Genomic DNA, 115,343 nt, shown 5'->3' on the forward strand with positions numbered 1-115,343 from the left:
AAACGAGACTCTGCTATGGAGTCTCGTTTTTTATATTAAAAATATTAAGCTTCTTGCTCAGTTAAATGAACTGCCTTCTCCGTCTTCTGTTCAGATGTTTGAATGGAAGCTTTCTTGCGCTTTTTAGAAGGTAGCATATTAAAAACAATATTCAACGTGATGGCTGTTAAACTACCAGCGACAATCCCATTGCTCGTTAATATTTGGAAGTTTGCAGGCAGATGGGCGAAAATATCCGGTACGACCGATACGCCAAGCCCTAATCCGATTGAACATGCAACGATCATTGCATTTTCCTGGGAGTCGCCAATTACTTTGCTCAACATTTTAATGCCTTGTGAAACGACCATGCCAAACATTGCGACCATCGCTCCTCCTAAAACAGATGTCGGAATGACAGTGGCCATCGCGGCGATCTTCGGCATGAAGCCTAAAGATACTAGCATAATAGCAGTGATCATGATGACTTTCCGTGATTTGACGCCGGACATCTGTGTTAACCCGACGTTTTGAGAAAAAGTCGTATAAGGGAATGCATTGAAGATTCCCCCAATGAATGACGCAAGCCCTTCCGCACGATACCCCTTCGCCAAATCTTTCTCTTTAAGATCCTTCTCGCAAATGTCTCCTAAAGCGAAATAGACGCCTGTCGATTCGACAAGTGATACCATCGCAACCAACGTCATCATCAAGATCGGATAAAAGTGGAATGTTGGCGTTCCTAAATAGAATGGCGTTACGATTTGTAGAGCATCCGCCTCTTTCACTGCACTGAAATCGACAACGCCAAGCATCATCGCGGCAACCGTGCCTACAACAATTCCAAGCAAAATCGAGATGGATCGTAGGAAGCCTTCCGAAAAACGGTAAAGAAGAATGATGAAAAGTAATGTGCCGAAAGAAAGTAGAACATTAACATTGGAGCCAAAGTCAGCAGCGCCTTGTCCGCCAGCCATATTGTTTAAAGCGACAGGGATAAGTGTGATTCCGATAATTGTAACGACAGAACCTGTCACGATCGGCGGGAAGAACTTGATCAACTTCCCAAAGAATACGCTAATAACGACAATGATCAAACCTGAAGCAATGACCGAACCGTATATGGCCGAGATTCCGTATTGATCGCCGATTGAAATCATCGGACCTACAGCCGTGAATGTACATCCCAGAACGACCGGCAATCCGATTCCGAAGAATCGATTGCTCATGATTTGAAGTATGGTAGCGACACCGCACATTAAAATATCAATCGAAACAAGGTATGTCAATTGCGTCGAAGTCAGCCCGATTGATTGCCCGACGATGAGAGGTACTAAAATCGCACCGGCGTACATTGCGAGTAGATGCTGGATGCCTAGTACGACATTTTTCATCGAGACACACCCTCTTCTCTGAATTCAACGGTTCCATTTTCAAGTGATTCAACAATCGCCAATGATTCAACACGGATGCCTTTTCCACGAAGCATTTCGCCCCCGGGTTGGAAACCTTTCTCAATAACAATGCCAACGCCGGCAAGCTCCGCTCCCGATTGTTTTAATATGTCGAGCAGCCCTAAAGCAGCTTGGCCATTCGCAAGGAAATCATCTATGACTAAAACCACATCCCCGTTTTTCAGAAAATCTTTTGAAACGGAAATATCACTTGTAACATTTTTTGTAAAAGAATGAACGCTAGCCGTATATAAGTTATCATTCATCGTTACCGATTTGCGTTTACGGGCAAAAATCACAGGCACTCCTAATATAAGACCGGCCATCATTGATGGCGCAATGCCCGACGATTCAATTGTAAGTATTTTCGTTATACCGCTGCCTTTAAATCTTTCAGCGAATTCTTCCCCGATCGCCTGCATAAGAGGAGGATCAATTTGGTGATTCAAAAAAGTATCCACTTTTAATACTTGGTCGGATAACACTTTACCTTCTTGGATGATTTTTTCCTGTAGTTGTTTCAACTTGATGTTCCTCCTTTTATTTTCACGATCAACGAATATAAAAAAAACGGATGATCGTGCATCCAGTCATTTTCATGAGTGGAGCAAGATCATCCGAAAGAATTGACGAATGATGAAGGAAAAAACATGCGGTCAACATGCATGATTTTTCTCTTCTTGCTTCTCATAGTCGGTTCATTTACGGTAAACCGGTAGAAACTTGCAGGCCATATCCCCGCGATTATATGAGTGGATGGTTTTTGTTTAGGACCTAATTATAGCACGCTTTCGACAGTTTTCAACACAGTTTATGCGTATTTCCCCATTCACGGAATAGTATTTAAACATAACGAATTCAAATCTTTTATCTCAGTAACGTTAACAATATTTCAATCATATTAATTCAAGCACAAGCCCGTTTATTCTTCTCTACTTCGGCTATATATAGACTGTAGGCCACTACGAAAATATCAAACTAAAAGGAGAGATATTATTATGGCTAGAAACAACAACAACAACAACAATAACGACAACAATCAAAACAACCGAGGTAAAATGTCTTTAGAAGAAGCAGGTCGCAAAGGCGGAGAAGCTACTGCAAAAAATCATGACAGAGATTTCTACGAAGAAATCGGACGTAAAGGCGGAGAAGCTACTGCCGAAAACCATGATAGAAGTTTCTACGAAGAGATTGGACGTAAAGGCGGAGAAGCTACCGCGAAAAACCATGACAAGGATTTCTACGAAGAAATCGGACGCAAAGGCGGAGAAGCTCGCGCCCAACAAAACGATAATTACAACAATAACAACAACCGCAACAAGAATAACAACAATAACAACCGTTAAAAATTAAAAATATTTGACTTTACAGGCCTAAACAGCCGGAAGAGGTAGACGCTCCTCTTCCGGCTGTTTTTCTTTCCTCTATGCTGTAATTCCGTCAACATTCAGTTCCAACACTATCGGACAATGATCGCTTCCCAATACATGCGCATGGATATCTGCACCTTTCAACATTGGTACTATTTTCTCCGATACGATGAAATAATCAATGCGCCAACCAATATTTCTTTCCCTTACTTTGCTCATATAGGACCACCAGGTAAACGCCCCCTCAAGTTCCGGGTGAAAATGGCGGAACGTATCAACGAACCCTTGCCTTAATAAATCTGTCATTGCTCCTCTTTCTTCAACTGTAAAGCCTGAGTTCCCGACATTCGTTTTGTAATTGCGGATATCAATATTTTGATGGGCTACATTCAAATCCCCACAAAAAATGACAGGTTTTATTTGATTCAACTGAACTAAATACTCTCTCATTCTAGCTTCCCAATTCATTCTGAAAGGAAGACGGGCCAAGTCCCTTTGTGCGTTCGGCGCATAGACATTCACTAAGTAAAACTGAGGGAATTCCAACGTCAAAATTCGACCTTCATCTTCAGTATCCATATCGCCAACACCGTATTTGATGCTCAATGGCTTTTCTTTTGTGAATACCGCAGTGCCTGAATACCCTTTTTTCTGTGCATAATTCCAATACTGATAATACCCTTCCAACTCCAGATCAATTTGGCCGCTTTGCAATTTTATTTCCTGGAGGCAGAATATATCTGCATCTTGCTCGTTAAAATAATCCAAGAACCCCTTCCTCACACAGGCTCTTAATCCATTGACATTCCATGAGATTAATTTCATTTGATCAAACCCCTCCAGTGCAATCATACAAATTCATCTAGCGTAAAGCTAGTTCTAAGGTCCTTTTTTGGTGATATATTTGTGGATTCAATCTATATAAGTTGGGATTCAATCGATATCCTTTCGTATTCAATAGAAATATCACAGCATTCAATCGATATATTCTCACAAAAAAGGAAGAGCTCCTGGCTCCTCCCTTTCATATTTTGACCTTATTTATTAAATTCTACTGCAATTTTTGCGCCAACTACAGCATTATGCTTCACTAAAGCAATATTGGCATCCAGGCTGCGTCCTTCTGTTAGTTCCTTCACTTTTCCTAACATGAATGGCGTTACGTCTTTTCCAGCGATGTGAAGCTCATCTGCTTCTTTTAGTGCCTGTTGAATGATTCCGTCGATGAACGACTTGTCAAGCGCATCTGCTTCAGGAATCGGATTTGCAATGACCGCGCCGCCTTTTAAGCCAAGATCCCATTTCACACGAAGCATATCCGCGATTGTTTTTGGCTCATCTGCACGGATATTCAGTTTAAAATCACTAACTCGTGTAAAGAATGCGGGAAGCACATCTGTGCCGTAACCTACGACAGGTACACCGTTCGTCTCTAAGTATTCAAGCGTTAAGCCTAGGTCCAAAATTGATTTTGCACCCGCACAAATAACTGCAACGTCTGTTTGCGCTAATTCTTCCAAGTCAGCTGAAATATCCATTGTCGTCTCAGCGCCGCGATGGACACCGCCGATTCCGCCTGTGACAAAAATACGGATGTCTGCAAGATCTGCACAGATCATTGTTGCTGCAACCGTTGTAGCTCCGAGTTGTTTAGTTGCAAGCAAATATGCAAGGTCACGTCTAGACGCTTTCGCAACGCCTTGACTATTGCCAAACATTTCAAGTTCTTCGTCCGATAGGCCGATTTTAATCATTCCATCAATGATGGCAATTGTAGCAGGAACCGCACCGTTGTCACGAATGATTTGTTCTACTTCTCTTGCAGTTTGCACGTTTTGCGGATAAGGCATGCCGTGTGAAATGATTGTCGATTCTAAAGCAACGACCGGTTTTCCTGCAGCCATAGCCTCTTGTACTTCTTGTGAATACGATAGATATTGTTTCATCATAATTCCTCCAATTCTTTTTTAAGAAGTTCTTTGTTCAATTCAGGTCTAACTGTATAAGCGCTCTCCAATGTCTTCGCCGCATTCATTAAACCCATACGGACATTTTCCTCTAAAGATCCTTCCGTTAAATGACCATGTAGCAAGCCCGAGACAAACGCGTCGCCCGCACCGGTGACGTCTTCCACCTGAACGTCCGACACGGCTGGGAAATGGATTGCTTCTCCGCCTGCACTTGCAGCCATGATTCCTCTCGACCCCGCAGTGACGACGACATTTTCCGCCCCAAATGCAAGCAATGCATGGACAGCTTTCTTCCAGTCCTCTTCATTTTCAATTGACAGACCCGTATATGTCTCAGCTTCATCCTGATTACATACGAACCATGTGACGCCATTTAAATCACTTGGCATTCTGTTCATCTTCGGAGACGAAACTGGGATAATGACAAGTTGGTTCCCTTTTTGGACTGCCAGGTTTTTAATGTAATCGACTGATTCCTTCGGGCAGTTCAAATCGATAATAATCATCGAAGCATTGGAGATGATTCTGGACTTTTCCTCTAAGTAGGCAGGAGTGAGCGAATCATAGATTTCCATATTCGCCAAAGCGATAACTAGTTCGCCTGTAGGATCTAATACAGCTGAGTAGGAACCAGTCGATTTCCCAATCAATTGGCCCACGTCCGTAACGTCCACATATGCCGCTGATTCCCTGACAATTGTGTCCCAATCACTATCATTCCCGGCAACCGTCAACAGTCGGACATGATGATTGAGTCGACCTAAATTCTCAGCAATATTCCGGGCAACGCCACCTACCGAAACCGTCATCGAAGCGGGATTGGAAGTTCCCAGTTGAGTTTGTTCATTCAGATGAAATTTCCGATCGATATTCGCCCCGCCAATACAGATGATTTCCTTTTCTTCAGGAAGAATATAGGCACGTCCAGCTATTTTCCCTTGTCTAATTAAACCTGAAATAATGTTTGCTAACGTTGGCCTGGACATATTTAAGGCATCAGCCATTTCCTGCTGTGATAAATAAGGGTTGGCTCGAATTAAGTCAAGAACCGCCCTTTCTTTTTCATTCAATTCCATCACCCTTTAAACATTTGTTTATATTGTAAACTTTTGTTTTGTAAAATGCAATAAAAAACTCGGTGCTCCGACCGAGTTTCACCATACTTATAATGGTTTAAACGCTTTTTCGACAGGATATAAAGATAAGTCAATCTCAACCTCCTTGTCTAAAGCCATGTTCGCCAATTGCTTGCCAAGGAAAGGACCGACTGTCAAACCAGATGCACCTAACCCATTTGCGAATAATAGTTGAGGATGTCCTGGAACTTCACCAATAACAGGAAGAAATCCAGGGGTGAACGGTCTCACACCAACACGTACTTCATCGAACATTGCCTCATTCAACCCAGGGGCGACTTCCAATGCCTTTTGAAATACTTCATGCATACCACCGGCTGTTGGATTCAACTCCAGCTTTTCATCGTCTTCATGCGTCGCTCCTATCACAATTTTCCCCTCATCAAACGCTAAAATATATTGATCAGTCGGCGGCATCACAACTGGCCAATCCGATGTTTTCTGTCCTAGCTTCAAATGGATAATCTGTGCCTTCTGCCCCGTTACCTGGGGGTCTAACCCTAATGGCTTCAACAGTTCCCCTGCCCATGCGCCCGCTGTAATGATCACTTTAGAGGCATGGTGAAATTTATCATCTACCGTCACACCATCGACCTTTTCTCCATGAACAGAAAGCTTCGCTGAGCCATATTTGACGACTGCCCCATTCTTTTTTGCAGCTCTTAGTAACGCATCCCGCAGTGCCCGACCATCCACCCTCGCAGCCCCTTCTACATGGACTGAGGAAAAATCGGCCGACAATGGCGGAAACGCTGCTTTTGTCTCATTTGCATCTAATCGTAGAACCTTTCCGATTTCCGGCGCGTCTAATCTTCTTTCCAATGTTCTTTCTTCCATTTTTTCAAGCTTCAAAGCTTCCTTATGTAAACTAATTGCGCCGACTTTTCGATAACCCGTTTCTGTTTCTCCTTCTTCCTTCAACTGCTCGATCAGATCGGCATAATACGCAGCTCCTCCTTTGGCAAGCGCATACCAAGCTTTATTCCGACGTTGTGAAATCCACGGACAAATAATGCCCGCAGCTGCATCTGTTGCCTGCCCTTTCTCCTTCCGATCAATTAAAAGGACATCTTTTCCACCCTTAGCTAAATGAAAGGCAGTGGAGGCACCGAGAATCCCTCCGCCAATAATAATGACTTTTCCCAAGACTAACACCTGTTTCATTGTTTTATGTATATTGTACAAGCGGACTTTCATACATACAACTATACAGACGTGAAAACGTTTTCATAATTGAAAAAATAATGTAATAATTCTATACTTCCCTTTTTCAAAAAAAGCAGTATAATTATTATATTCAATATTAAATAGTCCAATTGACTATAAAATGAGGAGATTTGATTGGCATGACAAGATTACCCATCCAGATTAAACTGACTGATTCCAAAAAAGAGAAACCGAATCCCGAGAAACTCATTTTCGGGAAAAGTTTTACCGACCACATGTTTGTTGCAGATTATGAGGAAGGTAAAGGTTGGCATAGCCACCGAATTGTGCCCTACGCTCCAATTACATTGGATCCTGCTGCCTTGGTCTTTCATTATGGCCAAACCGTCTTCGAAGGCTTAAAAGCGTATCGGTCAGCTGATGGAACGGTAAGACTTTTCCGCCCTGAAGAAAACATGAAGAGGATGAATGTTTCGTTGGACCGGCTTTGCATGCCTCGATTCGATGAAGAAGCAGCGCTACACGCACTGACTCAGCTGATTCAAATTGAAAAGGATTGGATTCCGACGCTGGAAGGCACCTCCTTATATATACGACCCTTCATTATCGCAAATGAGGCATTCCTAGGAGTTGCTCCTGCTAAAAAATATCAATTCATGATCATCCTTTCTCCTGTTGGCTCTTACTACAAGGAAGGTATTCACCCAATCCGAATTCTCGTCGAAAATGAATTCGTCAGAGCTGTTAAAGGCGGTACAGGCGGCGCGAAAACAGCCGGGAATTACGCTTCCGGATTAAAAGCCCAAGAAGTAGCCGATCAGCAAGGGTATTCCCAAGTGCTTTGGCTGGATGGCGTTGAACGAAAATATGTAGAAGAAGTCGGCAGCATGAACATTTTCTTTAAAATTGACGGAGAAATTGTCACTCCTGCCATTAACGGCAGCATTTTGGAAGGCATCACCCGAAAATCGATTCTTCAACTTCTCCGTCACTGGAATATCCCAGTTGCTGAGCGGCAAATAGCGATGGATGAAATCCGGGAAGCGTATGAGGAAGGAAAACTTGAAGAAGTTTTCGGTACAGGGACGGCTGCTGTCATTTCGCCTGTTGGAGAATTAAATTGGGGCGGGTATAAAATGATTATCAATAATGGTGAAACAGGACCTGTTGCCAACCGGCTATTCAATACGTTAACGAATATTCAAAACGGAAAAGAAGATGATCCATTCGATTGGGTTATGGAATTGAAAAGTGAACTCGTAAAGCTTGCATGAAAACTGGCAGAGAGGAAATGCCTCTCTGCCAGTTTTTTTATTAGTTGTTGTCGTCTAGCTTCGGGCGCCAGAGGCTCGGGGTCATAAGTCAAAGCTACTGCGTGGCAAAGAGCGCCACTACGTAGCTTCGCCTTATGCCTGTCGCCTCTAGGCAGGCGCCCTATGCTTTTGTAATCTATTTATGCGATGTTTTGATAGCGGTTAAGTAATGTATCGAGCTCTTGACTGCACGCTACCACTTCAGGATGTGTAAGACCACGGTATTTTGCTTTTTCGACCATTTCGGTCCGTTTGATCGTAATCATCAAAGATAAAATCTGCTTGTCAATCAATTTCATTGCTACAAATCCTCCATCAACTTTTTTATCCTTGCTTATCATAATCGACTTACATTGAAAAAAATGTCGGATTGTGTATGAAATTCATACAAATATGCATTTGTCACAAATCCGTCACAAATAAAAAGGATAAGCATGTATAAATACATACCCATCCTATCTATCCCATAAACCACATTTTATAAAAATGCAGAGAAAATGGATTATCTCGCTTCTGGGAACATTCGATTGATGCTGTCTGCCACTTCTTCAAAAAATCCTTCTACCGGATCGCCTGCTCTGATCTGATCGCCGTAGTCCGTCAAACTTTGCGCTACATCGGGGTTAAAGGATATATAGACATTGTCGAATTCTGAATGGACGTTACGCACCTCGTCCGAAATCTTTTGCTTTAACTCATCAGTTTCCTCAGTTCCTTCTTTTAAGACGACACCAACATAGGCATTGTTGTCTGTCACTAACACATTGGAACTGTCTACCTCATCCATTGCAGTGATTTTCTCTGCGGCATCATCCGCCACTTCGACATTTGAATTTGTCATCCCATCGTTTCCGTCTGTTGTGCCATTTTCGCTGTTGTCATCAGTAGCATTATCATTGTTCGTAGTGTCGGTCGTCGTATTTTTGTCATTTACCGTATTGTCATTCGTTGTATTCTTATCATCATCTTTTGTTCCGCAACCCAGTAATGAGAAGACTAAAAGCAATGATAGCGGAAACATAGCCAGTTTTTTCATCCGAATTTCATCTCCCTTGATTTTTATCACTCGTAGCATGTGTAGCATTTAGGATTCTATTCAAAAAAAAAACCGTCAATTGACGATTTTTTCAATCCAGCTACGGGCGCTCTGAGCGAGCGCCCGTAGCTTTTTCATATTCAAAACTTTGTATCGCCGTCTCCATATTCATCTAACAGTTCTGCAAAGCTTTTGTTTTTTTCACGTTCTAACTTTTCGAGCCGAAGTTTTTCAAGACGTTCTGCTTCTTTCGCTTCGGCATTTGCTGTCAATTCTTTTTTAGCCGCTTTCAATTTCTGTAAAACATCATCACTCAGCGCATCTGATAGAACCGATTTATCATTTTCCTGTCTTTTGGGAGTTGGCTTCTTTGCCGCTTTCTTCCTTGCCATTTCGTTCACCTTCTTTCACTCATGGACGTTGAACGATTGTTGCGACCCCTTGTCCACCGCCGATACATAATGTAGCAAGGCCTGTTTTAGCATTGCTGCGTTTCATTTCATGCAGTAAAGTGACAAGGATTCTTGCTCCGCTCGCCCCGATTGGGTGGCCAAGTGCGATCGCCCCGCCGTTCACATTCAATTTCTCTTTGTCGAAATGCAGTTCGCGGTCCACCGCAAGTGATTGAGCTGCAAATGCTTCATTTGCTTCGATCAAATCAATATCGGATAATTGCATACCAGCTTTTTCAAGGACATTTTGAACGGCCCGAACTGGCCCGATCCCCATGATTGCCGGATTGACGCCTGCATTCGCATTTGCAGTGATGACGGCCAACGGCTCTATGCCAAGCTCTTCCGCTTTCTTTTTCGACATCACAACAAAAGCAGCTGCACCGTCATTGATTCCAGAGGCATTACCCGCCGTTACACTTCCGTCTTTTTTAAAGGCCGGCCGTAATTTACCGAGTTTCTCGGCTGTCGTTCCAGCCTTGACGTACTCGTCTGTATCAAAAATAACCGGATCTCCTTTTCGTTGCGGTATTTCCACTGGGACAATTTCTTCTTTAAATTTCCCTTTTTCAATGGCCGCTGAGGCTTTTTCTTGTGAAGCTGCCGAGAACGCATCTTGTTCTTCTCTCGTAATCGCATAGTGGTCACATAGATTCTCAGCCGTCATCCCCATATGATAATCATTGAAAGCACACCAAAGCCCGTCAGAGATCATACTGTCTACGACTTTTTGATCGCCCATTTTAAAACCTTCCCGCGCATTTTTCAACAAGAACGGGGCCTGGCTCATGTTTTCCATTCCACCTGCGACAATGATGTCAGCATCTCCTGCGATAATTGCTTGACGTGCTAAATGCACCGCCTTTAATCCAGAACCGCATACTTTGTTAATTGTCATGGCTGGAACCGTTTCAGGCAATCCCGCTTTGATTGCTGCTTGCCTTGCCGGATTTTGACCCAAGCCAGACTGCAATACATTCCCCATTATAACTTCATCGACGTCTTCTGCTTTAACTCCTGACCGCGAGAGCGCCTCATTGATTACAATACTACCAAGCTCCGTCGCAGATACATTTTTCAACGAGCCTAAAAATGACCCAATTGCTGTACGTACTGCACTCACAATCACTACTTCGTTTGCCATATCGTTTCCCCCTCGTTTTTTCGAATTTCTAGAAACTATGAAATTCCCGCATTCCGAATTGCCCTTTACTGCATCCCTTCAGTACAATATATATAGGAGGGATGATATGTTCATTTTACCAAATAACGTAACAATTATCGAGGTCGGGCCGAGGGACGGTCTGCAAAATGAAAAAAGACATGTGGAGGAAGAAGAAAAACTAGCTTTCATCCACTTGTTGCAAGATGCCGGCATAAGAGAGATGGAACTGACTTCTTTCGTCTCCCCGAAGTGGGTGCCTCAAATGGCTGATGCGAAAAACATTGTAGAAAAAACGACTAAAATTGGTCGACAATTCGTTTTAGCCCCTAATGCAAAGGGGGCAGAACTTGCGATTGAATCTGGGGCAAAAAGTATTGCTGTATTTGTCGGTGTAAGTAATTCGTTCAATCAAAAAAATATCAATCGAACGACAGCGGAGAGTATGGATGCACTTGAACCTGTTATCGCCAAGTTGAAAAGTGATGGCATTTTTGTAAGGGCGTGCATTTCTACCGCGTTTTACTGCCCCTATGAAGGAAAAATAGAAAAACAGGATGTAGTCGAACTCTGCAAAAGATTTCAAGCAATGGGGGTTGATGAATTAAGTGTGGCCGATACGATTGGAATGGCAAATCCGGTGGAAAGCTATGAATTGTTCAAGCTGTTAAAAGAGGAATTTGATGAGATACTCTTAACCGCGCATTTTCATGATACACGTAAAATGGCGATTGCAAATATATTCGCAGCCATGCAGGCGGGCATCGATCGATTTGACACTTCCGCCGGCGGTCTTGGAGGATGCCCTTTCGCACCTGGCGCAACTGGTAATGTCGCGACTGAAGACGTCGTGAATATGTTAGAATCACTCGGGATCGAAACAGGGATTGATGTCGATAAAATTTGTATGGCTGTCGAAAAGATTGCTCCTCATGTTTCACATCCCATCGAAACAGGAAGATACAGACTATACAAGAACCGCAACTGCTAAAGGAGTTGAAGCTGATTGAAACGCCGCTTCCTTTATATAACAGGTATCATAGGAAGCATATATACCGCGATACTTACAGTATTAGGATTTTATGCTGCAAACCGAATGATGTTCATGAAATTGAAGGATAAGGATTTAATTATCAAACGTGAAATTATCGCTAAACGTTTTGATGAACATTGGTATGAAACAGTAAAGAAGGAAGATTTCTGGGTCGAATCGCCGAATGGCTATCCGTTGCGTGCGATCTATTTGCGCCCGCTGGAAACGACAAGAACGGTAATCATTTGCCATGGCGTTACTGAAAATAAAATCAACTCGATTAAGTACGCTAGATTATTCGAACGGTTGGGCTTTAATTCAGTCGTGTATGATCATCGGCGGCACGGGGATTCAGGCGGGAAAACAACAAGTTTCGGCTTTTATGAGAAAGTCGATTTGAATGCAGTTGTTTCCGCCGTCCGCAATCGGATTGGCAATCGGGCTCTTCTTGGCATCCACGGCGAATCAATGGGGGCAGCAACGACGATTTTATACGGTGGCGCTTTTGAAGCGAAGGCCGATTTTTACATCGTCGATTGTCCATTCTCGGACTTTACCGAACAAATTCTCCATATTTTACGGACAAATACACCGCTTCGCTCATCGATAACGTTACGAGCTGCGAATTTGTTTTTGAAAATCAGGGATGGCTACACGACCAGTCTTATATCACCACGCGAAGCCATCCAGAACATTTCCATACCGATGCTATTCATACACAGCATGGAAGACGATTTCATCTTACCTGAAATGACTAAGGAACTTTTCGAATTGAAAGCGGATAAAAAGATGATGAAACTGTTTCCTAAAGGAGCCCACGCGAAGTCATTCAACGAAAATGCGGAAGAATACGAAAAAGTAGTACTGCGGTTTTTACATGAATTTGGATTTGCTTCTTGAAAAAGACCTTTTCTTTCGGAATCTGCTAGCTTGAGCGCGGAACACGCTTTCTTGAGCGCGAAACACGTTTCCTTGAGCGCGGAACACGTTTCCTTGGGCGCGAAGCACGCTTTCTTGAGCGTAGGACTCCCATGCTAACACATTTAACAGATCCAAAACAAAAAACCACCTTGCTGAGATATAATTCATCAGTGAAAAGTGGTTTTTTGTCGTTTGAAGTACAGTAACGATTAAATGGAGAAGCTTGTCCACATTTAAATTCCATTACCATAAATTTTTCATATCAACATTTCTCGCTTATTTTTTATCATTCATCTTGTTCATCTGATTCATCATCTGGTTAATCTTCTTCTGTGAAGGTTTTTGTCCCATCTGCATCATCATCATACGTAACATTTGCTCATTGATCGGCGGGTTTTCTTTCAAATACTTCATCATATATTGACGAGCGATGAAAAAACCGAGGGCCACCCCTGCGATTAACGCGACGACGGCAATGAGGACTACCCAAATCGTGCTCATTCGCTATTACCTCCTTCACTTCCCTAAATCAGGTTTACTCTACCAAGATGGATTATACAACAAAGGGACAGGAGATAGCAATGACTGGGAGAAAATTAACCGTTTCTTGGTCTCCTTAGAACAAAATTGTATTATCTTTCACTAGTCGATTGTCTTGTTTGATCGGCTTCAGCCAACCCCATTCGCCATGCTCGTCCATTACCGCAAAGAAACGATCATCAGACCCGGATAATGCGACGAAAAGGTCGAGGTCCAGCATGCGTGAACCGTTGCAATATGCTTGGAGGGAATATGGCGTTAGTGATAGATGAATGGACCCTTTCATCGGATGGGTCAGTCTATATTCGCCATCATCACTTTCAACTGTTGTGAAGCTTTTCCCCAAATTGCTAAGGATTGCTTGGTCAATTGCTGATTCTTCAATTTCATCACATAAATATTGGACTTCCTGCAAAGGTGGTTCTTGCGCACAATCCTTTAGTAAATCGTAAAGAAGTCCTTCTCTTCCAAGTATGAATGATTGGTATCGCTCTTTTACTTTATAAATGTCATAAGTTCTCATGACCGTCACCTCCCTTTTTATTAAGTCTATCCCATCAACTTTAAAAAGTTTGTCAAATCACGGTAAAGAAAGACACTTTTATTGTCGTAAAGTTAACAATATTGAATCACATGATTTTAAAAAAGCCGCTTTGGAAGGAATATTCAATCCAAAGCGGCAGGGTTTTATCGACCAAGCATTTTTTTCAATTTATTCATAACGTTTTCTTCAGTGAATCCATATTCGGCAATGACTCTATCACCTGGTGCACTTGCGCCGAATGTGTCAATCGCTAGGACTTCACCTTCGTCTCCTACGTATTTATGCCATCCGAGGGAAGCACCCATCTCGATGGATAAACGTTTCTTAACCGCTTTCGGCAATACGCTTTCCTTATATTGCTCATCCTGCTGCTCGAAAAGATCCCATGAAGGCATGGAAACGACAGCAGCATCGATTCCTTCTTCGCGGAGTTTCACTTGTGCTGAAACGGCAAGATTCACTTCCGATCCTGTTGCAATCAGAATTGCATCAGCCACTTCTTTCTCAGCAGGAGAAATTGTATACGCCCCGCGATTAACTCCATCCATTGCAAGCTCACCTGATTTCGGCAAGACATCCAAATTTTGTCGTGAAAGAACAAGGACAGTCGGTCTATTCGTTGATGTGATTGCAATATGCCATGCAGCTGATGTTTCATTTCCATCTGCTGGACGGATAACTGTCAGTCCAGGCATCGAGCGTAATGATGATAAGTGCTCAACCGGTTCATGTGTCGGACCGTCTTCACCTACAGCAACACTATCATGCGTAAATACATAAGTCACTGGAAGCCCCATTAGAGAAGACAGTCTGATTGCAGGTCTTACGTAGTCGCTGAACACGAAAAACGTTCCGCCAAATACATGTAGACCGCCATGAAGCGCCATTCCATTCAACGCTGTTCCCATTGCAAATTCACGAACCCCGAACCAAATGTTCCGTCCGGAATAATCGCCTGGAAGAAAATCGCCTGCGCCTTTAATCGTCGTTTTATTCGATCCGGCAAGGTCCGCACTGCCTCCGAAGAATGAAGGAACGGATTTGGCAATCGCATTGATTGCATCACCTGAAGCCGATCGTGTAGCGTGAGAAGAACCCGCTTCGTATTTCGGCAGTGCAGCTTTTATGTCTTCTGAAACTTCGCCTTTAATGGCAGCTTTCAACTGCTCAGCAAGATCAGCATGTGATTGCTCATATTCAGTAAACAAATCATTCCATTGCTGTTCTTGCTTCACACCCAACTCATGCGTCGCTTCTTTGAATGCGTCATACACGCCATCAGGAACACAGAAATCTTCTTCATATGTCCATTTGTAGTATTCCTTTGTAAGCTTCATCTCGTCCTCGCCGAGTGGTGCTCCATGGACATCCGCTTTCCCGGATTTATTCGGAGCGCCGTAACCGATGACAGTTTTCACTTCAATCATTGTCGGACCGCCGGTATTGCCTTTAGCCGCTTCGATTGCTTTTGAAATGAGTCCGATGTTATTTCCATCTTCGACACGAATATAATTCCATCCGTATGATTCGAAACGTTTTTGAATGTTTTCAGTGAACGACATATCTAAATTACCGTCCAACGAGATATCATTACTATCGTAAAGAACAATCAATTTATCCAGCTGTAGATGCCCTGCCATTGAAATCGCTTCAGCAGCGACTCCTTCCATAAGATCGCCGTCTCCGCAAAGTGCGAATGTATGGTGATCGACGATGTCGAAGCCAGGTCGGTTGTAAACAGCAGCCAAATGTTTTTCAGCCATGGCCATCCCGACTGCCATTCCGATTCCTTGACCAAGCGGCCCAGTTGTCGCTTCCACTCCCGCAGTATGGCCATATTCAGGATGACCTGGCGTTTTGGAGCCCCATTGTCTGAAGTTTTTCAACTCGTCCATAGGGAGATCATATCCGCTTAAATGCAGAAGACTGTACAGAAGCATGGAACCGTGTCCTGCTGAGAGGACGAATCGATCACGGTTGAACCAATCTGGATTCGATGGATTATGATGCAAATGCTTCGTCCATAGTGTATACGCCATCGGAGCGGCGCCCATCGGTAATCCCGGGTGGCCGGAATTTGCCTTCTCAATCGCGTCGATGGATAATGTTCGGATTGTGTTAATGGCTAGTTGGTCAATCTTTTCAGTCATTCAGAACATCCTTTCCCGTACTTTCTCTAATTAGAACTCAGTATATCCTTCTCTAGTGTAGTCAAAATAGAGATGAATTACAATGCGAAAAGCGGAAGGCGCTTGCTCAGATGCGACAGGCATAAGGCGAAGATGCGGCGTGGCGATCTTTGCCACAGAGCAGATTTGACTTATGACCCGAGCGTCTAGCGCCTGGAGCTGGACACCTAAAAGCGGAAGGCGCTTGCTCAGATGCGACAGGCATAAGGCGAAGATGCGGCGTGGCGGTCTTTGCCACAGAGCAGCTTTGACTTATGACCCGAGCGTCTAGCGCCTGTAGCTGGACACCTAAAAGCGGAAGGCTATTTAATTCAAAAACTTCTTCGTACGTGCTTCTTTCACTTTATCCGGGGTGACGTCATTTCCTTCGGGGTCGAGCACTTTCACGTGTTCAATCGTATCTCTCATAGAAGAACGGAATGTTTCCAGGTATTCTTTCCGTAAACTCGTCTGTTCCTTTGCCTCTTCAATTGACAAACCGATTGTCTTAGACTTTTTGGACAGTTCATTAATGCGTTTTATCTTATCTGGTGTTAACATGAAATTCCTCCAATAATTTCGTACTATAGGTTCAAATGCATTGTGCATACCCTATACTTGAAGGTATACAAAAAGAACAGGAAGTGCAATCAATTAGCCTTCCTGCTCAATTTCATATTCTTTATATCGGCGGTGTACGGTCGCTTTACTTATATTATGGCCAAGCCCTCTCAAGACCCCCGCAATTTCCTCAAAAGTGAGGCCTTTTTTTCGCAATGAAACGATTTCGCTAAGCGGTACGTCAATCCTTTCCCGACCTTCCAAGTTCCCTTTATTCTTCAAATTCTTTTCAGGTCTGTAGCCTTCCCGGACTGCCCGTTTCATCCCACGCCGGATCTTGGCGTTATGTAACTTACGTTGATATTCCTCGACAATTGCCAGAATTTCAAGAAGCATCGTATCCATCTCATTTAATTTCAATGGTCCGCTGTCTCCGTTTGTAATAATTGTCGTATTCGTCTTTGCCAATAAATGAAGGATTGCGACTCTTGCATTGCCTCTGCCAAGCCTCGTTTCATCCTGGATAAGCACAACATCGACTTCTTCATCTCTCACACAGTCAAGTAAATCTAGAAGTCCCTCCCGGTCCATATCATATCCACTATGCTTTTCTTTAAAGACTTCCAGTAGAGTTAACTCCAATTCATTTGCAAGCTCCTTCAACTCTTCTTCCTGTCTTGACAAAGATGCTTCCTGTGTCTCTTTTTCTGTACTGACACGGCAATAAATAACACATGTTTTCATTTCGCTGTTTATCATTCTTCCCCTGCCAATTCTGTGATCAGCGTATCTTGCACTGGTTCGGAAGCCGGCAATTTCAGCGTTTCACCGGTTTTAATCATCGTCGTTTCCATATTGTTCAACACCATCACTTTATCGACCCATTTGCCCGGTCGTTCATTTTCTCCATATTGTTGCGCCAAAACCCATAAAGAGTCACCATCGCTTATCGTAATCTCTACAACATTATCAGTTTGCGACTTTTTTAACACACCCGCAACTGTGAATGCTGTGCAAAGAAAAATGATCAATAAAATATAACCGTATTTTTGAATAATCGCCATCATTACCCCTCCAAGAATGTTTGTTCGGAATACTTGTTCCCATTATAGGATATGAAATTTAAGAAGTCAACATTCATTCGAACCTTTGTTTGCTAATTTTCCGAACGCCTGTTATACTCTTTTTAAGGAACAAATACGGCTGGACAATAGATTCGTACATTCCTAACTATTGAATTGACTTATTGGAGGGGTGGAAAGATGAAAAAAATTTCAAAAAGACAGCAGGATATCCTTACCTTTATTAAAGATGAAGTGAAAATGAAAGGATATCCACCTTCTGTACGAGAGATCGGAGAAGCTGTCGGACTGGCTTCGAGCTCCACGGTTCATGGCCACTTAGCCCGTTTGGAAAGCAAAGGGTTCATTCGCAGGGATCCTACTAAGCCTCGAGCGATTGAAGTATTGGATCCTGAAGGACTTGATGCATTAAAATCTGGAGTCGTCCATGTGCCGCTCGTCGGTAAAGTAACAGCCGGTCTCCCTATCACTGCTATTGAAAATATTGAAGAGTACTTTCCATTGCCAGATTCATATGGAACTTCAGATGATAAGCTTTTCATGCTTGAAATTGTCGGGAATAGTATGATCGAGGCAGGAATTTTAAATGGCGATTATGTCGTCGTCAAGCAACAGCATACTGCCAATAACGGTGAAATTGTCGTTGCAATGACCGAAGAGGATGAGGCAACCGTGAAACGGTTCTTTAAAGAGAAGGATTATTTCCGTTTACAGCCTGAAAACGAATCGATGGAGCCGATTATCGTCAATAACGTTTCCATTCTTGGTAAAGTCGTCGGCGTCTACCGATTAATTCATTAATAAAGAGGATGTCATTTCGAGTTCACATCGAAATGACATCCTCTTTTCACATTCATTTAGGTAGTAATTCATCTTCAAACAATTTTTCGACTGAAGACATAACCGCCGCCTTAACGTGTTCGTACGTCAATCCGCCTTGCACATAAGCTGTATATGGCGGGCGGATCGGACCATCGGCCGTCAGCTCAATACTCGAGCCTTGTATGAACGTCCCTGCGGCCATGATGACATCATCGGCATATCCTGGCATATAAGATGGCTCCGGCGCGTAATGGGCGTTGATAGGTGAATTCTCTTGAATCGTCTTGCAAAAAGCAATCATCTGATCCGCACTATTGAAGTTAACTGATTGGATCAAATCAGTTCTCGTACTGGAAAAATGCGGAGTCGTATCAAATCCGAAGCTTTCAAGGAAGCCCGCAGTGAAAAGAGCGCCTTTGACAGCTTGACTGACGACATGCGGAGCAAGAAAGAAACCTTGGTACATTTCCAGCAGCGTATCCAGTGAAGCACCTGCTTCTGCTCCGATTCCGGGTGAAGTCATGCGATAAGCACATTTCTTTATTAGATCTGCCCGCCCAGCGATATATCCACCAGTCCTTGCCAAACCCCCGCCCGGATTTTTTATGAGCGAGCCAGCCATAAGGTCTGCACCCACTTCAAGGGGCTCCATCTTCTCTACAAACTCACCGTAGCAATTATCGACGAATACTACGATATCAGGGTTGATCCCTTTAATGAAGCGCACCATCTCTCCGATTTCCTCGACTGTAAAGGATGGTCGGTCTGAGTACCCTTTTGAACGTTGGATACCTACCATTTTCGTTTTCGGCTGGATATTCTTCTTCACTTCTTTGAAATCGACAGATCCATCTTCGTTCAAATCAATATGCTTATAGGTAATTCCATAATCACTAAGTGACCCCGTATCTTCTCCATTTCCTGAAACGATGGATTCCAGCGTATCATATGGTTTCCCTGTCATATAAAGGAGTTCGTCGCCCGGTCGCAGTACGCCAAATAAACTGAGCGATATGGCATGCGTACCTGAAATGATTTGGTTTCGCACTAGACATTGTTCCGCTCCAAAAACATCTGCATACACTTGTTCGAGTACATCCCGTCCGCTGTCATCATATCCATATCCTGTCGAGCCTGTTAGATGAAAATCGCTAACCATGTTCTTTCGAAACGCTGATAGTACTTTTCTTTGGTTGAAAAACGCAATGCGATTCACCTTGTTAAAATAAGGGGAAAGCGTTTGTTCTATTTCTTCAGCCCTTGTTTCAATTTCAGTCGTAAATTCATGCATCATTTTTTATCCTCTTTCCTACAAATAGTCACTACATTATCTTATCAGTCTGCAGAAATAGGTCAATGAGAAACAATCGATATGAACACTTTCAAAATGATTTGGTATACTAGGTTGGTATTTGACTTAAGGAGGAGCAGCTTCATGGCTTGGGAAGTTTTTAGTTTCATTGGTACAGCAGCTTTTGCAATTTCAGGGGCCTTGGTTGCTATGGAAGAGGAATATGATATTTTCGGAGTATACATTTTAGGGATGGTGACAGCTTTCGGTGGAGGGGCGGTCAGAAACGTCTTAATCGGGATTCCGGTCTCCGTCTTATGGGATCAAAACTTCCTATTCATTGTCGCATCCATTTTAATAACGTTCTTTTTCTTTTTTTCTAAATCAATCCTTACTCATTGGAACCGGTGGGGCACGTATTTTGATGCTATTGGATTGGCCGCGTTCGCTATACAAGGCGCATTACTCGCCGTCAATATGAATATGTCCCTTTTCGCCATCATGGTAGCTGCCGTATTGACCGGGGCGGGTGGCGGTGTGATTCGGGATGTGCTAGCGGGCAGACGTCCACTAATCTTTAAGAAAGATATTTATGCCGTTTGGGCTGCAGCAGCAGGACTCGTTGTCGGCGTCGGCCTTTATCGATATGATTTAGCACTCTATGCGCTGCTGATAGCGGTAGCGACACTTAGGATCCTATCCTATCATAATCAATGGAGATTACCACAAGGCAAGTAAGGGGCCAGACGAAAAAAAGGAACAGGATTGGATGCCTGTTCCTTCGTTGGGTCTTCGAATTACTCCGCTTCTTTTAAAAGAACCGGCTTTGCTGGTACATACGTTGAAATCGCATGTTTGTAAATCAATTGCTGCTTTCCATCCGATTCAAGTAGAACAGTGTAATTATCGTATGATTTGATAAGACCTTTCAATTGAAAACCGTTCAGCAGAAAAACAGTGACAAATGTATTGTTTTTCCGTAAAGAGTTCAAAAATACTTCTTGCATATTACCTTGTGACATACACCCCAGCCTCCAATTGCTCTATATTTCTATTGCTCCATTACATATTCGATTTATCCGATTGAAAATCCTTCAAAATTGATAAAATTCCATCTATCATTTTTTCTTTCGCTAAAAGTGCGTCGAACCAGCTGATGTCCATCTTATTTCTAAAATAGGTCATTTGCCGTTTTGCATAATGGCGTGTGTTTTTTTTGATCAAATCGGCCGTTTCCTCAATCGTCAACGTACGCTCAAAGTATTGATGGAATTCTTTATACCCAATAGCCTGTACTGACTGAACGTTGCGGATCCCCTTGTCCCATAGCATTCTCGCTTCATCCTGCAAACCTTCTTGAAGCATAATGTCCACCCTGCGATCAATCCGCTCATAAAGAATTTCCCTATCCAAGTCCAAGCCGACAATCAAGTGATCATAAACGGCTGTTTTTCCTTTTCCTTGTTCGTGGTCGTTCTTCGTTTTACCCGTCACTTCAATGATTTCAAGTGCACGTATAAGTCTACGATGATTGTTTGGATGAATTTTTTCAGCACTTTGCGGATCGATTTGTCGTAACCGTTCGTATAAACGCTCTGCCCCGCCATCCATTGAGAGTTCAGATTCCAATGAGCGTCTTACTTCCTCATCGGATGCCTCTTCTGTAAATCTGAAATCGAAAATGACCGACTGGATATATAACCCCGTGCCGCCGACAAGGATGGGCTGTTTTCCCCTCTTTATGATGTCGTCGATGCAATTTCTCACTTCAGTCTGGTATTCTGCAACAGAAAATGTCTCGCTCGGATCCTTTATATCGAAAAGATGGTGCGGGACCCCCCTCTTTTCTTCTTCTGTTATTTTCGCAGTCCCAATATCGAGTCCCTTATACACTTGCATCGCATCTCCGTTAATGACCTCGCCATCCAGCATTTGTGCCAGTTCGACGCTCAATGCGGTTTTTCCTGATGCCGTCGGTCCGACAATTGCAAGGACTCTTGTTTTCTCGTCAATCATTTATTTACCCAATCCTTCAGCTTCTTTAATATGTTTTTCCAATTGCATGAGATACTGTTCTTTGTTCTTATCGCTGTAAGAAAGAATTTTGCCCATAAAATCCGTCACTGCCTCTTTATAAAGTTTGACATAACCAATATTAAAATAAAGGTCACCTTTCCTGCGAATGAAAAAGTCGGATGGTGTCATTGCCATTTCATAATGGATTGCATAAAGCACTTCAGCCTTCCATATGCGCGGTAATATGCCCTCATCATTTGATAATGCACTAAAATAATTGTAGAGCAAGTCAACATTCGTTCCATATAGCGAGGCAAGTCTTCGTCCTTCTTCCTTCGTAAGGCCGAAAAGCACCGCTTCGTTGGATTTACTTTCAAGGAATGCATTGAATTGTTCTTCACTGTCGAAATCCCCACCGGATAACGGAAGATGTTCTGTTAAGCACGGACCGATTGAACTAGTCGCAAGGCGATTGACAACATGGTCAATGACAGTTTCCGCCATTTTACGATAACCTGTCAATTTGCCCCCCGCGATTGTGATCAACCCAGTTCCCGCCTCCCAAATTTCATCTTTCCGTGAAATTTCGGAAGCATCTTTTCCTTCCTCGTAAATAAGCGGACGTACGCCAGCCCAAGTGGATTCGACATCCTTTCGGCGAATTGTCACTTCAGGAAACATATAATGGAGGGCTTCCAATAAATAAGTTATATCTTCTTCTGTCGCAATCGGGTTGGATTTATCATTATCATAAAAGGTATCTGTCGTGCCGACATATGCTTTATTGCCCCTCGGGATCGCAAAAACCATCCTTCCGTCAGTTGTATCAAAATAGACTGCTTGCCTTAATGGAAATACGGCTTTATCGATGACGATGTGAATACCCTTTGTCAGACGAAGACGCTTATCATTTGAGAGTTCATCCAATCCGCGCATTTCATCTACCCAAGGTCCAGTCGCATTGACAATGACAGATGCATTCATTTGCATCTCGTCTCCTGTCAGCATGTCACGCACTATGACACCGCTCACTTTTTCATTACGATCGTATTGAAACTGTTCCACTTTCATGTAATTCAAACAAAGGGCGCCTTTTTGTGCGGCTTTTTTCATGACTTCAATCGTCAATCTTGCATCGTCTGTACGATACTCCACATAATGACCTCCGCCGAGCAAGCCATCCTCGCGCAGCAACGGCTCCATATGAAGCGTCTCTTCGGCCGTCATCATTTCCCTGCGTTCTTCTTTTTTAACGCCTGCCAATTTATCGTAGACGAATAATCCTGCTGAAGTGGTCAATTTTCCGAATGTCCCGCCTTTGTGGAAAGGAAGGAGCATTCGCTCAGGTTCTGTCACATGTAACGCGTTGCGATAGACGATATCCCTTTCACGGCCAGTTTCTGCAACGATTTTTAATTCCATCTGCTTCAAGTATCGCAAACCGCCATGCACAAGCTTTGTCGATCGGCTTGAAGTGCCTGCTGCAAAATCTTGCATTTCCACTAAACCGACGGATAATCCTCGCGTTACTGCGTCAAGCGCGATTCCGGCTCCGGTTATTCCTCCTCCGATGACGAGTAGGTCAAAATGATATTCCCCCATGAACTGTTTCACTTTCGGTCTCGTGATCGATGATAACACCATTCGTTCTCCTCCTGTTCAAAGTTTGAATATCCGTGCGGCCTCGACAGCTTTCTTCCATCCTTTGTAGAGCTCATCACGCTGTTCTAATTCCATATTTGGTGTATACGCCCGTTCTTTCGCCCATAACGACTCAACGGCCTCTCTCGACTCGAAAAATCCGGTCGCGAGCCCTGCTAGATAAGCGGCGCCTAATGCAGTCGTCTCTAAATATGCTGATTGCTCCACTTCGATTTGCAAAAGATCACTTTGGAATTGCATAAGAAATTTATTCGCGACTGCTCCGCCATCAACACGCAAAATATCGATGTCAATTCCTGCATCTTTTTCCATTGTTAATAAAACATCTTTTGTTTGATACGCAAGGGATTCCAATGTCGCCCTGATAAAATGTTCCTTCTCCGTTCCGCGCGTCAGTCCGAAAACAGCACCTCTGGCATCGGAATCCCAGTATGGAGTCCCCATTCCGACAAAAGCAGGCACTACATATACGCCATCCGTGGAAGCAATACGTGTGGAATACATCTCCGAATCTCCCGCTTTCTGGATCATCCGCATACTATCTCTTAACCATTGGATTGCGGAGCCTGCAACAAAAACACTGCCTTCAAGGGCATAAGTCACTTTTCCATCCAGTCCCCATGCAATTGTTGTGAGTAACCCGTTATCGGATTGGACAGGTTTTTCACCCGTATTTAAAAGCATGAAACAGCCCGTTCCATACGTATTCTTTGCCATCCCTTCATGAAAACAAGCCTGTCCGAACAAGGCGCATTGCTGGTCCCCCGCAGCTCCTGCAATCGGGATTTCTTCCCCGAAGAAGACAGATGGATCGGTATGCGCATAGATTTCTGACGATGATCTCACTTCAGGCAGCATCGACATAGGGATATCCATCATTTCACAAAGCTCTTTGTCCCAAGCAAGCTCATTAATATTATAGAGCATTGTCCTTGAAGCATTTGAATAATCAGTGACATGGACTTTGCCTTCCGACAACTTCCAAATCAGAAATGAATCGATCGTACCGAAAAGCAATTCCCCTTTTTCGGCCCGTTCTCTTGCGCCCTCCACTTCATCCAAAACCCATTTCACTTTCGTACCTGAGAAATATGGATCAAGCTGGAGACCCGTCTTTTTACGGATTGTTTCTTCCATGCCCTTTGCGCGCAAATCATCGACAATCGATTGGGTTTGCCTTGACTGCCATACGATGGCATTATAGACCGGTTGACCTGTGCTTTTATCCCATACGACAGCCGTTTCACGTTGGTTTGTAATGCCGATGCCGTCAATGTCGTTCGGTTGATGCCCGCTTTCTGTCAAAACGGATGCGATAACGGATAATACCGAACCCCATATTTCATTGGCATTATGTTCGACCCAACCCGGTTTAGGAAAGATTTGGCTGAATTCTCGTTGAGCTGAATGGACGAGTTCCCCTTTTTTATTGAAAAGAATCGCTCGTGTACTCGTCGTTCCTTGGTCAATCGATAAAATAAATTCTCCCATTCCATTCTTCACTCCCTTTGTTTAACAGCTAGACTACATTACTCGTTTAAACATTTTTTCAATCTCATACGTCGAAAAATGGATAAGTACTGGTCTTCCATGCGGACATGTGTAAGGATTTTCTGCCAATGATAAATCATGAAGCAGTTTTTCCATATCCGAAAACGTTAAATAATGGTTCGCTTTTATGGATTTCTTACAGCTCATCATGATTGCAGTTTCTTCACGCAGCTTCCCGATATCCGCTTTTCTTGTTTTCAACACTTGCTCTATCAACTCTTCGATAAGCGCAGAGGCTTCTCCTGCCGGAAACCAAGCCGGATATTCTTTCACTGTATAAGAGGAAGGGCCGAATTCTTCGAGAAATACACCAACGTCATTCAAGGCTTGTTTGTTCTCTTCAATCTTCACTATTTCGTCACTGGAGTAATGGAAAATGAGCGGCATTAAAAGCATTTGCCTTTCGTCTATTTCCACATTGCTTAATTTATCCCTGAAAAATTCATATTTGATGCGCTCTTGTGCCGCATGTTGATCGATCATGTAAAATCCGTCTTCGTTCTGCGCAACGATATACGTACCGTGTACTTGGCCAACTGGCACAAGTGCCGGGAATCTCTTTTCAGGCATCTCCGTCGGCTGTTGGACGACCTCTTCTTGACTTTCCATCACTTTTTCAGGTTGCGGTGTATATACGGGTTCTTGTCTAGCCGGACTACTATCCAGTTCCTTCCTAGCCGGATCAGTAGAAGTTGGCTGGATCGGTGTCTTTTCAACATAGTTTTCTCTCACCGGTTTTGTTTCACCGCTACGTTCTGTCCTTTCCCTAGATGGCGGGAATTCATTCCAAATTGTAACTTGCTCAGAAGGTTGCTTTTTAATGGGGTCTTTTTTGATTGCGTCCGGCACGATGATTGCCCGTTTTACTGCTTCATGAACTGATGATTTTATAAGCGACAGCAATTCGCCTTCCTTGCTAAGCCGAATATGCTGTTTAGCCGGATGGACGTTGACATCAGTCAGAAATGGATCGGTTTCTACGTTGATGACTGCAACCGGATAACGTCCGATTGGCAAGTACGTATGTAATCCGTTTAAGACCGCGTCGTTCGAAGCATAGCTTTTCACCCATCTTCCGTTAACGATATGAGTCATATAGTTTTTTGAAGCTCTCGTCATTTCCGGCAGTGTCACATACCCATTCACTTTGAAATCCGCATTTTCTCCATTAAAAGGTACCATTTTACGCGCTACAGCCGGACCGTAAATATCATTCAACACTCTTTGTTGGTCACCGTTGCCCGACGTTTGGAGGATCGTTTGGCTATGATGGGACAGTTTGAACGCGATATGCGGATGACTGAGGGCAAGACGGTTTACGAGATCAATCGTATGTCCGAGCTCTGTTTGGATTGTTTTCATATATTTTAATCTTGCTGGGGTGTTATAAAAAAGTTGTGCCACCGTCATATCAGTCCCTTTTCGAAAAGCTGCGTCGGACTCTTTCAGAATAACGCCGCCTTCGATTTGGACTTCGGTGCCTTCTGTTTCTCCATCTGAAGTCCATAGGCTAATTTTTGAAACAGAAGCGATACTTGCGAGCGCTTCTCCCCTAAACCCTAACGTTCTGATTCTGAACAGATCACGTTCATTTGAAATTTTGCTTGTGGCGTGACGTTCAAACGCGAGGACAGCATCATGGCGTGACATACCTTTTCCATTGTCAGTCACTCGGATAGAGGTGAGCCCCGCTTCTTCTAATGCAATTTCAATCGAAGTGCTTTCTGCATCGATTGAATTTTCGACGAGTTCTTTGACGATGGATGAGGGTCTTTCGACAACTTCACCCGCTGCAATCTTATTGGATAATGAATCATCCATCACTGAAATGATGTCCATTTGAATCCCTCCTCGAATCGTTATTGTTTAAGTTGTTTTTGCCAATCAAGGATGAGTTGCATTGCTTGCATTGGTGTGAGGTTCATCAAGTCGGCTTGCTTCATATCCTCAAGGACGGATTTATCTGTTTCGGTCATTGTGTCCTGTTCCTCTTGCAAATCAAAGAACGATAATTGCTCATTGCTTGTATCCGTAATTGTTGTTTGTTCTGCATTTTCGAAAGCGTCCAACAATGTTTTGGCGCGAACGACGATGGAGTCAGGGAGACCTGCGAGTTGTGCCACATGGATTCCGTAGCTTTTATCCGCCGCTCCAGCCATCACTTTATGAAGGAAGACAACTCTTCCTTCTCTTTCCATTGCTGCTACATGAACATTCACTAAACGGTTCAATTCCGCATCGAGTTTGGTCAGTTCGTGATAATGTGTTGAGAATAGCGTATTTGCGCCGATTTCATCATGGATGAATTCCATCATTGCTTGGGCGAGCGACATACCGTCGTACGTCGAAGTCCCTCTGCCGATTTCATCGAATAATAAAAGGCTTTTATCGGTTGCGTTTGCAATGGCATTTCTCGATTCCATCATTTCCATCATAAATGTACTTTGCCCAGAGGCAAGATCATCGGCGGCTCCGATTCTCGTAAATATTTGATCAGTTACCGGAAGTTTTGCATATTCGCACGGTACATAACAACCGATTTGAGCCATAATGACTGTCAAAGCAACTTGGCGCATGAATGTGCTTTTTCCCGACATATTCGGTCCGGTGATCAATAACATATTTGCATCCTCGGCAAGCGTGCAGCTATTGGGAACATATAAGGAATGATCCATCATTTTCTCGACAACAGGATGTCGGCCATTTTTAATTTCCAATGCCCGTCCGTCATGGAATTCCGGTTTTACGAATCGATACTTTTCAGACACAGTTGCAAAAGAAAGGAGCACATCCAGTTCAGAGAGGACACTCGCTAATTGCTGCACCCTGCGGATATGGGTTTTGAGCTCATCTCGGACAGTGCAAAATAACGTATATTCCAAGTCTTGGCCTTCCGCTTCTGCGTTCAGAATCAATTCTTCTTTTTCTTTTAGCTCTGATGTAATATATCGCTCCGCATTTGCTAGCGTCTGCTTCCTTTCATAGCGTGTTAAATCTGCTAGATGGACATTTGACTTTGTAATTTCAATATAATAACCGAAGATGCGATTATAACCGATTTTCAAAGACTTGATGCCAGTTCGTTCCCGTTCATCACGCTCAAGTCCTGCGAGCCATTCCTTCCCATTCCTTGATGCATCCCGGTACTGATCCAGTTTTTCATTGTAGCCATCTTTAATGATGCCGCCTTCTTTGACAGATAGGGGTGGATTTTCGGCAATTGACGCTTCCAAGAGATCAAGTGCCTCAACACATGGATCCAATTGTTCAGAGAAGCGTTCAAGACGCTTATGACCCGATTGAAGAAGTGCGTCTTTCAAGTAAGGTACGCACCGTAACGAATTTCGCAATTGAGCAAGATCCCTGCCGCTGGCACTTCCCATTGAGATCCTTCCTGACAGCCGTTCAAGATCGTAAACTTCCTTCAATGATGATTTCAGTTCATCCCGCAGAAAATAATTCTCGATCAAATCAGATACGATTGTCAATCGATCCTCAATAGCCGGCTTGTCCGCAAGTGGCTGGTGAATCCATATCCTCATTTTCCTTGCGCCCATTGCCGTTGCGGTTTCATCCAACAGCCAAAATAAGGTTCCTTCTTTGCTACCGTTGCGAATTGATTGAACAAGTTCCAAGTTGCGCATCGAATTTGCATCGATGGAAAGTTTACCTGATTTTTGTATGTACTCAAAAGGTCGTAAATGATCAAGTGAAGATTTTTGTGTGCGCTTTAAATAGGAAACAAGAATTTCACAAGCCTCGGTCATATCACTTGGAATCGTTGAAACTAGACCATCCGTACTCTTCTTCGCATCTCCATCTTCCATCGAAAGAACAATATCCCTTTTAGCCATTCCTTCATTCAAAGCGATATGAAGTCGTTCCCGTACGACAATCTCTTTCATCCCTAACGCTTCAATTTCGCCAATTAAGGTTCTTTCATCCCCAGAAACGATTTCTGCTTTTCCTTCTCCAGTAGCTAGGTCAACATAAGCGAGCGCATAACGTCCTTCATCCAACTGGTCGGCAGCACCGATGAAGTGGTTGGCATTGGCGTCAATCGTTTTTCCTTCGGTGATCGTTCCAGGAGTGACAACCTTGACGACTTCCCTCCTGACAATCCCTTTTGCAGCTCTGGGATCTTCCGTCTGCTCACAAATTGCCACTTTATGGCCTTTCTGGACAAGTGTTTCAATGTAACCTTCAGCAGAATGGAATGGCACACCACACATCGGGATTTTATCTGTACTTCCCCCGTCTCTACTCGTCAATGTAATTTCAAGGATATTGGATGCTTCAATTGCATCATTGAAAAACATCTCATAGAAGTCTCCTAATCGGAAAAATAGAAATGCATCGTCATATTCAGATTTCACTTGCAAGTATTGTTGAATCATTGGTGTATAAGTAGTAGTCATCTTTATCCCCACAGTATTTTAGTTTTCTCCTATTATAACAAAACATGATGCGACAAAGTATCAAAGCGGGATATCTCAATTATGGAAATGATTATTTGTTGAAGAACCAACAGCTATACGAGGGAATATATAAATTGTTTTAAACTTGTTCTAGGATTGGAACGGAAGGCGGCGACTCCTGCGGGAATAGCATGAGCTGAAGACCCCGCAACGAAGCGAAGCGAAGTGAGGAGGCTGAAGCCATGCCCGCGGAAAGCGTCCGCCTGAAGTGGAAATCCGGGTTTTGATATTTTAATTCAAAATACATAGTACTAGATGATTTTTAGACAAAGAAAAAAGCCGGGTGCTTATCCGGCTTAAAACGGACGTGAATCTTTTCCTTTGTCCTCATGATGCTTATCTTCAGTTGCTTTGTTGTGATGATCATGCCCGTGATGGGATGATGATTCGTCCTTGAATGACCATTCTTCCTCAAATTGGTGAGGATGGACAGTAATGCATACCTTTGTCTCTCCAACGACTTCTGCAACCAACTCCCTTTCCACTTTGATGATAAATTTTTCTCCGCATTCAGAGATGAGTGCTTCCGTACAATTCGGGTGCTGGACGACATTTACAATAATTTCTTCTTGACCTGAAACTGGCTCATCCCGATAATGGAGCCTAATCCGATCTTTATACGGTACAGTTTCGGAGTAAACGGAAGTCTTTGAATGGTCATGATGCGAATACCAGACGTTGACATCAAATTTACCAGTGACTTCAATGTATTTCCCTACTTTTTTCGCATGATGTGTGTGGTTGATCACCCAACAGCCTAAAATGCTGGATGGATTATTCGGTGGCTTCAGTGTTACATCCGATTCCGTCCGCTTTTTCCCTTTTGCGATGACTGCCTTCGTCACGATTTGCCGTAAATTCTTCAGTTCATTTCCTCCTTCATTGACTTCTATGTATCCTATGCAACATACGCCCAGAAAGTGAAAAAAACCGATAAGGAATTTTTCCTCATCGGTTTTGCATTATGATAATGGTTTCGGTTTTGTGTTTTCTACGTAAGATCCAGTTTTGCCTCCACGCACATCGCCGCCAGTGGATTCAATGATTTCATCTGTAACACTATTAGAAATCGTGTTGGACACCAATTGAAGAAGAGCGTTTACGTCAAGCTGGGATTGTTTGAATTCCTGCACAATCGGCACTTCATCAATTTCTTCTTGGATTTTTTCAATTTTCCCTTCTATTATTTCAAGGGCACGTGCCTTCTCATACATTTGGAAATTTACCGCTTGAGTTTGCAAAGATCTCAAACTTGCGATTTTTTCACGGATTTTCTGGTTTTCATTAATTTGTTCTTCAGCACGTTTGAAAAACTCTACTTGTTCTGTGTTCGCGATCATATGAGCAATCTCTCTTGCTTTTTCAATAATATCTTCTTTCGTGTACAATTTTTCCATTATGACATCACCTTATCCTCTTCTACGACGCCAATAAATTCGCCGTCGAGCGACCATGTTTTGGCCTCGGTTATTTTTACATTAACAATCTCACCGATTACAGAACGTGGAGCTCTGAAATTGACAAGTTTATTCTTCTCGGTATACCCTGCAAGTACTTCGGGATTCCTTTTACTTTCTCCCTCAACAAGCACTTTGACTACTTTGCCTTTATAAGGCTTCATCGCTTCTGCAGACATATCATTCACTAGCTTGTTCAGACGTTGAAGACGCTCTTTTTTCACTTCCATTGGAATGTTATCCACCATCTTGGCAGCAGGCGTCCCTTCACGCGGTGAATAAATATAGGTGTAAGCCATTTCAAATCCGACTTCCTTATACAGAGAAAGTGTTTCTTCAAATTGCTCATCTGTTTCGTTCGGGAATCCCACGATAATATCCGTCGTCATCGTGGCATTTGGAATTGCCTTTTTGATTTTGTCAACCAGTTCCAAATACGATTCACGTGAATATTTACGGGCCATGATTTTCAAAATATCACTTGAGCCCGATTGAACCGGTAAATGGATATGATCAAGTAAATTCCCGCCTTTAGCAAGCACCTCGATTAAATGATCATCGAAGTCTCTTGGATGACTCGTTGTAAAACGAATTCTCGGAATGTCGATTTTACGAAGGTCGTCCATCAGATCGCCTAACCGGTAATCCAAATCGTCGAAGTCTTTGCCGTATGCATTGACATTCTGCCCAAGCAGCATGATTTCCTTATAACCATGAGCTGCGAGCTGCCGAACTTCCTGAATGATATCATGGGGACGTCTGCTGCGCTCCTTCCCTCTTGTGTAAGGGACGATGCAATATGTGCAGAACTTGTCGCAGCCATACATGATGTTCACCCAAGCTTTGATGTTGCCGTGACGGACTTTAGGAAGATTTTCAATGATATCCCCTTCCTTCGACCATACTTCAACGACCATTTCTTTTGACATATATGCTTCATGCAAAATATTCGGCAATCTATGGATATTATGAGTTCCAAAAATCATATCGACTTGGTCATAAGTTTGAAGGATCTTATTCACAACCGACTCTTCTTGGGACATGCAGCCACAAACCCCGATAAGCATGTCCGGGCGTTCAAGCTTCAGAGGCTTTAAATGCCCTAACTCTCCAAACACCTTATTTTCTGCATTTTCCCGGATGGCGCACGTATTCAAAAGAACGACGTCAGCATCCTCCACAGTATCTGTCGGCTCGTATCCCAATCCTGTAAAAATACCGGCCATCACTTCTGTATCATGTTCGTTCATTTGACAGCCGTATGTACGGATATAAAATTTTCGTCCTATCCCCATGCCTAAAAAACGTTCTTCTATTTGAAAATCATCATGATAGGCAATCTCCTCTTTCCCGCGCTTCTTAGCGTTTTTCAAGGATGGAGGCGTGTAGACAGTTTCAAAGTATTTGCTATAATCCTTTTCAGTTGCTGTCGTAGGTTTGACTAGCCCAGATTGAAGGCGTTGCTCTTCATTCATATAAACTCCCCTTTCTTCAAACTACGTGGGAATAGTACAGATTCGATTTTATTATACATGAACTTCTTTCTACTTTGAAGTGACTGGTTTATTCATTTTCGGAATTCGTGATGTTTTGGGCAACTATGTGACAGCTATAGCCAATTAAAACAGGCGAAGGAGCATATATTGCGTCCCTTCGCCTGCCACTTTTTTCGTTTTTAGTTCCGCTTTCTTTTTTCGACTAACAGTTTCAAAGCAGTTCTTCCTTCGCCATTGATCTCAATATCGGTGAATGCTGGGGCGCATATAAGGTCACTTCCACTCGGGGCTACGAAGCCGCGAGCTATGGCGACAGCTTTGATGGCCTGGTTTAATGCACCAGCTCCTACCGCTTGCATTTCTGCGTACCCTTGATCCCTGATGACCGCTACAAGTGCTCCTGCGACTGAGTTTGGATTAGAGCGGGATGATACTTTCAATGGACTCACCATGTTTCCTCCTTGTTTTCACGATGTCTATGGAATGTATTTATCCATAAGTCATCTTATGAAAAGAAGGAGATGATTAGACTCAACTTCATGCTTTGAATCCATGATCCTCGTTGATCATGATGCGTTCGACTTTTATCGCTTTTCCTGTTTGGTTGTCCAATTCAACGAATAACCCATTTAATTGACCGCGCCCTTTTTTCGGAACTTCAAATCGGACAGGGAGATTCGTACGGAACCTGTAGATGACATCCTCTTTTTTCATGCCTAAAATCTCATCATATGGGCCAGTCATTCCTGCATCCGTTAAATATGCTGTCCCTCCAGGTAAAATCCGGTCGTCTGCTGTCTGGACATGTGTATGGGTACCTACAACAACGGAGGCTTTCCCATCTAGATGCCATCCCATCGCAATTTTTTCGCTCGTTGCCTCTGCATGGAAATCTACAAAGATGAGCGGAGATATTTCGCGAGCTTCTTCAATTAGCTCCTCCGCCTTTTCAAATGGATCGGCATGTGGAGGAAGAAATGTACGGCCATGCAAGTTGATGACTGTTAGTTTCACTCCATTTTTTTCAATGGTCGTCATCCCTTTTCCCGGTGCTTCATCGGAAAAGTTTGCTGGACGGATTAAGTAATCGGTATTATCGATAAAATCATATATTTCCTTTTGATCCCAAGTATGATTTCCCATCGTGACGACATCAACACCTGAACGAAGAAGATCATCGAAAATCGCTTTCGTTATCCCTCTTCCGGAAGCCGCATTTTCACCATTCGCAATCACAACATCCGCCTCGTATTTTCTTTTTAACCTTCCAATATAGTCAAACACCATATCTCTGCCGATCGATCCAACGATATCGCCTATAAATACTACTTTCATAAAATGAATACCTCTTTCTATTAACTCAAGATGTGAATCTTATCGCAAGAAAATGACTCCTGCGCCATGATGGACAGGAGTCATTTTTTCATTTTGCATATTCGACTGCGCGTGTCTCCCGAATTACAGTCACTTTGATATGACCCGGATAATCAAGCTCTTCCTCGATACGTTTTCGAATATCCCTCGCCAATCGATGTGCGGTAATATCATCAATCTGATCTGGTCGTACAATGATACGTACTTCACGTCCAGCTTGGATGGCGAATGATTTTTCAACGCCTTCGTAGGATTCTGAAATCTCTTCAAGTTTTTGCAGTCTGCGTATATAGTTTTCAAGTGTTTCACTTCTCGCACCCGGTCTAGCAGCGGACAAAGCATCCGCAGCCGCAACCAAAACGGCGATAACTGATGTGGCTTCTTCGTCTCCGTGATGTGATGCGATGCTGTTTATGACGACTGGATGTTCTTTGTACTTCGTAGCCAATTCGACTCCGATTTGAACGTGGCTTCCTTCCACTTCGTGGTCGATCGCTTTTCCGATGTCATGAAGAAGTCCAGCACGTCGAGCCAATGTAACATCTTCGCCAACTTCAGCGGCTAATAATCCGGCAAGATAAGCGACTTCGACAGAGTGCTTCAGGACGTTTTGACCATAGCTTGTCCGGAAATGCAATCGTCCAAGGATTTTGATCAAATCTGGGTGAAGATTATGAACGCCGACATCAAAGGTAGTTTGCTCACCTTTTTCGCGTATCAACTCATCCACTTCACGCCGCGCCTTGTCCACCATTTCCTCGATTCGGGCAGGGTGTATCCGGCCATCTTGCACAAGTTTTTCCAGCGCAAGACGTGCAGTTTCACGTCGGACAGGATCAAAGCCTGAAAGAATGACCGCTTCTGGTGTATCATCGATGATCAAATCGATTCCAGTAAGTGTTTCCAATGTTCTGATGTTACGGCCTTCCCTACCGATAATGCGACCTTTCATTTCATCGTTCGGCAAGTTCACGACAGATACCGTAGTTTCTGCAACATGGTCCGCGGCAAAACGCTGCAATGCAAGGGATAAGATCTCACGTGCTTTCTTTTCAGATTCTTCTTTCGCACGCTGTTCCGATTCTTTCGTCATTACGGCGATATCCGTGGAAAGCTCATTCTCGACGTCATCTAGGATGATCCGTTTTGCTTCATCTCTTGTAAGTGCCGAGATTCTTTCTAGTTCCGTCTGTTGCATGGCAACAAGATCTTCCGCCTTGCGTTCCATTTGTTCAATATGCTGTTGTCTACTGGATAGCGCGTCATCTTTGCGCTCCAGTCCCGCTTCTCTTTTATTGAGAGCATCATCCTTGCGGTCTAGATTTTCTTCCCGTTGCAAAAGGCGGTTTTCTTGTTTCTGCAATTCCGCTCTTCTTTCACGGACTTCTGATTCCGCTTCAATTCTCAGTTTGTGATTTTCATCCTTCGCTTCCAACAGTGCCTCTTTTTTCATAGCCTCCGCTTCACGTTTTGCTTCTTCGATAATTTGTTCGGCAGAGTTTTGGGCACCCGTCACTCTTGATTCATTCACCTTTTTGATAACTAAATAGATAACAACTGCACCGACGAACAGACCGAGCAAAGCGGAGATGATGATTATGATGATATCTGGCATCCAGGTCACCTCCTCCTGCTATTCTTTTCGTTTTCAGTCGGCTCGTATATTAACATTCAACATACTGCCATAATGATTTCATTGATGTGAAATTATACAATTCTAATTGTATCTATGAAAAATTGTCATGTCAAGGATTGTAAAGCGTTCTGAAGCTTTATTGGTTTATTTATTTAAATGAAGGAAGTATGTATTTTGAATTAAAGTATTTGAATCCGGATTTCCACTTCAGGCGGACGCTTTCCGACGAAAAGCGGAAGGCGCTTGCTAAGATGCGACAGGCATAAGGCAAAGATGCGGCGTGGCGGTCTTTGCCACAGAGCAGCTTTGACTTATGACCCGAGCATCTAGCGCCTGAAGCTGGACAATGGCGGGCAGTCTCCACTCCAAGCAACTAAAGCCAACTAAATTAGCATCCACTTGGATAAAAAAAAACCGATCCGCCTTGGAATCGGGGATCGGTTTGAGGTTTATTTTTTTTCTTCTTCCAGGAATAGTTCGAGTTCTTCCTCATCGTCATCCTCGTCGTGGCCTGCAATGACGTAGTTTGCTGCAGCCATGCCATAGGAGTCACGGATTTTGTTTGCGATTTCTGCACGGATTGCAGGATTTTCTTTCAGGAATTGCTTGGCATTTTCACGTCCCTGACCAAGTCTTTCTCCTTCATAGGAATACCATGCACCACTCTTTTGAACAACTTCCAGTTCGGCACCTAGATCGACGATTTCCCCTTCTCTGGAAATCCCTTCTCCGTACATGATGTCGACTTCTGCAGTACGGAACGGAGGTGCAACTTTGTTTTTAACGACGCGGATTCGAGTTTTGTTACCCATGATGTCATTGCCTTGTTTGATTGCTTCTCCGCGGCGCACTTCAAGACGGACCGAAGAGTAGAACTTCAGTGCACGTCCACCAGGTGTCACTTCAGGGTTTCCGAACATGACGCCGACCTTTTCACGGATTTGGTTGATGAATACAGCAATCGTTTTCGATTTGTTGATGGCGCCGGAAAGTTTACGAAGTGCTTGCGACATGAGTCGTGCTTGCAGCCCGACGTGCGCATCGCCCATCTCGCCTTCAATTTCTGCCTTTGGCACTAATGCCGCAACAGAGTCAATTACGACAATGTCGATTGCTCCGCTTCGCACTAGGGCTTCGGCAATTTCGAGGGCCTGTTCGCCAGTGTCAGGCTGTGATAAAAGCAATTCATCAATGTTGACGCCTAATTTTTGGGCGTAGATTGGATCTAATGCATGTTCAGCATCTATAAATGCTGCTTGTCCACCTGACGCCTGCACTTCTGCGATAGCATGGAGCGCCACAGTTGTTTTACCTGAACTCTCAGGTCCATAGATTTCAATTACACGGCCTCGCGGATAACCGCCTACCCCTAATGCGGCATCAAGCGCAAGTGATCCGGTTGATGATGTGGAGATTTCTCGGTCTGTTTTCTCCCCTAATTTCATGACGGAGCCTTTCCCGAATTGTTTCTCGATTTGTTTCAAAGCTTGGTCCAACGCTGCTTTACGATCGCTCAAAAATGATTCCTCCCTTAAAAGGTGTTGTTCTTATTCTACCTGTCTCTACTATACTCCTTTTATGAGAAATACTCAACTAAAAAACGAACGCTTATTCGATTTTTTATCGAGTAATTCATTTTAAAGGCGGAAAAAGGGTAGATAATTCATCTAGAAGCGTAAAAATCGGCCTATAATTTTATTATCCATGAATAGTTGAATTAAAGTATTGGAACCCGGATTTCCACTTCAGGCGGATGCTTTCCGTTCCAATCCTATAACAATCATGTATCTATTATTATTCGTATGAGGATATTTCATTTATCAGGTAGTAAAGCGCGAATTGGGCGGCGCGGGAGCGGTTGGCATTTCGTGTACCGGATAGGTTGAGCTTAAAGGTCTTTACCTCGTCGTCTTTAAGGGCTAAGCCAATCCATACAGTCCCCATTGGTTTGCCGTCGTGCGGATCGGGACCGGCTGCACCCGTTAACCCGATGCCGATATCTGAACCGAATTTCTGTTTCACATTCCTTGCAAGCGCAGCAGCGCACTCCGGGCTGACAACGCCATGCTCCTCTAACAATGCCTTATGAATGCCAAGCTGTTCCATTTTCGTTTGTTCATTGTAAACGACTACTCCGCCTTTTAAAGAAGCGCTAATGCCAGGTTCATTCGCCAATTCGGCCATGAACCGCCCAGCGGTTAAGCTTTCGGCTGCGGCAAGGGTCAGTTGATTTTTCATCAATAGTTCAGCGGCCTTTGAAGATAATGTGTCATCGTCTGTACCATAGATGAATTCACCGACAAGCGAACGGATTTCCTTTTCTACCGGATCGATCAGTTTGTATGCTTCTTCTATGGAACTGGCTTTGGCGGTCAGACGAAGAATGACCGAATCAGGCGAAGCTAATGGTGCTACTGTTGGATTCGACTGCTTTTCCAAAACCGATTGCACACGAAATTCAAGCTCTGCTTCGCCAATCCCATAGAACTTCAGAACTTTAGACGCTATCACTTCCTGTTTGCCCAAAGCACCTAACAAATAAGGAATCGCTTCTTTTTCAAACATCGGCTCTAATTCATGAGGAGGGCCGGGCAATAGGATGTAATGTAATCCTTTCTTTTCAATTGCCATGCCCGGAGCCATGCCATTGCGATTTATCAAAACCATGGAATCCGCCAAAACAAGTGCTTGTTTTTTATTGTTTTCAGTCATGACACGGCCAGTCCGATTGAAATATTCTTCGATTGAAGTCAGTGCTTCAATATTCATTTCAAGTGAACCATTGAGTTTTTTCGCGATTGTCTCTTTTGTCAAATCGTCCTTTGTCGGGCCGAGTCCACCTGAAAAGATAATAAGATCTGCACGATTTTGAGCAATATCAATTACTTCTTCCAGACGATCCGGGTTATCGCCTACAACTGTTTGGTAATAGGCATCAATGCCGATTTCAGCAAGACGGGCTGAGATGAATTTGGCATTCGTATTTGTGATTTGGCCGAGAAGAAGCTCTGAGCCAACTGCAATGATTTCTGCTCTCATATTGACATCTCCTTACATTGAGTCGAGTAAAGCACGACGATTCTTATAAAAGTAATCCGCACCGGACCAGATCGTGAAGAACAATGCAATGTATAGCATGATTGTGCCAAACGGGACATTGATCGCTTCAAAGAAGATGTTATTCAGAAGGAGAAAAGAGATCGCTACTAATTGAGTTGCTGTTTTGATCTTCCCAAGTTGCTGGGCTGCAACCACTTCGCCCCCACCAGCCATAACTAGCCTTAAACCTGTCACGGCAAATTCCCTGCTTATAATAATAATGACGATCCATGACGCGGCAGAACCAAACTCGACGAGAACAATTAAAGCAGCGGAAACTAATAACTTGTCCGCAAGCGGATCCAAGAATTTCCCCATATTCGTTACAAGATTATGCTTTCTCGCCAAATGACCGTCAAACCAATCCGTCAAACTTGCAATAATGAACAATATAGCCCCGATTAAATGCTCCGCCGGTAAAATAGTCCCTCCGATTTTCAAATCACCCATTCCAAAATCGACTAACATAAAAATGATGAAAATAGGGATGAGTAAAATACGAGACACCGTAATTTTATTCGGTAAATTCAATTTGTCTCACCTATCCTTCAATTGATAATTACAATATGTATGACGAATGAAAATAGTCATCTACATAATAGATGACTATTTTCATTTCTTATATTCGATAAAGATATTTTGAGTCGAAGCTTCAGAAGAATATTCCAGTTTTTCCCCATTTACATAGATATCGGCATATGGGGTGACAGCGACACGTATGCGGACAAATTCAACATCTGAAACGTCCAGCTCAATCGTCTCTCCATTTTTCATCACTCGTGCTTCCGGAGTAAGCTCTTCTTTCTTTTCATTCTGCACGCCTATCCACGTGTCTCCAAATGTATCGATTTTGAGCTTGAATTCTTCAGCGTCAGTTAATGTATATGTCGAGTCTTGTCCTGTCGTGCTTTGATATGCAAGAACTTGTTCCTTAACATCTTCCACTTCGGTGTCTGGCTCCGTCTCTTCATCTTCCGGCTCCTCTACAGTCGGATCCGTTGTTTCGACTGGAGGTTGTTTGCTATCCACAATCAGCTCCTGTGGAGGTTCCACCTCAGTTCCTGTTTGCTTGGAGGAACTTTGTTGCCAAAGCACCCAAACGACAACGATGATTACGATTATGAATAACGCTACAATGATTTTTGGTATTGTTTCATTCAGACGGTTATTGCCTTTTAAACCACGGCTCCTTGTCATAGGAGGAGTAATTGTCTCTTCCTCCATTTTTTCATGAATTGCCGAATCTTTATATAAAGACAACATCTCATCAGCGTCTAAACCGACCGCTTCCGAGTACTGTTTAATGAAAGCACGTACGTAAAAAGCGCCAGGCATCATACTGTAATCTTCATTTTCAATACCGGAAAGGTACCGTTTCTGAATTTTAGTTATGGATTGCAAATCATCCAAGGAATATCCTTTAGCTGTTCTCGCCTCTTTAAGACGATCACCTAATCCGGTCAATTTTATCACCTACCCTGTTTAAAAGTTAAACGAACCAAATCCGCCCATAGGTCCTCTATCGGACATCATATGGTTTTTTTCCATCATTTCATACGTTATTTCTTGGTCAGGATCCGTCCGTAGTTCAATAATATAGTCGAAATCCTCCATATCATATTCTGAATGCTGTACGAACATATCAGGATGCTCGACCACTTTAATGGAAGGCATACCCATCATTTCGCGAACAAGCTGCATATGTCTTTCATCGCCGGATTTCCTCGTGACAATGCCGTCAAGAATGAATATATTATCCCTCGAGAATTCATCTCCCGCAAGATTATTTCTGACAGTCTGCTTGATCATTGTGGAAGATAGGAAAATCCATTTCTTATTCGCACAAACACTTGCCGCAACGACAGATTCCGTTTTGCCGACTCTGGGCATACCACGGATACCGATCAGTTTATGGCCTTCCTGTTTAAATAATTCCGCCATGAAATCGACGAGGACTCCCAATTCGCTGCGTATAAATCGGAACGTTTTCCGATCGTCAATATCCCGCTGAATATAACGTCCATGCCTAACAGCCAGAATATCACGTAATTTCGGCTCCCGTATCTTCTTTACTTGTATCGTTTCCATTGTGGACGCAATCAATTCAAATCGTTTAATTTGATCATCATCTTCCGTCCTGACAAGCATACCTCGATGTCCACCGTCCACGCCGTTGATCGTAATTATATTTACGCGCAGCATCCCTAATAGAGACGCAATATCTCCAAGCAATCCCGGCCGATTCACTTGAATTTCGTATTCGACATACCATTCACCCATTCGACACACCCCGTTCCTTTATCATAGGACGCGCATGACACAACTTAGTTCTATAATAGCGGATTCGACATGCGAAGAAAAGGAAAAAAGAAAAAGGGGAAAAATGCATCCCCTTATAAATTCAAATATACCATCCGCCGTTCAACTTAAGGATTTCACCAGTCATATAATCCGCTTTTCCGCCAATTAGAAAACTTGCAAGATCCGCTACATCTTCCGGTGATCCAGTTTGTTGCAAAGGTATTTGTTGCATGACCATCTCTTTATCGTCATCCGAAAACCCGCCATTCATGTCTGTGTCTATCCAGCCTGGAGCAATCGCATTGACTCTAGTGCCGGTGTAAGCAGCCTCTTTTGCATACGCTTTAACGAAAGCATGTTGGGCACCTTTAACGGCTGAATACATCACTTCCCCAGCAGCACCCGTATTCCCCCAAATCGATCCGATAAATACGATATACGAAACTGGATGACTTCGCAATTGTGGGGAGATGAGACTTATGAACAAAGCGGGATTTTGCATATGTACCCGCCATAATGCCTCCATGTCTGTACAAGACGTATCTGTTAACAATTGCAACATCGGTTGGCCGGATGCAACGATGACAGCCTGGACATGCCCTACTTTTCCCGCAAGTATTTCAGCACCATCCGGTTTTGTGAAATCAGATTGAATGGTTTGGAATTCTTTATCTGGATATAAGTTTGATAACTGATTGCGAAGCCTGACTGCCCGTTCTTCATTGTTATTGTAATGAAGATATAAAGACCAGCCATCAGCTGCAAGTCTTTGGCTGATGGCTTCCCCAATCCCCCCGGAGGCACCGAGGATTACTGCATGGCGCTTCATCGTCAGCCTTCTTTCCCCCCTGGAATGATTTCCATAACCGTATGGCTTGCTTCATCAGAAATCGTTGTGAACGCATCTTTCAAATCATCAATTGTCAGTTTTTCAAGAGTCGGTACCACATCGAACAAATTCATATCATTGAAATTATATTGCATGAATTGGTTGGAAATGAATTCAATGGAGTTCAAAGAACGCATGAATTGACCGATTCTGCGTTTTCTGGCACGATTCAAATCCGCCTCCGTCACTGTCCAATTCCCCGCTTGCGATTGTATCGTTTTTCGGATGGCGGCTTCCAAAGCAGAAGGATTTTCAGTATCCGATTCAACCATCGCAAACCCAAATCCTTTTTCCTGAGTGAAATCATAATTATATGTTTCGTCAATCAAATGATCTTTGTAAGCTTGCGTGTAAAACTCGGAAGTTCGGCCAAACAGAATATCGAGCACGAGATGGATGGACAGATCTTGCACAAGCATTTCATCGCCTGTTAAATTTGTACGATTGCATTTCATCCCATAATTAAATTTCGGTCTTTGGACATCCATTTCAAGTACAGTTTTCTTTTTAAATGCTTCAAGCGGCTCTTCAGGAAAGTCTCGTGAAACTTCCTCGGGTTCGGAAAACTCCTTTCCGTCCTGATCTTTTTTGATGAAAGTCATCATTTCATCGGGATCAACTGCACCGATAACAAAAACAGCCATATTTGAAGGATGATAAAATGTTTCATAGCACTCATACAAATGCTCGGCAGTAATTTCCTCTATCGTTTCAACAGTCCCCGCAATATCGATTCTTACGGGATGCTCTTTGTACAGACTTTCAATCGTACCGAAATAATTCCGCCAATCAGGATTGTCATCGTACATCGTAATCTCCTGGGCGATGATTCCCTTTTCTTTATCAACTTTCTCTTTTGTAAAATAAGGCTCTTGAACAAAATCCAAAAGTACTTTAGTGTTTTCATAAAGGTTTTCAGTCGTAGAAAACAGGTAAGAAGTGCGAGTGAAAGATGTGAAGGCGTTCGCGCTTGCACCTAGCATTCCAAACTTCTGGAACACATCGCCTTCCTTTTTATCGAACATTTTATGCTCTAGGAAGTGTGCGATGCCATCCGGTACTGTGACGAAATCATTTTTCCCTCTCGGAATAAAAGTACGGTCAATTGAACCGTATTTCGTCGTAAAAGTGACATACGTTTTAGAAAATCCGCGTTTCGGCAAAATAAACACATTTAGCCCATTATCAAGCCTATCGTGGAATAATGTTTCTTGTAAAGTGTCGAAAACTATTTTCTCCATTTTTACGCCTCTCTTCCAGATAACAAGTAGATGATTTCCAAATTGATTTGTGATGCCATCTTCTTAATATCTTCAATGGACACCGCTTTCCATTCTGCAATCAATTTGTCAGCTGTAAAATCTTCATCCAAATATTTGTACTGGTCATACACTTCAATTTGCCCTCTTGCAGAGTCAAAAGCACTACGAATACTATTAGATAGCAAAGCGACGGTTTGATCGAGCTCCATATCGTCCACATTGCCGTTCTTCAAGGCGTCTAACTGTTCCCCGATCAATTTGACGGCTTTCTCCTCAAGTTCAGCGTCGATGCCAGCCATGACATACACTACGCCGTAATACGCAGCATAGGCACTATTGACAGTGTATGCCATGCTTTCCTTTTCACGGACATTCATAAATAATTTACTGTGCGCAAACCCGCCCAATATGCCATTCGTCACTTGCATTTTAGGGTAGTCAGGATGGAAGAAAGAAACAGGTGTGCTGTAACCAACTTGCAGCTTCCCTTGCTTCATGTCCTGCTTTTCAAAAACTTTTCGGACCTCTTTCACCTTCACGGACTCTACTTCCAACGGCTTGCGTGAAAACTCCCTTGCCGGGAAATCAAACATTGACTTAATCTTAGCTGTTAATTCCTTCTCATCAATATCTCCGACGATATATATATCGATCGCATCGTTGTTCAACATGTTCTCATATGTATCGAGAAGCGTCGCACTCGTAATGCTTTGAACTTCCTCTTCTGTTCCATTGGATGATACAGAAGCAGGGTTATTCGGGCGCATCAAATCGAACATTCGCTTATGCGCATACCTTGCTTTGTCATCATAGATGGAGCGAATCCGTTCAATGACTGTGTGCTTTTCACGGTTGACGATTGCTTCATCGAATGAACCGTTCTTGAAATTCGGTTTGAAAAGGACCGATTGAATCATTTTCAAGGCTTCATCGAAAACGCCGCCTGTCGATAAATATTCATCATTTACACATTCCATGTTCAATGAAACGATATGGGTATTGCTACGTTTGCCTGCGTCCATATAAAAAACAGTACCATAAAGCTCATCCAATGCTTTCCGCAATTCGCTCTGTTTCGGAAAATCGGCGTTAGAATCCTGAAGCACATTAGACAATACGGCGCGGTGCGCGGCCTGTTTATCATCCAGTTCGGCTATCCATTTAAAAGACATTGTAATTGTTTTGAATTGCTCCGTCTTTCGGATGTATAAATTGACGCCTTTTTGCAGCACAACTTTCTTAAACATCTGAACACCTCGTTTTTCCTTTATTATACGAATACCTTTCTACACTATACATTCCATATCATCATAATGGCAAAATAAACGCATTCTCTCACTTTTCGGAAGCTGAGAACGGGAAAAACCGCTTGAAACTCCATTCGAAGGGTTTCAAGCGGTTCAGTTACGTCAAGCAGCGGGTGGCAACTGCGACCCTTCGCTTTTGTTAGTTATCTACTACCTTTAATATATGGCTCTCCATTTGCCTTCGGAGCATTCGCTTTTCCGATAAATCCGGCAAGTGCGAGAATCGTTAATACGTAAGGAAGAATATGGAAATAGACAGCAGGTATTTTTTGAATAAAGTCGATATCTATGGAACTTGCACTAATTGCAAGCGTCTGAGCAAAACCGAAGAATAAGGCTGCGCCCAATGCACCAATCGGATGCCATTTCCCAAAAATCATCGCAGCCAATGCCATGAAACCTTGGCCATTAATTGTCGCGTGACCGAAATCGCCTGTCATCGTTTGGGAATAGATTGCCCCACCGATACCTGCAAGACCACCGGAAATGATAACCGCAGTATATCTGATTTTGGAGACGCTGATTCCCATCGTGTCAGCTGCCATAGGATGTTCCCCTACCGAACGGAGACGCAGACCGAATGGCGTCTTGTAAATGACGAACCAAGCAACGAAAGCCAGCGCAATCGCCAACACAGAAGTACCGTAAACGGATTTGAAAAACATCGGACCAAGAACAGGAATATCTTGCAAGATTGGAATATTGACACGCGGAATTTTTTCTTGAATGAAATCCGTCTGTCCTTTTCCAAACATCATTTTTACTGAAAACAAAGCAATTGCAATCCCTAACATATTGATTGCTACCCCGGAAACAACTTGGTCAGCCCTGAAAGAGACGGAAGCAACCGCGTGCATGATCGAGAAAATCGCAGCGACAAGCATAGCTGCGAGCAGCGAAATCCACGGAGTCCATCCGCCGAAAACATCGACAAACGCGAGGTTGAAGACGATTCCGACAAAAGCTCCCATTACCATAAGTCCTTCAAGTCCAATATTTACAACACCGGAACGTTCAGAGAATACTCCTCCGATAGCTGTAAAAATGAGAGGGGCGGCATAAGCGATTGAAGTCGGGATGATAAAATATAGCACTTCCAAAAAGCTCATGTCATTTCGCCTCCTTTTTCTTATTCAAACGTTGCAATCCTACTCGGATGATATAACCCGAAGCAACAAAGAAAATGATAAGTGCAACGACAATTGAAACGATTTCAAGTGGAATATTTGCTGCGTTCGGCATATTGTTCGCGCCGTATTTCAACGATCCAAACAAAGATGCTCCAAAAATGACACCTAATGGAGTGTTCGCACCAAGAAGCGCAACGGCAATTCCGTCAAATCCGATTCCAGTGAATCCGCCTTGAGTGGTCATGCTGCCAAATGTACCTAGTCCTTCCATCGCACCTGCTAGTCCTGCAAAAGCTCCGGAAATAACCATGGACAGGATAATGTTTTTCTTTACATTCATACCGGCATATTGGGAAGCGTTCTCGTTAAAACCGACCGCTTTCAATTCAAAACCGGTTTTTGTTTTTTCAAGAAGGAACCACATAACCGCTACCATAGCAAGAGCTACAAAAATACCATAGTGAAGCGTGGAATAGTCCGTTAAATTCGAAAGAAAATCGGAACGTAATGATGCCGTCGGTTGAATCTTATCTGTTTTATAGCTGCCGCCTGAAACTGTTTTGATTAAAGCGTTAACAACATGAAGGGCAACGTAGTTCATCATAATTGTTACAATGACTTCATGCACCTTAAGCGTCGCTTTTAAGATCCCAGGAACAAGGCCCCATAGAGCTCCCGCCAAAGCAGCAGCCAAAAGAGTTATTGGCAAATGAATAATCATCGGCAATTCAAATGCCGCACCAACGTATACAGCAGTAAACCATCCAACCATCAACTGTCCTTCTACACCGATATTGAACAGTCCGGACCGGAATGCAAAAGCAACCGCGAGACCCGCAAGTATATAAGGGCTAATTTGACGTATTGTTTCACCGATCGCATAACTGTCTCCAAATATCCCATTCCAAAGTGCTATATATCCACTAACAGGATCATAGCCGCTGAAAAGCATAACAATAGCTCCAACAAGTAACCCAAGTATGATCGAAATGATCGGTACTAAAAGATTGACGACTCTATTTGACATCTCGATCTACACCTTCTTTCATCGAGGTTTCCTTTGTAGAATGTCCCGCCATCAATAGACCCAATTCCTGTTCAGTCGTTTCGGAAGGAATAACCGTATCGACGATCTGACCATCGTGGATGACCGCTATTCGATCGGAAACATTCATAACCTCATCAAGTTCAAAGGATATTAGAAATACTGCTTTTCCATTATCCCGCTGTTCTATGAGCCGCTTATGAATAAATTCAATAGCTCCTACATCTAAACCCCTCGTTGGCAAAGCAGCAATAAGGAAATCGGGATCACGTGAAACTTCCCGTCCAATGATCAATTTTTGTTGATTTCCACCGGATAATGCTCGAGCAAGCTCATGCTCTCCTTGCGTACGAACATCATATTCCTCAATAATGCTTTTCGCTTTTTCTGAGATGATGCCATAATCCATAATGCCATTTTTAGAATAGGGTTCGTGATAGTATTCTTGCAAAGCAGAATTATAACCGACAGAGAAGTCCAGTACTAGTCCGTGCTTATGCCTATCTTGCGGAATATGCCCTAGACCGGACTCTGTAATCTGCCTAGGTTTTTTGCCAGTAATGTCTTTTGAATTAATGGTGATTTTACCGCTCTTCACTTTGCGAAGACCTGCAATCGCTTCAATCAGTTCCGTTTGCCCATTCCCGTCTATACCCGCAAGACCGACGATCTCACCTCTTCGCACTGATAGATTCAAACCTTTTACTTTCTCGATCCCTCTATTATCAGTGACGACGAGGTCTTCAACATGCAGTACTTCTTCTTTCGGATTTGCTGGCCCTTTTTCCGTTTTGAAAGTCACTTGTCTCCCGACCATCAGCGTGGCAAGCTCTTCGGGATTTGTTTCAGACGTTACGACTGTCCCGATGCCTTGGCCTTTTCGAATGACGGTTACTCTATCGGATACATCCATGATTTCTTGCAATTTATGTGTGATAAGAATGATTGACTTACCTTCTGTTATTAATTTCTTCATGATGCCAATCAATTCCTGAATTTCCTGAGGTGTCAAAGAAGCGGTCGGCTCGTCAAAAATAAGAATATTCGCTCCGCGATAGAGCGTTTTCAAAATTTCAACACGTTGCTGCATGCCGACTGAAATATCCTCTATTTTTGCATAAGGGTCTACATTCAACCCATAAAGCTTAGAAATTTCGGCCACTTTTTTTGCGGCATCTTTAATGTTGACGACCCCCATCTTTTTCGGCTCACTGCCAAGGATGATGTTTTCGGTAACCGTCAAATTTTCAACGAGCATAAAGTGTTGATGAACCATTCCAATCCCCAAATCATTTGCTACATTCGGATTAGAAATATTAACTTTCTTTCCATTGACGCGAATTTCGCCCTCTTCAGGTTGATAAAGACCAAAGAGCACGTTCATCAATGTAGATTTCCCTGCGCCATTTTCACCTAGCAGCGCATGGATTTCTCCTTTTGCCAGTTGCAGAGTGATGTTGTCATTCGCACGAAAATTCCCGAATTCCTTCGTAATGTTCAACATCTCAATGACATATTCCAATGGATTCACTTCCTTGCATTATAATTTCTTCTTTTATATTTGAACAATTAAATTAACACAATAAAAAGTTCTTAAATAAGAACCTTTTAGTCTATTAATCAAATTTGATATAACCCATTTAAACAACAAAGGCCGGACTACCCGGCCATTGTTGATTCATTCACTTATTAACGGAATTCTGGTACTTCGATTTCGCCGTCAGCGATTTGTTTAGCGTATTCATCGATTTGCTTCATCACATCTTCAGGAATTGCACCACGCGAATCTGCTAGAGCTACACCGTCATCATGAAGACCGTAAACTTTTGTTTCACCGCCAGGGAATTTCCCTTCTTGTGCAAGTTTAGAAATATCTTGAACCGCATTGTCAACACGTTTAAGCATTGAAGTCAAAGTAATATTGTCATCACCGACTTGACCTTCGTCATATTGGTCGGAGTCAACACCGATAACCCATACGTTTGCATTTTTATCAGCTTGTTTACGTTCTTTAGCTTCAGAGAAGACACCGTTACCTGTTCCGCCAGCTGCGTGGAAGATGATGTCGACGCCTGAAGAATACATACGGCCTGCTTCAGCTTTACCAAGTTCAGCTTTATCAAATGCGCCAGTGTATTTAACGTCTACTTTAATATCAGGATTTACCGCTGCAACACCTGCAACGAATCCAGCTTCAAAGCGCTCGATAACCGGGATATCTACACCGCCGACAAAGCCGATTTTATCGGATTCTGTCATCAAAGCAGCTGCAACACCAGCAAGAAATGCACCTTCTTGCTCTTTGAAAAGAATGTTTGCAACGTTCGGCTGATCTACTTCACCATCGATGATAGCAAAAAGCTTATCTTCTTGTTGACCAGCGATCGTACCGATTGCATCTTCCATCATGAATCCAACACCGAATACTAAGTTGAAGTCACGACGAACAAGCGCATTCAAGTTAGGGATGTAGTCTGCTTCGCCTTTCGATTGAAGGTAAGCGTAACCACCGTCGCCTTCAGACAATTTGTTATCTTCTCCGAATTTCTTGATCCCTTCCCAAGCGGATTGGTTGAAGGATTTATCGTCAATACCGCCGACATCCGTGACCATCGCTACTGAAAAGTCTGATTCATTTCCACCTTTAGAAGATGAAGAATCCTTGTCTTTGTCTTTGTCCGTACCACATGCACCAAGTAATGTACCTGCTGCTAGAACCAATGATAATGCAAGACCGTATTTACGTTTGCTCACTGATTGGACCTCCCTGTTTTTTATTTTGGTATAAAAATATGACGTTATAACGTCTTATAAAGGACATCCGAAAAACGGTAAGCGCATACAGAAAACAGGCATGTTATGCATTTGCATTTATTGCCCGCATTCGTTTAACTACCGCTTTCCAAATTGCACCTTATACCCTTTTTCGCACAACTTGGAAGCTGAATTTATCAGCCCTGAAATAATTCTTGGAGTAAAGGACCATTTCGCCTTCCTCACTATAGTGACGCTGTAATAATACAAGGAGAGGAATTTCCACCCCACACCTTAGTATTGATGACGCTTCATCATCATACCCTACAGGTTCAATATCCGCCACAGCTTGGACGATTTTTATCTTCCCTGATTTCTCAATCGAGTCAAAAATAGAATCATTTAATAGTGATTCTGCTCCTGTATCAAGATTTTTTGAGAGTACATGATCGATACAATAGACGACCGGTTCTCCATCAGCAGTTCTTACCCTTTTAATTGTAACAAGACTATCCATTGGATCGCAATCGAATTTCCCAATCATTTCATCATTCGGAAGATTCTCATACACTTCCATAAAAATTGTACCGGGCTCCATTCCTGCGTCACAGATCATAGATGAAACACTCGAGAGTTGTTCAATGCCGGATGAAAATAAAGGACGTGGGTTCACAAAAGTTCCAACACCATGTTTCCGGACAATCACCTTCTCTTCCTCAAGAACACGTAACGCTTCCCGAAGAGTCGCTCTGCTGACGCCCAAATTGCGGGCTAGTTCAAATTCAGATGGGAATTTTTCATTCTCTTTGAAGACACCGGATTCAATATCCTTTTTCAACCGTTCGATCACCTGTACATATAAATGCCTTTGATCGGTCTTCACCACCATAATAATCCCCCCCTGCCGATGAGGTTAGACCTCTGACGTACAACATCATTACTAATCATCCATACTATATCATTTTCATATTCCAAAATAAATAGTGGATTTTATAAATAATATGATTTTCTATTAAATTCTCTTAAAAAGTACTCCTTTTGTCATGAAAATTATGGGTGCATATCTGATTCACCTTTAGAAACGAGCACTTGTCTTGGCTTGCTTCCCTCCGGAGGACCTACGACTCCCCTTAACTCCATTTGATCCACAATCCGGGCGGCCCTTGAGTATCCGACTCTGAATTTTCGTTGGAGCATGGAAACGGACGCTGTCTGCATCTCTGTGACGAGCTGAACAGCTTCATCATACAACTCGTCGGTCTCCTCGTACGGTTGAACTTCTTCTATATCTGATGGTATCATTTCTTCCTGATATTGCGCTTTTTGCTGTTCGATAACGAAATCAACAATACTTTCAACTTCCTGGTCGGAAACAAAAGCTCCTTGGACCCTGACTGGCTTCGATGCGCCTGCTGGAAGGAAGAGCATATCTCCGCGACCCAGAAGTTTTTCCGCACCGGATCCATCCAAGATGGTTCTTGAATCGACAGCGGACGAAACTGCAAAGGCAATCCTTGAAGGGATATTCGCTTTGATAATACCTGTAATGACATCCACGCTTGGACGTTGAGTCGCGATGATTAAATGGATGCCAGCAGCTCTCGCCATTTGGGCAAGACGCGTGATAGAGTCTTCAACATCGCTTGAAGCGACCATCATCAAATCGGCTAATTCGTCTACAATGACGACGATGTATGGCATTCTCGGATGCTTTTCATCGTTTTCTTCATTCCACTGTTCGATGTGATCATTATACCCTTCAATATTACGAGTTCCTGTATGTGAAAACAGTTCGTATCTCCGTTCCATTTCAGAGACAACTTTTTTCAAAGCTTGGGATGCTTTTCTTGGATCGGTTACGACGGGTGCCAATAAATGAGGTACCCCGTTGTAGACATTCAATTCAACCATTTTCGGGTCAATCATCATCATTTTCACTTCATGTGGCTTAGCGCGCATCAGTATACTGACAATAATTCCGTTAATGCAGACACTTTTACCGCTTCCGGTCGACCCTGCAACAAGGACATGCGGCATTTTATTCAATTCAGCCATCATGGCTTGTCCGGTTACATCCCTGCCTAGTGCAATCATCAACTTCGATTCAGGTCGATTGTTTTCCCTCGCCTCAATCACTTCTCTTAAACTGACAATGGCAACCGAATTATTAGGAACCTCAATGCCGACCGCCGACTTGCCCGGTATCGGGGCTTCAATTCGAATATCGCTAGCTGCAAGTGCGAGGGCGATGTCATCTGACAAGCTTACGATCCTACTCACCTTCACGCCAGTGTCAGGCAGCACTTCATACTTCGTGACGGCAGGACCAAGATGAACTTGTGTAACTTTTGCCTTCACACCGAAACTTAGGAAGGTCCTTTCCAATTTAGCGGCGTTAGCATGAATGGAATCATATTCTGCGGATTGATCATTGGACGGCGTTTGTTGAAGTAATGATGGCGGCGGTAAGATGTAGGAAGTATTTTCTTCCTCGCCTTCGACCCCCGAATACGTCGATGTGGCAACATTGTTTTCCGGCTCAGGTACTTCAAGCTCTTCTTTTTCTACCACAGCAACCGGCTCATCAGAGAAGCTTTTATCAATATTCTCCGTGAAGGTCGAAATGATCGGTTTTGTAGCAGCCTCTTCTTGTTTGACCAGGACGGATGGATCTGCAACGATTGGATCGTTTTCGGCTGTTTTCTTCTTTTGGATTCGCGACATGCTAGTTGCATTCGATTTCTCTTGTTTTTTAGCAGGCTTCTTCTTTTTTCGATCGTCTTTCAAAAAAGATACGAGCTTCGGATAAAGGTCCGCAACATATGGTACTAATGCCTTGCCCGTTAAAAGAATGATACCAATTAACAAAAGGAGTATACCCGCAACAGTCGCACCAGCGGAGTCAAATAATGAATGAAATAGTGCGAACAGAAGCGCACCTGCTACTCCACCACCTAACGCTCCACTTCTTGAAACAATACCTTCGTTAGTAATTAGCACTTTCCATGTTTCTTTTATTGCCGAATTTGACATAAGTACTTTGCTTTCATATAGTTCTTTGAATAAATGAATATGACTGAATAACAGCAGACTTGCGAGTATGAACAAACTCCCGCCGACGATCCTGTTTTTCCAGCCAACCGTCTTCCGCTTGACCATGAAAAGAAGTGCTTGGACAATCAACAGGAAAGACAATGCTCCATGCCAGTTACCGAATAATAGTCTTGCAAATGAAGATAGACCCCTACCGACGATACCGAATTCGAAAATGATGATAATCGCCAAACCGATCATTGTCAGGCCTGCAACTTCGTAGAGTAATGGGTTGACGCCATCATTCTTTTTCTTCGATGCGCTCGCCTTCTTTTTCTTCTTCGTTTTCTTAGACATACTCCTCCTCCTTTCACAAAAAGGATTTCCCGCCAACGGTCGGCACGGAAATCCTTCTCTGTAGATCATACGGTTTTATGAATTTCCGATTTTCAGATCACTTAGTATTCCATGATGATAGGAATGATCATCGGTCTTCTTTTCGTTTGTTGGAATAGATATGAACTTAACGTGTCACGGATCTCTTGCTTTATGTTTGTCCATTCAAATGTATCTTTATTCACATACTTCTCGACAATCTTCCGAACGAGATTTCTTGCATCTTCCAGCAATTCCTCTGATTCACGTACATAAACAAAACCGCGGGAGACAATCTCAGGACCTGCTGCTATTTTTTTCTGTCTCCGGCTTAATGTTACGACGACAGTGAATATGCCATCTTGCGACAATAGTTTTCGATCACGTAAAACAATATTGCCTACGTCCCCTACGCCGATTCCGTCAATGAGAATATTCCCTGCTTGAACACGGCCGCTCATTCTCATCTTATTATTTTTATATTCGACAATATCTCCCTTGTCTGCTATGAAAATCTGAGATTTTTGCAATCCGACGTGTTGAGCAAGTTTTGAGTGGGCAATAAGCATTTTATATTCACCTTGGATCGGTATAAAATACTTCGGTTGCATCAAATTCAACATGAGCTTCAAGTCTTCCTGGCTTCCATGTCCCGACACATGGACATTGCGGGATGAAGTAAGGACATTGGCCCCTGCTTTCGCCAATTCATTCGCCATTTTGAACATTGAGACTTCCATCCCAGGAGAAGGAGTAAATGTAATGAGCACCGTATCTGTATCTTTTATTTTAATATCTTTATGGAACTTACGTACAATCTTTTCAAGTGCGTCAAGCGGTTCGCCTTGATTGCCCGTTACAATGATGACGATTTGGTCATCGCTGTACTTTCCAATATCCTTCACTGAGATGACCATATCTTCGTCAATTTGTAAATAGCCAAGGCGCTTTCCTACCTCGAAATAGCTCTCTAGGCTTTTACCGACTACCGCCACTTTTTTTCCGGTTTCCAAAGCTTTATCGAACACTTGCTGGATCCGGATGAAATTCGAAGCATAAAGCGCAACTAAAATCCGGCCTTCTGCACCATAAAATGTCGTTGACAGCTGCTCTTCTATAACAACTTCGGAAGTCGTATAACCCGGGCGTTCAGCTTCATTTGAATCCGACATGAGAATAAAAACGCCTTCTTCGCCTAACGAAGCCATTTTTGCAATATCTGGTCGGTATTTCCCTTTCGCAGCTTGGTCAAATTTAAATTCGCCCGTGTGGACGATAGCTCCTTCACTCGTATGGAAGACGATGCCAAGGGAGTCAGGGATACTATGTGTAGTATGGAAGAACGTCACATGCGTCCGTTTGAAATTCATACGACTTTTATTCGTAACTTCAAAAAACTTCACGCCAGCCGGTGCTGGCATATCTTTTAAATGCTCTTTCGCAAGCGCTAATGTCAGTTTCGAACCGTAAACGGGTGCTTGTACTTTTTGAAGAAGGTAAGCGATGGAACCAATTGCATCCTCATGGCCATGAGTCAAGAAGATTCCTTTCACCCGGTCTTTATTTTCTTCGATATACGTAACATCCGGAATGACGATGTCGATTCCGAGCATTTCCCCTTCAGGGAACATTAACCCTGCATCTACGATGAATAGTTCATCATCAATTTCGACCACGTACATCGCTTTTCCGATTTCCCCGACTCCTCCTAAAGGGATGACTCTTATTATTTCGTTTTTTATATTTGCCACTTTGTTTCCTCCTAAAATTTGTTTAAAAAAGACTGGTGTATGACATTAGACCGTCTATGTATGAATAAGTTTTTTATGTTGAAGACCCGTCCACAACGACTAAGTTTCATTATACGTGAGAATAGCTCGTATACACAAATAAAAAAAGCGCAGGGTGCCCGACTAAAGTCGACAGGCATAAGGTAAAGATGCGAAGTGGCGATCTTTGCCACACAGCAGCTTTACCTTATAACCCGAGACTCTGGCACCCGCAGCTAGATTAAAAAAGCCGGCAATGGATACCGGCTTTGCATTAATGAAATACAAGCTGATGATCTTTGAATTGTTTCCAAACTGAATCGAATGCCGTGGAGTCTTTGCCAAAATCCGTCAAAGGCATTCTCACCCCTCCGGTATCAATTCCAATTTTTCTGAGTGCATATTTGACAGGAACAGGATTCGGAGCGGAAAAGACCGCGTGGAATAGGGGCAATAATGCGCGATGCATGGCACTGGCCTGTTTTGTATTACCGGATTTGAATGCATTAATCATTTGCTGCATTTCCGCTCCGACTACGTGGGATGCGACCGAGATGACGCCATCTCCACCAATCGATAAAACAGGCAATGTCAACGCGTCATCCCCGCTGTACATCTTAAAGCCTTCATCCGTACCAGTTATGATTTCCGACATCTGATCCAGGCTTCCACTTGCTTCCTTTACTGCGCGGATGTTGTTGATTTTAGATAATTCAATGACGGTTTGCGCCTCCATATTCACTGCAGATCTACCGGGAATGTTGTAAAGCATTATCGGAAGTCGAGTCTCGCGGGCAATATGGGTAAAATGGGCGACAATGCCTTTTTGATCCGGCTTGTTATAATAAGGTGTGACGAGCATAATTCCATCCGCACCAAGCGCTTCTGCCTGTTTTGTCAGTTTGACGGTTTCCGCAGTATTGAAAGTCCCTGTACCTGCAACGACGGGTATTCTTTTCTTAACGATTTCAATTGCATATTTAAATAGATTGGATTTTTCTTCGTGATTTAGTGTGGGGGACTCGCCAGTTGTACCACATACGATTAATGAGTCTGTCCCTGTTGCTATAAGATGTTCGATCAGCGCTTCTGTCAAATCATAATCGATGTCACCCGTTTCAGAGAAAGGAGTGACCATCGCTGTTCCAATTTGTCCAAGCTCCATTCTGACCATTCCTTTTCATAACTTTATCAAAAGCAGCCACCTATTCACCTATTCAAACAAAATCTAACTTTTACTTGATCAATTCTTCGGCGATTTGTACCGAATTTAGTGCCGCTCCTTTTAGGAGGTTGTCTGCAACAATCCATAAGTGGAATCCCCCCGGATGTTTCGGGTCTTTACGGATACGGCCAACAAACACCTCATCCTTGCCTTCCGCGAATAACGGCATCGGGTATGTTTGTGTGGATGGGTCGTCTTGCACGACAACGCCTGATGCACCTTTCATAGCTGATTGGATATCTTCCACCGTCGCATTGACATCGTCCGTTTCGATATAAACTGACTCGGAATGACCTGTTACGACCGGAAGGCGCACACAAGTGGCGGTGACTGCTAAATTCTGATCACCGAAGATCTTTTTCGTTTCATTCATCATTTTAAGTTCTTCCAACGTATAACCTGAATCATCGAACATATCGATTTGAGGGATTGCATTGAAAGCAATTGGATAATGCTTGGCTGCTGATGCGGAAGGAAGAATATCCGCCTTACTATTTGACCGTTCTTGGAATTCCTTGCTTTGCGCTTCTAGCTCATCAATCGCTTCCGCTCCTGCACCGGATACCGCCTGGTACGTCGACACGATTATTCGACTGATGCCAAACTTTTCTTTTACCGGTTGTAGTGCCGCAACCATTTGGATCGTTGAGCAATTCGGATTAGCTATGATCCCTTCATGCTCATTCAACATATGGGGGTTCACTTCAGGAACGACTAACGGCACTCCTTCTTCCATTCTGAAAGCACTTGTATTGTCGATGACGACTGCTCCCCGCTTCACCGCTTCGGGCGCAAATTTCTGGGAGACGGAACCGCCTGCACTAAAAAAGGCGATATCTATTCCCTCAAACGATTCGGGGACAGTTTCTTCAACGATATATGTTTGCCCGCCTGCAGAAATTTCAGTACCAGCAGAACGTTTTGATGCGAGCATTTTAATGGTTTTCGCCGGAAACTTGCGCTCTAAAAGCTTTTCAAGTATTTTCGTTCCAACAGCTCCAGTCGCTCCGACAATTGCCACATTCAGATTTTCATTATTCATCTCTGTCTCCCCTTTATTACTGTTTAGTAACGGCTTGTGAGTAATAATGCAATATATTGATTATCCATGCAATCATTATTGAAACATAATTTTGCAAGATTGAAACAACATTCTAAGCCCCACAAGAGTTCATTGGAGAAATTATATCACATCCGTAAATATTCTGCTTTGTACTTTTATTTTATTCATGAATAATTAAGAGCGGTTGGAGTTGCTTGTATTTTAGCGCTGCGGCTGCGGCTGGAACCATTAGTGTGAAATCGGAGATTAGGGAGTTTGGTTTCTTGAATGGATCGTCTTGACCAAAAGGGATGAAAAATACATTTTTCATATTTAGAAGCTTCATCACATTTTGACCGTTTAAACCTAAAGCATCATTTGTCGATATACCGAGCAATACCGGACTGCCATTTCGCAAGGTAGCTTTCGCGGCCATTAAAACAGGTGAATCCGTAGCGGCATTCGCAAATTTGCTAATAGAATTTCCGGTCATCGGAGCGATGATCATAATATCCACCGGATTACTCGGACCAAACGGCTCGGCACCAACAATCGTAGAAATAACTTTTTCGCCAGTTGCTCCTTCAATCCTTTGTATCCATTCCTCACCCGTTCCGAAACGGGTGGCGGCGGTTAAAACAGAGTGAGTAATTATCGGCACAACTGTGGCACCATTATCTTGTAATGCACTAATTACAGGCAATATTTGGTCATACGTGCAATGTGATGCCGTAATACCAAGGCCAATTCTCTTTCCCTGTAGCATCTCTTTCCCCTTTCATCTACTATTCATCCTCAGTAGCGCTTCGGCTAAAGCCTTTGCGGCATCGACCGGAAAATGTTTTCCGGGCAATCCGAGGTGTATTGTATAGTATTCATCAGGGACATTGTCCTTTAGGCAACCAGGCGCTGACGCCAAGTCAAAAATGCGGATATTGGCATTTTGACTGACGCTCAACCATCTTGACGGAATTGTATTGATGAAGAATCCTTCCAAACTCACTTCGTCTGTCGTTAAAGGCATTGTATTGTAGCCGAGGGCGGCCGCTTCGCCAAGTTGATCATCAGAGCGGGCCAATATTGTCACAGATGCTCCGAGTGAAGAGAGGACTTCCGCGGTCATTTTGGCGACTTTGCCAAAACCTGCAATGTAAAAATGTTCACCAAAGATTCGCCTTTTCGTTGAAGAATAAAACTCAGTTAAAAAGCCTTCAGCCGTCAATCTTGCATTTTCCCAGACGAATTCGATTTCTTTCAAATAGGGCTGGACAGTTAGCCCCGCTTCGTGGAAGGGAGTCAGCCATTCTACAGAAGCAACACCGGGAAAAAGAATCGCATCCTTTTGGATTTTATCTACAGGGATTGCGCCTTCCATCTGTAAAACTGGACACACGATGCGGTTTGGCGCGAACTCATCAAGGGCATGAGACAATTGGTCGGTATAAACATTTCCATTATGATGGAAAGTATTAGCGCCAAGTTCCTTCATAATTCGACTGCATTCAGATATCCGTTGATCAGTTCCGATGAAAAGCCATTTTTCGTCAATATTCGTCAAGGTCAAAATCCCCCATACTATGCGTTTTTCCGAAAAGAATGCGATGTTCCCCTATTAATACAATTTCGCTCCATGGGATGAATTCGGATGTTTCCTGTTCACGATTACGGAACGGGAAACGCCCGAATTTCTTCTTCACTTCAAAGCCGATGATTTCACCGGTTTTACGATTGAATATTAAATCCGTATCCGCTAGAAATCCATAGCGGATTCCTTCTTCTACTTGGATAAGCTCTTTTTGTGCCATTTCTGATAGCAGCATATCCTTCCCCCTTTTAACAGTCCTACTTCATCATATGATTCAAGGGGAGCAAAGCTGCACTTTTTGGAGCGATTATGGAAATGGCTCGTTCATCTGTAAAAGTTTCATATGCGATTCTGTTGACATCATTCAACGTAACATTGTCAATCAATGCTACCACTTCGTCGATCGACTTATGCTCGTGAAGGATCAGTTCATTTTTCCCGTTCCGATGCATTCTTGATTCTGAACTTTCAAGGCCTAATAAGAAACTGCCTTTCAATTGCTCTTTCGCATTGATTAACTCCGTTTCAGTTACACCTTTAGATTTTATTTCACCAATAATTTTCTCCATCGCCGATTGCATCTCCCCTAAATGTTCTGGACTCGTTCCACCATAAACGACGAATGATCCTGTCATCATGTAGGATGAGTAATAGGAGAAGACCGAATAGGCAAGTCCACGCTCTTCACGTATCTCTTGGAACAAGCGTGATGACATTGTACCGCCAACGATGCTATCAAGGAGTATAAGATCGTGGAGGCGGTTGTCTCTAAGAGACAGGCCGGGATAACCGATACAAATATGCGCTTGTTCGATGTCTTTCTGCTTTGTTATGAGCCCGCTTGTGAAGACAGGAAGGGGTTTGTCCGTGATGTGCTTTATTTCTTCATTTTCGGTAAATGAATCAAATTGCAATCCAATCGAATCGATTAATTTTTCATCGTAATTACCTGCAATCGATATAACGATATTTTCAGGAGTATATAGTCGGGACATATAGCGTCGGATCATTTTTCGGTCAAACTTTTCAATTGTAGATTTTATGCCGCCGATCGATCGTCCGATCGGATGTGTTGGGTACATGACAGACCAAAGCCTTTCATCGACGTCGTCATCGGGCGTATCTTCCACGGAGGCGATTTCATCTAAAATAACAGATCTTTCTTTTTGGATGTCTTCTTCATCAAACAAGGAATTGAAAAACATATCAGATAGAATTTCGATTGCTTTTTCCGCGTGATGATCGAGCACAGTTGTATAGTAACATGTCATTTCTTTTGATGTGTAGGCGTTGATATCACCGCCGATCCGATCAAATTCTTCAGCGATGGTTTTTGCATTTCGCTTCGATGTTCCTTTAAATAGCATATGTTCGATGAAATGTGACAGTCCCCATTCATCGGCAGTTTCGTCCAAAGATCCAGCCTTTACCCATATGCCGATTGCGACCGAGCGGACGTAAGGCATTTTTTCGTGGATAATTCTTACTCCGTTTTTGCATGTTGTTTTGTTTATCATAATTCATTCCCCCACTTTGTTTCGTTAGAAAGAACAAAAAGCCTCCGTCTTCACACCATCGCAAAGAGGGGCTTTCCATTATGGTCATTATAGTTTACAGCTAATTACTCGTTCTTTTCAGCCGCTTCTTTTTGTTCTTTTAGAACGATTTTGCGGGATAGGTTTACGCGGCCTTGGTTGTCGATTTCGATGACTTTTACGAGAAGTTCATCTCCCATTTTCAATACATCCTCAACAGCCTTCGTACGTTCTTCCTGGATTTCTGAAATATGAAGTAATCCGTCTTTGCCTGGGAATATTTCAAGGAAAGCACCGAATTTCTCAATTCTTTTCACTTTACCTAAGTAATATTCTCCAACTTTTGCTTCACGGACGATGTTTTCAATCATTGCTTTCGCCTTTTCGTTCATTTCCGAATCAGGTGAAGAAATATAAATTGTTCCATCTTGTTCCGTATCGATCTTAACATTTGTTTCTTCGATGATTTTGTTGATTACTTTTCCACCCGGCCCGATGACATCGCGGATTTTATCCGGATTGATACGGATCATGATGATCTTAGGAGCGTATCTTGAAAGCTCCCCACGTGGTGAAGTAATCGTCGATAGCATATGATCAAGGATTTTCATCCGGCCGATTTTAGCTTGGGTTAATGATTCCTCTAAAATCTGTCGGGATAGCCCTTCGATTTTAATATCCATTTGCAAAGCTGTGATTCCTTTTTCGGTTCCAGCCACTTTGAAGTCCATATCGCCCAAGTGGTCTTCCATACCTTGAATATCGGATAGAACGGAATAGTTGTCCCCTTTTTTCACAAGGCCCATTGCGATACCGGCAACTGGAGCTTTAATCGGAATTCCTGCATCCATCATCGCCATTGTCGATGCACAAATGGAAGCTTGGGATGAAGAACCATTCGATTCAAGCACTTCTGCTACGAGACGGATTGTGTATGGGAATTCCTTTTCATCCGGAATGATTGCTTCAAGAGCGCGCTCACCTAATGCTCCATGACCGATTTCACGACGGCCAGGCCCTCGTATTGGACCCGTTTCCCCTACGCTGAAATTCGGGAAGTTATAGTGGTGCATGAACCGTTTCGATTCTTCCAGTCCAAGACCGTCGATGATCTGAACTTCACCCAGAGCACCTAATGTACATACGCTTAATGCTTGAGTTTGTCCACGTGTGAACAATCCGGAACCATGTGTACGTTGTAAGATGCCGACTTCTGACGAAAGTGGACGGATTTCATCCAACCCACGGCCATCCGGACGGACTTTTTCATCTGTAATCAATCTGCGGACTTCTTCTTTTACGAGATGGTCCAATATATTTTTCACTTGCTTCATCGTCTCTTCATCGGATTCCGCATTTGTATATTGTTCCGTCACGTCATTTTTCACAGCTGTGATTGCTTCTTCACGCGCATGCTTCTCTTCTGTTTGGATAGCGCTGATCAAATCTGCTTCGCATTTATCTTTCACTTCAGCCATCAATGCTTCATCGAGCTCGAACAATGTAATTTCCATTTTTTCTTTACCGACTTCAGCAATGATCTTCTCTTGGAATTCGATAAGTTGGATGATTTGTTCATGACCGAACATGATCGCTTCTAAAATGATATCTTCTGCAACTTCCTTTGCGCCAGCTTCAACCATATTGATGGCATCTTTTGTTCCGGCAACAACGAGGTCAAGTTCACTTACTTCCAATTGTTCTGGCGTCGGATTGACGATGAACTCACCATTGATGCGTCCGATTTGCACTCCCGCAATCGGCCCTTCAAATGGAATGTCTGAGATGGACAAGGCAAGGGATGAACCGAGCATTGCTGCCATTTCAGAAGAACAATTCTGGTCGACAGACATGACAAGCGAGATCACTTGTACATCATTACGGAATCCATCTGCAAATAACGGACGGATTGGACGATCGATTAGACGGCTTGTTAAAACCGCTTTTTCGGAAGGGCGCCCTTCACGTTTAATAAAGCCCCCAGGAATTTTCCCGACAGCATATAATCTTTCCTCATAATTAACTGTCAATGGAAAGAAATCAAGCGCTTTCGGTTTTTTCGACGCTGTTGCAGTAGACAGCACTGTTGTCTCTCCGTAACGTACAAGCACAGCACCATTTGCCTGTTTTGCAAGCTGACCGGTTTCAATTGTCAGTTGCCTCCCAGCCCATTCAAATGTGTAAACTTTTTTCTGTTCTGTCATTATAGTACTCCTCTCTAATTTAAAGCATGGACATCATACGTAGTATGTATTAAATAGTAGTGTATCAAAAAAGACGGACATATGCGAAAAATATTGATTCAATAAAAAAAAGCGGGCAAGGCCCGCTTTCGTATACATCTTATTAACGGCGAAGGCCGAGTTTAGCAATAAGATCACGGTAACGTTGAACGTCAGTTTCACGTAAGTACTTTAGAAGTCTTTTACGTTTACCTACCATTTTAAATAGACCACGACGTGAATGGTTATCTTTCTTGTGCAATTTAAAGTGGGTGTTCAAGCTGTTGATCTCTTCAGTAAGGATAGCGATCTGAACTTCAGCAGATCCAGTATCGTTTTCATGAGTTTTGTATTCGTTGATCAATTCATGTTTACGCTCTTGTGTAATAGCCATCCTTTTCACCTCCTAATAATTAAAATATCCCCAAATCCCGAGCATTCGTTGGTGAATCGATTTGCCAAGGAAAGGTTTGTACGATAGTACTGATTCATCATATCATGCGTGGATAGCATATGCAACAAAGAAAGTCTGCAACGATTATTTAAGGAGTTGCCTAGCAGTTTCCTTATCTTTACCTATTTGCTGGACAAGTTCATCAATGGAATCGAATTTCTTTTCCGCTCGTATGCGGGCTATCCAGTCGACTGTAACTTCTTTTCCGTAAAGATCTGAATCAAAATCAAGCACATGAACTTCTACGCTTGGTTTTTTAATGTCGGGGTTATGAAAGGTCGGTTTAACTCCTACGTTGCAAACACCATTATACGACTGATCCTCAACTGTGAATCGGACTGCGTATACGCCATTCGCGGGCAAGATCAGTTCTTCATCGGGCGCTACATTAGCGGTCGGGAATCCAAGCTGCCTTCCCCGCTTTTCACCATCGATCACAGTACCGACTGTCCTGAACGGTCTTCCAAGCAATAACGCAGTCTTCTCGACATTTCCTTCCGAGAGCAGTTTGCGAATTAACGTCGATGATATTTTCTCATCAGAATCCGTCACTTTCCCAACGGTAGTCGTCCCATAGTCACCATTCGATAATGCATCCATCTGTTTCATCGTACCGGCGCCTTTTGATCCAAATGTATAGTCAAATCCAGCCGTAACATGCTTAACGCCTAATCCTTTAATAAATATTTCTATGAATTGTTCTGGTGATAAAGATGCAAGCGCCCAATCAAACTTTACAATGAAAAGTACATCTATTCCCATCGCTTCGATTATACGGGCTTTTTCCGGATATTGTGTAATATAACCGATTCTTTCCTTGCCATCACCAAAGAGATGCGAGGGATGAGGGTCAAATGTCATGACGGCAGATTTGATACCTAGTTCGTCTGCCTTTTTCTTCGCCTCTCCTATAACCGTCTGATGCCCTTTATGCAAACCGTCAAAGAAACCGACGGCTAGTGAGAAGGGACCTTTATTTTCGCATGTATTATTTTCCGGGTATTGTAAATGATAGATTTCCATAAGTCTCTCCCCTACCTATTGAATGGAAACATTTTTTCTGGTTTCATCAATCCCTCTTTGTCAGGATGGTTGCGGTAAACAGCAATCGCTTTATTGGCTTTTGTAAAGACGATTCTTTCCTGACGAATAAGTGATGGATGTTGTGGTAATACTTGACCGTTCACTATTTTATCATATATATCATCATTTAGTTCCTCAAATGCAAATTCAGATAAAGCGTCCTCCAAAGGTCGAATATGCAAATCAAGATTGCCTTGATTTTTCACATCAGACACTTCCTGAATCGTCAAACAATCTTCTTTCCGGAATTTTCCGGAAGAAGTACGAACCAAGGCTGCCATATGCGCTGGGTATCCAAGCATTTCGCCGATTTGAACAGACAAAGTCCTAATATATGTACCTTTTCCACATGCAATGCGTATTGTAAACTGAACTTCTTCGCCTTCAAACAGTTCGCTGTCATCAAGTAATTCAATCTCATGAATTTGGACTTTCCGTTCAGGTCTTTCGACTTCGATGCCTTTTCTTGCATACTCATACAGCCTTCTGCCATTGACCTTAACTGCGGAATACATTGGAGGGATTTGTGTGATTTCCCCAGTCAATGTTGAAAGAGCCCGAAGGATTTCGTCCCGGGTAATTCTTTTAAATGATTCATCAACAGCGACTGCTTCACCATCTCCATCTTCCGTTTCGGTAGCAGTTCCAATTGAAACAGCTGCGATATACTCTTTTCCCGAATCCGTTACATATTCTGCAACTTTTGTCGCTTGGCCAAGGCAAATCGGAAGAACTCCTTCCACATTAGGATCTAACGTGCCGGTATGCCCTACCTTTTTCATGCCTAGTATTTTCCTCAGTTTAAATACGCAATCATGAGAAGTCATGCCTTTTTCTTTCCATAATGGTAGAATCCCATCCACGAACGTTCCTCCTAAAAAAGAGGAAGCCGGAAAGTCCTTTTGGACACCGACTTCCTCCAATTTGTCATTCTTCTTCTTTGTTAACTTGACGAAGCAGTGATTCAATACGATTACCGTATTCTACAGAATCATCGAAAGCAAATTCGATTTCCGGCGTTTTTCGAAGTCTGATCCGCTGGCCGATTTCGGTGCGGATGAACCCTTTTGCCTTCATCAACCCCGCAAGAGTAGCTTCTTTTTCCGAATCATTTCCTAATACTGAAATGAAAATAGTAGCTTGTTGAAGATCGCCTGTTACCTCGACATCAGTTACTGTTACAAAGCCGATTCGGGGATCTTTCAGTTTTTGGCTGATGATACCGCCTAACTCTTTTTTCATCTGTTCAGCAACACGATTCGCACGCATAGACATGGATGGTCACCCCGATTCCGTATCAATAGTAGTCAAGCATCAGATCTGTCATTTCCCAGTCAGGATTCGATTCCAGAAAACGGATGGCTCTTCTCGTCTCTCCTTCAGCCGCCTCTTTCGAGGAAGCAATCGAAACAAGCCCGACAGTCGTCCTTTGCCAAAGATTTTGATGATCTATTTCCGCAATGGAAACATTGAATTCATTTTTCACACGATCCGTCATTCTTTTTAAAACGGATCTTTTTTCTTTCAACGAATGGACATCAGGAATGAAGAATGTGCATTCTGCATATACGATCATGCTCGCTTGATTTCCTCCATGACGAAGGCTTCAAAGATATCGCCTTCTTTAATATCATTGAAATTCTTAACAGTGATCCCGCATTCATACCCTTTCGCCACTTCTTTTACATCATCTTTGAATCGTTTCAACGTATCAAGTTCACCTTCGAAAATGACGATATTGTCTCGAAGGACACGTACGCCAGCATCACGAGTGATTTTTCCGTCAGTTACATAACTTCCCGCAATCGTTCCGATTTTCGATACTTTGAATGTTTCACGAACTTCGGCTTGCCCGATCACTTTTTCCTCATACTCAGGATCTAGCAATCCTTTCATCGCCGCTTCGATTTCTTCAATTACTTTATAGATGACGCGGTGCAGACGGATATCGACGCCTTCCTCTTCTGCAGCACGTTTAGCATTTACATCCGGACGGACGTTAAACCCGATAACAATCGCGTTCGAAGCTGCTGCAAGGGAAATATCGGATTCATTTATGGCTCCTGCGCCTGTATGGATGATTTTGACGTTGACGCCTTCCACTTCAATTTTCATGAGAGAGGCAGCCATCGCTTCAACAGTACCTTGAACGTCCGCTTTGACGATCAAGTTCAATTCCTTCATCTCGCCTTGTTTCATCTGATCGAATAAGTTATCAAGCGTTACACGCGTTTTTTCGACCCGTTGTTCTTGCAATGCATCCCCGGCTCTTGATTCACCGATTTGTCGTGCTGTCTTTTCGTCTTCGAAAACGACGAAACGATCGCCCGCCTGCGGAACATCACTTAAGCCCGTTACTTCCACTGGAGTGGACGGACCTGCCTCTTTGACACGACGACCAACATCGCTAATCATCGCGCGGACTTTACCAAACGTATTTCCGACAACAATCGGATCGCCTACATGCAATGTGCCGTCTTGAACGAGCAATGTAGCGACAGAGCCGCGTCCCCGATCAAGTTGAGCTTCGATTACTGTACCTCTGGCGCGGATATCCTTGCTTGCTTTGAGTTCGCCGACTTCTGCAACCAAAAGTACCATTTCAAGCAATTGATCGATGCCCTCGCCTTTTAATGCGGAAATGGGAACAAAAATGATGTCTCCGCCCCATGCTTCTGCTAAAAGACCATGCTCTGTCAATTCCTGCATGACACGATCAGGATTCGCAGTCGGTTTATCCATTTTGTTTACTGCAACAATAATAGGCACTTCAGCAGCTTTCGCATGATTGATCGCTTCAATTGTTTGCGGCATGACTCCATCGTCTGCTGCGACGACAAGAATTGTTATATCGGTAATTTTGGCACCACGTGCGCGCATCGTTGTAAAAGCTGCGTGTCCAGGAGTATCAAGGAAAGTGATTTTCTTTCCTTCCACTTCAATTTGATACGCACCAATATGCTGTGTAATGCCTCCTGCTTCGCCCTGTGTCACTTTCGTGTCACGGATTGAGTCAAGAAGAGTCGTTTTACCATGGTCAACGTGACCCATAATTGTGACGACCGGCGGACGCTCAGTGAGCTCTTCTTTGACTTCTTCAGGTTCTTCGAAATATATTTCAAGATCTGTGACGTCAATGCGAATCTCTTCTTCCACTTCGACGCCATAATCCGCACAGATTAGCTCAATTGCATCTTTATCCAATTCTTGGTTAATTGTAGCCATGACACCAAGCATGAATAGTTTTTTGATGATTTCCGATGGTTCGCGCCCTAATTTATTCGCCAGTTCGCCGACAGATAAGGATTCATAGAACATGATTTTTTCCGGTAGTGGTTTTTCAACCTTTGGCATCGGAGCCGGACGGTGTCTTCTCCGTCCTTGGTTAATGCCCCTTGCCGGTGGTCTGCCGCCTCTTCCAGCCGGACGGTTGCCGCCTTGATTACCTTGGCCCCCTGGACGTTGTTGACCTTGAGCTGGACGATTGCCGCCCTGCGTTCCTTGGCCACCTGGACGTTGTTGACCTTGGGCTGGACGATTGCCGCCTTGGCTTCCTTGGCCACCTGGACGTTGTTGACCTTGAGCCGGACGATTGCCGCCTTGAGCTCCTTGGCCTCCCGAGCGTTGTTGGCCTTGAGCCGGACGGTTGCCGCCTTGATTACCTTGGCCCCCTGGACGTTGTTGACCTTGAGCTGGACGGTTGCCGCCTTGACCGCCTTGGCCTGGACGCTGTTGACCTTGAGCCGGACGGTTGCCGCCTTGACCGGATCGTTGTTGACCTTGAGCCGGACGGTCGCCTTGTCTTTTTGTATCTTGTGTATTACCCGATGGACGTGTTGATGGTTTACGATTATTCTGTCCAGTCTGTGAATTACCGGACGGAGTTGAACCACCCTTGCCAAATCGTTGATCCAATTTCGATGTAGCATCCTTATCCAACATTGACATATGGTTCGTCACATTTACATTTAATTTCCCAAGCTCCTCGATGACTTCTTTACTCGTCCGATTCACTTGTTTCGCGTATTCGTGTACACGTATCTTCGTCATTAGCCCACCCCCGGTTATATTCGTTGAGGAGCCCGGATGCTTTTTTGGCAAAGCCGGCATCCGTTAACGCGAGTACGACCCGCGACTCTTTTCCGATTGCATGGCCAAGTGCTTCTCTGCTCCCGAACACATGCTTCTCAACGTTGTAAAACTTACATTTATCGTCCACTTTTTTCAGTGTGTTTTTCGATGCATCTTCGGAAACGATCACAATGCGCGCATTGCCTGATCGTATTTCCTTCACGACCATCTCTTCGCCAGTAATCAATTTCCTGGCTCTAGCAGCCATCCCCAACAATTGGAAGATCTCATTAGAATGATTCATTTCAATGCCTCACGACGGATTGCATGAAGAAGATCATCGAAGACTTCCTCGGGCACCTGAGTTCCCAGTTGGGTTTCAATCGACCGATTGCGCTTCGCTGTCTCAACGGCGGCTTCAGTTTTTGATACATATGTACCTCTCCCTGATTTTTTACCGGTCAAATCGACTGAAACTTCACCTTCTTTCGTGCGGACGATGCGGATCATTTCTTTCTTTGGATACATAACGCCAGTCGCAGCACATTTACGCAAAGGTACTTTCTTTTTGGACGTCATGGGCAATCATCCTTTCAACTCAATTGTCTTCGTCTTCCGCTGAATATAGATCGATTGTTTCCGTTTCTGAATCCTCTTCCGGCTCATCGTCAAAATACGGATCTCCATTATATTCATCGTTTCCATTTTCGGTAATCGCGTATACATCATCTTCAAATAGTTCTTTATCCTGTCCCTCTTCAATTGAAAAACCGGAAGTTGAAGGATAAACGCCTAGCTCACGTGCATCAGTTTCACTTTTAATGTCAATTTTCCAACCAGTCAATTTAGCTGCCAGTCTCGCGTTCTGACCTCTTTTTCCGATTGCCAATGATAGCTGGTAGTCCGGAACTACGACTGTTGTGGATCTATCTTCTTCATTCACTTGCACGTCCAATACTTTCGAAGGGCTCAATGCATTCGCTACGAAGACGACCGGGTCTTCAGACCATTCAACGATATCGACTTTTTCCCCGTTCAATTCATTCGAAATGGATTGTACACGTGCCCCGCGTGAACCAACACACGAACCTACCGGATCAACAGCTTCATTATTTGTGTGTACGGAAATCTTCGAGCGATCACCCGCTTCGCGCGCAATCGACTTGATTTCAACAGTGCCGTCATAGATTTCGGGTACTTCCATTTCAAATAATCTGCGAAGAAGACCGGGATGTGTACGAGACACAAACACTTGTGGTCCGCGGGAAGTACGTTCAACCTTCGTAATATATACCTTGATACGGTCATGCGGCTGATAGGATTCGGTAGTGATCTGTTCACCCGCAGGAAGTACCGCTTCCACTTTGCCTAGTCCCACGTAAAGGTTTCTAGCGTCCATACGCTCAACAATGCCATTAACAATGTCATCTTCGCGATCCACGTATTCATCGTAGATTAAACCGCGTTCAGCTTCCCGCACTCGCTGTGTAACAACTTGTTTGGCAGTTTGTGCAGCGATTCGGCCAAAGTCGCGAGGCGTCACTTCTTCTTCAACAATATCGCCCAACTCATATGCAGGGTTGATGGATTGTGCATCTTCCAAAGCGATTTGAAGTCTTTCATCTTCCACTTCTTCGACTACATCTTTACGTGAATAGACTTTCATTGTCCCTTTATCTAAATTCAAATCGACACGCACATTTTGCGCTTGGTTGAAATTACGCTTGTAGGCGGTAACGAGGGCCGCTTCAATCGCTTCCACAATTACATCCCTTGAAATTCCCTTCTGCTTTTCAAGGGCTGTCAGTGCATCGAGTAGATCACTACTCATAATTAATCACTCCTATATTCAATTATGCGGAAAAGTCAATCGCAAGTCTTGCAAAAGCGATTTTGTCTTTGCCTATTTCAACTTGCAATTTCCGGGTTTTGATGCGAACTTCCACTTCCGCGGATTCAGGACCGTAGGCAAGCAAGTACCCTTCAAACTCCTTCATACCGTTGATAGGTTCGTACGTTTTAATGTACACATACTGGCCGATTGCCTTTTGAAAGTCCTCCTCTTTTTTCAGCGGACGCTCAGCCCCAGGTGAAGACACTTCAAGGAAATAGTTTTGAGGAATCGGATCGGTTCGATCAAGTTCTTCACTTAGCTTTTCGCTTACTTGTGCACATTGCTCAATATCGATATTCCCTTCGGGCGTATCGACATAAACACGTAAAAACCAGTCTTTTCCTTCTTTCACAAATTCAACATCTACTAATTCTAACTCGAGGTCTTTTACTATCGGACTGACGAGTTTTTCAACTTCTTCTGTAATTTTACTCATCATAACCCTCCCGAAATATGATTCAAACTTGTCTTATTGGTATAGACAACAGAAAAGAGCGGGAAACCCCACTCTTTTAAGCAAGACTTATAGCAAAAGTTGCTCCAATTATACCATTGGCTGGGTATCATTGCAAACGATGTGTCATTGTTAAGGGTTTTATGAAGAATTTTCAAGTTAAAAAAGTGAAAGTTGGTTTGAATCGGGCATCCCTTCAAGACACCCTAATGCATCCATATATTCAGTCACTGTTTTCGATACCCTTCCACGCTGCTGTAAATCTTCTTTTGAAAGGAAGATGCCGTCCTTACGAGCTTCGACAATGGTTCTCGCAACGTTCGTTCCTAATGATGGAATCGAGTCGAAAGGTGGTATCAATTGATTATCCTCAATAATAAATACAGATGCATCCGATTTATACAAATCCGGTTTTGCGAATGAAAAGCCCCTCTCCCCCATTTCCAAAGCGATCTCAAGGACTGTTAACAAGTTCTTCTCTTTAGGGGATGCTTCCAGCCCTTTATCATTGATTTCCTTAATTTTCGCCCGCATTGAGGCCGTTCCCTTCGTCATCGTCATGAGGTCGTAGTCAGTCGCCCGTACAGTGAAATAAGCCGCGTAATACATAATCGGATGATGCACTTTAAAATAGGCGATCCTTAACGCCATTAAAACGTAAGCGGCAGCATGGGCTTTAGGGAACATATATTTAATTTTCTTACAGGAGTCAATATACCATGCGGGCACGTTATTCGCTTTCATCTCTTCTTCAAACTCAGGTGTCAATCCTTTTCCTTTACGGACCGATTCCATTATTTTAAATGCGATGGAAGGCTCCAATCCTTGATAAATCAAATATACCATTATATCGTCACGACAACCGATTACATCAGACAATTGACAGATTTTATTTTGAATAAGCTCTTGTGCATTTCCGAGCCAAACATCAGTCCCGTGAGACAATCCAGAAATTTGAATTAGTTCAGAGAACGTCGATGGTTTCGTTTCCTCCAGCATTTGCCTTACGAAACGCGTTCCAAATTCCGGAACTCCGAGTGTACCTGTCTTACAATCAATCTGTTCCTCCGTAACGCCCAAAGAAGAAGTTCCGCTGAAAAGCGCCATAACTCCTTCATCATCCGGAGGAATCGTTTTCGGATCAATGCCGGAGAGATCTTCAAGCATTTTAATCATCGTCGGATCATCATGACCAAGAATGTCAAGCTTCAATAAGTTATTGTCAATTGAATGGAAATCAAAATGCGTTGTCCGCCAGCTTGATGCTGTGTCATCAGCCGGGAATTGGATTGGTGAAAAGTCGAAAATCTCCATATTGTCGGGTACAACGATAATCCCGCCCGGATGTTGTCCGGTATTTCGTTTGACGCCTGTACAACCTTGCACTAACCGGTCGATTTCCGCGCCCCGCAAATGCAAGTTATTATCATTCATATAGCCACGTACATATCCATATGCAGTTTTTTCGGCAACCGTCCCGATTGTCCCTGCGCGATATACATAGTCTTCACCGAAGAGTTCTTTCGTATAATTATGCGCATTTGCTTGGTATTCCCCACTGAAATTCAAATCGATATCCGGAACTTTATCTCCATTGAACCCTAGGAATGTTTCAAAAGGTATGTCCTGTCCATCCTTTTTGAACATCGTGCCGCATGACGGACATGCCTTATCCGGCAAGTCGAATCCCGAACCGACAGAGCCATCGTCGAAGAACTCGGACAGCTTGCATGAAGGACATACATAATGCGGCGGCATCGGATTCACTTCCGTAATCTCCATCATTGTCGCAACAAGCGAAGAACCGACAGAACCACGGGAACCGACGAGATACCCGTCATCCAATGATTTCTTAACAAGCTTATGCGAAATAAGGTAAATAACAGCAAACCCATTGTCAATAATCGATTTCAATTCTTTTTCAATCCGCGCCTCAATAATTTCAGGCAACTGTTCACCGTAAATATGGCGAGCCATCGAATAGGTCAATTCACGCACCTCTTCGTCTGCCCCTTCAATTTCCGGGGTATACAAGTCATCCTTAATAACCTTTACGTCTCCGACCCGGTCTGCGATTGACTGTGGGTTATCGATGACAATTTGTTCGGCTGTTTCTTTACCCAAGAAGGAAAAATGATCCAACATGTCATCCGTTGTTCTGAAATGCACTTCAGGTAAAGAATGTCGATTCATCGGATTTGCGCCGCCTTGGGATCGCACTAACACTTGGCGGTACATCGCATCTGTTTCGTCTATATAGTGAACATTCCCAGTAGCACATACCGGCAACCCCGTTTTTTTCCCAAGCTTGATCATCTTTCGCATAATGTCTTCCAGATTCCATTCATCCCGGATAAGCTCCAACTCGATCAAATGTGAATAAACCGGTTTCGGATGCAATTCAAGGTAGTCGTAAAATCGTGCAATCTCCTCTACTTCATCCATCGACTTTTGCATTAGGCCTTCAAAGACTTCCCCTTTATCACACCCCGATCCAACTAATAAACCTTGACGGTGTTTCATTAACAAGGAACGTGGAATCCTCGGCACCCGGTAGAAGTAATTCATATGGGAAATCGAAACGAGCTTAAAGAGATTTTTCAATCCTTCATCATCCGTAGCGAGCAATGTACAATGGGATGGCCTTGACCGTTTATATGCATCCCCTTCACCGATATTTTTATTGAAGTCATCCAAGTATTCGATACCTTTTTCCGCAGCATCTTTCATGAGCCGAATGAAAAGATAAGCCGTCGCTTCTGTGTCGTAAATAGCGCGGTGATGTTGGGTCAACTCTATATCGAATTTCTTTGCTAATGTATTTAGTCTGTGATTTCGCAGTTCCGGATATAAAAATCTTGATAGTTCAAGCGTATCGATTGTTGGATAGCTTGTGTCATGTAACCCGGCTCTTTTACTTGCTTCGTAAAAGAAGCCCATATCAAACGAAGCATTATGCGCGACAAGGATTGCATCTCCGATAAATTCTTTGAAATCCTTGATGACTTCCGATACTTCGGGTGCGTCTTTAACCATATCATCCGTTATACCAGTCAGTTCAGTCGTTGTAGAGGATAAAGGGTGGTGTGGATTGGCAAACCGTTCAAATCTTTCTTTGATTTCGCCGTTCACCACTTTCACTGCCGCCAATTCAATGATTGTGTCGTAAACAGCTGAAAGGCCTGTCGTCTCTACGTCAAATACTACGTATGTATCGTCTTCGAGCAAACGATGCTGTTCATCATAGACAATTGGGACTCCATCATCGACTAGATTCGCCTCAAGTCCAAACAGAACTTTTATACCGTGTTTCTTGCCTGCAGAATATGCTTCCGGAAATGACTGAACGTTTGCATGATCGGTAATCGCAATCGCCGGATGGCCCCATTTTGCAGCTTGCGCGACTAGTGCAGAGGCGGAAGTTACAGCGTCCATCTGGCTCATATTTGTATGGGCATGCAATTCGATACGTTTTCGATTTTCCGGGGCTGTGTCTTTCCTTATGATCGGGGCAACTTCCATGATGTCTTGAGCCATCATAATAAGATCCCTGACGAACGTGTCGTTCTGAATGCTTCCCCTCGCACGAACCCAAGCACCTTTTTTCAATGTTTTCATTAGCTCGGCATCTTCATTATCCCTAGAAAACATTTTAACGAGGATGGAATCGGTATAATCAGTCACCTTGATAGTTAATAAAGATCGACCGCTACGCAATTCTCTTACGTCGGTATCAAATACGTATCCTTCGATTGTCACTCTTCTTTCTTCATCTTGTATCGTATGGATACCCAATATCGCTTCATCCGGTTTAATCGGGGTACCTAATATGAATGGTCTATTCCCGGCATCCCCATTCTCTTTCTTCATAGCTTCCATTTTTTGAAGGCTAGCTAGCGCATTTTTCGCAAACGCTTCCTCTTCCGCCTCTTTCTGGGCAATAAAGGCTAACCGTTCCACTTCGTTATCTTCACTTTCTTCCATAATTGAAAATTCAATAGCGATAGGCGGAAAACCAACGGATGCATACGTTTCTGCGATGAGACGGACGTATTTACTTTTTAACGTCTGCTGTTCAAAATCATTTGAACACGTCAATGTCATTTTTTCGCCGACCATTTTAGGTTGCTGCCCAATAAGACGCTCGCGGATTGGAGGTGACATATCCCTCATCTCTTCAATGACATATGCCCAATATCCGACGACCATGTCAGGGTTCCATGTATCAGCAGTCGTAGTAATTTGAAGGCGGACAGTGGCGATGGACTTAAAGGTTTCCATTAGCCTTTGATGGAATAACTGAAATACTTGTACGGGCAATATCTTTTCGAGTCTTATATTAAATTGCCAAACTCTGGATTTGCGATGAATATCTACCCGTTCAAGAGTCCCCTGTTCGAAGTGGGCGATCGTTTGATCATCCGTCATTCCAACTTGCTGCAATAAGGTCAGCAATTTCACTTTGGCATCCATTTTTATACCCCCTTGATTCAGAAAGTGAAAAGAAGGAAGCGTCGAATCATTCGACCTCCCCCCTTACACGATACTTTTAACCGAAAAATGCTTGTAGTTTCTCGGTGATTTCTTCTTTTTGCCATTCAACCGTTTCACCAGTCTCCCGGAATTTAACCTCAACAATTCCTTCCTGCGCTTTCTTACCGATCGTAATACGAATCGGCAATCCGATCAGGTCGGCATCGGTGAATTTCACTCCCGCCCGTTCATCCCGGTCGTCGTGTAGTATGTCATAACGATAAGATTTCAATAGATGATAAAGCTCGTCCGAAAGTTTCGTTTGCACTTCATCCTTCATATTGACCGTAATAAGGTGTACATCAAATGGAGACAGTTCTTTCGGCCATTTCAATCCATTGGCGTCATTGTATTGATCGGCAATTGCCGCTAGAATCCTAGAAACGCCTATGCCGTAACAACCCATTAAAAAAGGTTGTGAGACGCCATTCTCGTCAAGATACGTTGCTTTCATCGCTTCGCTGTACGTATTCCCCAACTTGAATATATGACCCAGTTCTATTCCTTTGGCAAAACGGATTGTTCCATTGCCGTCCGGAGATGGATCTCCTTCTTTGATGAATCTTATATCTAAAAACCGATCGATTGCAAAGTCACGCTCAGGATTGGCGTTTCTTAAATGAAACCCATCTTCGTTCGCTCCACAAACTCCATTCACCATTTCCTTGACGGCGTGATCCGCATACACCTTGAGGTCAAGCGGCAATTTGACGGGTCCGATAGAGCCGACTTTGCAAGAAAGCATCTCTTCGATTTCCGCTTCTGAAGCAAGGATAGCGTCAGGTGCATTCAAAGCGTTCTTCAATTTAATTTCATTGATATCATGATCTCCGCGTGATAGAACAACGATCAATTCATCATTGACTTTAAAAATAAGCGTTTTGATCACCTTAGAAGGCTCAACGCCAAGGAAATCCGCAACGTCAGCTATTGTATGCTGATCGGGCGTTTCAACCTTCTCTAGTTCTTTTAGTGCCTCTGTTGGTTTTACATAATCAGTGTTCACTTCTGCCATTTCAATATTCGCAGCGTATTGAGATGAATCACTATATGCAATCGTATCTTCTCCGATTTCGGATAAAGCCATGAATTCATGGGTGCCCTTTCCGCCAATCGTTCCGCCATCCGCAATGACTGCACGAAAATTCAAACCTAGTCTTGAAAAGATATTCGAGTATGCTTGCTTCATTTCACTATACTTCTCTTCAAGACTTTCTTCTGTTGAATGAAACGAATACGCATCCTTCATGATGAATTCCCTGCCGCGGAGCAATCCGTAGCGAGGTCTTTTTTCGTCCCTGAACTTTGTTTGAATTTGGAATAAGGTTAATGGCAACTTCTTATAGGATTTCACTTCATCACGAACGAGGGAAGTGATCACTTCCTCATGGGTCGGTCCCAATGCCATTTGTCGATAATGACGATCTTTTATACGGAACAGTTCGGGGCCGTATGCATGCCACCTACCAGTTTCTTCCCAAAGCTCGGATTGTTGCAATGTCGGCAATAGAACTTCAACCGCATCAATCGATTCCATTTCTTCACGAATGATATTCTCGATTTTCCTTAACACTTTTTTGGATAACGGCAGAAATGAATAGACGCCGCTCATATGTTGACGGATGTAGCCCGCTCTTAAAAGCAATTGATGAGAGGCGATATCTGCATCCGTCGGAATTTCACGCATTGTCGGGATAAAAGTCCGAGATTGTTTCATGAAGATTTCACCTCGATTTCTTGAATATCGTTTCTAGAAAAAGAATCTTTGGATATCATTCCAGGTCACTACGAGCATAAGGACCATTAATAACATGATGCCGACAAAATGAACCATGCCTTCTTTCTGTTTATCAACCGGCTTTCCGCGTACCCCTTCGAATAGGAAGAAGAGCAGTCTTCCACCGTCAAGAGCAGGCAAAGGAAGAAGGTTCATGATTCCGAGATTAATGCTCAGGACCGCTGCCCAGTTCATAAGCGTAAATATACCATGCTGTGCCATATCTCCTGTCGCTTTGTAGATGCCGACAGGTCCGCTCAATGCATCAATTGAAAACTTTCCGGTAACGAGCATTCCAAGCAGTTCAAAAATCCGACTAATCCAAGAGACAGTCTCCGTAGCTCCATATTTCAACGCTTTAAGTGGACTTTTTTCAAATTCAGGTTTATATTTGACCCCGATCTGCCCGAATTTCTGACCGGAATCTTCCACAACAGAAGGAATCATCGTCATCGTAACAAGTTCTCCTGCCCTTTCCGCTTTCACCTGGACATTCTCACCTGGTTTCTGCTGGATGATTTCAGTGAACTCTGTCCATTTGTCAACAGGCGTGCCGTCAACTTCTTTAATATAGTCGCCGGCTTCCATTCCCGCTGCATATGCCGGACTATCAGTAACGACCTCATCGATGATCGGTTCATTTTTCGGGACTCCGTTAATAAGCCCGAGTGCTAGGAATATGAAAAAAGCCAAAATAAAATTGAATAAAGGACCGGCAAAAATCGCCAGTGCCCTACTTCCAAGCGGCTTCGAATCGAATTGACGATCATAAGGCGCAATTAAAGTCTCTTGGCCTTTTTCATAAATGATCGCATTTCGAGACACATTATATTTCATGAGATTTCCGTCTTCATCATAACCTTCAATATACAATGCCTTGCTTAAATCTGCAGATTCTGTCTCTAGAAACAGGACATTTGGATTCGAAACTTCACGGTTCAAATACATTTTTTCTACTTCATCAGCATCATTTAGAACGATACCAACCCGAAAGCCAGGTTGTAATTCAACGGTATCGAAATCCTCGCCAGCCATTCTGACATAGCCGCCGAGCGGAAGGATTCGGATTGTGTAAAGCGTCTCCTTTTTACGAAGTGCTAGTATTTTCGGTCCCATGCCAATTGCAAATTCACGAACCATGATTCCTGCTTTTTTTGCAAAAAGGAAATGGCCTAATTCATGAAAAAAGACAAGAGATCCGAATACGATAATAAACGCAATAACGGTTTCCATAAAAAACCACCTTAACTGGCCAATCCGGCCGATTTATGAACTCATTCATTTCACTTTATCATACACCATTTTACGCGTATGTGAATCGATTGCCAATATCGTTTCCAAATCGGGGGATTGAACCGTCACATGCTGATCCATCATCCGCTCTACAATATCCTCGATTTGCAGAAAAGGAATTTCACCTTTCATGAAAAGTTCTACAGCGACTTCATTTGCCGCATTCATGACAGTTGGCATTGTTCCGCCTTCTCTTCCCGCGGCGTATGCAAGCGCAAGCGCTTTATATCGTTCCATATCCATTTTGTCAAAATGCAACGTGCCAATTTCTTCAAGCCGTAACGGTTTTGCATTTTGCATTGGAATCCGATCGGGATATGTCATTGCATATTGGATCGGTACCCGCATATCGGGAGAGCCAAGCTGTGCCATCATACTTGTGTCTTCGAATTCGACAATCGAATGGATGATGCTTTCTTTATGAAGGAGGCAATCGATTTTGTCATATGGCATGCCGAATAGATGATGGGCTTCAATCACTTCCAACCCTTTATTCATCATAGTCGCTGAATCGATTGTCAATTTATTGCCCATTGACCAATTGGGATGCGCCAATGCCTGTTGGACTGTCACGTTTTCCAACTGACTTCTGGACAACTCTCTGAAGCTGCCTCCTGAAGCAGTCAGGATTAATCGTGAAACGCGTTTCGGATTTTCACCATTCATCGATTGGAATAAAGCCGAATGCTCACTATCGACCGGTAAAAGGGCTACGTTCTTCTTTTTCGCCTCGCTCATAACGATGTCGCCAGCGGCAACTAATGTTTCTTTGTTCGCGATAGCGATCGTTATGCCTTCACGAATTGCATGTATCGTCGGTTCTAGTCCGATGCTGCCGATAACCGCATTTACTAGCATGTCCGCCCCTGCATGAGCGGCAACTAGGATGAGGCCTTCCGTTCCATAGACAAAACGCGTCTTTGGAAATTCAGCTTGCAATGACGATGCATCTTCCTTTCGCATGACGGAGACGATTTCAGGTTGAAATTCAGCAGTGATTTCCTTCACTTTAGTAATATTCATTCCAGCTGAAAAAGATACGAGATTAAACTTATCACGATTTGATTGTATAATATCAAGAGTCTGTGTGCCAATAGAGCCTGTAGCACCTAGCAGACTAATTTTTTTCATCATTGTGAGAACTTCCTTTCCATTAACCGACTAAATGTAAAAAATGAATGAGCGGTAACACGAAAAGGAGACTATCAAATCGATCAAGTATTCCTCCATGTCCCGGTAAAAGATTTCCCGAATCTTTCACTCCAAAATGCCTCTTCAATGCAGACTCCACCAAATCTCCCAACTGCCCAATGACCGAAGCGATCATTGTAACGATGACCAACATCATGTAAGAAGGGGCAATCGGATAAAAATATTGGAAGACACATGCCAAGATGACGGCTAGGATAATCCCGCCGACAAATCCCTCGATCGTCTTATTCGGCGATATTTCCGGCCAGAGTTTTCGTTTCCCAAACTTCCTGCCTGTAAAATATGCACCTGAGTCCGTTGTCCAAATGACGAGCAATGCATAAAATACATATTCAAAACCATAAAAACGCGTTTCAATCAAATAATAAAACCCGATTCCAACGTATAACGATCCGAACGCAGTAAACGCAGCCTGATCAAAAGTGAAGCGGTTTTTTGATATGACCGTAAAAATCAATAAAATAAGTATAAATGCGAATATCATTTCGATTTTCGAATAACCGATTAGTTCCTGTACCTCATTTGCCCACTTGGAAGGCATTAACATAATCGCGAGCGTCATCCATGTAAGAATGCCTTCGAATGAAAATATACGGATATTTTTCATGCGTAGCAATTCATACAAGCCAATGGTAGCGATAGCATAAACGGCGATTGTGAATGGTAAACCACCTATGATGACAAGTGGAAAAAAAATCACCAATGCGACGATTGCTGTAATTATCCTCTGTTTCAAACTTCTTTATCTCCTTCCACACTTCCAAACCTACGATTGCGCATTTGGAATTCTTCAATAGCATTTAACATACATGACTCATCGAAGTCTGGCCAAAGGACATCTGTAAATGAAAATTCCGAATAGGCTAATTGCCATAGCATGAAATTCGATAATCTTACTTCACCACTTGTGCGGATCAGTAAATCCGGTTCCGGCAAGTGAGATGTCATTAAGTGTGCATTAATCATCGACTCATCGATGTCATCGATAGATATTTGATTTGTTACTGCCTTTTGAACAATTTCTTTGACCGTCTCTACTATTTCCAGACGGCTGCCATAATTCATTGCAAAATTCAAAACAAGGCCATCATTCATTGATGTGGCTTTTACAGCTTTCAAGATGGATTCTTTCGTATGAGGTGGGAGTGCATCATAATTACCGATCATTTCTACCTTAACGTTTTGCTCGATTAATTCTGGCAAATAGGTTGTCAGAAACTCCCCTGGCAATTTCATGAGAAAATCGATTTCCATTTTAGGGCGTTTCCAGTTTTCTGTTGAAAACGCATAGAGCGTTAAGACCTTGATGCCAATATCATTTGCAACCCGGGTAATTTTACGAACAGTTTTCATTCCTTCATGATGACCAGCAATCCGTGGTAAACTGCGTTGCCTTGCCCATCTGCCGTTTCCATCCATTATGATGGCGACGTGTGAAGGTATTGCCCTACTTTTGACATTCGTAAGCCTGTTGGAAAGTGACGATTCGGTCTCTACATTTTTTTTCCGCAACAGTTTATCTAGCATTTCGTTTCCTCCACTCGCCTGAATTTGAGCAAGCACTTAGTCTATCGTATCAAATCGGCCGATAAATTTCATTTAAAACAGTTAAATAATACTTCAAAGTTGTTTTCCGTTCCAGGCGGACGCTTTCCGCGGGCATGGCTTCAGCCTCCTCACTTCGCTTCGCTACGTTCCGGGGTCTTCAGCTCATGCTATTCCCGCAGGAGTCGCCGCCTTCCACTTCAAACAAGGAAATCACAAGGTATAAATCATTTGTTCATTCAATTATTGATATTGTTCTAGCCTATGTTTGCTTTGTAAAATAAATTATGATTAGATAATAGCGGTCAGAAAAAAAGACGTCCTGATTGTAGGACGTCCCAACATATAGAAAGTTCTTCGATCAGATTTCCATGATTTCGTTTTCTTTTTCTTTGGCAATTCCGTCGATTTTTTCAATGTATGAATCAGTCAGTTTTTGGATTTCTTCACCTTCGCGACGCAGTTCGTCTTCAGTGATTTCTCCATTCTTTTCGAGCTTCTTCAACTCTTCGTTTCCGTCTCTGCGAACATTGCGGATTGCGATTTTGGAGTCTTCTGCTTCTTTTTTCACTTCTTTTACTAGTTCCTTCCGTCGTTCTTCGGTTAACGCAGGAACCGCCAAACGGATGACATTCCCGTCATTGGATGGAGTGATTCCGATATCGGATTTCAATATCGCCTTTTCAATATCACCCAAAGTCGTTTTGTCATAAGGTTGTATGACCATCAGTCTTGCCTCTGGTACAGAAACACCTGCCATTTGGTTCAATGGTGTCGGGGCTCCGTAGTAAAGAACTGAAATCCTATCAAGCAATGAAGCATTTGCACGTCCTGCACGGATAGAAGCAAGTTGTCTTGTGAACGCTCCAACTGCCTTTTCCATTTTGTCCTTCGTTTGATCCATTATCGCTTTCGGCATTTACCCATTCCTCCTAACAACCGTACCGATAGATTCACCAAGTACAGCTTTTTTAATATTTCCATTATCCATAATCGAGAATACTACGAGAGGGATATCATTGTCCATACATAGGGTTGAAGCAGTTGAATCCATAACCTCAAGACCTTGGCTAATTACTTCTAAATAAGTCAAGTCCGTGTATTTCACTGCATTTTTATCTTTCATAGGATCAGCAGAATAGACGCCATCGACATTGTTTTTCGCCATCAGAATGACATCGGCTTCGATTTCAGCCGCCCTTAGTGCCGCAGTAGTGTCCGTTGAGAAATAAGGATTTCCTGTTCCAGCGGCAAAGATGACGACACGTTTCTTTTCAAGGTGACGAATTGCTTTTCTCCGTATGTACGGTTCAGCCACTTGGCGCATTTCAATAGATGATGATACACGTGTTTCAACGCCTAACTTTTCTAGAGCGTCTTGTAGAGCCAATGAATTCATAACCGTGGCGAGCATGCCCATATAATCAGCTGTAGTGCGGTCCATTCCCATCTCACTGCCGATTTTCCCACGCCATATATTTCCTCCACCGACTACGACTGCCACTTCTACTCCAAGGTCAGTAACATCTTTAACTTGTGCTGCGACTGTTTTGATGATTTCAGGTGATAATCCGAATCCCTTTTCACCTGCAAGTGCCTCACCGCTAAGTTTCAAGACAATTCTTTTGTATTTTGGGACGCTCATATGTACCCTCCGTCTACGTAATTTTCTCGAAAAATAGGGAACACAGAGTTGTGTCCCCTACATTTTTTTATCTTTACATGTGAATTAATTTCCTTTTACTTGGCTCATAACTTCTTCAGCAAAGTTGTCTTCGCGTTTTTCGATACCTTCACCTACAGCAAAACGGACAAATTCTTTCAAAGAGCCACCTGTTGACTTAACAAAGTCACGGACTTTTTGATCGGAATTTTTAACGAAAGCTTGATCAAGTACACAAATTTCTTCAAAGTACTTACCTAGGCGGCCTTCAACCATTTTAGCAACAATGTTTTCAGGTTTTCCTTCGTTCAATGCTTGCTCAGTAAGGATTTTACGCTCGCGCTCTACTTCTTCTTCAGACACTTCATCACGTGAAATGTATTTAGGGTTCAATGCAGCGATATGCATAGCTACGTCTTTAGCAGCATCTGCGTCAGTTGTTCCTTCTAGGATTGTCAAAACAGCAATACGGCCGCCCATATGAAGGTATGGACCGAAAGCATCGTTATCTGTTTTTGTTTTTACTTCAAAGCGGCGAAGAGTGATTTTTTCTCCGATTTTTGAAACAGCATTCGAAATATGATCAGCGACTGTTAGGCCGTTTGACATTTTAGATTCGTTTGCTTCTTCAACTGTAGCTGGCTTTGCAGCAAGAAGATGTTCTCCAAGTTCTTTTACAAGTGTTTGGAAACCTTCGTTTTTCGCAACAAAGTCTGTTTCAGCGTTAACTTCGAAAATTACCGCTTCGTTTCCGTTAACGAGGATGTCAGTAGTTCCTTCCGCTGCAATACGGTCAGCCTTTTTCGCTGCGCTGGATAGGCCTTTTTCGCGTAGGAAGTCAACTGCTGCTTCCATATCACCGTTTACTTCAGTTAGTGCTTTTTTGCAGTCCATCATACCTGCGCCAGTTTTCTCGCGCAATTCTTTAACCATTTGTGCTGTAATTGCCATTTTAAGTTCCTCCTATTTGAGTGATGTGGGACGACAATCTTTAAAAAAGACGATAAGGGGGTTGGCCGCTTATCGTCCTTTCATTTAGTCTTACTCTGCAGCTACAGTTTCTTCTTCAGAAACTTCTTCGTCAGCGCCTTGTCTAGATTCGATCAAAGCGTCAGCCATTTTGCTAGTCAAAAGACGTACTGCGCGGATTGCATCGTCATTCGCTGGAATGACATAGTCGATTTCATCCGGATCACAGTTCGTATCAACAATACCGACGAGTGGAATGTTCAATTTGATTGCTTCAGCTACAGCGATGCGTTCTTTGCGTGGGTCAACAACAAAGATAACATCCGGCAATGATTTCATATCACGGATACCGCCAAGGAATTTCACAAGACGATCGTGTTCTTTTCTTAGTTCAGAAACTTCTTTTTTAGGAAGTACAGCAAATGTACCGTCCTCTTCCATCGTTTCGATCTTTTTCATGCGTGCAACACGCTTTTGGATCGTACCGAAGTTTGTAAGTGTACCACCAAGCCAGCGTTGGTTGATGTAGTACATTCCAGCGCGTTCTGCTTCTTCTTTGATAGCATCTTGCGCTTGTTTTTTAGTTCCGACGAAAAGTACTTTTCCGCCTTCAGCACCTACTTGACGCATGAAGTCATATGCTTCTTCAAGCTTTTTCACCGTCTTTTGAAGATCGATGATGTAGATTCCGTTACGCTCTACAAAAATATACTTTTTCATTTTCGGGTTCCAACGACGAGTTTGGTGTCCGAAATGCACACCTGCTTCAAGCAGTTGTTTCATTGAGATTACTGACATTTGTTATTCCTCCTGTTTGGTTAGATTCCTCCGTACGCTTCATTCGAAGGAACGACCTTTCGGCACCGTTTCCATCGTCCGCATACGTGTGTAGTAACACCATTTGATAATATACCACACAGACAAAATGTTTGCAACATACTTCATCTGAATTTCAACATCAACTCAATCTCAGTCTTCCCTTTTCCAACCCGTTTGGCGATCTCTTCGATTGATTTGCCTTCGTCGTGCATCCGGATGGCGAGTGTACGATCATCCACTTCAAGATCTGTAGTAGCTTCCTGCAATGTATCTTTCGTGGCAGATGCTGTTTGATATGATTTCAAGGCGATGTTCACAGGATAGCTTGGATGGTTGATAGTGATTGGCTTTTCCTTTGACTCTTTCCGAGCAGCTGGTACATCTGCCGGATTCACTTCTTCCTCTTGATCATGGATAGGGAAATTTTTTTGACGTTTTTCGATGATCTCGATAAGCCGCTCATTTTCCTCTTTCAGTTCAGAGAGGTATGCACCGATGGCATCGTCCATCTCTGCCATAAGCTTTTGCTGCTTTTTTTCCAGTCCGTTGAATTTTGAAATCTTCATATAGAGAAGTGCTATTATATAAAAACTGATCACTTGTAAGATGAATAAAAATAATAAAAATACTGTTTGCATTGCCATCATCCTGTAAAGTCGACGAAAGACCCCTTGTAAGGGTGGACCGTCTTCTTTTCCTCTTCATTATGTTGGTTGTCCTTTTTCGACTGCTCCCTATCCTGTTGACTGTTCTTTTTATCCGGATCGGTTTTTGCATATTTTTCCGATTGCAAAACAGTTTCACGGCTTTTCAAGGCTTCCTTTTCACTCAAAGTTTGCGCTTGTTCCTGGTTGAGTTGGGATTGCTGTTGCTTTTGTTCAGCAATCTTTCCTGCTTCAAACGTTTTAGGAATAGCAATTTGAAGTTCAATTCCTTTCAAGCTCATAAAATTCCTCCATCCACAATCTCTGGCAAAAGTAATTTACGAAGTTTGAACAATGCTTTTGAATGTATTTGGGAAATTCTTGACGTCGATAAATTCATGATTTCCCCGATTTCCGTCAAAGTCATTTCATCCGTATAAAATAGGTTCAGTACGAGTTGTTCATTGTTATTCAATTCTTTTATCTTCAGCGCCAAGTCTCCAACGAGTTCCCCCATCATTACTTTTTGTTCCGGAGAACGTTCATGATCATCTTTTAAGATAAAAGATTTCTGTCCTTCCTCATCGTCTTCGCTCATTCGCTCATCCATTGAAAGCACGTTTGAGAAATAATGCTCATGTACCGTTTGATACACTTCTTCCACTTCTATCCCGAGGTGACTTGCAATTTCCTCAGGGGTTGCATGACGCAATAATTTTTGTTCAAGCTTACTTATTTCTTCTTCCAGTCTTTTAGACTTTTCCCGTGATGAGCGGGGCAGCCAGTCTTCCTTCCTTAACCCATCAATAATAGATCCTCGAATTCTGAAAGAAGCGTACGTATCAAACTTCAAATCCCTACTTGGATCGAACTTTGTCAAGGCATCGAAAAGCCCTTGAAGCCCTAGACTCAAAATATCATCTCTTGAAACATTTCTCGGCAAGCCAGAGCTGATCCGTTGCACATGGTAATTGACGAGAGGAGTATATTTCCGGACGAGTCGATCGCCGGCATCGGAATCCCTATTAGTCAACCATAGTTTCCAACAAGCATCTTCTTCCGTCAAATCCTGATTGGACATCGAATCCCTCACCTTCCATGATGTTTCGACAATTATCGGCAATTGATTGATATTCATTATAACAAAAAAAGATAAAAAATAGCGACTGAATCGTTCAGCCGCTTCAATCTTACAAATTCTTTAAATTTCAATCGTTCCAGCATTGACTGTACGTATGCTTAATTTGCAAGTCTCGGGATCAAACTCGATTGTTCGTCCACTAGAGCCGCCAGTGTCTTCTCCTATGATTGGAATGGAAAGGCGAGTAAGCTCCTTTTTGACCGCTTCGACATTTCTTGGGCCAATGCGAATCGTATCGCTCGAACCGAACTGGAACATCTGAGAGCCACCGGCAATTTTAGCCTTTAAGGATAAAGGGCGGACCCCTTCATTTTTCAGCATTTCCATTAATGAATAAATGCCGGTATCCGCAAACTTTGCTACATTTAATTGCGCTGTCCGCCCAAGGCTTGAATCCGGCAGCATGACATGGACGAGGCCAGCAATCTTTTTTGTTTCGTCGTAAAGGACAACCCCAACACAGGAACCTAAACCGGATGTCCGTATCGTATCAGGTACCTTTACAATATTCATATCGGCTATGCCGACCCTAACGACAGTTTTTAACATGACCATCTTACAGCACACCTAACGAACGGAATATAGTTAAATACGATTCCGGATCAGGAAGAAGGAAAAAATGACCATCCACACTTGAACTGCCATCCTCACCTTCTTCATTGATCCGCGTGTCAATGACGATGACTTCATCACTGTAATGCGATACTTCTATAAGTCCGAAACTAACGATGGCACCTACCATATCGACACTTAAGGCCGGCACAGTCGGATGAATTTTCAACCCAGTGAAATCGGATAAAGCAGATAAATAAGAGCCTGATAAAATATTACCGAGCTCTTGCATCGCCGAAATGCCGATTTCAGAAATCGGAACAGAATGGAAATCAAAATTCTCATCTCCAATCAATCTTCGAATAAATTGATTAGCAGAATCGATTGGTAATACAAAGAACATGCTGCCTGATAAATCCCCTTGTATCCTGAGGTAAATACCAGCTACGATTTTCTCCGCGCCACCGGCCAAATCAAACATTTCATCAAATGAAACGAGATTGACTTTTGGTACAAGCATATCTATTTTTCTTCCAAGCAATTGCGATAGGGAAGTGGCTGCATGTGCCGCTCCGATATTACCGATTTCTTTTAGGACGTCAAGATGCATATCGGTAATCTGGTGATTATAATTCATCAGATGTCATCCTTTTAATAGGTTGCAGAACTTTTTCTAAGTTCAACATGACAAGGAGCCTTTTATCGATTTTTGCAACGCCCGAAATGAATTCAGATTCGACTGCTCCAACTACTTCCGGTTGCGGTTCAATTGAATCTACCGGGATGTCAATTACATCATTGGCAGCATCAACAATGAGACCAACTTCAAATTCATCCAAAGAAACGATGATGATTCTGCTGCTGTCGTCCAGAGATTTCACTTCCAGACCGAATCGTTCACGCAGATCGACAATCGGCGTAACGACTCCTCTTAGATTAATGACACCTTTTACATAGGATGGTGTTTTAGGGACTTTAGTTATTGGTAACAGCTTTTCTATCGCTTCGACAACATCCACTTCGATGGCGTATTCTTTATCCATCAACTGGAAAATAATCACTTTCATTTCTTTACGATCTACCGCTCCATTTACCTCTGCCATTTTATTCACTCCAGTCTATTTGATCAAAGAATTGCAATCAACGATAAGTGCAACTTGACCGTTTCCAAGAATTGTAGCACCAGAAATGGCAAAAACACTTTGCAAGTAGTTTCCAAGCGATTTCAATACTATTTCTTGCTGGCCAATGAAAGAGTCCACAACGAGACCTGCCAATTTATCTCCTTTACGAACGATTACGACAGATTGGTATTCTTCGGATTGATGCAAGTTATCCATTTCGAAGATCCCTTTCAGGTCAACTAGCGGCACAATGCTTCCTCTGAAATCGATCACTTTCTGATTATGAGCATTGAGGATATCCGATGTTTGAATGATTGCTGTTTCAATGATTGAAGAAAGCGGGATTGCGTAAATATCCTTATTCAAGTTTACGAGCATTACAGAAATGATGGATAGCGTAAGGGGCAGCTGTACTTGGAATAGTGAACCTTGCCCTTCCTTCGAATCAATCGTTATATAGCCACCAAGAGATTCAATTGTACTTTTTACGACATCCAACCCGACGCCACGACCTGATACATCCGTAATTTTTTCTGCTGTAGAAAAACCAGATGCCAAAATGAGTTCAGCAATCTGTCTTTCTGTCAACGTCTCGGCTATCTCCTCAGTGACAATGCCTCTTTCGATGGCTTTCTTTAATACACGTTCCTTGTTTACTCCCGCCCCATCGTCTTCCAGCTCAATAAAGACATGGTTGCCTGAGTGATACGCTCTTAAAGAAACGGTTCCTTCTTCCGGTTTACCCTTCGCTTTACGCTCTGCCGGAGTTTCAATACCATGATCTAACGCATTACGGATTAAATGGACGAGTGGGTCGCCAATTTCATCGATAACCGTACGATCTAATTCAGTTTCAGCTCCAGTAATTTCAAGATTCACCTTTTTATCAAGATCCCGTGCCAATTGACGTACCATTTTCGGAAAACGGTTAAACACAGTTTCAACCGGTATCATCCGCATATTCAAAATAATATTTTGGAGATCTCCGGAAACACGAGTCATCCGTTCGACTGTTTCATTTAAATCCGAGTTATGTAGATCACTTGCAATAGACTGTAAACGTCCCCGATCAATCACCAATTCCTCAAAAAGATTCATTAGGATATCCAATCGGTCGATATTGACACGGATTGTTTTATTCGCATTGTGGGAATTCGTTGTTCGTTTCGATTTATTAGAAGAAGGTTCTTCTTTCGCACTTTCTATTTTCGCCTTCTCCGCCGGAACTTGAGTTAAGGTATCCTCTTCAGATTGATTGCTCTCTGAATTTGAGAAATCAGTTATAGGGTAGACATTCACACTTTCTACTTCAGACACTTTCATCACTTTCGCTTCAAGTGAAGCTGCATCTTCTTTTGTTAATAAAACAACTGTGAATTCTTCATCAAAGTCCTCATTTTCTAACTGCTCGACGTTCGGTTTAGATTTGATAATCTCACCTGATTTTTCCAGTATTTCAAAAATCATAAATACTCTCGCTGCTTTGAGCAAACAATCTTGTCGCAGTCCGATTGTAACTTCAAATGCGTTAAATCCTTGTTCCTGAGACTGGCTAATTACAGTCATTTCATAGTCATCATAATGCAGCATTGATGCATTATTAGTTTTAGATGGTTCAATCGTAATTATAGAAGCAGCCGTTTCTTCCACAGAAGATGTTACCGCTTGACCAGCTTCTATTTGATTCAGTGCATTCACAAGTTGCTGCACATCTTTTTTTCCTGTACCGCCAGCTTCAATATCGAACACCATTTCTTCTAAGTAATCGACTGCTTTGAAGACGACATCTAGGATTTCAGTTGTTACACTGATTTTGGAATTTCGAATGGCATCAAGTACGTTTTCCATTTTGTGAGTTAAATCCGCGATATCTTCATATCCCATTGTTGCGGACATCCCTTTCAACGTATGCGCTGAACGGAAAACCTCATTTACAATTGCCAAATCATCAGGATTTTTTTCGAGTTCTAATAAATGTTCATTACATGCTTGGAGATGCTCTTTACTTTCATCTAAAAACATTTCTAAATACTGATTAGTATCCATAGTGACGCCCCCTCAAGATTGTAAAATTTCCATAATTGCTGAAGCAATATGGTGTACATCAACGACCTGATCGGCAAGACCAGCCTCTTTGATTGCTTTCGGCATGCCATAAACAACCGATGTCTTTTCAGATTCTGCAATTGTAATCGTTTTGCACGCTGCCTTCAGTTGCTGCATTCCTTTTTTTCCATCTTGCCCCATTCCTGTCATAATGACCGTTACAAACTGGGCTGATTGAATGGAAGCTGCCGACTCTAACAGAACATCAACTGATGGCCGATGTCCCATTCTGGGAGGATCTACGTCATCGAGACAGACACAATATTCATTCTCACGCTTTTCGAATTTCAAATGTTTGCCGCCCGGAGCAATATACGCCACGCCTTTTAAAATGGGTTCACCATCTTCAGCTTCTTTGACACGAATATTACTTAAACCATCCAACCTTTGTGCTAAAGACTTTGTAAACCCTGGAGGCATATGTTGCACAACTAAAATGGGGACTTGTATTGTAGATGGCAATTGTGTGAGCACTTCTTGTAGTGCCCGCGGCCCCCCTGTCGATGTACCTATTATAACAAAAGAGTGATGTACTTTGGAAATCTTTTTATCTAGCACGTTGCTTTGCTTGTCAATGGTTGAAAACAATGCGGCAGGAGCTGTTTGAGTGTTATAACGATTGCGCCGTGGGTACTTTTCTGTAATTGGCTGTTGCTTTTTTGTAAGTTTGGATACATTGACTTTTGTAGCAGCGACTACTTTTCCTACTAGTTCCTGTTCAACTTCATGAAGATTCAGCGAGATGGCGCCTCCTGGTTTTGCAACAAAATCGACAGCACCATACTCCATGGCTAACATCGTATTATCTGCTCCGATTTTTGTTGTGCTTGAAAGCATGACAATCGGTGTAGGATGAAGGTCCATGATTTGCTTTACTGCATCAAGTCCATTCATAATAGGCATCTCAATATCCATTGTAAGAACATCCGGCTTGTATTCTACTACTTTTGCAAGTGCGTCCTTTCCATTACGAGCGGTTGCGATTACTTCCAGTAAAGGGTGTTTGGAAAGCATATCCGAAATCAGTTTTCGCATAAAAGCAGAATCATCGACAACAAGCACTTTTTTCAAACCGACGAATTCCAATTCATTCACGCCCTCTCAAGAAAATACCTCTCAGCTTAGTAAGAAATCCAATTTCTTGTTTGATCTCCGTTCGATCCACTTGTACAAACACATCCGCAATTGCAGCCATCCGTTTTGATACCGGTGCATTCGGATAGAGAAGTGAAAATGGTTTTTGAGCTAAAACAGCTTTGTGAACGGTAGGATCCTCTGGCAGAAACCCTAATATGAGTGTTTCTTTATCAAGGAATTTACGCATCGCGTATTGCAATCTTGTCGCCGATTCATTACCATCGTCCTGCTTCGTAACCCGATTACTTACGATGTTAAACTTCTTATCAGGGTCCTTCAAACAGATAAACTTCATCATGGAATATGCATCTGTAATTGAGGTGGGTTCTGTGGTTGAAATAACAATGACTTCATCCACTGACATGATTAATTCAATTGAACGCTGTGTTGCTCCTGCCCCCATATCGAATAATATGAAATCATATTCTTTCTGTAAATGTTCAAACGCATCTAGCAATCTTTCAAACATGCTTTCTGACCATTCCAGTACTGTATCGAGTCCCGAACCGCCTGAGATGAACGTAAGACCTTCCTCATCGACGTTTATCACATCTTCTAAAGAATTGGATCCCATCAAATAATCTCGCAAACTATATTTCGGAGAAACGCCGAGTAGAATATGGATATTCCCCATTCCGATGTCCATATCGATGACGATGACTTTTTTCCCTTTTAAACGGAGAGAGTGAGCGAAGTTTGTCGAAAAATTCGACTTGCCCACTCCCCCTTTTCCACTTACGATAGCAATTGATTTCGCCAGTTCCCCTTGTGCTTTTAGCATCTTCATTCTGAGTGCTTCAGCTTGATCACGCATTATGAGCACCTGCCAATAGGAGATTTAACATCGATTCCAGATTCGCATCATTGATATCTTCGGGAACTTCCTGACCATCGGTGTAGTAGGCAGTGCCGATGCCATACTGTTTCATCAGATTGAACATTGGACCGATTGAACTTGTTTCATCCACTTTTGTAAATATGAATTTTTTAATTGGAAACGAGGTGAATCTTTCCACAATCGTCCTCATATCATCTTCCTTTGACGTAATCGATAATACGAGAAAAGACTCCATATCTAGGGAAAAGTCGATCAACCGATTTAAATCATCAACAAACTTCATTTCTTTATAATTTCTTCCCGCAGTGTCGATGAACACCAAATCAAAATCAGTCATTTTTTCTATCGCTTTTTTAAAGTCATTGCTGTTATAAGCGACTTCTACTGGCGACTGCAACAAATTCGCATATGTCCGCAACTGTTCAATCGCTGCAACTCGATATGTGTCTGTCGTTATAAAACCAATTTTCTTCTTATTTTCCAATACAGCGCGAGCGGCAATTTTAGCAATTGTCGTCGTCTTTCCAACGCCGGTTGGCCCTAGCACATTTATATATTTTTTATTGAAAGAAATTCCACCAAACGGCAAACCTGAGAACTCTTTTCTTAAAAAGTCCTTAGCCATTTCTGACTGTTCCTCAGATGAAAAATCTCTTTTCTCCTTTTTTATCTGACTTGAAATTTCAGTAGCGATTTGTAAAATCATCTCTTTTGACAATCCGTGAAATTCCAATTTAGAAAGCAACGGCTGAAGCTCGTCTGGGAAACCGCCGAGTGAAGCAAACTGCTTCATTTCCTGAAGCATTTCTTTCATTTCTTTCATTTCTTTCTTCAGTTCTGCATCAGTGTTTTTTTCTGAATAAGAGACAGCCTGCTTTGGCCTAATTGACGCTTCAGTTGGCTTTGTCGCAGGTTCATCAGCTCCCGCCACCACTTCTACCGATTTTTTTTGGAATAAACCTAGAAATCCTTTTGATTTAATGACAGAGGAGCTAAGGATGACAGCATCATCCCCGAAATCCGCCCGAACCTTTTTCATTGCCTCCACCATCGTGTCTGCTGTATATTTTTTCATTTTCATTAAATATCCACCACCCCGACACTTTGGACTTCAATTGAAGCTTCTAGCTCATTGTAAGATAAAACCGGTATTTGCGGAAAATATCTCTCCGTAATCTGTCTTAAATACATCCGTATTGCCGGGGAACAGAGGATCACCGGCGATTGATCCAATAAAGCGACTCTCTCCACTTCTCGGGCAATCGACTCCAATATTTCTTGTGAGTTCGAAGGATCTATAGAGAGATAATTGCCTTGCTCGGTTTGCTGGATGTTATCAGCAATCAATTTCTCGATCTTCCCTGATACGGTCAATACTTTAAGTGCGTCGACCCCGGTCGAGTATTGTGAAGTAATCTGCCTTGCAAGGGATTGTCTAACGTATTCAGTAAGTAAGTCCACGTCAGAAGTATATTTCGAATAGTCAGCCAGCGTTTCGAAAATGATCGGTAAATTACGGATCGATACATTTTCGTTCAGCAATTTAGCTAACACTTTCTGGATTTCACCAATCGATAGCGGTGTCGGTGTAAGCTCGTCCACTAATATTGGATACGTCTCCCTTACATGATCGACAAGCTGTTTTGTTTCCTGACGACCGATCAAATCCGCTGCATTCGCCCGGATTACTTCAGTAAGATGTGTAGAAACGACACTAGGCGGGTCAACGACTGTATACCCCATTATTTCTGCATCTTCTTTAACGTCTTCCGTTATCCATTTTGCCGGAAGTCCAAATGAAGGTTCAATCGTATCGATTCCAATTATCGAATCATCGCCACCGGGACTCATCGCGAGATAATGATCAAGAAGAAGTTCTCCCCTCGCCAACTCATTTCCCTTAATTTTAATTCTGTACTCATTTGGCTGGAGCTGAATATTATCCCTAATGCGAACGACTGGAATAACGAGTCCAAGTTCAAGAGCAAGCTGTCTCCGGATCATGACGACACGATCTAGCAAATCTCCGCCTTGTTGCGCATCAACGAGAGGAATAAGACCGTAGCCGAATTCGAATTCAATCGGATCCACATTTAATAAGTTGACAACATTCTCAGGACTTTTCATCCCTTCTGTTTCAACTTCCTCTTCCATTTCAAACAATTCCTCAGGGTCTTCTTCCGGCTTCCTGGACATGATGAATGCACCAATTGCCATTGCAGCTGCAACAGGTATTGTGAGTACATCATTGATTGGTGTAAAGAGGCCAAGCAGGAATACGGTAGCTGCCGCCACATAGAGGAGCTTAGGCTGTCCTAATAACTGCTTTGTAATATCCGAACCAAGATTACCTTCGGATGCCGCGCGCGTTACGACGATACCTGTGGCGGTTGAAATGAGCAATGCGGGAATTTGTGAAACGATGCCATCCCCAACAGTTAGTTGAGAAAATCTTGTCGCCGCTTCTGCAAACGGCAAGCCCATCTGGACGACACCAATAATCATTCCGACTAACAGGTTGATGATGACGATGATAATCCCAGCTATGGCATCCCCTTTAACGAATTTTGTTGCTCCGTCCATCGCCCCGTAAAAGTCTGCCTCATTGCTTACTTTTTCACGACGCATCCGAGCTTCAGTTTCTGAAATCATACCCGCATTCAAGTCAGCATCGATACTCATCTGTTTCCCTGGCATAGCGTCCAAAGTAAATCGTGCTGCTACTTCGGAGACACGTTCAGATCCTTTTGTAATGACGATAAATTGAATAATGATCAAAATAACGAACACAACGAGCCCGACGACAACATTTCCACCGGTAACGAATGTCCCGAATGTGTCAACGACTCCACCTGCATCTCCATTTGAAAGGATCGCCCGTGTAGTCGAAACATTCAAACCAAGACGAAAAAGTGTCAATAAAAGAAGCAAAGAAGGAAAAATGGAAAATTGCAATGCTTCCTGCATATTCATTGAAGTTAATAAGACCATTAACGCAAGTGTAATATTAATAATGATCAGAAAGCTAAGAAGCCATGTTGGCAATGGGATGACGAGCATCGCAACAATCATAATGACCGATGCTAAAACTCCAATATCTTTAAATTGCATGCCATCCCTACTTTCTCATAATGTACTAAATCTTTCGTTGTATGCGATAAACATATGCCAATATTTCAGCGACTGTTTTGAAAAACTCATCGGGAATCCGATCGCCGATTTCCACGTCTCCGTACAGCGCTCTTGCAAGCGGACGATTCTCCACCATGACGATATTATGCTCTTTTGCAATGAGCTTGATCTTCTGTGCAATGAAATCTGCACCTTTTGCAATAACGATCGGTGCATCCATCTTTTCATCATCGTATTTCAGCGCGATGGCAAAGTGTGTCGGGTTTGTAATGACAACATCGGCCTGGGGCACTTCCTGCATCATTCGCCTCATCGCCATCTCCCGTTGACGTTGTTTGATGCGTGATTTAATGATCGGATCCCCTTCTGTATTTTTATATTCATCCTTGATATCCTGTTTGGACATCCGCAGGTTTTTTTCGTAGTCATACTTCTGATAAAAATAATCCAATACAGAAATAAATAACAACACAAACGAAGCAACAATTCCCATCAATGCGACTAACTGGCCAACTGTGACTAGCGTATCGTGTGGGGTTTTAAATGCAAGTCCAAGGACTTTTTCTATGTTCATAACGAGCAATAAGGTCGTTACCGAACCGATAAATGATATTTTCAATAATGATTTCAATAATTCAACCAGTGCACGTATGGAAAAAATCCGTTTCAATCCCTTGATTGGATCAATTTTTTTCAAGTCGAACTTCAATGTTTCTGAAGTAAATAGCAATCCGAACTGTGCAAGGTTTCCTGTTATTGCGGCAATAACTGCCACCACCATAATTGGCAGAAGAATGAATGCCATTTGTATAACCATATCTTTGTAAATGATCATCGTCTGGTCAATATCTAGCGATTTAATCGGAATAAACTCTGTAAACGTATGAGAGAAAAAAACAAAAAAACGATCACGCATGAAACCTGCTGCAAAAAAAAGAAACAGGAATACAAAAAGAAGGACAATTGCAGTTGTTACATCCTGGCTCTTTAACACTTGCCCCTTCTTGCGGGAATCTTGTCGTTTCTTCGGAGTGGCCTTTTCTGTCTTTTCACCTGCAAAAAACTGCAAATCCAATCGAATCAACATATTACCCGCCTCCCAAGATGAGCATCAAATCCCTCATCGCGGTAATCATCACTTCAAATAATTTACGCATCATCGCAATCAATACAGTGAACATCGTTACGAGTACGAGAAAACTGACACCGATCTTTATCGGAAACCCAACAACGAAAATATTTAATTGCGGGACCGTTCTCGCCGTTATTCCAAGCGCCAAATCGACTAAAAAAAGAGTGGCGACGATAGGAATTGACATTTGAAAAGCAATCGCGAATGTCATTGTAAATGTTCTTGTGACAAATTCGATAAGCCTTTCTTCACCAAAATGAGGCCATAACAGATCAATCGGTATAAACGAATAGCTGTAAAATATTCCATCCAGCAACATATGATGGGCGTTTAACGTCAACAAAAGCAACATAGCGAGCACATTGAAAAATTGTCCGAGTAATGGTGATTGCGCTCCTGTTTGCGGATCGATTACATTCGCAATGGCAAAACCCATCTGAAAATCAATAAATCCACCTGCGATTTGTATCGCTGACATGATAATATAGGCGATTATCCCAATAAACAGGCCAGTCGTAGCCTCCTTGATAACAAGGAGCAAATATGTACCATCAATTTCAAGAGTGGGTGCATCAATCGTATAAACCATCATCCAAGATAATAATGCAGCAAAAATGATCCTTTGAGTGGCAGGAATTGCTCTGTAAGAGAACAACGGAACCGTAATGATAAATGCGGTCACCCTTGTCAAAATTAATAAATAAACAGCTAACGAAGGTATCAGATCTTCCATACATTCACCCTATATACCGGGTAAGGTTATCGAAGATATCTGCCGCAAACGCGGTGACTTTTGATAACATCCACGGTCCAAAAAAGACGATTGCGACGAGGACAGCAACAATTTTCGGTACAAACGCCAGCGTTTGTTCTTGGATCTGTGTTGTAGCCTGAAAAATACTAACTATCAAACCTGTCGCTAATGCTACGATCAAAAGCGGACCGGAGGCTAACAAGATGACCCATATCGCGCGTTCAGCTATCGCTATGACCAATTCGCCTGTCATTCAAAACCACTCCTATATTGTAAAATGCCAGTGCCAATAGGGTTATATCAGTTATAAGCCGCTAAAAGCTTTGCAATAACGATTTAATGATGAGGTACCATCCATCTACAAGGACGAACAGCAATATTTTAAATGGTAATGAAATCATGACGGGCGGCAACATCATCATCCCCATTGACATGAGGACACTTGCAACAATCATATCGATCACAAGAAACGGAATGAATATCATGAAACCCATCTGGAAAGCTGTCTTCATTTCACTTAATGCAAAGGCAGGAACTAACATTGTCAATGGGATTTCTTCCAATGTTTCAGGTCTATCTGCCTTGTTATAACGTAAAAATAGTTCAAGATCCTTTTGCCGTGTATGTTTACTCATGAATTCCTTGAATGGGATGCTTGCCTGATCGTACGCCTCTTCAAGTGATATTTCTTCAGCAAATAACGGTGTCAACGCCTCTTCATTCACCTGTTGAAATGTTGGGGCCATTATAAAGAACGTGAGAAATAGGGCAAGACCAACAATGACTTGGTTCGGCGGCATCTGTTGGGTTGCAAGGGCAGTTCTGACGAAAGAAAGAACAATAACGATCCTGGCGAACGAAGTCATCAGAATAAGTATTGCGGGCGCTAGCGAAAGAACGGTGAGAAGTAGCAGCATCTTGATGGATGTCGACACGTTGGACGGGTCACTATCCGAAAAAAACTGGACAAAATCATTCATCGTTTCTGCTCTCCTTTTCTTCCAATCTGTTCAAATGTTTTTTCCGTTCAGCTTTTAATTCATCGAGTCTGGAAGTGAAGATTTTCCCAAAATCCGAAGATTGATCATCACTATCATTTGAAGTAGTCCCTTTCTTAGTTGGTAACATCGTTAGTACTTTATTCACTATCCCGGGCGGTGATTGAAGTTCATCATCTTCGAAATAACTTTCCAGGTTTTGTATTTCTTCTGGATCCGTTATTTCTTTCAACAACCTCACTTCTTCACCTACGCCGATAAGGTAATAGGATTCCCCGATAACAACTAATTGAATTGATTTATGTTGTCCGAGAGAAAGGCCACCAATGTTTTTCATAAGCCGGTGCTGATCAAACATACGATTCTTTCTGTTAATGAACTTCAACAAAGCAAATAGAAGCCCAACAACAAATAAGAGCGCAAAAATAGTTTTTACATAATCCCACCATGACAAACCGACAGCTGCCCCGTCTTGCGAGCGGTCGGCAGCTGGTTTGTCTTCTTCGATCACATTTGTATCAGTTGAGTCACTGTCGTTACCTGGTTCAATCCAATCAATTACTGATTTATTCGAACCATCATTATCCGCATAAATTTCCATTGGAAATACACCAAATAGAAAGACCGCTAGTAAGACAGGCAAGGAATACTTTAGATTGACTGATAACTTCATAACTCAACCTAAAGCTTTTTGGATTGCTTCAACAACGCGGTCAGCTTGGAACGGCTTTACAATGAAATCCTTTGCTCCAGCCTGAATTGCGTCAATAACCATTGCTTGTTGTCCCATCGCAGAACACATAATGATTGTAGCTGAAGGATCCTTTTCTTTAATTGCTTTCAATGCTGCAATTCCATCCATTTCAGGCATTGTAATATCCATTGTTACAAGATCCGGTTTTAATTCAATATACTTTTCCACAGCTTGAGCGCCGTCAGCGGCTTCCCCGACAACCTCAAAGTTGTTCTTTGTCAAAATATCCTTGATCATCATTCGCATGAAAGCTGCGTCGTCCACTATTAAAATACGATTACCCATTCTCTTGACCTCCCAAGTTCTATCTTAAATTATTTAATCTTTCTGTCTGGCTTAAAATATCTGTAATCCGCACACCAAAGTTCTCATCGATGACAACCACTTCACCTTTGGCAATATGTCGATTATTGACTAGAATATCGACCGGTTCACCCGCCAACTTATCCAATTCTATGATGGAACCACTGGACATTTCAAGGATTTCTTTTACTGATCTTTTTGTCCGCCCCAGTTCAACTGTTACTTGCAGGGGAATATCCAATAACATATTAAGGTTATTGGACTCTGCTTGATTGAGAGATGGACTTTCAAAGCTTGCAAACTGAGCTTGTTGCACATGTACCGGTGGTTGTTGCTGCCTTGGAGGCGCTTGCTGTACCTGAGATTCATAATACGTTTGTCCGGTATTTTGTGAAGCTGTCTGATCACTACCAAAACCTAGCGGATCTTGCGTTGCATACTCCTGCAGCTCGGGAGCGGTCGGTGTTGGTTTGACTGGTGCAGGAGCTTCCATTGTTACAGCCGCTTCCTCTTCTGCACCCATTCCCATAAGCGATGCAACTAAGTTTTTACCAAAATCCAAAGGGAATAGCTGCATAATATTGGAGTCAATCAATTCTCCGACCTTTAGTTCAAAAGAAACTTTGATCATTGGTTCATCTGGAAGCTGTTCAACGCCCTCATCACTCTGAATATCCATTAAATTAATGGACGGAGGGGAAATATCGACTTTCTTGTTGAACACGGTAGACATGGAAGTCGCTGCGGAACCCATCATTTGATTCATCGCTTCCTGTACAGCACTTAGATGGATTTCATTCAATTCTTCATTTGGCGTTAAGCCATCGCCGCCAAGCATTAGATCGGCAATAATTGCCGCGTCACTTTGTTTGATAACGAGTAAGTTCGTTCCATTCAAACCTTCTGTATATTCGACTTGAATTGCAACATACGGATGTATGAATTCTGTCTCAAGCGTGCTTTGATCAACTACAGTGATTGATGGCGTTGTTATTTCTACTTTCTGGCCAAGTAATGAAGAGAGGGCTGTTGCAGAGCTGCCGAATGAAATATTACCGACTTCACCTAAAGCGTCCTTCTCCATTTCACTTAATTCATTCTCAAATTCCTTGTTATCAGAGGACGGCGTCTCAGCTGTTTCCGATTGAATCGGCTCTCCACGTAGCAACGCTTCGATTTCTTCCTGAGATAGAACATTATCACTCATCATCTTCATCCCCTCCGTTCAAAATATCAATAATTTGTACAGCCATTCTATTACGCAAATGACCTGGCTGGGCCGTGAATTTCGGTATATCTCCCACTTTGACTAGCAATGGGTCGTCGATTTTCCTATCTAGGGATATGACATCACCTACTTGAAGATATAGGAAATCCTCAATAGACATTGCACCATGTCCAAGTTCAGTAGTAATTGGCAAAGTCGCTTTTTTCAAACGTTTTTCCAAAATAACGCTTTGTTCAGGAGTCGGTTCTTTCTTATTTGTCTGCATCCAATACCGTACAGACAAATTAGGTACTATCGGTTCAAGAACAACATGGGGAATACAAATATTAATCATTCCGCTTGATTCACCAATGACGATATTGAATGAAATGACGACAACTGTTTCATTCGGAGAAATCATTTGCAAAAATTGCGGATTGACTTCCACTTCAGATAAAAACGGATCAATCTCAATAATTCCTGACCATGCTTCACGTAAATTATCGAAAGATCGTTCAAATAGATTCGTTAATATTTTTGTTTCAATTTCAGTCATATTGTCCACTTTTCCAGGTCCATCACCAACGCCGCCCATCAATCGATCAAGCATGGAGTAAGCAACATTCGGATTGACTTCCATGATGATATTTCCTTCAAGTGGAGGAACTTCAAAAATATTAAGCAATGTCATATTCGGAATGGATCGGAGAAATTCCTCAAAAGGGATTTGATCAACCGAAGCAACATTTATCTGGACGTATGTGCGCAATTGCGCGGAGAAGTAAGTCGTTAGTAATCTTGCAAAGTTTTCATGGATTCTTGTTAAACTTCGAATCTGGTCTTTTGAAAAACGGAGGGCTCGTTTAAAATCATATACCTTGACCTTCCGGGTTTCGTCTTCCTTCTTCATCTCTTCTGCTGACATTTCACCTGTCGATAATGCAGATAACAGAGCATCAATTTCATGTTGTGATAAAATATCTCCCGGCATAAGGCACCTCCCCGTATTGTATAGGTACTTTCATTATTGAATGATATAAGAAACGATATATACTTTTTCAATCTCACCCTCTTGCATCAGGGGATCCAACTGTGATTTAATCGAGTCTTCAAACGCCTTCTTACCAACTTTTCCTTCCAGATCTTTCACAGTCATTTCAGAAAGCTCCTGTATAACGAGATTATTCACTTGGAAATCACGTTTAGCTAGTTCTTCAGCTGCTTTTTTATTATCCGTTTGGATTTTCAAGGAAATACGGATAAATTTGTTACCTGATAGATTTGTCGTAATTTCAGGGACGTCAACGGATGCTTCAATAATTTCATCAATGTTCGGCTCCTTGGCACCAACGTCTCCTTTTAATTGTAAAGCTAATATAAGACCTATAATTCCAACAAGCGTAAGACAAACGACTATGATCAGAGTAATTGTCAGTGCTTTATTCTTCATCTTCTTCACCTCGGATATGCGGATTCGATAGTAGCTGAACCTTCTGATAGAAATCAATGATGCGTTTTTGGATGACTTCCGCTGGATCAAGGACGACATATTTAGAACCTGTCGTTAACGTGATCGTCGTATCAGGAAACGATTCGACTTTTTCTATGTACAGCGCGTTCAGTGTGAACGTTGCGCCGTTAAGACGTGTAACTTTGATCATATGTAAGGGGCCGGGCTAAAGAGCCGGCCCGACCCTCCTTTATCATTAAAACTTATTTATATTCTTATCGTTTCAAGTTGACGAGTTCTTGAAGAATTTCGTCGGATGTTGTGATGATACGTGTGTTTGCTTGGAAACCACGTTGTGCTACGATCATTTCGGTGAATTCCTCGGATAAGTCGACGTTGGACATTTCTAGGAAGCCAGATTCGATAGCACCAAAACCTTGATCAAGTGCAAAACCATTTTCAGGTTCACCAGAGTTCGCCGATGTACGGAATAAATTGCCACCAGTTTTTTCAAGACCGCCAGGATTAGAAAACTTAGTGATTTGAATTTTACCGGCAACTTGGAGGGTAGCTTTATTATCATCCATCACTTTAGCTAAAGCCGCTTTTGCATCTTCATAGGCTTTTTTCTGAGCATCTGAAGGGTTAGTAAGAGCGTTATAAGTATCCTCAGCTGTTTTAAATGTTTCCTCAGCTGTTTTAATTTTCTCAGCAGCTCCTTCCGGCAAATCTACATAATAAACAGTTCCATCCTGTCCTATTGACATAGAAGAAGCTGTAATAGGGATATTGAGTTTACCAACAGTTTCATTGAAAACCAGTGGTTCAGCAGGTGCAGCAACTACAGGTGGAGTCGCATTTGGATCAGCTTCTACTGCTGCTTTAGCTTGCTCTTTAACACCAATACCTTGAATATATCTACCGTCGCTATCAACCAAGTCTCCATTTCTATCCATATAAAAATTCCCAGCGCGAGTATACATAGCTTCATTGCCGTCCATTACTTGAAAGAAACCATCTCCAGAAATGGCGAGATCTAACGTATTACCTGTAAACTGTGTTGATCCACCAGTATGAATTGTGTCAATTGCAGCTAATTGTGCGCCCAATCCAACTTGTCTTGGGTTCACCCCACCACGTGTATCACTTGGTCCAGAAGCACCAGCCACAGTTTGTGAAATCAGATCTTTAAAAATCGTGCGCCCTTTTTTAAACCCATAAGTATTCACGTTCGCAATATTATTACCAATAACATCCAATTTCGTTTGGAAGTTTTTCAAACCTGAGATTCCTGAGTACATTGATCTTAACATTTGATTTTTCCCCTCTCGGATTGTGAGTGTAGCTGCCTCTGTCAGTCGGCAGTACGTTGGCATCCTCTTTCTGAGGTCCCGCCAAAATTAGCTGAGTATGATTGTGCCGTCGATGTTTGTGAATAGTTGATCTTTCGCTTCCTTGCGATCCATCGCTGTAATGACTGTAGAATTTTTTGCGCTGATGATCAGTGCTGCTTGATCCATCAGTACAAGCGATTCTTTGATTCCCTTCACTTTTGCTTCATTCACCTTGTCTGTGATGTGCGCCCATTCCGAATCTGAAATATGGATATTCCGTTCTTGCAGTCGATCGTTTGCGTGCTTGCTAATTTTCAACTCTTGTGGCTGGATGGCCTTGTTAAGTTGTTCGATAAACGACTGTTTGGGTCCACTCTGAGGCGTTTTCAATGATTGTCCTTGGCGTATGAGTGGCTGCGATGGAACGCGATGGATGTTTACTTTATCCATACGATCGCTCCTTTAACTTTGTTGACTGATGGATGTGAATGAATCTCCGTCTAGTCTTGTTCCGTCGTCTAAAATATATTGCAGTTTCCCTTCCTTATTGGATACGGAAACGACTGTCCCTGACCTCTCTTCTTCACCGTCCATGAAGCCTACCGTTTTACCGATGAGAAGACTTGCTTCTACAAGGCTGTTCGTGTTGCTTGAGCCGTTTAGGACCTCAGATATGTTACCCGGTGTCAATTCTTTGCCGTCTGCCATTGTAAAGACTACTGATCCATCAACAAATTTTGCAGATTGGATAATGCCTGTCCCTTCATTGACAATCGGTTTTCCAGCTTCGTCTTTCTTATCGGATATTTCATGCCATTTGACATTTTTGCCGACGAATTGATTGTATTGAATCAGTTGGGATTGGTTTTGAGCTTCTGCGAATTTCTCAAAAGCGCTTGCCAAGTTCATCGTTTGCTCCAGAGAAGAAAATTGAGCCATTTGGGCAATGAATTCATTGTCTTTCATCGGATTTGTTGGATCTTGGTTTTGTAGCTGCGCAATCAAGATTTTCATGAAAGCGTCCTTGCCCATCGTATCTGGACCGGTCTGACGTTGATCTCGCTGCTTATTGATTAGATACATCGATTCCGTAATCGCTTTTTGTCCTTCTATCATCTTGCTATACCTCCAATTCAATTAAGTATTCATCGAAGGAGATGTCATCCTCGGATAATCTTCCTTTTTCCTGCTTATTTTCCTGTTGCTCTCGTTTATATTGCTCATTGAAAGACTGCTCACGTTCATTCCTTGATGATTCCTGGATGGATTGTGTGATATCAATGCGTTCCACTTGAAGATTTTGCTGGTTGAAGGCATGTTTTAACTGATGCAACTGGCTCTCAAGCATTCCTTTTGCAAGTGATGTGGATGCCAATATCCTTGCTGTCATAACACCATTCGACTCATGCAACTCAATACGAACTTGCCCTAAATGCTCTGGATACAATTTTATGAGCATTCGATTTGAACCACCTACTTGGCCGAAATTGGATCGTTTGAATAATGCTTGCAACTCATTCATTAGCGTTTCGCTTCGGTTAGCCGGGGTTGTTTCCGCCTGACTTATTGTAAAATCTGATTTCACGGCCGTTATACTTGGATTTGCAGCGTTTGATATAAGATTAGTCGCTGTTTCAGCTTGTTTTTGCCCAGTGCTATTATCATTTGTTGATGATTGAGCATCCAAGACGATTCTGAAATTCGTTTTTTGTGGAATGAATTGCGGAATATCCTGTTTAGCAGAAACAAGAACCTTCTGATCAAATTGTTCGGCAGCACCAGTCAACATGCTTTGAAAACTGGTTGCTTTTTGTTCCATGGATACAACCATATCAGATTTTGAAGCAGCCATTTTTACTGCTTTTAAGAATGTCAGTAAATGTACTTCTTCAGTTTTAGGCGCAGCAAGGGATTCGTTCAGCTTTTCAAAGAATTTCATGCCGACATCATCGATCATCGTCAATAATGTCCATACATCAGTTGCCATACTTATATCCGCTATTTCCTCTTCAACCTTGCCAGCTTGTCCTAGCAATTTTTTAATCGTTTCTAGCAGTTTCTCAGGATTTATTGATAATGACATCGACAGATCCTCCAAACTTCCCATAGGCCCTGTCACACTCAAATCCTTTGACAATTCAATTTCTTCATTACCTGGAATAGCTTGAATTGCTTGCTCCAGCTCTTCAGGTGTTCGTGCATTGTATAACAGCTGTATCAATTCATTTGGAATTTCAATACTGGTATCGGTGTTCGGTAATTCAACAACAGGCGCTGATGCAGTGATCCCCGCAAATACTGTTCCGAATGACTGAGATGTTGCCTGACTTTGTTGTGCATTTCCTAGCGGGGTTTGAGTACCCATTCCTATTATCGACTGCAATGCTCCAATATTCACTTCTTCACCTCCCTTCATAGTCTATTATACTCCCTACTTCGAGTTATTTCGTCAAAAGACTTGTATATTTTGCGGCATCTTCCGCAGACATTTTTTCAAGAATGGGAGCTAGCACTTCGGGCTTTAAACTCGCCAATATTTGGATAGCCTCAGCATCACTCATTTTTGTAATGACAGGCGCTGCGGATTTCGCGGACATCTTTTCAAAGGTTGAAATGATTTCTTTCATATCCCTTTTATAATCTTCTTTTTCCAATTTCAATGCTTCTATTTCTGCTAATAGGCTATTTTGTTCATCCAAAAGTGTCTTCTTTTCTTCCTCAGACTTCGTCAAATCATCTTGAAGCTTGTATAATTGGGCCTCTTTCTCCTGAATCTCGGCTTGCAATTCGACTACGCGTTCCTCGATGACCAAATCGTCCGTGACTTCCCCCTTTTCCTGCTCATCCGTAATAAAAGGAAGTGAGTTTGTCCATTCTTTCGCTTTATCAAAAACATTTACATCAGCCACATACGCTATTATTAACAACACCATCGTCGTGAACAGCAGCGGAATAAGTGTCCATAGCAAGATATCCCGAAAAAAGCGAAAGCCCTTTTTTTCTTCCGTATTCCTATCTACTTTTGGGTTTTTCGCCACTTTACCACCCTGTTTCTTTTCTATGGAACTTTGAAGTTGTCAGCTCATCCATAAGACTTGCTTCCGCTTGTTCCATTTCTATACGATAATGTTCTTGATCTTTTTCCTTCATTTTTTCAAACTTCTTCACTTCTATCGTCTTCTCTAGCAATTTTTCTTCAAACCAATTCATTTTCGAGCGTGCTTTAATGACGGCTTGCTGCAAGGAATCAATCCGTTTTTCCAAGCTTTCCATAAAGCGACCATACTGATGTATGTCGTTAACGTAAAAGCCCTTTTTCATTTTTTCCTGCTGTTCGGCCGTCACTTCTTCTTTCTTTTTCAATAAATCATATAGCTCTGTTGCCACCGTTTCGAAAGAATCGACCGCTTTTTTGTATTCAATTTCAGTTTCTGTCTTTTCTTGTTCTCGGTATGTGAGAACTTTTTCAAATCTATATTGATACGGTTTCATCGCACGTCACCTCCCGGAGCAAGCGAAATCAACTCTTCAATAGTATCGTCCATACTTACATTTCCTTTATAACTTTGTTTTAAAAAATTTGTAATATGAGGTTCGAATTCGATTGCTTCGTCGATTTCCCTGGACGTACCCCGCTTATAAGCACCGATATTGATGAGATCTTCTGATTTGTTGTACGTATAATACATTTCTCGAAGTTTCTCAGCCGCTTTAACATGTTCCGGACTCGCAATATGGTTCATGAGACGGCTGACGCTTTTTAATACATTGATGGCGGGGTATTGCCCTTTGTTCGCAAGTGTTCTATCAAGGACGATATGTCCGTCCAAGATTCCCCTGACGGCATCTGCAATCGGTTCATTCATATCATCGCCGTCGACCAACACCGTATAAAACGCTGTGATGGCACCAACTTCATTTGTTCCGGTCCGCTCTAGCAATCTAGGTAGTATCGAGAAAACAGATGGAGTATAGCCGCGGGTTGCCGGCGGTTCTCCTACTGCCAGACCTATTTCTCTTTGAGCCATCGCAACACGTGTAACGGAATCCATCATTAACATGACGTTCATACCTTTATCTCGGAAATATTCAGCGATGGCTGTCGCTGTGAAAGCTCCTTTGATCCGCATGAGGGCAGGCTGATCTGAAGTTGCCGCAACTACGATTGTCCGACTTAACCCTTCAGGTCCAAGATCCCGTTTAATAAACTCAAGGACTTCACGGCCACGTTCACCAATAAGTCCAATTACATTTAGATCAGCTGTCGTATTTCTTGCGATCATTCCTAGTAAAGTACTTTTTCCAACACCCGATCCAGCAAAGATCCCTACTCTTTGCCCACTTCCGACGGTAAGCATTCCATCGATTGCTTTAACACCAACTGCCAGCTTTTCGTCGATAGGCTTTCGCGTCAAAACATTCGGGGGATTTTGCTCGGTTCTTACAGTAGATAGACCTTTTGGCAAAGGGCTGTCATCAATCGGATGGCCCAATGAATCAAGCACCTTCCCGATCAGATTCATGCCAACTTTCACTTCCAACGGCTTTCCAGTACATTCAACTAGGCACCCACTGGATATGTCGGTAATGTTCGTATAAGGCATAAGAATGACGATTTCTTCTCTGAAACCCACTACTTCCGCCAAAATGGTTGAGCCGGATTGACCTCCATTGTTCAAATGGATATGACAAACGTCCCCTACCGAGCTTTCGGGTCCTTGTGATTCAATCATTAGGCCGACAACCCGAACGACCCGACCAAATTTCCTGAATGTATTCATTTTCGGTATGACTTCCAGCAGTTCTTCCGCCCTCTTCATCGTCAGTCACCACTTTCCATCAATTCAACCAACTTCTCTTTCAACTCATTTAATTGTTCATCGACACTTACGACAATCCGCCCATGATTTGTTTCGATGATGCAGTCATTGACGTCAAAGTCATCATTTGCAAAAATAAGGAAAGGAACATCTGGTGGAAAAATTGCTGCAAGCTCTGCACGATTAGCTGAAATAATTTCATAATGATCAAGGGATACATATAATTTTATTTCTTTCATTTCGCGTGCTTCTTTCAAGCCTCTTTTGACGATTGACAAGTATACATCTTCACTTTCGTTCAGCGACTTGCCAATAATCCGTTCAGCAGCGCCCAGCGCAATGTCCAAAATGACCCTCTCTTGGTTTTCCAAATGTTTCAAGGCATTCTCATGGGATTGTAAAGTCATGTCGTTCGCTGTTTTTACAGCGCTTTGCATTTCAGAGAGTGCTTTATTTCTTCCCTCTTCAAAACCTACTTGAAAGCCTTCATCGTATGCCTGTTGTTGCAAAACTGTTTTTTCTTCTGCCCAAGCTGTTTGCATTGCTTCTATATCTTCAAGCGTCGTTTGTCTCATCTGCTCCAAGTTGGCCTTTTCGATTTCAATTAATTTCCTGGCATCCATAAGCATTCTATCGCGCTCTTGGAAAAGAATTTCTTTCGTAAGAACTTCCTCTTTTCCATCATTCGTTGGCATATTCATGTTACGAATGGTGATTTCCTTCACTTTTCCTTCTTCGGAAATCGTACGAGACGAACGAAAAATGTTAGACAATGACGTCATCCCCTCCGCCGCGGGCTATGATGATTTCACCGGAGTCTTCTAATCTCCGTATAATGGAAACTATTCTTGCCTGCGCTTCTTCCACATCTCTCAATCGAACTGGTCCCATCACTTCCATCTCTTCTTGGAATGATTCCGCCATACGTTGCGACATGTTTTTGAATAGGATTTCTCTAACCTCTTCACTCGACACTTTCATCGACAATACGAGGTCTTCATTCTCACATTCACGGACAATCCGTTGAATGGATCGGTTATCCAATGTGACGATATCTTCGAATACGAACATCCTTTTCCGTATCTCTTCGGCAAGTTCCGGATCTTGGATTTCTAGTGCATCCAAGATCGTTTTTTCAGTAGCTCTGTCTACACCGTTCAATACTTGGACAACCGCGTCAACTCCACCAGTCTCTGTGAAATCCTGCGTAACCGTGGAAGACAGTTTTCTTTCCAACACGGCTTCAATTTCACTAATGACTTCAGGTGAAGTTGAATCCATTGTCGCTATTCTTCTTGCGATATCCGCCTGCATTTCTTGCGGAAGCGAGGAGAGAATCATCCCCGCCTGTTCGGCCTCCAAGTAGGACAGTATAAGCGCAATTGTCTGGGGATGTTCATTTTGAATAAAATTCAATATTTGTCCCGGGTCTGCCCTTCTAGCAAAATCAAATGGGCGGACTTGTAAAGACGAAGTGAGCCGATTAATGATAGCTTGTGCATGTTCTTTTCCCAACGCTTTTTCAAGGACTGTCTTGGCATAGCCGATTCCGCCTTGCGAAATATAGTCTTGAGCTAGCGCGATATTATGAAACTCTTCTATGATTTCTTCTTTGACGACAGATTCGACCTTTTTCACGCCGGAAATCTCAAGCGTTAAGCGTTCGATCTCCTCTTCAGTCAAATGCTTGTAGACAGCCGCCGAAACTTCCGGACCGAGTGAAATGAGCAGGAGAGCCGCTTTTTGTTTACCGGTCATTTCTTTATCTTTCTTAACCACTGGTTCATCCTCCTATCAATCCTCGGCGATCCAAGTTCTTAATAACTTAGCGAATTCTTCAGGCTTTTCCTTCGCCATTTTCTCAAGCTGTTTTTTTCGAAGAGTTGCTTCTGTTTCCTGTTCTGTATTTATGTCATCCACTTTCAATGCTTCCCGTTGTTCCTCGATAACGATTGATTCTTCCATTTCCTGCTCACGTTTACGTTTGCGGAAATACGCGATCACTAATATCACTATCACTACAAGCAAAATGGCACCAATCACGTATCCCCACCATGGAATTGCAATCTGTTGTGTCGCTGGGACACTGGCCATTTTCCCATTAAACACCTGTGATGAAATCGCTATTTTTTCGTCCCAATATTGTTCCGGTATATCTGCTGGCAAATAGCTTTTATCGATCGAAGTACTGATGATCGTTTGCAATATACTTCTAATGTCTCCCGTCACAGCATCTGCAGATGTCAGATCGTTCACATCAGGTGGTTCTACCATCACTTGGATACCGATATCTCGGATTTTGTAGGGGCTCTCGACGATATCTTTCCGAATTCTATTCACTTCGTTATTGATCGTCTCTTCTAATCGCTCATAGTCGCCGTCAGATGTGTTACCTTCCACATAATTCGTGCGATTATCCGTCGGGTCCTCCGCTTCAGGCACACCACCTGCGGCAGCTCCATTGCCAGAAAATGATTCTGTAATCCTTTGGACGCTGATCGCTAAGCTATCCAGATCTTCGTCTACACGATCTACAAGGTTTTCCTGTCTATTTTCCTGTTTGAAGTCAATATCGGTCGTTACGGAGACAATTACTTTGTCTTGCCCAACCATAGTACCGAGCATCATCTGTACTTTTCGTTGCAAATCCCGTTCAATCGTTTTCTTCAATTCCATTTGGTCTACAACATTAGCGCCAGATGCAGTGCCGGCAGATTTCAGGTCAAAGTACTCAGAATACTGATTCATGATGACGATATCGTCAGTGGATAAATTCGGTAAGCTTTTGGAAACTAAATTATATAAAGCAGTGATTTGTGGTTCAGTAAATTGATGACCTGGTTCTGTATTCAACATAATTGCAGCGCTCGCGCTTTGAACTGCTTCATTCAGGAATACACTTTGTGTCGGCAAAGTGATCATTACATTTGCATCTTTGACTCCTTGGATCCCTTTGATTAAATTCGCTAATTCCGTTTGCATAGCGGAAAGTTTAATCATATTAAATTCATTGTCCGTCGTCCCAAAACCAGCGTTTTGCGAGAAAAACGAATAATCGATTGTTCCTGAATTAGGGAAACCCGCAGCGGCCAAGCTGACGAGCAGATCATCCACACGTTCTTTTGGAACGAGAATAGAAGTGCCTCCTGGTGCTATCTGGCTTTGAACGCCTTGTGCGTCAAGTTCTTCCTTTATCCGACCGATTTCCGCACGGGAAACATCCTTGTAAAGCGGGACAAACTCGGTTCTGGACAAGAAAAACGTCAGGAATGCAGCGAGACCAATGATTGCTATCGCAGAGCCGATATATGTCGTTTTTTGTCGTTTTGTGCGACTTGACCAGAACTGTTTTAAGTCAGCTCCAATTTTCGTCAATCTTTCTTTCATTCTAATCCTCCGGTCTGCTTACGTAGTCAAGTACTCAATGATGAACGTTGAGTTCATATATTTGCTGTCGGATTAAACAGGCATCCGGATAATTTCCTGATACGCTTCTACGACTTTATTGCGCACTTCCATCGTAGCATTCAATGCAATCGATGCTTTTTGTGCAGTTATCATCACATTATGCAAATCAACATTTTCCCCTAAAATAAGTTTTTGGGTCATTTTGTCGGATTCTATCTGTTTCACATTTACTTCTTGAATGGCATCTTTTAAATAAGCCCCAAATTCTTTCTGCGCTTCAAAAGGTGTCGGCTGGATACCCCGGTCCATTTTCATGAGGCCGGCAGCGTTGCTTGCACCTAGAATCGATTGTATCGGCATCACTTACAACTCCTTATTCTGATCATCATTTGCCTATCTCAAGTGCTTTCATCAACATCGCCTTATTGGCATTCAATACGGTAATATTCGCTTCATAAGACCTTGTGGCAGACATTAGGTCAATCATTTCCCTTAATGGGTCTACATTTGGCATTTGTACGTATCCCTCGTCATTGGCATCAGGATGTGAAGGGTCATATACAAGTTTAAAAGGAGTTTCGGAGTCTTCCAGAATGCTAGAAACCTTTACGCCATTACCCGTACCGCCTTTCCCTTGACTTCCCATAGCGGCATGAAGCATAGAGGAAAATTGCCCTTCGCGAGGCTGGAAGCTAACCGTTTTTCTTCGATACGGCTGCCACTCACCATCTACCATTTTTCCACGCGTCGTTTCGACATTCGCCATATTCGAGGAGATGACGTCCATTCTAAGACGCTGTGCAGTCAAAGCAGAGGCAGAAGTGTTCAAACTATGGAATATTGACATGCTTAACGGCCTCCCTTAATGACGTTTTGAAGTGTATTGAACTTTCCATTCAACCGATCCACAAGTGCATTGTAATAGATCTGGTTTGCAGCAAGATCCGCTTGCTCCTTATCCATATCTACCCCGTTCCCGTCATTTCTATACCGGAAATTAGAGGAATTAGAGACACCAGGTTGGGAAACCTTAGAGGTGAAGTCCATATGACGTTCATTCGTGCGATAGGCATTTATCGGGTTTGTCTTTGCCTCTATTAGTAGGTCATTGAAACTAACTTTTTTCGCTTTATAGTTTGGCGTGTCGACATTTGCTATATTTTGCGAAATAGCTTTACCTTTAACAGACGAGAAGTCCAATCCGCGTTCCAGTAGTGAAATCGTCGATCCATAGATGTTCATTGTCTATTTCACCTCTTATTTTATAAAACAATTTTAAGGTTGTTTTTTTCTATCAAACTTTCAACTAAAAACACAACTCCTATTGTATCGGATTTTGCCGAACTTTGTCTATAACAATACATTAATTATCGTAGTCCAAAACAACCTATTTAAAACAATAATACGTGGAACATCATAGACTATAGGACTATTCTATCAAGCTAGCAATTTAGCATTAGTCAATAGTTTTTTTATTCCATTTGCTTCCGAAAAAAATAACACTCTCTCCGATACCGGTGAAAGTGTTATTTTTCTTAGCTATTTAGTTTTTTTGGTTTTCAAGTTCTTCCAAGAATTTACTGTTAAGCACTTTAATATATGTTCCTTTCATACCTAGGGAACGGGATTCAATTACGCCAGCACTTTCAAGTTTGCGCAATGCATTGACGATAACCGAGCGTGTAATTCCGACTCTGTCCGCAATTTTGGATGCAACAAGCAGACCTTCATTACCATCAAGCTCATTGAAAATGTGTTCAATCGCTTCGTGTTCACTGTAGGACAATGAATTGATTGCCATTTGAACGACAGCCTTGCTGCGAGCTTCCACTTCGATTTCTTCTGCTTTTTCACGAAGGATTTCCATTCCTACTACAGTAGCCCCATACTCAGCAAGGATCAAGTCGTCCTCAGTAAATTCTTCTTGCAAACGAGCTAAAAGAAGCGTTCCAAGACGTTCTCCTCCACCGATGATTGGAACAACTGTCGTCAATCCATTTTTAAACAGTTCGCGTTCTTCTTCAGGGAATACAGAGTAAACACTGTAAACATCAATATTTGACGATGTTTCATTCACTTCAAATAGTTTTTTTGTATATTCTTCCGGGAATTTACGATCTACGAACATTTGCTTCATACGCTCATTCTCAATTTGGTGATGAATTTCAAGACCAAGCAATTTACCTTTTCTGCTCACGATGAAAGCATTACATTCAATAACAGAGCTTAGTTTTTCTGCCATTTCTTTAAAATTGACCGGTTTTCCAGCCGTTTCCTGTAACATTGCATTGATTTCTCTTGTTTTCGCTAATAAAGCCATTTTAATTTCCTCCTAAGATTTCTGTGTGGTTTATGAATATTCTAAAGCTTTTTAATCATTAAATAAACTAAAACGTTTCAGCTACAGTATAAAATGTGACAAATCTTTGTTTTTTACGATGTTTTTCAACTTTTCATCGACATACGCAAGTGTAATTTTAATTGTTGAAGGCCCGATTTCAGCGGCTTCATACGACAATTCCTCTAACAATTTTTCCAATATGGTATGCAATCGCCGAGCTCCAATATTTTCAGTATTGTCATTAACATCGAAGGCAATTTCTGCAACCCTTTCGATCGCCTCATCTGAAAACTCGATTAACACGTTTTCCGTCGCCAATAACTTCTCATATTGTGTTATTAATGAAAAATCGGGTTCTTTTAAAATCCGGACAAAATCATCTTTTGTCAGTTTCTCAAGCTCAACCCGGATTGGAAAACGCCCTTGCAGCTCCGGAATGATATCCGACGGTTTAGACATATGGAAAGCACCAGCAGCGATAAAGAGTATAAAATCAGTTTTCACAGCACCATATTTCGTAGTTACCGTTGAACCCTCAACAATTGGCAAGATATCTCTTTGGACTCCTTCCCTTGAAACGTCCGCAGATGAGCCGCCGTTATTCCCACGACTCGCTATCTTATCCATCTCATCAATGAAAATTATTCCGGATTGCTCTGTGAGCTCAACTGCTTTTCTTGCGATTTCATCATGATCAATGAGCTTGTCAGCCTCTTCCGATTGAAGGACTTTCCTCGCATCCTTCACTTTCATTTTCCGCTTCACCGTTTTCTTCGGCATTAAAGATGAGAATGCATCCTGCATACTTGCACCCATTTGTTCCATCCCCGAACCTTGTAATGCGTCAAACATGGAAGGTTGCTGCGAGGTGACTTCAACTGTAATCATATTCTCTTCCAATTCTCCCGCTTCAAGGCGTCGAGCGATTTCAGAACGCTTCCGACTGATTTCATCAACTTCAGCAGAATCTTTGTCATCCTCTTCCGCTTTTTGACCGAACAGCATTTCAAACGGGTTTTGCATATTGCCTTTACGTTTCCGCACAGGGACCAGCAACTCAACGAGGCGCTCCTCCGCCAGCTTCTCCGCTTGTTCCTTGACAGACTCCCGCATTTCTTCACGAACGATACGTACGCCTGATTCAGCAAGGTCTCTCACCATTGATTCAACATCTCGACCGACGTATCCAACTTCGGTGAATTTTGTAGCCTCCACCTTGATAAAAGGAGCATTAACAAGTTTTGCAATCCTTCTCGCAATTTCCGTTTTACCAACGCCTGTTGGACCGATCATCAAAATGTTCTTAGGGATAATTTCATTTTTCTCTTCATCCGCTAACAGACTTCTTCTGTACCTATTCCGCATGGCAACCGCCACTGCCTTCTTGGCAGCGTCCTGTCCTACGATATAACGGTCCAAGTAGGCTGTCAGCTCACGAGGAGTCAGCTCTTGTTTTTTGTTCATTCGAGTACCTCCACAATAATACGATCATTTGTGTAGACACATATCTCGGCAGCAGTTTCAAGCGCCGCTCTGGCTATCTGCTCAGCAGTAAGTGTTGAGCCGCTATACTTTTTCAACGCACGCCCCGCGGCCAAAGCATAGTTTCCACCTGAACCGATCGCAAGAATGCCATCATCGGGTTCAATCACTTCACCGGTCCCTGAAACGAGTAACAGCCGTTCTTTGTCTGCTACTAGCAGCATCGCCTCAAGCTTTCTCAGGATACGGTCTCCCCGCCATTCCTTCGCCAGCTCTACAGCAGCTCGTTCTAGATTTCCATTGAATTCTCCCAACTTGCCCTCGAACAGCTCGAAAAGAGTGAACGCATCGGCAACCGATCCTGCAAAACCCGCAAGTATCTTGTCACCAAATAACCTTCTCACCTTTTTCGCCGTATGCTTCATGACAACAGATTCCCCCATCGTCACTTGCCCGTCACCCGACATTGCACAAACACCATTATGCCGGACGGCAAATATCGTGGTAGCATGAAATTCCATCAGCTTCATCCTCCTACGCTCGCGGATGTGTATTCATATACGTTTTCCGCAAGTGTTCTTTTGTAATGTGCGTATACACTTGTGTCGAAGATAATTGACTATGGCCAAGCAATTCCTGAACAGTACGCATGTCTGCACCATTTGACAGCAT

General features: G+C 42.8%; 115 protein-coding genes and 1 riboswitch (1 of these 116 running past the window's edge). Of the genes, 6 read left to right on the plus strand and 109 right to left on the minus strand.

The features are described 5' to 3' along the window. Positions 1-44: 44 nt before the first annotated feature. Together SLU01_RS01170 and SLU01_RS01175 are read right to left on the minus strand one after the other, a co-directional pair. Positions 45-1,373 (minus strand): nucleobase:cation symporter-2 family protein, encoded by a 1,329-nt coding sequence (locus SLU01_RS01170; protein WP_147054476.1) that lies wholly within the window; start codon positions 1,371-1,373, stop codon positions 45-47. Next, positions 1,370-1,957 (minus strand): xanthine phosphoribosyltransferase, encoded by a 588-nt coding sequence (locus SLU01_RS01175; RefSeq protein ID WP_147054478.1) that lies wholly within the window; start codon positions 1,955-1,957, stop codon positions 1,370-1,372. The genes SLU01_RS01170 and SLU01_RS01175 overlap by 4 nt, the downstream gene beginning before the upstream one ends. A 146-nt stretch (positions 1,958-2,103) precedes the next feature. Then, positions 2,104-2,205: riboswitch (purine riboswitch) on the minus strand. Between the two features lie 226 nt (positions 2,206-2,431). On the opposite strand from SLU01_RS01175, the gene SLU01_RS01180 reads away from it, so the two are divergent. Then, entirely contained in the window at positions 2,432-2,782 is a 351-nt protein-coding gene (locus SLU01_RS01180) for a KGG domain-containing protein (protein ID WP_147054480.1), read from the plus strand. A gap of 78 nt (positions 2,783-2,860) precedes the next feature. Here the strand turns inward: SLU01_RS01180 and SLU01_RS01185 are convergent, their stop codons facing one another. From SLU01_RS01185 to SLU01_RS01200, 4 genes are all read right to left on the minus strand, one after another. Continuing rightward, positions 2,861-3,631: an exodeoxyribonuclease III gene (locus SLU01_RS01185; protein WP_147054482.1), complete on the minus strand. Its 771-nt coding sequence runs from the start codon at positions 3,629-3,631 to the stop codon at positions 2,861-2,863. A gap of 212 nt (positions 3,632-3,843) precedes the next feature. Further along, the gene (locus SLU01_RS01190) at positions 3,844-4,752 is read right to left on the minus strand and encodes a pseudouridine-5'-phosphate glycosidase (protein ID WP_147054484.1); all 909 of its coding nucleotides are present in this window, start codon (positions 4,750-4,752) and stop codon (positions 3,844-3,846) included. Continuing rightward, positions 4,752-5,846: a carbohydrate kinase gene (locus tag SLU01_RS01195; RefSeq protein WP_147054486.1), complete on the minus strand. Its 1,095-nt coding sequence runs from the start codon at positions 5,844-5,846 to the stop codon at positions 4,752-4,754. Before SLU01_RS01195 ends, SLU01_RS01190 begins: the two co-directional genes overlap by 1 nt. Positions 5,847-5,939: 93 nt before the next feature. Continuing rightward, positions 5,940-7,058 carry an NAD(P)/FAD-dependent oxidoreductase gene (locus tag SLU01_RS01200; RefSeq protein WP_147054899.1) on the minus strand — a complete coding sequence of 373 codons (1,119 nt, stop codon included), beginning with the start codon at positions 7,056-7,058 and terminating at the stop codon, positions 5,940-5,942. Between the two features lie 200 nt (positions 7,059-7,258). Here SLU01_RS01200 and SLU01_RS01205 point away from each other — a divergent pair, with 200 nt between their 5' ends. Continuing rightward, entirely contained in the window at positions 7,259-8,353 is a 1,095-nt protein-coding gene (locus tag SLU01_RS01205; protein ID WP_147054488.1) for a branched-chain amino acid aminotransferase, read from the plus strand. Positions 8,354-8,532: 179 nt separating this feature from the next. Here SLU01_RS01205 and SLU01_RS01210 read toward each other — a convergent pair whose 3' ends face one another. The 4 genes from SLU01_RS01210 to SLU01_RS01225 form a co-directional block, all read right to left on the minus strand. Beyond that, positions 8,533-8,691, minus strand: a complete 159-nt coding sequence (locus SLU01_RS01210; protein ID WP_147054490.1) for an aspartyl-phosphate phosphatase Spo0E family protein — start codon at positions 8,689-8,691, stop codon at positions 8,533-8,535. Between the two features lie 203 nt (positions 8,692-8,894). Beyond that, positions 8,895-9,428 carry a YhcN/YlaJ family sporulation lipoprotein gene (locus SLU01_RS01215; RefSeq protein ID WP_170232544.1) on the minus strand — a complete coding sequence of 178 codons (534 nt, stop codon included), beginning with the start codon at positions 9,426-9,428 and terminating at the stop codon, positions 8,895-8,897. Positions 9,429-9,568: 140 nt separating this feature from the next. Then, entirely contained in the window at positions 9,569-9,820 is a 252-nt protein-coding gene (locus SLU01_RS01220; protein ID WP_147054494.1) for a YqkE family protein, read from the minus strand. Positions 9,821-9,839: 19 nt separating this feature from the next. Then, positions 9,840-11,024, minus strand: a complete 1,185-nt coding sequence (locus SLU01_RS01225; protein WP_147054496.1) for an acetyl-CoA C-acetyltransferase — start codon at positions 11,022-11,024, stop codon at positions 9,840-9,842. A gap of 106 nt (positions 11,025-11,130) precedes the next feature. Between SLU01_RS01225 and SLU01_RS01230 the strand changes: the two genes are divergently transcribed. Both SLU01_RS01230 and SLU01_RS01235 read left to right on the plus strand, forming a co-directional pair. Further along, a complete protein-coding gene (locus SLU01_RS01230) occupies positions 11,131-12,033 on the plus strand; it encodes a hydroxymethylglutaryl-CoA lyase (protein ID WP_147054498.1) in 903 nt (300 codons plus the stop codon). A 15-nt stretch (positions 12,034-12,048) separates the two neighbouring features. Beyond that, entirely contained in the window at positions 12,049-12,975 is a 927-nt protein-coding gene (locus SLU01_RS01235) for an alpha/beta hydrolase (RefSeq protein WP_147054500.1), read from the plus strand. Positions 12,976-13,272: 297 nt separating this feature from the next. On the opposite strand, the gene SLU01_RS01240 is transcribed toward SLU01_RS01235, so the two are convergent. From SLU01_RS01240 to yneA, 6 genes are all read right to left on the minus strand, one after another. Next, on the minus strand, positions 13,273-13,497 hold the full coding sequence (locus tag SLU01_RS01240) for a YneF family protein (protein ID WP_147054502.1): 225 nt from the start codon (positions 13,495-13,497) through the stop codon (positions 13,273-13,275). A 115-nt stretch (positions 13,498-13,612) separates the two neighbouring features. Then, positions 13,613-14,059, minus strand: coding sequence for a sporulation inhibitor of replication protein SirA (gene sirA / locus SLU01_RS01245; protein WP_147054503.1), 447 nt, complete (start codon positions 14,057-14,059; stop codon positions 13,613-13,615). Positions 14,060-14,223: 164 nt separating this feature from the next. Continuing rightward, complete coding sequence (tkt, locus tag SLU01_RS01250) at positions 14,224-16,230, minus strand: transketolase (protein WP_147054505.1); 2,007 nt, start codon at positions 16,228-16,230, stop codon at positions 14,224-14,226. A gap of 345 nt (positions 16,231-16,575) precedes the next feature. Then, positions 16,576-16,809, minus strand: a complete 234-nt coding sequence (locus SLU01_RS01255; protein WP_147054507.1) for a DUF896 domain-containing protein — start codon at positions 16,807-16,809, stop codon at positions 16,576-16,578. 93 nt (positions 16,810-16,902) lie between these two features. Further along, positions 16,903-17,568, minus strand: coding sequence for a YneB family resolvase-like protein (locus SLU01_RS01260; protein WP_147054509.1), 666 nt, complete (start codon positions 17,566-17,568; stop codon positions 16,903-16,905). After that, on the minus strand, positions 17,565-17,873 hold the full coding sequence (yneA, locus tag SLU01_RS01265) for a cell division suppressor protein YneA (protein WP_170232545.1): 309 nt from the start codon (positions 17,871-17,873) through the stop codon (positions 17,565-17,567). The genes SLU01_RS01260 and yneA overlap by 4 nt, the downstream gene beginning before the upstream one ends. A gap of 198 nt (positions 17,874-18,071) precedes the next feature. Between yneA and lexA the strand changes: the two genes are divergently transcribed. Further along, a complete protein-coding gene (lexA, locus tag SLU01_RS01270) occupies positions 18,072-18,692 on the plus strand; it encodes a transcriptional repressor LexA (protein ID WP_147054513.1) in 621 nt (206 codons plus the stop codon). 52 nt (positions 18,693-18,744) lie between these two features. Here lexA and SLU01_RS01275 read toward each other — a convergent pair whose 3' ends face one another. Beyond that, positions 18,745-20,004, minus strand: a complete 1,260-nt coding sequence (locus SLU01_RS01275; RefSeq protein WP_147054901.1) for a methionine gamma-lyase family protein — start codon at positions 20,002-20,004, stop codon at positions 18,745-18,747. 144 nt (positions 20,005-20,148) lie between these two features. Between SLU01_RS01275 and SLU01_RS01280 the strand changes: the two genes are divergently transcribed. Further along, the gene (locus tag SLU01_RS01280) at positions 20,149-20,742 is read left to right on the plus strand and encodes a trimeric intracellular cation channel family protein (RefSeq protein ID WP_147054515.1); all 594 of its coding nucleotides are present in this window, start codon (positions 20,149-20,151) and stop codon (positions 20,740-20,742) included. 59 nt (positions 20,743-20,801) lie between these two features. Here SLU01_RS01280 and hfq read toward each other — a convergent pair whose 3' ends face one another. The 92 genes from hfq to xerC form a co-directional block, all read right to left on the minus strand. Then, positions 20,802-21,026 carry an RNA chaperone Hfq gene (hfq, locus tag SLU01_RS01285; RefSeq protein ID WP_147054517.1) on the minus strand — a complete coding sequence of 75 codons (225 nt, stop codon included), beginning with the start codon at positions 21,024-21,026 and terminating at the stop codon, positions 20,802-20,804. A gap of 40 nt (positions 21,027-21,066) precedes the next feature. After that, positions 21,067-22,020: a tRNA (adenosine(37)-N6)-dimethylallyltransferase MiaA gene (gene miaA / locus SLU01_RS01290; protein WP_147054519.1), complete on the minus strand. Its 954-nt coding sequence runs from the start codon at positions 22,018-22,020 to the stop codon at positions 21,067-21,069. Then, the gene (locus tag SLU01_RS01295; RefSeq protein WP_147054521.1) at positions 22,021-23,664 is read right to left on the minus strand and encodes a glycerol-3-phosphate dehydrogenase/oxidase; all 1,644 of its coding nucleotides are present in this window, start codon (positions 23,662-23,664) and stop codon (positions 22,021-22,023) included. A gap of 15 nt (positions 23,665-23,679) precedes the next feature. Further along, entirely contained in the window at positions 23,680-25,173 is a 1,494-nt protein-coding gene (gene glpK / locus SLU01_RS01300; RefSeq protein ID WP_147054523.1) for a glycerol kinase GlpK, read from the minus strand. 33 nt (positions 25,174-25,206) lie between these two features. Next, entirely contained in the window at positions 25,207-27,072 is a 1,866-nt protein-coding gene (mutL, locus tag SLU01_RS01305) for a DNA mismatch repair endonuclease MutL (protein WP_147054525.1), read from the minus strand. 20 nt (positions 27,073-27,092) lie between these two features. After that, positions 27,093-29,651 (minus strand): DNA mismatch repair protein MutS, encoded by a 2,559-nt coding sequence (gene mutS / locus SLU01_RS01310; RefSeq protein WP_147054527.1) that lies wholly within the window; start codon positions 29,649-29,651, stop codon positions 27,093-27,095. A gap of 356 nt (positions 29,652-30,007) precedes the next feature. After that, positions 30,008-30,556, minus strand: coding sequence for an outer spore coat protein CotE (gene cotE, locus SLU01_RS01315; RefSeq protein ID WP_246110836.1), 549 nt, complete (start codon positions 30,554-30,556; stop codon positions 30,008-30,010). Between the two features lie 117 nt (positions 30,557-30,673). Then, positions 30,674-31,108, minus strand: a complete 435-nt coding sequence (locus SLU01_RS01320; RefSeq protein WP_147054531.1) for a YlbF/YmcA family competence regulator — start codon at positions 31,106-31,108, stop codon at positions 30,674-30,676. Further along, positions 31,108-32,643: a tRNA (N6-isopentenyl adenosine(37)-C2)-methylthiotransferase MiaB gene (gene miaB / locus SLU01_RS01325; protein WP_147054533.1), complete on the minus strand. Its 1,536-nt coding sequence runs from the start codon at positions 32,641-32,643 to the stop codon at positions 31,108-31,110. The genes SLU01_RS01320 and miaB overlap by 1 nt, the downstream gene beginning before the upstream one ends. A 200-nt stretch (positions 32,644-32,843) precedes the next feature. Further along, a complete protein-coding gene (locus SLU01_RS01330; protein ID WP_147054536.1) occupies positions 32,844-33,113 on the minus strand; it encodes a stage V sporulation protein S in 270 nt (89 codons plus the stop codon). Between the two features lie 88 nt (positions 33,114-33,201). Then, positions 33,202-33,999, minus strand: coding sequence for a TIGR00282 family metallophosphoesterase (locus SLU01_RS01335; RefSeq protein WP_147054538.1), 798 nt, complete (start codon positions 33,997-33,999; stop codon positions 33,202-33,204). A gap of 88 nt (positions 34,000-34,087) precedes the next feature. Beyond that, positions 34,088-35,653 carry a ribonuclease Y gene (gene rny / locus SLU01_RS01340; protein WP_147054540.1) on the minus strand — a complete coding sequence of 522 codons (1,566 nt, stop codon included), beginning with the start codon at positions 35,651-35,653 and terminating at the stop codon, positions 34,088-34,090. Between the two features lie 470 nt (positions 35,654-36,123). Next, positions 36,124-37,191 (minus strand): recombinase RecA, encoded by a 1,068-nt coding sequence (gene recA / locus SLU01_RS01345; RefSeq protein WP_147054542.1) that lies wholly within the window; start codon positions 37,189-37,191, stop codon positions 36,124-36,126. Between the two features lie 277 nt (positions 37,192-37,468). Further along, entirely contained in the window at positions 37,469-38,713 is a 1,245-nt protein-coding gene (locus SLU01_RS01350; protein ID WP_147054544.1) for a competence/damage-inducible protein A, read from the minus strand. A 12-nt stretch (positions 38,714-38,725) separates the two neighbouring features. Beyond that, positions 38,726-39,304 (minus strand): CDP-diacylglycerol--glycerol-3-phosphate 3-phosphatidyltransferase, encoded by a 579-nt coding sequence (gene pgsA / locus SLU01_RS01355; protein WP_147054546.1) that lies wholly within the window; start codon positions 39,302-39,304, stop codon positions 38,726-38,728. A gap of 81 nt (positions 39,305-39,385) precedes the next feature. Further along, complete coding sequence (locus SLU01_RS01360) at positions 39,386-40,237, minus strand: helix-turn-helix domain-containing protein (RefSeq protein WP_147054548.1); 852 nt, start codon at positions 40,235-40,237, stop codon at positions 39,386-39,388. An 18-nt stretch (positions 40,238-40,255) separates the two neighbouring features. After that, the gene (locus tag SLU01_RS01365; RefSeq protein ID WP_147054550.1) at positions 40,256-41,053 is read right to left on the minus strand and encodes a YmfK family protein; all 798 of its coding nucleotides are present in this window, start codon (positions 41,051-41,053) and stop codon (positions 40,256-40,258) included. A gap of 121 nt (positions 41,054-41,174) precedes the next feature. Beyond that, positions 41,175-41,903: an elongation factor P 5-aminopentanone reductase gene (gene ymfI, locus SLU01_RS01370; RefSeq protein WP_147054552.1), complete on the minus strand. Its 729-nt coding sequence runs from the start codon at positions 41,901-41,903 to the stop codon at positions 41,175-41,177. Positions 41,904-41,905: 2 nt separating this feature from the next. After that, on the minus strand, positions 41,906-43,204 hold the full coding sequence (gene yfmH / locus SLU01_RS01375) for an EF-P 5-aminopentanol modification-associated protein YfmH (protein ID WP_147054554.1): 1,299 nt from the start codon (positions 43,202-43,204) through the stop codon (positions 41,906-41,908). A gap of 2 nt (positions 43,205-43,206) precedes the next feature. Next, positions 43,207-44,472, minus strand: a complete 1,266-nt coding sequence (yfmF, locus tag SLU01_RS01380) for an EF-P 5-aminopentanol modification-associated protein YfmF (protein ID WP_147054557.1) — start codon at positions 44,470-44,472, stop codon at positions 43,207-43,209. Between the two features lie 203 nt (positions 44,473-44,675). After that, complete coding sequence (locus SLU01_RS01385) at positions 44,676-45,641, minus strand: ABC transporter permease (protein WP_147054559.1); 966 nt, start codon at positions 45,639-45,641, stop codon at positions 44,676-44,678. Position 45,642: 1 nt separating this feature from the next. Next, on the minus strand, positions 45,643-46,689 hold the full coding sequence (locus tag SLU01_RS01390) for an ABC transporter permease (RefSeq protein ID WP_147054561.1): 1,047 nt from the start codon (positions 46,687-46,689) through the stop codon (positions 45,643-45,645). After that, positions 46,679-48,229 (minus strand): ABC transporter ATP-binding protein, encoded by a 1,551-nt coding sequence (locus SLU01_RS01395; protein ID WP_147054563.1) that lies wholly within the window; start codon positions 48,227-48,229, stop codon positions 46,679-46,681. Before SLU01_RS01395 ends, SLU01_RS01390 begins: the two co-directional genes overlap by 11 nt. Positions 48,230-48,396: 167 nt before the next feature. Beyond that, positions 48,397-49,461 carry a BMP family lipoprotein gene (locus SLU01_RS01400; RefSeq protein WP_147054565.1) on the minus strand — a complete coding sequence of 355 codons (1,065 nt, stop codon included), beginning with the start codon at positions 49,459-49,461 and terminating at the stop codon, positions 48,397-48,399. A 160-nt stretch (positions 49,462-49,621) separates the two neighbouring features. Then, the gene (locus tag SLU01_RS01405; protein ID WP_147054567.1) at positions 49,622-50,350 is read right to left on the minus strand and encodes a GntR family transcriptional regulator; all 729 of its coding nucleotides are present in this window, start codon (positions 50,348-50,350) and stop codon (positions 49,622-49,624) included. A gap of 161 nt (positions 50,351-50,511) precedes the next feature. Next, complete coding sequence (locus SLU01_RS01410) at positions 50,512-52,851, minus strand: DNA translocase FtsK (RefSeq protein ID WP_147054569.1); 2,340 nt, start codon at positions 52,849-52,851, stop codon at positions 50,512-50,514. Between the two features lie 101 nt (positions 52,852-52,952). Further along, positions 52,953-54,620, minus strand: a complete 1,668-nt coding sequence (locus SLU01_RS01415) for a ribonuclease J (RefSeq protein WP_147054571.1) — start codon at positions 54,618-54,620, stop codon at positions 52,953-52,955. Positions 54,621-54,912: 292 nt separating this feature from the next. Continuing rightward, a complete protein-coding gene (gene dapA, locus SLU01_RS01420; RefSeq protein WP_147054573.1) occupies positions 54,913-55,803 on the minus strand; it encodes a 4-hydroxy-tetrahydrodipicolinate synthase in 891 nt (296 codons plus the stop codon). Between the two features lie 70 nt (positions 55,804-55,873). After that, positions 55,874-56,905, minus strand: coding sequence for an aspartate-semialdehyde dehydrogenase (locus SLU01_RS01425; protein WP_147054575.1), 1,032 nt, complete (start codon positions 56,903-56,905; stop codon positions 55,874-55,876). Positions 56,906-57,086: 181 nt separating this feature from the next. Next, a complete protein-coding gene (locus SLU01_RS01430; protein WP_147054577.1) occupies positions 57,087-57,671 on the minus strand; it encodes a dipicolinate synthase subunit B in 585 nt (194 codons plus the stop codon). A gap of 12 nt (positions 57,672-57,683) precedes the next feature. Further along, a complete protein-coding gene (locus SLU01_RS01435; protein ID WP_147054579.1) occupies positions 57,684-58,463 on the minus strand; it encodes a hypothetical protein in 780 nt (259 codons plus the stop codon). Then, positions 58,450-58,725 carry a YlmC/YmxH family sporulation protein gene (locus SLU01_RS01440; protein ID WP_147054581.1) on the minus strand — a complete coding sequence of 92 codons (276 nt, stop codon included), beginning with the start codon at positions 58,723-58,725 and terminating at the stop codon, positions 58,450-58,452. The genes SLU01_RS01435 and SLU01_RS01440 overlap by 14 nt, the downstream gene beginning before the upstream one ends. 22 nt (positions 58,726-58,747) lie before the next feature. Continuing rightward, entirely contained in the window at positions 58,748-60,007 is a 1,260-nt protein-coding gene (locus SLU01_RS01445) for a M16 family metallopeptidase (RefSeq protein ID WP_147054583.1), read from the minus strand. A 104-nt stretch (positions 60,008-60,111) separates the two neighbouring features. Next, complete coding sequence (pnp, locus tag SLU01_RS01450) at positions 60,112-62,229, minus strand: polyribonucleotide nucleotidyltransferase (RefSeq protein WP_147054585.1); 2,118 nt, start codon at positions 62,227-62,229, stop codon at positions 60,112-60,114. 142 nt (positions 62,230-62,371) lie between these two features. After that, positions 62,372-62,641 carry a 30S ribosomal protein S15 gene (gene rpsO / locus SLU01_RS01455; protein ID WP_147054587.1) on the minus strand — a complete coding sequence of 90 codons (270 nt, stop codon included), beginning with the start codon at positions 62,639-62,641 and terminating at the stop codon, positions 62,372-62,374. Between the two features lie 144 nt (positions 62,642-62,785). After that, positions 62,786-63,724 (minus strand): bifunctional riboflavin kinase/FAD synthetase, encoded by a 939-nt coding sequence (locus tag SLU01_RS01460; protein WP_147054589.1) that lies wholly within the window; start codon positions 63,722-63,724, stop codon positions 62,786-62,788. An 11-nt stretch (positions 63,725-63,735) separates the two neighbouring features. Then, complete coding sequence (gene truB, locus SLU01_RS01465) at positions 63,736-64,647, minus strand: tRNA pseudouridine(55) synthase TruB (RefSeq protein ID WP_147054591.1); 912 nt, start codon at positions 64,645-64,647, stop codon at positions 63,736-63,738. Between the two features lie 64 nt (positions 64,648-64,711). Beyond that, positions 64,712-65,059 carry a 30S ribosome-binding factor RbfA gene (gene rbfA / locus SLU01_RS01470; protein WP_147054593.1) on the minus strand — a complete coding sequence of 116 codons (348 nt, stop codon included), beginning with the start codon at positions 65,057-65,059 and terminating at the stop codon, positions 64,712-64,714. A 22-nt stretch (positions 65,060-65,081) separates the two neighbouring features. Next, positions 65,082-65,360, minus strand: a complete 279-nt coding sequence (locus SLU01_RS01475) for a DUF503 domain-containing protein (RefSeq protein WP_147054596.1) — start codon at positions 65,358-65,360, stop codon at positions 65,082-65,084. Continuing rightward, positions 65,357-67,834 carry a translation initiation factor IF-2 gene (gene infB, locus SLU01_RS01480; protein WP_147054597.1) on the minus strand — a complete coding sequence of 826 codons (2,478 nt, stop codon included), beginning with the start codon at positions 67,832-67,834 and terminating at the stop codon, positions 65,357-65,359. The genes SLU01_RS01475 and infB overlap by 4 nt, the downstream gene beginning before the upstream one ends. Next, the gene (locus SLU01_RS01485) at positions 67,782-68,159 is read right to left on the minus strand and encodes a YlxQ family RNA-binding protein (RefSeq protein ID WP_147054600.1); all 378 of its coding nucleotides are present in this window, start codon (positions 68,157-68,159) and stop codon (positions 67,782-67,784) included. Before SLU01_RS01485 ends, infB begins: the two co-directional genes overlap by 53 nt. Next, entirely contained in the window at positions 68,156-68,434 is a 279-nt protein-coding gene (gene rnpM, locus SLU01_RS01490; protein WP_147054602.1) for an RNase P modulator RnpM, read from the minus strand. The genes SLU01_RS01485 and rnpM overlap by 4 nt, the downstream gene beginning before the upstream one ends. A 19-nt stretch (positions 68,435-68,453) precedes the next feature. After that, the gene (gene nusA / locus SLU01_RS01495) at positions 68,454-69,686 is read right to left on the minus strand and encodes a transcription termination factor NusA (protein WP_147054604.1); all 1,233 of its coding nucleotides are present in this window, start codon (positions 69,684-69,686) and stop codon (positions 68,454-68,456) included. Between the two features lie 22 nt (positions 69,687-69,708). After that, positions 69,709-70,185 carry a ribosome maturation factor RimP gene (rimP, locus tag SLU01_RS01500; protein ID WP_147054606.1) on the minus strand — a complete coding sequence of 159 codons (477 nt, stop codon included), beginning with the start codon at positions 70,183-70,185 and terminating at the stop codon, positions 69,709-69,711. 177 nt (positions 70,186-70,362) lie between these two features. After that, the gene (locus SLU01_RS01505; RefSeq protein WP_147054608.1) at positions 70,363-74,676 is read right to left on the minus strand and encodes a PolC-type DNA polymerase III; all 4,314 of its coding nucleotides are present in this window, start codon (positions 74,674-74,676) and stop codon (positions 70,363-70,365) included. A gap of 76 nt (positions 74,677-74,752) precedes the next feature. Then, entirely contained in the window at positions 74,753-76,453 is a 1,701-nt protein-coding gene (locus SLU01_RS01510; protein ID WP_147054610.1) for a proline--tRNA ligase, read from the minus strand. Positions 76,454-76,486: 33 nt separating this feature from the next. After that, complete coding sequence (rseP, locus tag SLU01_RS01515) at positions 76,487-77,746, minus strand: RIP metalloprotease RseP (RefSeq protein WP_147054612.1); 1,260 nt, start codon at positions 77,744-77,746, stop codon at positions 76,487-76,489. Positions 77,747-77,791: 45 nt separating this feature from the next. Beyond that, a complete protein-coding gene (locus SLU01_RS01520; RefSeq protein WP_147054903.1) occupies positions 77,792-78,937 on the minus strand; it encodes a 1-deoxy-D-xylulose-5-phosphate reductoisomerase in 1,146 nt (381 codons plus the stop codon). A 22-nt stretch (positions 78,938-78,959) separates the two neighbouring features. Next, positions 78,960-79,754 (minus strand): phosphatidate cytidylyltransferase, encoded by a 795-nt coding sequence (locus SLU01_RS01525; RefSeq protein WP_147054614.1) that lies wholly within the window; start codon positions 79,752-79,754, stop codon positions 78,960-78,962. Next, positions 79,751-80,545, minus strand: coding sequence for an undecaprenyl pyrophosphate synthase (gene uppS / locus SLU01_RS01530; RefSeq protein WP_147054616.1), 795 nt, complete (start codon positions 80,543-80,545; stop codon positions 79,751-79,753). The genes SLU01_RS01525 and uppS overlap by 4 nt, the downstream gene beginning before the upstream one ends. 379 nt (positions 80,546-80,924) lie before the next feature. Further along, positions 80,925-81,482: a ribosome recycling factor gene (gene frr, locus SLU01_RS01535; protein ID WP_147054618.1), complete on the minus strand. Its 558-nt coding sequence runs from the start codon at positions 81,480-81,482 to the stop codon at positions 80,925-80,927. Next, entirely contained in the window at positions 81,483-82,208 is a 726-nt protein-coding gene (pyrH, locus tag SLU01_RS01540; protein WP_147054620.1) for a UMP kinase, read from the minus strand. It lies immediately after the preceding gene. Positions 82,209-82,292: 84 nt separating this feature from the next. After that, positions 82,293-83,177: a translation elongation factor Ts gene (gene tsf / locus SLU01_RS01545; RefSeq protein ID WP_147054622.1), complete on the minus strand. Its 885-nt coding sequence runs from the start codon at positions 83,175-83,177 to the stop codon at positions 82,293-82,295. A 90-nt stretch (positions 83,178-83,267) separates the two neighbouring features. Beyond that, on the minus strand, positions 83,268-83,993 hold the full coding sequence (rpsB, locus tag SLU01_RS01550; RefSeq protein ID WP_147054624.1) for a 30S ribosomal protein S2: 726 nt from the start codon (positions 83,991-83,993) through the stop codon (positions 83,268-83,270). Between the two features lie 143 nt (positions 83,994-84,136). Then, the gene (locus SLU01_RS01555; protein WP_147054626.1) at positions 84,137-84,652 is read right to left on the minus strand and encodes a helix-turn-helix domain-containing protein; all 516 of its coding nucleotides are present in this window, start codon (positions 84,650-84,652) and stop codon (positions 84,137-84,139) included. Positions 84,653-84,657: 5 nt separating this feature from the next. Next, positions 84,658-84,960 carry an RNA polymerase subunit sigma gene (locus SLU01_RS01560; RefSeq protein WP_147054628.1) on the minus strand — a complete coding sequence of 101 codons (303 nt, stop codon included), beginning with the start codon at positions 84,958-84,960 and terminating at the stop codon, positions 84,658-84,660. After that, positions 84,957-85,739: a FliA/WhiG family RNA polymerase sigma factor gene (locus SLU01_RS01565; RefSeq protein ID WP_147054905.1), complete on the minus strand. Its 783-nt coding sequence runs from the start codon at positions 85,737-85,739 to the stop codon at positions 84,957-84,959. The genes SLU01_RS01560 and SLU01_RS01565 overlap by 4 nt, the downstream gene beginning before the upstream one ends. Before the next feature lie 120 nt (positions 85,740-85,859). Beyond that, a complete protein-coding gene (locus tag SLU01_RS01570) occupies positions 85,860-86,354 on the minus strand; it encodes a chemotaxis protein CheD (RefSeq protein ID WP_147054630.1) in 495 nt (164 codons plus the stop codon). A 1-nt stretch (position 86,355) separates the two neighbouring features. Next, positions 86,356-86,988: a chemotaxis protein CheC gene (locus SLU01_RS01575; RefSeq protein ID WP_147054632.1), complete on the minus strand. Its 633-nt coding sequence runs from the start codon at positions 86,986-86,988 to the stop codon at positions 86,356-86,358. Continuing rightward, positions 86,978-87,454 (minus strand): chemotaxis protein CheW, encoded by a 477-nt coding sequence (locus SLU01_RS01580; protein ID WP_147054634.1) that lies wholly within the window; start codon positions 87,452-87,454, stop codon positions 86,978-86,980. The genes SLU01_RS01575 and SLU01_RS01580 overlap by 11 nt, the downstream gene beginning before the upstream one ends. A 15-nt stretch (positions 87,455-87,469) precedes the next feature. Further along, positions 87,470-89,521: a chemotaxis protein CheA gene (locus tag SLU01_RS01585; protein WP_147054636.1), complete on the minus strand. Its 2,052-nt coding sequence runs from the start codon at positions 89,519-89,521 to the stop codon at positions 87,470-87,472. A 12-nt stretch (positions 89,522-89,533) separates the two neighbouring features. Then, on the minus strand, positions 89,534-90,676 hold the full coding sequence (locus tag SLU01_RS01590) for a protein-glutamate methylesterase/protein-glutamine glutaminase (RefSeq protein WP_281288355.1): 1,143 nt from the start codon (positions 90,674-90,676) through the stop codon (positions 89,534-89,536). Then, positions 90,669-91,532, minus strand: coding sequence for a MinD/ParA family protein (locus SLU01_RS01595; protein ID WP_147054638.1), 864 nt, complete (start codon positions 91,530-91,532; stop codon positions 90,669-90,671). The genes SLU01_RS01590 and SLU01_RS01595 overlap by 8 nt, the downstream gene beginning before the upstream one ends. Further along, complete coding sequence (gene flhF / locus SLU01_RS01600; RefSeq protein WP_147054640.1) at positions 91,525-92,637, minus strand: flagellar biosynthesis GTPase FlhF; 1,113 nt, start codon at positions 92,635-92,637, stop codon at positions 91,525-91,527. Before flhF ends, SLU01_RS01595 begins: the two co-directional genes overlap by 8 nt. Then, complete coding sequence (flhA, locus tag SLU01_RS01605) at positions 92,637-94,667, minus strand: flagellar biosynthesis protein FlhA (RefSeq protein WP_147054642.1); 2,031 nt, start codon at positions 94,665-94,667, stop codon at positions 92,637-92,639. The genes flhF and flhA overlap by 1 nt, the downstream gene beginning before the upstream one ends. Positions 94,668-94,692: 25 nt before the next feature. Then, a complete protein-coding gene (gene flhB / locus SLU01_RS01610) occupies positions 94,693-95,775 on the minus strand; it encodes a flagellar biosynthesis protein FlhB (RefSeq protein ID WP_147054644.1) in 1,083 nt (360 codons plus the stop codon). A gap of 1 nt (position 95,776) precedes the next feature. Continuing rightward, the gene (gene fliR, locus SLU01_RS01615) at positions 95,777-96,553 is read right to left on the minus strand and encodes a flagellar biosynthetic protein FliR (protein WP_147054646.1); all 777 of its coding nucleotides are present in this window, start codon (positions 96,551-96,553) and stop codon (positions 95,777-95,779) included. A 4-nt stretch (positions 96,554-96,557) separates the two neighbouring features. Further along, positions 96,558-96,827 (minus strand): flagellar biosynthesis protein FliQ, encoded by a 270-nt coding sequence (gene fliQ, locus SLU01_RS01620; RefSeq protein ID WP_147054647.1) that lies wholly within the window; start codon positions 96,825-96,827, stop codon positions 96,558-96,560. A 61-nt stretch (positions 96,828-96,888) separates the two neighbouring features. Next, on the minus strand, positions 96,889-97,554 hold the full coding sequence (gene fliP, locus SLU01_RS01625) for a flagellar type III secretion system pore protein FliP (protein WP_147054649.1): 666 nt from the start codon (positions 97,552-97,554) through the stop codon (positions 96,889-96,891). Then, positions 97,547-98,173 (minus strand): flagellar biosynthetic protein FliO, encoded by a 627-nt coding sequence (locus tag SLU01_RS01630; protein WP_170232546.1) that lies wholly within the window; start codon positions 98,171-98,173, stop codon positions 97,547-97,549. The genes fliP and SLU01_RS01630 overlap by 8 nt, the downstream gene beginning before the upstream one ends. A gap of 75 nt (positions 98,174-98,248) precedes the next feature. Then, positions 98,249-98,611 carry a response regulator gene (locus tag SLU01_RS01635; protein ID WP_147054653.1) on the minus strand — a complete coding sequence of 121 codons (363 nt, stop codon included), beginning with the start codon at positions 98,609-98,611 and terminating at the stop codon, positions 98,249-98,251. A gap of 19 nt (positions 98,612-98,630) precedes the next feature. Next, a complete protein-coding gene (gene fliY / locus SLU01_RS01640) occupies positions 98,631-99,836 on the minus strand; it encodes a flagellar motor switch phosphatase FliY (RefSeq protein ID WP_147054909.1) in 1,206 nt (401 codons plus the stop codon). Beyond that, positions 99,829-100,827 (minus strand): flagellar motor switch protein FliM, encoded by a 999-nt coding sequence (fliM, locus tag SLU01_RS01645; RefSeq protein ID WP_147054655.1) that lies wholly within the window; start codon positions 100,825-100,827, stop codon positions 99,829-99,831. Before fliM ends, fliY begins: the two co-directional genes overlap by 8 nt. A 33-nt stretch (positions 100,828-100,860) precedes the next feature. Next, positions 100,861-101,286, minus strand: a complete 426-nt coding sequence (gene fliL, locus SLU01_RS01650) for a flagellar basal body-associated protein FliL (protein ID WP_147054657.1) — start codon at positions 101,284-101,286, stop codon at positions 100,861-100,863. Beyond that, complete coding sequence (locus SLU01_RS01655; RefSeq protein ID WP_147054659.1) at positions 101,276-101,497, minus strand: flagellar FlbD family protein; 222 nt, start codon at positions 101,495-101,497, stop codon at positions 101,276-101,278. The genes fliL and SLU01_RS01655 overlap by 11 nt, the downstream gene beginning before the upstream one ends. Before the next feature lie 64 nt (positions 101,498-101,561). Continuing rightward, positions 101,562-102,599, minus strand: coding sequence for a flagellar hook-basal body complex protein (locus tag SLU01_RS01660; RefSeq protein WP_147054661.1), 1,038 nt, complete (start codon positions 102,597-102,599; stop codon positions 101,562-101,564). Between the two features lie 87 nt (positions 102,600-102,686). Beyond that, the gene (locus tag SLU01_RS01665; protein ID WP_147054663.1) at positions 102,687-103,070 is read right to left on the minus strand and encodes a TIGR02530 family flagellar biosynthesis protein; all 384 of its coding nucleotides are present in this window, start codon (positions 103,068-103,070) and stop codon (positions 102,687-102,689) included. 12 nt (positions 103,071-103,082) lie between these two features. Beyond that, positions 103,083-103,736: a flagellar hook assembly protein FlgD gene (gene flgD, locus SLU01_RS01670; protein WP_147054665.1), complete on the minus strand. Its 654-nt coding sequence runs from the start codon at positions 103,734-103,736 to the stop codon at positions 103,083-103,085. A 4-nt stretch (positions 103,737-103,740) separates the two neighbouring features. Beyond that, on the minus strand, positions 103,741-105,036 hold the full coding sequence (locus tag SLU01_RS01675) for a flagellar hook-length control protein FliK (protein WP_147054667.1): 1,296 nt from the start codon (positions 105,034-105,036) through the stop codon (positions 103,741-103,743). A gap of 25 nt (positions 105,037-105,061) precedes the next feature. Further along, positions 105,062-105,658, minus strand: a complete 597-nt coding sequence (locus tag SLU01_RS01680; RefSeq protein ID WP_170232547.1) for a MotE family protein — start codon at positions 105,656-105,658, stop codon at positions 105,062-105,064. A gap of 1 nt (position 105,659) precedes the next feature. Then, positions 105,660-106,112, minus strand: a complete 453-nt coding sequence (gene fliJ, locus SLU01_RS01685) for a flagellar export protein FliJ (protein WP_147054671.1) — start codon at positions 106,110-106,112, stop codon at positions 105,660-105,662. Then, entirely contained in the window at positions 106,109-107,440 is a 1,332-nt protein-coding gene (gene fliI / locus SLU01_RS01690) for a flagellar protein export ATPase FliI (protein WP_147054673.1), read from the minus strand. The genes fliJ and fliI overlap by 4 nt, the downstream gene beginning before the upstream one ends. Positions 107,441-107,442: 2 nt before the next feature. Further along, complete coding sequence (gene fliH / locus SLU01_RS01695; RefSeq protein WP_174842599.1) at positions 107,443-108,222, minus strand: flagellar assembly protein FliH; 780 nt, start codon at positions 108,220-108,222, stop codon at positions 107,443-107,445. Further along, a complete protein-coding gene (gene fliG, locus SLU01_RS01700) occupies positions 108,206-109,219 on the minus strand; it encodes a flagellar motor switch protein FliG (protein ID WP_147054677.1) in 1,014 nt (337 codons plus the stop codon). The genes fliH and fliG overlap by 17 nt, the downstream gene beginning before the upstream one ends. A gap of 15 nt (positions 109,220-109,234) precedes the next feature. Then, positions 109,235-110,827, minus strand: a complete 1,593-nt coding sequence (fliF, locus tag SLU01_RS01705; RefSeq protein WP_147054679.1) for a flagellar basal-body MS-ring/collar protein FliF — start codon at positions 110,825-110,827, stop codon at positions 109,235-109,237. Positions 110,828-110,899: 72 nt separating this feature from the next. Then, the gene (gene fliE, locus SLU01_RS01710) at positions 110,900-111,157 is read right to left on the minus strand and encodes a flagellar hook-basal body complex protein FliE (RefSeq protein ID WP_373866383.1); all 258 of its coding nucleotides are present in this window, start codon (positions 111,155-111,157) and stop codon (positions 110,900-110,902) included. A 76-nt stretch (positions 111,158-111,233) separates the two neighbouring features. Further along, positions 111,234-111,695, minus strand: a complete 462-nt coding sequence (gene flgC, locus SLU01_RS01715; protein ID WP_147054683.1) for a flagellar basal body rod protein FlgC — start codon at positions 111,693-111,695, stop codon at positions 111,234-111,236. A gap of 2 nt (positions 111,696-111,697) precedes the next feature. Further along, positions 111,698-112,090 carry a flagellar basal body rod protein FlgB gene (flgB, locus tag SLU01_RS01720; RefSeq protein WP_147054685.1) on the minus strand — a complete coding sequence of 131 codons (393 nt, stop codon included), beginning with the start codon at positions 112,088-112,090 and terminating at the stop codon, positions 111,698-111,700. Positions 112,091-112,391: 301 nt separating this feature from the next. Next, positions 112,392-113,168 carry a GTP-sensing pleiotropic transcriptional regulator CodY gene (gene codY / locus SLU01_RS01725; RefSeq protein ID WP_147054687.1) on the minus strand — a complete coding sequence of 259 codons (777 nt, stop codon included), beginning with the start codon at positions 113,166-113,168 and terminating at the stop codon, positions 112,392-112,394. A gap of 81 nt (positions 113,169-113,249) precedes the next feature. After that, on the minus strand, positions 113,250-114,653 hold the full coding sequence (gene hslU, locus SLU01_RS01730) for an ATP-dependent protease ATPase subunit HslU (RefSeq protein WP_147054689.1): 1,404 nt from the start codon (positions 114,651-114,653) through the stop codon (positions 113,250-113,252). Beyond that, a complete protein-coding gene (gene hslV, locus SLU01_RS01735; protein WP_147054910.1) occupies positions 114,650-115,195 on the minus strand; it encodes an ATP-dependent protease subunit HslV in 546 nt (181 codons plus the stop codon). The genes hslU and hslV overlap by 4 nt, the downstream gene beginning before the upstream one ends. A 10-nt stretch (positions 115,196-115,205) precedes the next feature. Then, positions 115,206-115,343, minus strand: partial view of a tyrosine recombinase XerC gene (xerC, locus tag SLU01_RS01740; RefSeq protein ID WP_246110837.1) — the 3' portion only. The gene runs 768 nt beyond the window's last position; 138 of the gene's 906 nt are visible here — the last part of the coding sequence; its start codon lies beyond the right edge, outside the window; it ends in the stop codon at positions 115,206-115,208.

Origin of the sequence: Sporosarcina luteola (assembly GCF_007991495.1) — a bacterium.
GTDB classification, from domain to species: domain Bacteria; phylum Bacillota; class Bacilli; order Bacillales_A; family Planococcaceae; genus Sporosarcina; species Sporosarcina luteola.

Coding starts and splice junctions, on each gene's coding strand:
- SLU01_RS01170 (WP_147054476.1), bottom strand. CDS start 1,373: ATGAAAAATGTCGTACTAGGCATCCAGCATCTACTCGCAATGTACGCC.
- SLU01_RS01180 (WP_147054480.1), top strand. CDS start 2,432: ATGGCTAGAAACAACAACAACAACAACAATAACGACAACAATCAAAAC.
- SLU01_RS01185 (WP_147054482.1), bottom strand. CDS start 3,631: ATGAAATTAATCTCATGGAATGTCAATGGATTAAGAGCCTGTGTGAGG.
- SLU01_RS01190 (WP_147054484.1), bottom strand. CDS start 4,752: ATGAAACAATATCTATCGTATTCACAAGAAGTACAAGAGGCTATGGCT.
- SLU01_RS01205 (WP_147054488.1), top strand. CDS start 7,259: ATGACAAGATTACCCATCCAGATTAAACTGACTGATTCCAAAAAAGAG.
- SLU01_RS01210 (WP_147054490.1), bottom strand. CDS start 8,691: ATGAAATTGATTGACAAGCAGATTTTATCTTTGATGATTACGATCAAA.
- SLU01_RS01215 (WP_170232544.1), bottom strand. CDS start 9,428: ATGAAAAAACTGGCTATGTTTCCGCTATCATTGCTTTTAGTCTTCTCA.
- SLU01_RS01220 (WP_147054494.1), bottom strand. CDS start 9,820: ATGGCAAGGAAGAAAGCGGCAAAGAAGCCAACTCCCAAAAGACAGGAA.
- SLU01_RS01225 (WP_147054496.1), bottom strand. CDS start 11,024: ATGGCAAACGAAGTAGTGATTGTGAGTGCAGTACGTACAGCAATTGGG.
- SLU01_RS01230 (WP_147054498.1), top strand. CDS start 11,131: ATGTTCATTTTACCAAATAACGTAACAATTATCGAGGTCGGGCCGAGG.
- SLU01_RS01240 (WP_147054502.1), bottom strand. CDS start 13,497: ATGAGCACGATTTGGGTAGTCCTCATTGCCGTCGTCGCGTTAATCGCA.
- sirA (WP_147054503.1), bottom strand. CDS start 14,059: ATGAGAACTTATGACATTTATAAAGTAAAAGAGCGATACCAATCATTC.
- tkt (WP_147054505.1), bottom strand. CDS start 16,230: ATGACTGAAAAGATTGACCAACTAGCCATTAACACAATCCGAACATTA.
- SLU01_RS01255 (WP_147054507.1), bottom strand. CDS start 16,809: ATGTTAACACCAGATAAGATAAAACGCATTAATGAACTGTCCAAAAAG.
- SLU01_RS01260 (WP_147054509.1), bottom strand. CDS start 17,568: ATGATAAACAGCGAAATGAAAACATGTGTTATTTATTGCCGTGTCAGT.
- yneA (WP_170232545.1), bottom strand. CDS start 17,873: ATGGCGATTATTCAAAAATACGGTTATATTTTATTGATCATTTTTCTT.
- lexA (WP_147054513.1), top strand. CDS start 18,072: ATGAAAAAAATTTCAAAAAGACAGCAGGATATCCTTACCTTTATTAAA.
- SLU01_RS01275 (WP_147054901.1), bottom strand. CDS start 20,004: ATGCATGAATTTACGACTGAAATTGAAACAAGGGCTGAAGAAATAGAA.
- SLU01_RS01280 (WP_147054515.1), top strand. CDS start 20,149: ATGGCTTGGGAAGTTTTTAGTTTCATTGGTACAGCAGCTTTTGCAATT.
- hfq (WP_147054517.1), bottom strand. CDS start 21,026: ATGTCACAAGGTAATATGCAAGAAGTATTTTTGAACTCTTTACGGAAA.
- miaA (WP_147054519.1), bottom strand. CDS start 22,020: ATGATTGACGAGAAAACAAGAGTCCTTGCAATTGTCGGACCGACGGCA.
- SLU01_RS01295 (WP_147054521.1), bottom strand. CDS start 23,664: ATGGTGTTATCATCGATCACGAGACCGAAAGTGAAACAGTTCATGGGG.
- glpK (WP_147054523.1), bottom strand. CDS start 25,173: ATGGGAGAATTTATTTTATCGATTGACCAAGGAACGACGAGTACACGA.
- mutL (WP_147054525.1), bottom strand. CDS start 27,072: ATGGACATCATTTCAGTGATGGATGATTCATTATCCAATAAGATTGCA.
- mutS (WP_147054527.1), bottom strand. CDS start 29,651: ATGACTACTACTTATACACCAATGATTCAACAATACTTGCAAGTGAAA.
- SLU01_RS01320 (WP_147054531.1), bottom strand. CDS start 31,108: ATGGAAAAATTGTACACGAAAGAAGATATTATTGAAAAAGCAAGAGAG.
- miaB (WP_147054533.1), bottom strand. CDS start 32,643: ATGAATGAAGAGCAACGCCTTCAATCTGGGCTAGTCAAACCTACGACA.
- SLU01_RS01335 (WP_147054538.1), bottom strand. CDS start 33,999: ATGAAAGTAGTATTTATAGGCGATATCGTTGGATCGATCGGCAGAGAT.
- rny (WP_147054540.1), bottom strand. CDS start 35,653: ATGCCAGATATCATCATAATCATCATCTCCGCTTTGCTCGGTCTGTTC.
- SLU01_RS01350 (WP_147054544.1), bottom strand. CDS start 38,713: ATGAGAGCAGAAATCATTGCAGTTGGCTCAGAGCTTCTTCTCGGCCAA.
- SLU01_RS01365 (WP_147054550.1), bottom strand. CDS start 41,053: ATGGGTGAATGGTATGTCGAATACGAAATTCAAGTGAATCGGCCGGGA.
- ymfI (WP_147054552.1), bottom strand. CDS start 41,903: ATGAAGCGCCATGCAGTAATCCTCGGTGCCTCCGGGGGGATTGGGGAA.
- yfmH (WP_147054554.1), bottom strand. CDS start 43,204: ATGGAGAAAATAGTTTTCGACACTTTACAAGAAACATTATTCCACGAT.
- yfmF (WP_147054557.1), bottom strand. CDS start 44,472: ATGTTTAAGAAAGTTGTGCTGCAAAAAGGCGTCAATTTATACATCCGA.
- SLU01_RS01385 (WP_147054559.1), bottom strand. CDS start 45,641: ATGAGCTTTTTGGAAGTGCTATATTTTATCATCCCGACTTCAATCGCT.
- SLU01_RS01390 (WP_147054561.1), bottom strand. CDS start 46,689: ATGTCAAATAGAGTCGTCAATCTTTTAGTACCGATCATTTCGATCATA.
- SLU01_RS01405 (WP_147054567.1), bottom strand. CDS start 50,350: ATGGTGGTGAAGACCGATCAAAGGCATTTATATGTACAGGTGATCGAA.
- SLU01_RS01410 (WP_147054569.1), bottom strand. CDS start 52,851: ATGTCTAAGAAAACGAAGAAGAAAAAGAAGGCGAGCGCATCGAAGAAA.
- dapA (WP_147054573.1), bottom strand. CDS start 55,803: ATGGAGCTTGGACAAATTGGAACAGCGATGGTCACTCCTTTCTCTGAA.
- SLU01_RS01425 (WP_147054575.1), bottom strand. CDS start 56,905: ATGAATAATGAAAATCTGAATGTGGCAATTGTCGGAGCGACTGGAGCT.
- SLU01_RS01430 (WP_147054577.1), bottom strand. CDS start 57,671: ATGCTACAGGGAAAGAGAATTGGCCTTGGTATTACGGCATCACATTGC.
- SLU01_RS01440 (WP_147054581.1), bottom strand. CDS start 58,725: ATGCTGCTATCAGAAATGGCACAAAAAGAGCTTATCCAAGTAGAAGAA.
- SLU01_RS01445 (WP_147054583.1), bottom strand. CDS start 60,007: ATGATAAACAAAACAACATGCAAAAACGGAGTAAGAATTATCCACGAA.
- pnp (WP_147054585.1), bottom strand. CDS start 62,229: ATGACAGAACAGAAAAAAGTTTACACATTTGAATGGGCTGGGAGGCAA.
- rpsO (WP_147054587.1), bottom strand. CDS start 62,641: ATGGCTATTACACAAGAGCGTAAACATGAATTGATCAACGAATACAAA.
- SLU01_RS01460 (WP_147054589.1), bottom strand. CDS start 63,724: ATGGAAATCTATCATTTACAATACCCGGAAAATAATACATGCGAAAAT.
- rbfA (WP_147054593.1), bottom strand. CDS start 65,059: ATGTCTATGCGTGCGAATCGTGTTGCTGAACAGATGAAAAAAGAGTTA.
- SLU01_RS01475 (WP_147054596.1), bottom strand. CDS start 65,360: ATGATCGTATATGCAGAATGCACATTCTTCATTCCTGATGTCCATTCG.
- infB (WP_147054597.1), bottom strand. CDS start 67,834: ATGACGAAGATACGTGTACACGAATACGCGAAACAAGTGAATCGGACG.
- SLU01_RS01485 (WP_147054600.1), bottom strand. CDS start 68,159: ATGAATCATTCTAATGAGATCTTCCAATTGTTGGGGATGGCTGCTAGA.
- rnpM (WP_147054602.1), bottom strand. CDS start 68,434: ATGACGTCCAAAAAGAAAGTACCTTTGCGTAAATGTGCTGCGACTGGC.
- nusA (WP_147054604.1), bottom strand. CDS start 69,686: ATGAGTAGTGATCTACTCGATGCACTGACAGCCCTTGAAAAGCAGAAG.
- rimP (WP_147054606.1), bottom strand. CDS start 70,185: ATGAGTAAAATTACAGAAGAAGTTGAAAAACTCGTCAGTCCGATAGTA.
- SLU01_RS01505 (WP_147054608.1), bottom strand. CDS start 74,676: ATGGATGCCAAAGTGAAATTGCTGACCTTATTGCAGCAAGTTGGAATG.
- SLU01_RS01510 (WP_147054610.1), bottom strand. CDS start 76,453: ATGAAACAATCTCGGACTTTTATCCCGACAATGCGTGAAATTCCGACG.
- rseP (WP_147054612.1), bottom strand. CDS start 77,746: ATGGAAACCGTTATTGCGTTTATTATCGTATTCGGATCTCTTGTCTTT.
- SLU01_RS01520 (WP_147054903.1), bottom strand. CDS start 78,937: ATGAAAAAAATTAGTCTGCTAGGTGCTACAGGCTCTATTGGCACACAG.
- uppS (WP_147054616.1), bottom strand. CDS start 80,545: ATGCTAGATAAACTGTTGCGGAAAAAAAATGTAGAGACCGAATCGTCA.
- frr (WP_147054618.1), bottom strand. CDS start 81,482: ATGCCGAAAGCGATAATGGATCAAACGAAGGACAAAATGGAAAAGGCA.
- pyrH (WP_147054620.1), bottom strand. CDS start 82,208: ATGAGCGTCCCAAAATACAAAAGAATTGTCTTGAAACTTAGCGGTGAG.
- tsf (WP_147054622.1), bottom strand. CDS start 83,177: ATGGCAATTACAGCACAAATGGTTAAAGAATTGCGCGAGAAAACTGGC.
- rpsB (WP_147054624.1), bottom strand. CDS start 83,993: ATGTCAGTAATCTCAATGAAACAACTGCTTGAAGCAGGTGTGCATTTC.
- SLU01_RS01555 (WP_147054626.1), bottom strand. CDS start 84,652: ATGCAAACAGTATTTTTATTATTTTTATTCATCTTACAAGTGATCAGT.
- SLU01_RS01560 (WP_147054628.1), bottom strand. CDS start 84,960: ATGAGCTTGAAAGGAATTGAACTTCAAATTGCTATTCCTAAAACGTTT.
- SLU01_RS01565 (WP_147054905.1), bottom strand. CDS start 85,739: ATGTCCAATCAGGATTTGACGGAAGAAGATGCTTGTTGGAAACTATGG.
- SLU01_RS01570 (WP_147054630.1), bottom strand. CDS start 86,354: ATGGTCATGTTAAAAACTGTCGTTAGGGTCGGCATAGCCGATATGAAT.
- SLU01_RS01575 (WP_147054632.1), bottom strand. CDS start 86,988: ATGAATTATAATCACCAGATTACCGATATGCATCTTGACGTCCTAAAA.
- SLU01_RS01580 (WP_147054634.1), bottom strand. CDS start 87,454: ATGGCAGAGGTAAATGGAGCGGTAGATCGTAAAGAAATGAAAGTGATT.
- SLU01_RS01585 (WP_147054636.1), bottom strand. CDS start 89,521: ATGGATACTAATCAGTATTTAGAAATGTTTTTAGATGAAAGTAAAGAG.
- SLU01_RS01595 (WP_147054638.1), bottom strand. CDS start 91,532: ATGCGTGATCAAGCTGAAGCACTCAGAATGAAGATGCTAAAAGCACAA.
- flhF (WP_147054640.1), bottom strand. CDS start 92,637: ATGAAAATGAAAAAATATACAGCAGACACGATGGTGGAGGCAATGAAA.
- flhA (WP_147054642.1), bottom strand. CDS start 94,667: ATGCAATTTAAAGATATTGGAGTTTTAGCATCGGTCATTATGATTGTT.
- flhB (WP_147054644.1), bottom strand. CDS start 95,775: ATGTTGATTCGATTGGATTTGCAGTTTTTTGCAGGTGAAAAGACAGAA.
- fliR (WP_147054646.1), bottom strand. CDS start 96,553: ATGGAAGATCTGATACCTTCGTTAGCTGTTTATTTATTAATTTTGACA.
- fliQ (WP_147054647.1), bottom strand. CDS start 96,827: ATGACAGGCGAATTGGTCATAGCGATAGCTGAACGCGCGATATGGGTC.
- fliP (WP_147054649.1), bottom strand. CDS start 97,554: ATGAATGATTTTGTCCAGTTTTTTTCGGATAGTGACCCGTCCAACGTG.
- SLU01_RS01630 (WP_170232546.1), bottom strand. CDS start 98,173: ATGGAAATTTATGCGGATAATGATGGTTCGAATAAATCAGTAATTGAT.
- SLU01_RS01635 (WP_147054653.1), bottom strand. CDS start 98,611: ATGGGTAATCGTATTTTAATAGTGGACGACGCAGCTTTCATGCGAATG.
- fliY (WP_147054909.1), bottom strand. CDS start 99,836: ATGAGTGATAATGTTCTATCTCAGGAAGAAATCGAAGCGTTGCTACGT.
- fliM (WP_147054655.1), bottom strand. CDS start 100,827: ATGCCGGGAGATATTTTATCACAACATGAAATTGATGCTCTGTTATCT.
- fliL (WP_147054657.1), bottom strand. CDS start 101,286: ATGAAGAATAAAGCACTGACAATTACTCTGATCATAGTCGTTTGTCTT.
- SLU01_RS01655 (WP_147054659.1), bottom strand. CDS start 101,497: ATGATCAAAGTTACACGTCTTAACGGCGCAACGTTCACACTGAACGCG.
- SLU01_RS01660 (WP_147054661.1), bottom strand. CDS start 102,599: ATGTTAAGATCAATGTACTCAGGAATCTCAGGTTTGAAAAACTTCCAA.
- SLU01_RS01665 (WP_147054663.1), bottom strand. CDS start 103,070: ATGGATAAAGTAAACATCCATCGCGTTCCATCGCAGCCACTCATACGC.
- flgD (WP_147054665.1), bottom strand. CDS start 103,736: ATGATAGAAGGACAAAAAGCGATTACGGAATCGATGTATCTAATCAAT.
- SLU01_RS01675 (WP_147054667.1), bottom strand. CDS start 105,036: ATGAAGGGAGGTGAAGAAGTGAATATTGGAGCATTGCAGTCGATAATA.
- fliJ (WP_147054671.1), bottom strand. CDS start 106,112: ATGAAACCGTATCAATATAGATTTGAAAAAGTTCTCACATACCGAGAA.
- fliI (WP_147054673.1), bottom strand. CDS start 107,440: ATGAAGAGGGCGGAAGAACTGCTGGAAGTCATACCGAAAATGAATACA.
- fliH (WP_174842599.1), bottom strand. CDS start 108,222: ATGACGTCATTGTCTAACATTTTTCGTTCGTCTCGTACGATTTCCGAA.
- fliF (WP_147054679.1), bottom strand. CDS start 110,827: ATGAAAGAAAGATTGACGAAAATTGGAGCTGACTTAAAACAGTTCTGG.
- fliE (WP_373866383.1), bottom strand. CDS start 111,157: ATGGACCGGGGTATCCAGCCGACACCTTTTGAAGCGCAGAAAGAATTT.
- flgC (WP_147054683.1), bottom strand. CDS start 111,695: ATGTCAATATTCCATAGTTTGAACACTTCTGCCTCTGCTTTGACTGCA.
- flgB (WP_147054685.1), bottom strand. CDS start 112,090: ATGAACATCTATGGATCGACGATTTCACTACTGGAACGCGGATTGGAC.
- codY (WP_147054687.1), bottom strand. CDS start 113,168: ATGGCTTTATTAGCGAAAACAAGAGAAATCAATGCAATGTTACAGGAA.
- hslU (WP_147054689.1), bottom strand. CDS start 114,653: ATGAACAAAAAACAAGAGCTGACTCCTCGTGAGCTGACAGCCTACTTG.